Origin of the sequence: Micromonospora sp. WMMD1120, from assembly GCF_029626235.1 — a bacterium.
Lineage (GTDB): Bacteria > Actinomycetota > Actinomycetes > Mycobacteriales > Micromonosporaceae > Micromonospora.
The window spans coordinates 2252881-2368223 of the sequence record NZ_JARUBO010000005.1; the positions used below are offsets into that span (position 1 = coordinate 2252881).

The window sequence follows — 115343 nt, forward strand, 5'->3', positions numbered from 1 at the left end:
CCGGCCGTCGGCGGCGGGTAGGTGCAGGGCGGTGAGGATCGCCGCGACCGGTACGCGGTAGCGGGTGCCGAACCGCAGCACCGGGACGGGGAACCGGTCGCGCTTGGCCAGGTCGTAGGCGACGGACCGGGACAGCCCGAAGATCCTGGCGGCGGTGCCCAGGTCGGTGACCGCGCCCAGGGCGCGGATCTGCTGCGCGTTCCAGGTGTCGTGGGAGCCGTCGCCGGCTGGGCGGGTAGGAGTTGCGGGGGTGGGGTGCTGGTCAGGGGTGCTCATCGTGCGGCGGTCCTTCCGGTGATCAAGACAGGAGCGTTAACGGTGTCGCCGGGGACGGGCGGCTGGTCGATCCGGCAGTAGCCATCGGCGCGGAGATGCCGGCGGCGCCCGCGCCGTGGCCCGGACGTTGGCGGATCGTTGAGCAAGCCGAGTGGTCACGACACGGACGAAAGGCGGTATGGGTTAGCGGGCCGGACAGGTGCCGTGTGGCCCCGAGGTGGTGCTCGTTCACGGTGATGTCGACTGCGCCGGGCGAGTCGTGCCTGACACTTGTAAACCCGCGTTTGTGTGCTCTGGCGAACGCCTGCCTCACTCACAGCCGCTCACAGCGACTCACAGAGCCGCCGTTCAACCGCTGACTCTGGTCCGCGCCACGCACCGTGCCTGGTGCCAACGCACCCGCCGGAGGCACACAGGCAGCGATAAATGTCGATTGCGTAGCGGACGCCTCGCGGTCGGAAGTGACCCCTGATGTCGCGCCCGATGACATGCCGCCGGCCGCGTGAACGTGTCACACGACCCGGGCCGCGGGCGCGCATATCAACTCGTGGTCTTCGATGTCAAGGGTTGCTGGCGGACACGTGACACCGCGAGGTTTGTGCCACTGCCGGCGGGCCTTCAGTCGTTCTGCCCGCGCCGGCGCAGGTGCGCCCCGTGGTCAACCGGAAGTCAACGGAGACCCGTTTGGCGCGCGCATCCCGACTGTCAATGCCCTGTTCAGCGACCGCGCCGGACAAAATGTCAACGACTGGTGTCGATGACACAAGCCACCGCTCGGACATCGTCTTGTGGCACACGTCGACACGATCCACCAGTTTCGAACAATGCCTACGTAGGCGATGTCAATCGCCGAGCGTGGATGGATGGCGCCTGCGGCCGGCGTGCGTGTCCGGACACGCGACGCGGTGTCACTTTCGGCAGCTTTGCCATGTTGGCTGTGGCCGCGCCACGCCGCGGCGGACAACATGTCAATCGAAGGACGTCGTTGACATCGGGCAGTGGCGCGGCACCCGGGTCGGGCACCGGAGTTGCCTCCCGCATCTCTCAAGGTGCGACGGCGCCTGGCGTGAATGAGGCGCAGCATGATGTCCCCGGGTGAACAGGCGGCGTCACCGTGGCCGAGACCCCGGGTCGCTCCCACGCGGCTCATGCGCGCGAAGCGCCAGCGGGTACGTCCCACCTGTCCGTTGATCGCGTTGGTCCCCGTGACCAGGGACGGCTCATCTTCGGCGGCACGGGAGGCGGTCGCTGTGAGCCGCTGTGAGTCTTTGTGAGTGGCTGTGAGTCGCTGTGGGTGCCAGGGTGTAGGGCTCCGGAAAGCCCCTCGTCTCGCGCTCTCGCGCCGGGGCCGCACGCACTCACAGCCCTGGTCAGGGCCCCCGTAGGATCGTGGGCCGGCTGTCGGTCAACGCGGAGCGGAGCAGGGCTGTGAGTGGCTGTGAGTCGGACAGGCGTTCGCCAGCGCACACAAACGGCGGTTATATAAGTGCAAGCGCAGTGCGGCCCCCGATCGGGCGTACGTCGTGCCGGCTGCCCCGGACGCCGTGGGGCCGTCGATCCGGCCGCGCCGACCGGTGGCCATACCGCCCCAAGCGGTCGTTCGGGCGCGGTACCGGCTCGTAGATCCGCTTCCTCACCGGGCCGCGACCGTCGTGGCCGCCTCGCGGGCCGGGCAGGAAGTGACCTGCGGACCTGGGTGTCATCGCGTCATTCGCTGGTTCGTCGACAGTCGCGGCGGCACCGGGGCTACCGGCCAGATGACGCATCGCCGGGGATGGCGTAATTCGGGGTCCGCGGGCGGCGGGAGTGTGCCACCGACGGCGGGACTGTCCCGCTGCCGCCAGCCTGGCCGAGGCGTCGCCGTCCTCGTCGACGGATCCCGGTACCCGCTGGACTCACGGGATCGAGCGGCCAGCTCGTCTCACACGCCTCCAGCGGTTGCCGTTTCTCGGCCGGCCCTCGCAGTAATCAACGGCCCGGTGAACCGTGCCGAGGTCAGTTGCGGCGTCAGTGCCCGCCTCCGTTGCGGGGTCGTCCTTGAACCTGACCCGGCAACGGACCCCCGATTCCGCTCACACCGCAGCACACGCCGCCAGTGACCGGATCCGTCTCAGCTCAGAGAGACCTTCCGGTCTCTCCCTCACCCCCGCAGGAGCCACCAACCATGTCCGATCAACTCCTTCGTGCCCAGTCCATGCTGACCGCCCGCGACCACGTCCTGCTCGGCTGGCTGGCCGACCACGGCGTGCTGACCACGCCGCAGGTCGCCTACGCCCTGTTCCCGTCGCTGGACTTCGCCCAACGCCGGCTGCGCCGGCTCCACGATGTCGGCGTCATCGACCGGTTCCGGCCGCTCAAGACCGACGGCGGCTCCTACCCGTACCACTGGGTCCTGGACCAACTCGGCGCGGAACTCGTCGCCGTGGACCGCGACCAGCCACCGCCACGGCCCAGCCAGACCAAGGCCCGACGCCGCCGCTGGACCGTCGCCCGCCTCCTGGGCCACCGCCTCGGCGTCAACCAGTTCTTCACCGACCTCGCCGGCCACGCCCGTACCCACCCCGACCACCAACTGCGGCGGTGGTGGCCGGAATCACGGTGCGCCGACCACGGTGTCTTCGCCAACGCCGACTCACACGTCGCACTTCAGGTCAGTCCCGCCCCGATACACCCCGACGGCCACGGCATCTGGACGGCCGGCAACCGGCCGGTGCCGTTCTTCCTCGAGTACGACACCGGCACCGAACCCCTGACCGAACTCGTCCGCAAACTCGACGACTACCACCGGATGGCCCGCTGGGGCGGGCCGCAGTGGCCGGTGCTGCTGTGGCTGCACTCCGCCGAGCGCGCCCACCACCTGCACCAGCGACTGGCCGAGCAGACCCTGTTCGCACCCGTGGTCACCGCCAGCCGCGACCACGCCACCCAGGCCGCCCTCGGCCCCGCCGGACCGCTGTGGCAACTGCACGGCCATCACGGCCTGCTCACCCTGGCCGACCTCGCCGACGCGCTGCCCTACCTGCAACACCCTGACCACGGGCCCGACGCTTTCGGCCATCCCTTCGCCCCACGCCGGAAGGCCGAGCCGCTGCGAGGCTGACCCCGCCCACCGCCGCGCCCCGGAGACGCCTCGACGGCAGGACCCGCGACGCATGACCCACCGCCTGTCTTCGAACTCGGTACACCTGGAGACCCCCGTCGGCGTTCGAGGCCTGTGCAGCGATCCGCACACGGAGCCGCCGAGCCGACACCACAACCTCGGAATCACGTCCGCTGTGCAGCGTCGCAGCGGACGTGATCCCACCCGGGTGACAGCACCGACGCCGCCGCCCGGGCCCCTATCCCACCGCTGCCGCCACCAGCAGCAGAACCTTCTAGGTACCGGTCAAGGGGACCACCTACCACCCACAAGTTCACCGTCCCGTCCACCTGACCCATCCCAGCGGAGCTGGCTCTCGCCGAATCTCCCCGCCTTAGCCTTCGCGACCGGTGGGCTGTCGATGCTGCGCCGAGCACCGCACCCTGATCATGACCCACCCCACCGCGCTCGGCTTCGCCGCGGACAACCAGCAGACTCGTCGGGAACCAGGAAGGTCAGCTGCCTGCTACTCGCACCAGAACGAGACTCTCGGCTGGGAGATTCACGCCCCGGGCTTTGAAGCCGGCTGCCGCAATCGCCTTACCTAACGAGTTGCTGGCCGAGTACCAGTAAGGCAAATGGTTCCGGGCCGATGGCGGCAAAGAAGTGCCGAGGATGTCTTCCAGGTCCTCGAAGGTCACCGGAAGTTCGTCGCGAGTCTGTGCGCGCAGCCACTCGGTGACTGGCTGGTACTTGCCGTGAGAGGAATCATCGGTGGGAAGCTCGACCGCTGGCTCGTCTGAATCAAGCTCGGCCCCGGCAAGGCTCGCCCCGATAGCCGAAACCCCCTGAGGTACCGGCCAGATCTGGGCAATCATTTGCGCCAACTTTCTGGTGCGAGCGCGGATCTGTTCCTCGCCCCATAAGCCGCTTTCGACCAGATCGACGTTGAGCTTCAGCGTGCTGTGCTTGAGCAGTTCGCTGCGCTTGCCGGTGTCGCCGAGCCCGCGTGCCTTGGCCTCCTCGTCTGTCCATGGCCGGTTAGACAGGGAAGGGTTTAGCCGGTTGTTGACTAGCGTCAGATTGCCCAGCGTGTGTATCAGCAACTCGCGCTCGGCGGCCGACGTCTCGTCAACGCCGACACCCCAATGCTCCCGCCACGCCCGCGGCATGATGTGTTCGACAGTCAGGTTGCGCGGGCACAACGCATGCTCACTCTTGCTGGTCCGCCTCCGCTCCTCCAGCGCCTCGATCAACATCCGGAGGCGAGCGCGCAGCAGTGACTTGTAGATCGGGGCGGTTTGAAGCGCGCCGATGACCTGCTCGTCGCTGGGCCAGAACCGAGAGTCGGCCTCCTGGGCAAGCAGGAAACGCTCGGTCACGTCGCCCACGAGGCTCGGTCCGCGTGAGTCAAGTTCGCGGAGCAGGTCCAGCACCAGGCGGTTGATGTCCTTACTGGTCAGGCGGCAGACGGCTCGGCGGACCAACCAGCTTTCGAGTGCGTTCAAGGCCTTGTCCCGCTGGGCTGTCGGCATTTCCTCCTCCGACCACCGCAGCAGCCACAGCAAGATGGGCGTAACCACCGCCGAGTCCATCGCCTGAATCACTCGATAGCGGAACCGGCCTACCACCGAATCCTGCGGCAGCGACTCTAGGGAGGCGTAGATGCGGGCGTCCCTGGCCAGGTCGTTCAGGAGCGACTCGATGTCCGGCCCGTCCCCCAGCAGGTGTTCGCGGAACGCCACGAAGATCCGATCCGACTGAACCTCACGGAGCAGACGAGCGATCAACCAGTAGTTGACGAAGATGTCGATCCGGGGGACGTACTGGCGCCCTCGCGAGATCTTCTGGCGCCAGTAGTCGCCGTCTAGCTCCCGCCATCGCCGCTGGTACAGATTAGCGACATCGAACCCCTGCTTCAGCGCAACCTGGAAGACCAGATTTTTCATCAGGTCTGCGGCCAGCAAGGGTGTGCCTCGATGGTTGAGGGTCTCGAAGATGACCTGCGCGTTGTCACCGGGCTCGAGGTCGATGACGACGACCTTGAGGAAGTCTCGCAGCGTCTGAGTCAAGGCCCTGATCCGGGCGGTGGCCTTGTCTTGGTCACCGGTGATTTCGGCCCAGGTCTCGATCTGCTGGACGAAGAAGGCGTGGCCGCTGGCAATGGACGACGAGGCGAGCGCCGGCGGAACGCTCAGCTCGTTGTCCATCGCCGCCCTGAACGCTTCCTGGTCGCGATCCGTCGGCCAGACCTTGAAGACTTCATGTGGCTGCTGCGCGATGGCGGGCTCGTTGCAGACCAGCACCCGCAGCGCCTGGGCGTCCATCGGCGCACCGTGGCGCTCGGCAACCCACTGGGCGGCATCGAGCAGGAGTTGCAGGGTTGTAAGCCGCTGCTGCCCGTCGATGACGTGGCGAACAGCGATGTAGCCCGCCGGAGTGAGCGGCTGGTCCAGCACGATTGCGCCGAGGAAGTGCGGAGCCACCTTCGGCCCGCCGTATCCCACAGGCGCCTCTAGCAGTTGCTCGGCGACGGCGCGAACGTCCGCCCACAGCGGTGCCCATTGGTCCTGCTGGTTCCAGACGTAAGGGCGTTGGAACAGCGGCACGACGTACCGGATGTGATGGCCGAAGATCGCCGCGGGGGTGAGGGTCTGAGCCTGCATGCTGTCCCTTCCGAGGAGCGCCACCACATCCCTGATCGGGAGCTGGGGGCGGGTTGGCCGACGTGCGGGGAGCATCTCCGCGGTCAATAAGCCTGAGCGGAGTTCAGGAACGGGCTGGGGTTGCCGACGTAGGAGACGTAGAGCGAGTCGCGGGCCCGAGTGCACGCGACGAACAGTAGGCACCGCTCGCGGAGCAGATCGTGCTCGTGCGCGACGGGATCCTGACTCTGGGCGGTCACGGCTGCCTTTGCCGGCACCGTTCCGGCATCGACGCCAACGGCGGCAAGGCAGCGGAACTCCAGGCCCTTCATCGCATGCATGGTGCCGACGCGCACTACGTTGGTCTTCGTCGCCGTCGTTGAGCTGGTCTGGATTCCGGCAGCGATGAGAGCGTCCCGGACGGCGCGAACGAGATGGCCATTACGGGCGGCGACGCCGATGGCGTGTGGTTCCACGCCCGCCGCGAGCCAGGTATCAACCTGGTCGGCAAGCCCGGCGTACTCGGCCGTACGGTCGGGGTAGGCGCGGACGGTCGGCCGTCGACCGTGCATCGGGGAGCGGTAGCCGGCGAGGCTGTCGGGCTGGTCGTCCAGGCCGGTTGGAGTCACGCCCGTCAACAATCGCACCGACCAGGCGAGAATTTCCTGGGTGGTTCGGTAGTTGACGGTGAGCCGCCGGCTGCGGCCCCGGATGCCGATCCCGAGCCGACCGAGCGACACGTGGTTGTCGTAGATCCTCTGATGCGGATCGGAAACGATGAACAGGTCGTCGGGCCCGGGGGCAACGGCGGCTCGGAGCAGGCGCCACTGCGCGGGGTGCAGGTCCTGCCCTTCGTCAACGATGACGTGCCGATAGGGCCGGACCGGCCGCTCGGCTAGAATTCGGGCCGCCTCGTCGGCGAGTTGAAGATGGGTCCGCTGGTCGAGCACGCGCAGTTCGTCGGTGACCTGCCGGATCGCCTCCCAGACCTGAACCCGCTGCTCGGCCTTGAGGGGGATGCCTCGGCCGTGCCGCCGAGCGGCGACATACTCCTCTGGTCCCCGCAGGCCGTGGGCGAGAATGACGTGCTCCCATTCCCGTTCCAGGAAGATCGCGCCGAACGCGCCGGTCGCCGCTGCGGCCTTCTCCCACAACTGCCGCAGGGTGTGCTGGTCGGCCACCGCCGGCTGCCGGTCGAGAGCTTCCGCGACGACACGGTAGGCGAAGCGGTCGACGTTGATCACCTCAATCCGCTCGCGGACCGTCGGGTCGTCCGTGAGCAGGCCGAGTTGCCGGTCGAGGGCGTCGGCGAGGTTGCGGGTGAACGTGGTTAGCAGCACCGGGGACGCCGCCGATGTCTGGCGGCCCAGGGACACAGCACGGTGCAGCGCGGTCACCGTCTTGCCGGTGCCGGCGCCGCCGGTGACCAGCGCAGGCCCGGTGTACGACGGACGGTAGGCGATCTCGCGCTGGGCGGGGTGCAGGAAGGTGCGCCAGGCGTCGAACGGGTGGGCCAGGATCTGGGCCAACTCCTCCGGGCCGGAGACCAGCACGAACCGGTCCGGAGTCCGGGCCACCGCCGCGGTGATGTCCTCGGTGTCGACCTCCTCAGGCGCCGTGATAGGCAGGTACGCGCTGACCTCGGCCCATACCTGCTCCGGGCTCAACCCGGCAGCGAGCCCGGTCAACGCGTCGTACTGCGGTGTGGGGAGGAGGTTGGCCAGGGCCTCCAGGTGGGCCTCGGTGGTGAGCAGCCGGACCAAGGGCAGGATGTCGGCGTCGATGCCGAGCCGGATCAGCTCGGTGTCTTTGACCTTGGCGAAGAGCAGGTCGCGGCTGTCCTTCGCGGCCTGCCGCAGCGCGGGCGTGATGCCGTCCAACGCCTGCTGGTTGCGCACCTCCAGTACGCCGAGCGCCTGGTTGACGGTGAACCGGCGGCTGGTGGCATACGCATTCGCGTCGTCGTGCGGCAACACGGTGAGCAGGAGGTACTCGTCACCGCTGTCGGGGGCAAGAACGACGCCGCGGTAGAACTGGTTGATCCGGATCGTGCGGATCCGCGGGTCCTTGGCGTTCGCCAGCTTCTCCAAATGCAGGCCAGCATGGGTGTGTTCGGCGAACTTCTCGATGGCCGCGTCGACCGCCTTCTGCACCGGCTTCTGCAGCTTGGCGTAATCGGTCAGAAAGTCCTTGGCGATGCCAAGCCGCGCCATACGACGTTTCCTCCCCTGGCGACCGCCGTACTACTCTGCTCGTCTGTGCTGTCAAGCGGTGCCCATGCTATGACACCGCGTCGATGAAGCGGATAGCCGAAAGACCGGACTGGAGGCGCGTATCAATGGAACGGGCCGATTGGCTGCCCCGATGACGACGGTCGACGCCGCACGGACCGTAACGGCCAGCGCTTTCGCCCACGACGGCGACGACGCACCAGCACCCGGCCAGCTCGTCACTGTACGTAATCGCCGGTGGGTCGCCGCCGACATCGTGCGCGGGGAGATCGCCAGCGGCGACCCGCACGTCTTCACCGGCCGCGCCCCGCACCTGGTGACGCTGGTCAGCGTCGAGGACGACGCTCGCGACGAGGAGCTGCGGGTGATCTGGGAGCTGGAGCCTGGCCGGGTGGTGCACGACAGTGCCACCCTGCCGGATCCGCGCCACGGCTTCGACGACCCTGGCGAGCTGGACGCCTTCCTCGACGCGCTGCGCTGGGGAGCGATCGCCTCCGCCGACCGCACGGCGTTACAGGCGCCCTTCCGGTCCGGCATCGAGATCGAGGACTACCAGCTCGACCCGGTTGTCCGGGCACTGTCGATGCCACGTACCAACCTGTTGATCGCCGACGACGTCGGTCTCGGCAAGACCATCGAGGCCGGACTGGTGATGCAGGAGCTGACGCTACGGCACCGCGCTCGGACCATGCTGATCGCTTGCCCGGCCGGGCTGACCCGGCAGTGGCGCGACGAGATGCGCGACAAGTTCGGCCTGGACTTTCGGATCGTCGACGCGGCGCTGCTTAAGGAGCTACGCCGGTCCCGGGGCCTCTACGCGAACCCGTGGACGCACTACCCGCGGCTGATCGTCAGCGTTGACTGGCTGAAGCGGGAACGACCACTGCGCATGCTCCGCGAGGTGCTCCCACCAACGCCCCGCTACCCGCGCACCTTCGACCTGCTCGTGGTCGACGAAGTACACACCTGCGCGCCGTCGGGCCGCGGGCGGTACGCGATCGACTCGCACCGAACCCGGGCGATCCGGACCCTCGCCCCACACTGCGAGCACCGCCTCTTCCTCTCCGCGACCCCGCACAATGGCTACCTGGAGTCGTTCACCGCGCTGCTGGAGCTGCTCGACGACCAGCGGTTCGCTCGTGGCATTAAGCCGACCCCGGAGCAGTTGGCCCGCGTGATGGTGCGCCGGCTCAAGAGCGAACTGCCGCCGAAGTGGGATGGCACGCCCCGGTTCCCGGCACGTCGGCTCGACTACCTGGAGGTCGACTACTCCGCCGCCGAGCGACACGCGCACGACCTTCTGTCACGTTATGCCGCCAGCCGTCGGGCCAGCGCGCCAGGCCGCGCCGATGAGATCGCCGCAGACTTCGTCACCACTCTGCTCAAGCGTCGGCTCTTCTCCTCACCGAAGGCGTTCGCTGAGACCATCGACACCCACCTGGCCACCATGACCGCCCGGGACGCCGACGTCGCTGCCGCCGTCGGCCGCCAGGTGGAACGGGCGGCAGGCGAAAAGGTACTGCAGCCGATGATCGAGCGGCTCGCCGAGACCGCCGAGGACGACCAGGCGTACGGTGAGGCCGAGGCCGACGCACTGGCAGCGGTCCGGCACTACGCACCGCCGTTTTCGACCGAGGAGCGCAGCCTCCTCGACGATCTGCGTACCTGGGCATGGTCGGCGCAGGACCGACCGGACGCTAAGTTCGCCGCATTGCGCGAATGGCTGGACCCGATCGTCCGTCCGGGCGGCGAGTGGGAGACCGAGCGGGTCATCATCTTCACCGAATACCGCGACACCCAACGCTGGCTGCACGAGCGGCTGCTCACCGCCGGATACCCGAAAGAGCGGATCGCACTGCTTTACGGCGGGCAGGACGCTGAAGAACGCGAGCACGTCAAGAGCGTCTTCACTGAGGATCCAGAGCTGGACGATGTCCGGATCCTGCTCGCCACCGACGCGGCCAGCGAGGGCATCAACCTACAGCGGCACTGCCACCGGCTGCTGCACTGGGAGATCCCGTGGAACCCGAACCGGCTCGAACAACGCAACGGCCGGGTCGACCGACACGGGCAGCGCGCGGCCGAGGTCCAGGTGCTGCACTTCGTGCCGGCCGGCTGGCAGCACGTCGACTACACCACCGGTTCGCTGGAGGACGAGCTGTCCTTCCTCCGGGTAGCCGTGGAGAAGGTGGAGGCGATCCGCGCCGACCTGGGCAGCGCAGGCGAAGTGATCGCAGCTCAGGTCGAGCAGAAGATGACCGGCAAGCGTACGGACTGGCAGGTCACCGATGCCGAGATTGATCGGCGGGCCAGCCGAGCCCGGCTGCGGGTGGAACGAGATCTTGCCCGGGAGCTACACAAACTCACCGAGGCCCTGAAGGGCAGCCGGGCAGAGCTGAACCTCACCCCAGCCACGGTCGAGCGGGTGGTTCGAACCGGCCTGCGGCTAGCGCACCGCCGCGACCTCGTCACCGCACCAACCCCAGCGGAGGCGACCGGGGCCTGGTTCCGGCTGCCGGAACTGCCCGGCGCCTGGGCCGCCGCCCGAAACGACGGACTGCTGCACCCAGTTACAGGTCAGGAGCGGCCGGTCACGTTCGATCCGGAGGCGGCCGCCGGGCGTACCGATGTGGTGCTGCTACACCTCGGGCACCGGCTGGTGCAGATGTGCTTGCGGCTACTCCGCGCCGAACTCTGGGCGCAGGCCCGGGGCGCCGGCGCTGGCCCGACCGATGCACCCGCTGGCCTGATTGGTGCGGCGAAGCTGAGCCGAGTTACCGCCCGGGTCATACCCGGCGACTTGCTGCGCGCCCCAGCGGTGGTCGCGCACGGCCGCGTCGTGGTGACCGGCGCCGAGGGGACCCGACTGCACGAGGAAATCGTCGTCGCTGGCGGCGAGATCGAAGCCGGCCGGCTGACCCGGGCCCGACAAGAAGATCTTGACCGCTGGTTGGCTGCCGCCACCGAGCAGCCGCCGGCCGAGCGGGCCCGCGAGCAGTTTGCCGAGCTGTGGCCTTCCCTCGCCGAGCCGCTCGGCCGAGCGCTAGCGACCCGGGCCAACCAGAGGGCGCGGAGCCTGCACGGACTGCTCGCCCAGCGGTGCGACGAAGAGGTCACTGCGATCGAGGAGGTGCTCGCCGAACTGGCCATCTCAATCCGGCAGAAGCTCACCGACGGGCCATATTGGGAGCAGCCGACGCTGTTCGCCATGGAGCAGGAGCAGCTGCACGCGGATCGGGACGCGTTGCGAGCCCGGCTGGACGACATCCCGGCGCAGCGGGAGCGGGAAACCGAGGCGCTTCGCCGCCGCTACGCCGACCCGACCGCCCGCTGGTTCCCCGCCGCCGTAACCTTCCTGGTGCCCGCCTCCCTCGCCCGAGGTGACCGCTGATGCCCGCCCCCGTTCGCCGCTCCACCAAGCCGGGTCGGTCCGGAAGTTCCGCCGGCGCCCGATCGGGCCCGACCGGTCACGCCGGCCGCTCGCCTCGACCGCATGTGCCGACCACTGCCGAGCAGCACGCCGAGTGGCTCGGCCTACTCCGCCCGGACGGCCCGTTCCTGACCGTGCCGGTGCTGGCCGAGGCCCTACCGCACGGCCTGGACACCGTGCCCGACGAGGTGCGAGATCGGATCCGTCGGGCCTGGGGCGAAGTGCAGGACGCGCCGGACCTGCTCGGGCCGGCCTGGTTCGAAGTGATTCTCGGCGAGCTGGTCCGTTACCCGGCGGCTGCGCGTACCGATGGCACCAGCTTGCCGGCCGACGTGCTCGCCGCCGGGTTCCGACCAGACGTGGTGATCTCAGGCCCGCAGCCCGGCGGCGGCCGGACGGGCCGGCTTTACGTCTACCGCTACCCCACGGGCACCTCACTGACGACGGCGCGTGGCGATCGGCCGGCCCTTACCGAGCAGGCCGCGCAGCTGTGCCGGGACACCCGAGTGCCGCTGGCGCTGCTGACGAACGGGCAGCACTGGGCATTGGTGCACGCGAGGCCCGGCGAGTCCACCGGCATCGCCGTCTTCGATGCGGACCTCTGGCTCGAGGAGCCGGCGCTGCTGCGGGCCTTCGCCACGCTGCTCGCCGCGCCGCGGGTACTAACCCCGCCAACCAATCCGGACGGCACCGCATCGGCCAGCCTCGCTGGGCTGTTCGCCCGCAGCGCCGAGGCGCTGACCCAGGTCACCGCTACGCTCGGCGACCAAGTCCGCCAGGCGGTGGAGCTCTTCGTCGGCGAACTCGCCCGGCTCGACCGGGAGTCCGGCGGCGCACTGCTAGCCGGTGTCAGCGACCGGGAGATCTACCGGGGTTCCCTGACAGTACTGATGCGGCTAGTTTTCCTGCTCTACGCGGAGGAACGGCGGCTGCTGCCGGTGACCGACCCGCTGTACGCGCAGGCGTACGCGGCGTCGACCCTATATGGCCAGCTTCGGGCAGTGCGGGATCTGCACGGCGACGAGGTCACCGACCGACGTAGCGCCGCTTGGCCTCGGCTGCTTGCCCTCTTTGCCGCCGTGCACGGCGGCTGCGAACACCCTGATCTGCGGATCCCGGCGCACAGCGGCTCGCTGTTCGCTCCGAACCGGTTTCCTTGGCTGGCTCAGGCGGCGGTCACCGATCGGGTCGTCTACGAGGTGCTGGACGCGCTGCTGGTGCTGCGGCACCGTGGCGGCAAGGCGGCCGAGCAGCTCAGCTACTCAAGCCTGGACGTGGAGCAGATCGGGCATGTCTACGAGGGCCTGCTGGAGTTCTCCTGCGTCCGGGTGGACCGTCCGCACCTCGGTCTGATCGGTAAGCGCGAGCCAGAACTGGCGCTGGAGGAGCTGGAGGAGCGCGCCACCGAGGGTGAGGAAGCGTTGCGCGGCTGGCTTGTCGCGCAGTGCGACATCACCCCCAAGCAGCTGGCGAAGGCACGGGGCGTCACCCCCACCCCACACGAGCTGGCCGCGCTACACGCGGCCTGCGACAACGACGCAAGTCTGGCCGAACGGGTACGCCCGCTCTGGGGCCTGCTCCGAACCGACCTGCGCGGCCTGCCCACGGTCTTCCCGGCCGGCTCGGTGCTGTTCACGCAGTTCGGCGACCGGAGAGCCACTGGCACCCACTACACCCCGCGCGAGCTGGCCGACGAGGTCGTCCGGCACACGCTGGCCCCGCTCTGCTTCGCCCCCGGCCCGACGCAAGGGGTCGTCGAGGAGGGGGTGTGGCGGGCCAAGACCGCCGACGAGCTGCTGAACCTCAAGGTGATCGACCCAGCTATGGGCTCCGGGGCGTTCCTGGTCTCGGCCTGCCGTTACCTGGCCGAGGTGGTAGTGCGGGCCTGGGAGCGAGACGGTATCCCGGTCGACGTGGCCGAGCAGGTCGGCGCCGACGGCACCCGAGATGACCTGCTCCTTGCCGCACGCCGGAAGGTGGCCGCCCGCTGCCTGTACGGCGTGGACCGCGACGACATGGCGGTGGAACTGGCGAAGCTGTCGCTGTGGCTGGTCACCCTGGCCAAGGGCAGGCCTTTCGGCTTCCTCGACCACGCCCTGCGATGCGGCGACTCACTGGTCGGAATCACCTCGCTCGACCAGCTCACCGCCTTCCATCTCGACCCGAAGGAGGGGCGCTGGCGGAACAATCGGGCCTTCGCCCCGATCGGCGAACGCCTCCACGAGCTAATCGCGGAGATGACCGAGCTGCGCGAGTCGATCGAGTCCACCGTGGTCGAGGACCCTCGGGACGCCGCCGACAAGTCCGCAAAGCTTGCCCAGGCCGAGGCGATCGGCGAGAACTTGCGGCTCGCCGCCGACGCGGTGGTCGGTGCCGCGCTCTCCACCGCCGTACGCCCGCAGCGCCGGCCGTGGGACTCGGCCGACGACTCCGACGATCCGGAGTTCAAGTACGACGGCCGTCTCACCGCGATCAGCGACGACGTGTATGCCGTACTGGCCGGCTCGACAGGATCATCCGTGCTGGAGCGGCAGCTTGCCGAGACGATCGACGGCTGGCTGCGTGGTCAGCGGGCGGTGCCGGTCCGGCCGCTGCACTGGCCGCTGGAGTTCCCCGAGGTGGTCAACCGGTCGGGTTTTGACGCTGTCGTCGGCAACCCACCCTTCATTGGCGGCAAGCGGGTCAGTGGCGCGCTCGGAGTTGACCTGAGGGAGTATCTGAAGCAGCGGATCGCCCGTGATAAGCCGGGGAATGCCGACCTGTGCTCGTACTTCCTGCTGCGGAATCTGAGCGTCGCGCGGCAGGGCCGAGTCGGCATTATCGCCACCAACACGATCGCTCAGGGCGATACCCGCGAGGTCGGGCTCGACCAGGTAGTCGACATGGGCTGGAATATTTATCGCGCTAACAAATCTCAGCCCTGGCCGGGAACGGCGTCGCTGGAGGTGTCCCTGCTCTGGGTCGGTCACGCTACCAGCAAGGAAGCACGCGTCCTCGACGGCCGTAAGGTACGCGGAATCACGCCATCCCTTGACGCTGAATCGCGCGTAACGGGCAACGCCTACCGATTGGCCGCCAACACAGGCCGGTGCTTCCAAGGCTCAATTATCCTGGGCGACGGATTCCTCTTGAAGCCGGACGAGGCTCAGGCCATTATCAGTAAGGATCCGCGCAACCAGGAGGTTGTCTTCCCATTCCTCAGCGGCGAAGACATTAACTCCCTCCCGAACCGCACGGCCAGCCGCTGGGTCATCGATTTCCATGATTGGCCAATTGAGAAGGCGCAGCGCTACGCCGACTGCTTTGACATCGTCGAACAACGCGTTAAGCCGGATCGCGAGAAAAAGAATCCCCGGACGTATGCTGGCCTAATGGATAGGTGGTGGTTGTATTGGCGAAGGCGAGCTGAATTGTTGGAGGCAATACGAGGGCTCGACCGAGTCCTCGTCATTGGCCTTCTTAGTAAGACCGGACTGCCAGTGTTCGTGCCGACGGGGCAAGTCTTTTCCCAGACGCTTGGTGTATTTGCCACGGATCGGGCGAGCGACCTGGCCCTCCTCTCCAGCAGCTTTCACTTCGGCTGGTGGACAACCAAAGGCGAGTCAAGCTTGGAGACTCGCCTTCGCTACACACCCACTGATGGATTCGAGACCTTTCCCCAGCCCGAACTGAGTACGCGATTGGAGCAAATCGGCGCGGAGTTTGAATCGCACCGGCGGGCGGTTATGGAGGGGCGCGGGTTGGGGCTTACTCGGCTATACAACCAAGTCCACGACGAGCGGGTGACCGACTCGGAGATCCGGCAGCTGCGAGAGATTCACGTCGAGATTGACGAGGCCGTAGCGGAGGCGTACGGCTGGTCGGATTTGGCGCTTGGTCACGGCTTCCACGACACCCGTCAGGGCAAGCGCTTCACCATCGATCCCACCGTTCAGGTCGACATGCTCGACCTGCTGCTCGAACTCAATCATCAGCGCCACGCCGAGGAACAGCGGAGTCACTCCGGAACCCGACGCAAGTCGCACAAGCAGAGGGCAGCCGTCCCCCGTGCCCGCCCGGCGGAAAGCTCAGCCCAGGCGGCAACCGCCTTCGACGGCGGCCTCTTTCCGCTGCCCGACGCCCTGTTCTGAGCTCTGGACAGGCCACAGGGCGGCACAGCCGTCGCCCGCATGGACTTGAGGTAACGCCGCATGCCGAGGCAGCTCTAGCGGCGGGCAGTGCAAGTCATCTCAGGATGCCGGCCGGGGCAAACAATATTCGGAAGAACCAGAGGCGCTGGCGGGAGACGATGTCATCCGTGGAGGTGGTTCGTGACTGACCAGCATGCGACCCCAGTTGGGCTAGAAGACTTCGAGTTGGATGACTACCTATTCCCAACCGAGGAGCAGGACCTGCTCGCAACGTCTGGCGATCCCGCGAGACATGCCAGGCTGGACCTGCAGCGCGCCAGCGTTTTCGGCCGGATGGAGGGCTGCCGGCTGGCCGCGCAGCTTCTCGCCGAGCACGCCCTAGCCCGCCGCGAGGACCTCGACGTGCTCATCTACCCGATCGCCAACTGCTGGCGGCACCACCTTGAGCTCCTACTGAAGTCCTTATTGTCCAACCTGCACGAATTCCTTGGTGGGCCGGCCATTGCAGCCCGCGGACACGAGCTTATGCCGCTGTGGAAGCAGGTGCGCGTCAAGCTCGAGGAGGCGCAGCTCCACGAACCGACAGATGACCTCGACCACGCCGAGCGATTGCTACGTCAGCTGCATGAGCTGGATCCGGATGGCCAAAATTTCCGTTACCACCGTCGCGCCAACGGCACGGTCGCCCTCGCAGGCATCGAGCGCCTCGACGTACAGGCGTTGCACGACGGCCTCAGAGGCGTCGCCAACCTGCTGCGCGAGGTCGATCGGCAGATCGCCTATATCGAGGCCATCGGAGAGGGCGAGCTGCCTTAGCGATCGTCGGACTGGGGCATCCGGTGCCCGACACCGCTCATCTGGCTGACCGCACGTGTCCGAACTACCCGCTACGGTGGCCTGCATGAGTGGGGAGGGCGTGCTCGCCGTACCAGATGGGCAGGCGATCCGCGATGAGCTGCAGAAGTTGGTCCTGGACGACCTGCTCGGGCCCCTGGGTGGCCTGGACGAGGAGTTCCCGACCCGGGAGGATCCCCTCGACCGCTACATCCTGGGCCGACTCGCACCGAACGGCGTCTCCGTCGATCCGGAAACACAGGATGAGCTCCCCGAGGCTGGGGCGCCGGATCTGCTCGAGGGCGACGCCGAACCGAGCGCACCTAACGTGCCTAGCCTTACCCCGTCCGCGCTTGGCTTCACTGCCTGCGTCGCCGGGGACGTGACGGAGCTACAGGTCACGGCCGCTTGGGGCCGATACGAGAGGACCGCATCGGAGCGCGAGGAGCACGTCGGCCGCCGGGTCTGGCGCCGGTACCGGCAGGGCGGCTCTATCGTCGTCCAGCTTACGGAAGGGTCACTGCGCACCGAACCGATCGACCCGACGCAGCCGGCCGTCGTGGTTCGCGGTCGGGCTCGCCGACTGGACGGGCAGTGGCTGGTTTCGCTCTTCCTGGAGAATCGGCAGCCCGCCCCGGCCAAGAGGGACGCCACGCCGTGGATCTTCCAGGTCGAGCTGTCGGCGACCGGCGCCGGGGAACGGCCGGTCTTCGTGCCTCGACCCGAACAGATCTCCGGCGGCGACGCCGCCGACCAGGCCGAGCGACGCCGGCTGGCGATGGCCTATCGCTTCCACCCGGAGTTTGCGGTCGGGCACGGCACGGCGGTGCGCGTCAAGCCCTCCCCGGCGGATCCGCGTCGGGCCGACATCGTGCATACCAGCACAGTGCCGGACTACGAAGTGCCGTTCACCGACGTACCCAATCCGGCGGACGACCCGGACCTGCCGGACCTGGCCGACGTGGTGCTGGATATGAAACGGCTCGCCGAGTTGGCTGAGGACGGCCCAGCCGAGGCGTTGAGCACAGCCCTGCGCCCGCTCGTCGATGGCTACCGGGCCTGGATCGCACGGAACGAGGCGAGTGCCGGTGATCCGGAACGGCAGCTCGGTGGCTATCGCACACAAGTGCGGCAGGCGTTGCGCGAGGCGGGCGTCGCCGCCGACCGAATCCAGGCTGGCATCGATCTGCTCGGCGCCGACCCCGTGGCCCGGGCAGCGTTTGGCTTCGCCAATCGCGCCATGTATCTCCAGCGGGTACACAGCGTCGTCGCCGCCAATCGGCGCGACAATCCGGAGACGCCGCTGAACCACGCCGTCACCGCCGCAGACAAGCCGGACAACCACCGGTGGCGGCCGTTCCAGTTAGCCTTCGTCCTGCTCAATCTGCCAGCCCTAGCCGACCCTCGACACGATGAGCGCACCGACGACCGATCGAAGGCCATCGCCGACCTTCTCTGGTTCCCGACTGGTGGTGGTAAGACTGAGGCATACCTCGGCCTGACCGCGTTCACCATCGCGGTCCGCCGCCGCCAACCCGCCTACGCCGGAATGGACGCCAACGCGGGGCTGGTCGTACTGATGCGCTATACCCTGCGACTGCTCACCATCCAGCAGTTCGAGCGGGCCGCCACCCTCATCTGCGCCGCCGAGACGCTGCGCCGTGCCGACGAGGCGACCTGGGGCAGCGAACCGTTCCGAATCGGCCTCTGGGTCGGTGGGCGAGTGACTCCGAACTACACCGACGACGCTGCGGACTGGCTCGCTCAACAACGGCGAGGCCGAGGGATGGCGACCCGGGGCCAAGGCTCCCCGCATCAGCTCACCACCTGCCCATGGTGCGGCACGAAGATCGAAGCCGGTCGGGACATCTCGGTAGAGCCGGTCTACCGGCGCACCCTTGTGATCTGCCCGTACGTCGAGTGCCCGTTCAGCGAGATCGGCGGATTCGTGTTGCCCGCGGACCGAAAAGGGCTGCCGGTCCTGGTGGTCGACGAGGAGATCTACCGCCACCCGCCCGCGCTGCTGATCGCCACCGTGGACAAGTTCGCTCAACTTCCGTGGAAGGGCGAGACCGCCGCCCTGTTCGGCCGGGTCAGCCGGCGCTGCGAACGCCACGGATACCTGACTGAAGACCTCGAACAGGCCGAGTGGGAGCGGCCGACCCACCGGATGAGCGGCGGGGCACCACCGGCCCGGATCGTCGACTGCCCGCGACTACGGCCACCGGACCTCATCATTCAGGATGAGTTGCACCTGATCTCCGGGCCCCTCGGCTCTCTGGTCGGGCTGTACGAGACCGCAGTGGATCGGCTGGCCAGCTGGGAGCCGCAGCCGGGACATTGGTCTCGCCCGAAGGTGATTGCCTCCACCGCCACCGTCCGCCGCGCCAACCACCAGATCGAGGCGCTATTCCACCGCGACACCAAGGTCTTCCCGCCGGCCGGTCTGGACGCCGGCGACAGCTACTTCGCCCGCCAGCGCACGACCGAGCGGCACCCCGGCCGCCGGTACGTCGGGATCTGCGCCCATGGCATCCGAATCAAGTCCGCTCTGATCCGGGTCTACGTGTCGGTGCTCGGCGCGGCCCAGAAACTGCACGAGAAGTACGGCCGAAACCCGGTTACTGACCCGTACATGACCCTCGTCGGCTACTTCAACAGCCTGCGTGATCTTGGGGGCATGCGCCGGCTGGTTGAGGACGACGTCTCCACCCGACTCATCCGGGCTGACGAGCGTGGCCTGGCCCGCCGCTACGACCCGCTGCTCAAGGAGCTGACCTCCCGAATGCCGTCCGACGGCATCCGGCCGCTGTTGGACCAGCTCGCCGTAAGGTTTAGCGGCACACGGGCCAAGGGCAGCCCACCGCTGATCGACGTACTGCTCGCCACCAGCATGATCGCTGTCGGGGTCGACGTGCCGCGGCTCGGCGTGATGGTGGTGGCCAACCAGCCCAAATCGACCGCCGAGTACATCCAGGCAACCAGTCGGGTCGGCCGGGCCGCCCCCGGCCTCGTCTTCACCGTCTTCAACTGGGCGCGCCCCCGCGACCTGTCCCACTACGAGCGGTTCGATTACTTCCACGCCAATGTCTACCGGCACGTCGAGGCGCTCTCGGTCACCCCATTCGCCGAACGCGCCATCGACCGGGGCCTTACTGGGGTGTTGGTGGCGCTGGTCCGCGACCTGGAACGCGCTTACAACGCCAACCTTCGCGCCCAAGACTTCGACCGGCACAGCCAGCTCGCTGACCACGTCGTACGCTTCCTGAAGCGGCGCAGCGCGGTCGCCGCCGACAACGCCACCCGTCACCGTGTTGAGGAGCAACTCGAGGCCCGCCTCGACCTATGGGCCCGAGAACGCGGTGTCCCGGCCAGGCGCCTGGCGTACGACAAGCCACGCCGCAGCGACGACGTAGCCGGCCTCCTGCATAGGCCTGAAGAAGGGCGGTGGCGGCAAACCACCTGCCCCACCTCATTGCGCGACGTCGAGCCTGGCATCCAGCTCCAATTGCTCATCAACGGCGTGGTTGAGGAGTCGCCTCCGCCATTCCTCCCGCGCGACACTGGCACGTCCACGGCAAACAGCAGCACCTCGGCGGGCACCTCATGACCGAGCCACAGCGCAGCCTCCGGGTTGGGGCGCTGCGCCCCAACCAACTCCTGCACACCTATGGGGTCGGATCGGTCGCCGACCTACCCAGCCTGTCGGTGACCATGCTCGGCTTGGACCACTGGGATCTGTTGCGATCCACCACGATCAGCGAGGACCGGCTGTTGTCAGCCATGCGGGCCAAGCTCGGCCACCAGGTACAGACGCTTCGGCTACCCCCGCATCTACCCGAGACATCGGACCCGTTCGCCGAGTGGGCGCGGGTGGGCGTGCCCGTGGCCCTCTTCCCCACGTGGCTTCGTTGTTCCGACACCCGGTGCAATCGACTCGCGGCCGCCGAATCCGGGCTCTTCGAGCTACTCCCCTCCGTCCTGCCCGACCGCGTCCGCTACGTGCACTCCTGCCGGGGCAACGGGGGAAGTCGTCCCACCGCAGTGCCGGCCCGGTTCGTGTTGGCCTGCGGTAACGGACACCTGGACGACTTCCCGTGGTCGTACTTCGTCCACCGCGGCACCGACCCGGGCGCCGGTCACTCCCTCAAGCTGTCGGAGCGGGGCAGCACCGGTGAAACCATCAACATTTTCGTCTCGTGCGACGCCGCCGGCTGCGGCGCGACCCGGCCGATGTCCGACGCGATCGGCGTCCAAGCAGAGCAAAATCTGCCCGCCTGCCGGGGCCGGCACCCCCACCTCGGCACATACGAGCGGTGCGACGCTGCGACTCGGACCCTCGCCCTCGGTGCCACGAACAGCTGGTTCGCCATGCAGTTGCGGGTGTTCAGCCTCCCCCGTGCCGAGCACCCAGTCGACCACGTCGTCGCCAATTTCTGGCCCACGCTACAGCTGCTGGCCGGGCTCGACCCGGCGACCGCCAAGATGATCCTGCCAACCCAAACCTGCTGGCCCGAGCTGGAGCCGTACGGCGTGGACCGAGTCTGGGAGGCGATCCAGCGGCGCGCCGACGAAGAATCCGCGGACAACGACGAGGACGAACTCGACCTGCTCACCCCAGAATGGCGGGCATTCACCCTCGGGACCACGACGGACCTGCCCGACTTCACCACCCGCCCGGAGCTAGCGCCGTCCCAGCATCGAGACTGGCTGCGCCAGGTCGTCCTGGTTCCCCGGCTCCGCGAGGTCGCCGCCCTATACGGCTTCACTCGGATCGACGCCCCCGAGTGGGACGTCCTAGATACCCCCGACCGACGCCGGGCTCCACTCTCCGTTACAGAGTCGACATGGGTGCCGTGCGCCGAAATGCGCGGCGAGGGTATCTTCCTGCGGTTCGACGAGGAACGCATGGTGGCCTGGGAACACCAGCCGGAAGTGAAACGCCGGGAACAGCTCCTAATCCGAGCCCACGACAAGTGGCGGGCTCAGCGGCAACTCCCGCCCGGCCAGTGGCCCGGCATGCGGTACGTCCTGATGCACACCTTCGCGCATGTCATGATCCGTGAGTTCGCGTTGGAGTGCGGCTACAGCGCGGCCGGGATCGCTGAACGGGTCTACGCCCGGCCCGGTGAGACCCCCACCGCCGGTGTCCTGCTCTACACCGCCGCACCAGACAGCGAAGGCACACTCGGGGGCCTGGTCAGCCTTGGCCGGGCGAATCGGCTCGGCCCGCTCATCGAGCGCGCCCTGGAGGCGGCCCGGCTGTGCAGCTCTGATCCGCTCTGCGCCGAGCACGACCCAACCGTGCACGGACGGCTATCGGCGGCCGCCTGTCACGCCTGCCTCTTCGCCGCCGAGACCTCGTGCGAGCGAGGTAACCACTACCTGGACCGGGCACTGCTGGTCGACACACTGGCGGACCACCACTGCGGCTTCTTCACCACCTGAGTCGCCGTCTCCCGTTGCTACGAGCCGCCAGGAGGCGCAGAGCGCGATGAGTCATCAAGCCTTCGCGGAGATCGTCGCCGACATCGCTGCCGACCTGCCCGACGGTCACCTCGCGGCCTGGTGCAACGTGCTGTCCAACGCGGATGCTGGGAACGAGGCGGTTGAGGCCGCCCTGATAGACGCGCGGCCCGGTTACGCCATCGCCACCCACGCCCGACGGCTGGTCACAGCATGGCGTACCGAGGCATTTGGCCTGCCCGGCGCCGCGCTCGCGTTAGCGCTGCGAACCGCCGCCCTCGTACACCGACAAGCCGTGGCTCACCGGGCCGAGCTGGTTGTTAGCGGACCGATCAGCGCCGCCGTACCGGTACGGTTAACCAGCTCGGTCGTGATCGAGGTGATCCGGGCCGCGCGAGCCTCATTGCTCGTGGTCAGCTTCGCCGCGTATGGGGTGCCGGAGGTAGTCGCCGAGCTGGTGGCCGCCGCCAGCCGGGGCGTGCAGGTCGATCTCGTTTTGGAAAGCTCGGCCGAGGACGGGGGCACGCTACGCGGCTCGTCCGGAGCGTCTGCTGCCTTTCGGAAGTTGGACAGCCAGGCGACCTTCTGGCATTGGCCCGCCCGCACGCGATTCTCAGCTGGTGCCTCCCGGCCGGCCATGCACGCGAAGATTGTCGCGGCGGACAGCGCCACCGCTTTGGTCAGCAGCTCGAATCTGACTGACCGCGGCCTGTCGGACAACCTGGAGGTTGGCGTGGTCTTGCACGATCCCGAGGTGGTTCGTCGCCTCGTTCAGCATTTCGCGACCCTGATGATTCCGCGGATCGGCCCGTTAAGACGGCTGCGGTAGGCAGGGCCGAGGCCCTGGCTCGGGTGGAGCAAGTCCGAACTGATAAAGCAAGAGATTCGCTACCTGTCCCACATGGACGTTGCCTGCTACGGTAACTGCGCCGAGTGACGGGCGACGGACGGTCGGCGACCAACAAGTGCGCCTGCCGCGGCTTCATGCGTCCAACACCGCAACGCGATCGAACGACGCTCCCGCCTGGCGGCGGCCGTGCCAGAAGCTGATTTGTGCGTCTTCCTTCTCTACCAAGACACCGACATGCGTGAGCGGCTCCTCGTCGGCGTCGAGAACCTCCTCGGCCTTGCCGGCCACCGCCACCGGACCAGTGACGAGTCCTGGCGCTGGCGCACCGACGACTTCACCCTCCGCGTCCATGCACGACAAGTGCCAATCGGCGGCGAACTCGGTGACGGCGGCAAGGTCCTAAAAGGCACTACCCACGACCAGGCGGTTGCGCAGCGACGCCAGCAGGTCAAGGCTGCGCTCGACGCGATGGTGGCTAACACCGGAGAAACCGCTCGCCTCGCCATCATCGAACTCGAAGGCAAGGACCGCTTCAAAGTTCGAACCACCGATCCGAAATTCGCTATCCGACTCGGCTGCGCCGACGCCAGAATGGTAAGCCAATTTATCGAGCCTGCGGACGCGCCGAAGAAGGAGGAAGAGGGCAACAATCATCACCGAGCAGAGGCGGCCTGGGAAGACGGGTTCCGCCAGCTAGGCATACGCTTCCTGCCAATTCACACCGTGCCGGAAGGTATACCCGACAACCTTACCCAGCTCGCCTTTTGGGTGGTCAAGCGACGCGACGATGACACAAACCGGTTCTCCCTGTTCGCGCCCATTGCCCTGCTGATCCGCCCCCACCAAAAGCAGATTCTCGGCAAGGCCCTCGGGATGACCGAGTGGGTTTCCTATCCGGAGCTGCTTCTCTACCTCGCCGGCATCGACGCAAGTGGCATGCCGCGAACTGAAGCCGAGCAGCAAGCGGAGCTCGCCGGCTTCATCAGATCCACCATCCGACAGTTCGGCGGTGACCCGACCCTCATCTTGGCGTTGGGAACAAATATCCGTTACCGATGGCCGACCATGCAAAACGCCCACATTGCTCACGGCAAGATCGGTTTCGGGGAAGCGCCACCGCAGCGTGCTTCGATTTATGGCAGGAAATTGCGGTTCGCCCGCGTATGCACCAGCGACCGGCTGGAGACGGCTCAATGGTGGGCTCCAGGAGCTGACGACAGAATTGGATTCTCCAAGGGGCTCTGGACGTTCGACGCTCAAGCGCTTTCGAAGCCAACTGTTTTCTACAGCACGGTCGGGAAATCCGGCAAGCATACGAAGCTGACCGTTAACGATGCCAAGCTTACATCCCACTACCTTGCGCCCGCTGGTGGTAATGCTTCCACTGGCGCGGGCGATGAAGCGGCGAGGCCGAGGGTGAGCGGCGCCTTGAAGCCGGTACGGCGCCGCTGCGCCTGCCGCTCATTCTGCATCTTGCCGCCCTCGCCACCCGATATGCTGTCCCAGCCGAGGATGAGCGCCCCGAAGAGGTTGAGGACGATGACATCGACCAGGAACTGGTCGCCGAACAGCTGACATTCGACTTTGGCATCTGATGACCAATAACCCCCAGCTCGGCGCGATGCCACTCGCCGTGGCCCAGCAAGCACATCGAGGCGCCGAACAACCGATGCAACGTGACCACTTCTTCTTTTGGTCGAGCGCTTGGTCGGTTCGTCCAACTGGTCTCGCGGGCGCGGCTCGATGGCTCGGTATAGGCCCTGCTGGTTGTGCTGGCAAAACTACTCGACCGGCAACGCCTGCCCTACCCCGCCGACGCCCGGCATCAACTCCTGATTGGTAGCGTCCCCCGGACGCTTATCGACTCTCGGGCCCCGGGAATAGCTGTCCGACAGGCCAGTCCGCCCCAACCATAGGAGGGCGACGTTGCCCGACCGCACCCCTGACGACCTGCCGGAAAAGGACGCCCCCACCGGGCAGGAGGACCCCACCGAGCAGGCAGGGCCCACCGAACAAGATGACCCAGTCGAGGAGACGATTCGGGTAGAGGGCATCGGCGATGCCGGCGTGTCTCTGCCCAAGTTCAACCTGTTCGCCACCTCGCCTGCATTCACCGCGCTTGCTGACGTGCTTCGAGACAGGCTGCGGGTCGAGCTGCCCGGCAATCTTGTGCCCAAGCCGGACACATCGGGGTGGCTCACCACCACCACCGTGTTCGGCGACCTGCGGGCAACGCTGGACCGGCTCTTCGACCAGTTGCGGGGCTATCTGCCGCCCAACTGGCCGTCCGGTATCGACCGGCACATGGTGGCCACCATCGTTCAGAACGAAGGGCTGCCGCTGGTCTGGGTGCCTCGGCGGGAAATCGTGGAGGAGCTATTCGCCGCCACTGACAGGAACGCCCGGATCGGGGTGCTGCTGTCCCATCGGGGCGAGGTGGTAGAGGACTGCCGTGAGGTCCTCGCCGACGTCTCCCACCCCCGACTGATTAACCAGCTGCCGCTGATAGGGCGGGCCGTTGACGCGTCCGAGGACGGCCACCACGAGGCGGCGCAGGCCCTGGCGGTGGTGGTCACGGAGACCGTGGTGGCCCGAGCCATACCCGGCAAGTACAAGGCTGTGAAGGATCGGGTGGTGTTCAACCCGAACGGGATGACCGTCGGCGAGGTGCGTCTGCGTGCGGCGTTAGCCCCAATTGGCATGTTCTACACCGCGTGGTTTCCGAGCTCTGGTGATCCGGCTCCAACGAAGCTGAGCCGGCACGTAACCGTCCACCAAGCCGATACCAACTACTACACCGCGGAGAACGCGGTGGTGGCGGTGCTGCTGGCCGCGTCTGTAATCCGTGCAGCGCAGGAGATTTACGAGGACGGGATCACCGTGTGACTGGTAGCAGGGCGAACGTGTCCGGGCGTGGACCTGTCACCGCCCGCCACCTATATCCATCGCGTGGTCGAACAGCGGCGCCCCGATCCGCACCCTCGGTACGCCGCCGCGCTTCGGGCGGCGTCGTCCTCGGTCACCGCACTGACCGGGTCATCCCGGCGATGGATCCGGATCACCACATCCGGCCGCCGCTCACCGTCATTCGCAGCGCAGCATTCTGTAGCGGACGGCCTGAATCGCCAGAACCCGCATCCGGCTGTCGTACCGCCCAGTCCACCTCGGCGACACTTAACCGCATGCAGGACAGACGAGCACCCCACGAGGCGCCCGGTTCCACATAGGATGCTCGACATCAGGCTAATGGGCGAAACCCCGCAGGTGAACCCGCGCATCTCCTCGATGGATGCCGATGCCGTTTGGCGACACCCATGGATTAAAAGTCCACAGCTCTGCCATTGAGCTAGCGGCCCGCGCGCTCAGGTTACCCGACGGTGAGCGCCGACGGCGCTCGGCTTCCGGCCGGTCGTCGATGGCTGCGGCTGGTCGGGCCGCCACCACCAGCCGGCGGGAGAGGGGAGAAGCGGGGCTGGGTGCGGGACTCCGGCCCTTGATCGACTCGGGTTTCAGGAACTCGGGCTGTCCGGTCCGCTCGGATGCCCCGACTTTCAGGAAGTCGAGTGGATCAAGCCGCGCGAGCCGCGCGCCGGGCGGGTGGGCGGTTGAGGCGCTGCTGGGCGGGTACGGGGTCGGCATGCGGATCGTGGTGGTGGGGGCCAGCGGCAACGTCGGCACGGCCTTGCTGCGCCGGCTGCGTCGCGAGCGGGACGTTCAGGTGGTCGGGGTGGTACGACGGTTGCCGGGTCCGGATGCCGGCGAGCCGTACGACGAGGTGGAGTGGCACTCCCAGGACATCGGCGCGCCGGGTGCGGCGGAGCGGCTCGCCGGGGTGTTCGCGGGTGCGGACGCGGTGGTGCACCTGGCGTGGCAGATCCAGCCCAGCCACGACCAGCGGGTGCTGCGCCGGACGAACGTCGACGGCAGTCGGGCGGTGATCGACGCGGTGCTGCGGGCCGGTGTGCCGGCGCTCGTGTACGCCTCGTCGGTCGGCACGTACGCGCCCGGCCCGAAGGATCACCCGGTCAGCGAGCGGTGGCCGGCCACCGGGGTGCCCGGTTCGTCGTACAGCGCGCACAAGGCCGAGGTGGAGTCGCTGCTGGACGGGGTCGAGCGGGAGCATCCGGCGCTGCGGGTGGTGCGGCTGCGACCCGGGTTGGTCTTCCAGCGGGCCGCCGGTGTGGAGATCACCAGGTATTTTCTCGGCCCGCTGGCCCCGGTGCGCTTGCTGCGCTTCGGTCGGATTCCGCTGGTGCCGGCGAACCGCAGGTTGCGGGTGCAGGCGGTGCACGCCGACGACCTCGCTGACGCGTACACCAGGGCGGTGTTGGGTGATGTGCGCGGCGCCTTCAATGTCGCCGCGGACCCGGTGCTCACTCCGGAGCTGGTGGCCCGGCACTTCCACGGGTGGACGGTGCCGGTCGCCGCGCCGGTGCTGCGGGCGGCGGCGGCGCTGAGCTGGCGGGCGCGGTTGCAGCCGGTGGACGCGGGTTGGGTGGAGCTGGGGCTGAACGTGCCGCTGATGTCCAGCGAACGGGCGGAGACCGAGCTGGGTTGGCAGCCGACGACCACAGCGCTGACCGCGCTCCAGGAGCTCTTCGCCGGGATGGCCGACGGCGACCACACGGGCAGCCCGCCACTGTCCGGCGCGCCGAGCCTGCCCGGTCGTCCCGCCGGCCTGCTGAAGGCCCGCCCGCCGGGCGAGGGCAACCCCTACTGACGGGGAGCCGGCGACGTCAGGACAGCTTGGAGCCGGTCACCGTGGGGTTGCGGGCGCCCAGGAAGAAGATGCCGGGGAAGCCCCGGGTCTCGAACTTGCCGCTGGGATTGCGGCGCAGGGTCGAGTCTTCGATCTTCATAGTGCCGGTGCGGTTGTTGCTGACGAAGAAGACAGCGCCGCCGCCCTCGTTCGCTCTGTTGTTCTCGACGATCGTGCCGGCGAGCCGGACGGTGAACTCGTTGCCGTCGCAGTAGATCGCGCCGCCGCTGCCGCCGCCGGGCGTACCGGACTTGGCCGGGTTGGCCCCGTTGCCGATGGCCTCGTTGTGGCTGAACACGCTGTTCAGCACCACCCAGGAGACGCCGATGCTGCTCAGCGCGCCCCCGTTGGAGCAGGAGCCGCCCTGGCCGGACGCGCCGCCGAAGGTGCTGCTCACGACGTACACCGGTTTGTTCTCGTGTTGGCTGAGCACCCGGATGGCCGCGCCGCCCAGGTCCGGGCCGGTACGGTCGCAGCGGTTGCGGACGAAGCGTGAGTTGACCACCTTGAACCGGCCCCCGCGTACGAAGATCGCCCCACCGCCGCCGCCCTCGACCTTCTCGCCGGTGGAGTTGCCGTCGGCGAAGGTCAGGTTCTGCACGGTGAGCTGCGGGTGGTCCTGGTTCTGGCAGTGCGAGGTGGTGAAGCCCTGGGCCTGGTCGCAGGTGTTCATGTAGAGGATGCGGCGCTGCCCCTGACCGCTGAGCGTGACCCGGCCGCCGCCGTCCAGCACCACCTTCGGCCCGTTGGCGTTGCGGACCTTCGCGGTGGCGGTCATCTTGATCGTCACCGGGGCCGGTCCGCAGTTGAACACGATGACGCCGCCGGCCGCGACGGCCTTGACGACCGCCGCCGAGGTGCAGCTCGCCGGGGTGCCGGTGCCGATGGTCCGGGTCGGCTTCGAGGTGTCCACCGCCCGCGCCTCGGCCGGCACCGTGGCACGGCCGTTCGGGTTGCCGGCCGCGAGCACCTTGGCCGCCGGCTTCGGGCTCGCGCTGGCCCCGGGGCCGCCCAGGCCGTCCCGGGCATCCGGCGCGGCGCTCTGGTCGGCGGTCGTCGGGGCCGTCGCTGCGGCGGACGGACCGGACTGGAACGAGGGCGCCGGGTCGTCGGACGAGCAGGCGGGCAGGGTCGCGGCGGCGACACCGAGGACGAGTACGGCAGCAAGCGACGTCAGGCGCACCCCGTGATGCTAGGGCGTCTGTCAAAGCCCCGGGCCGGCCCGACCGCCCGTCAGCTGTGCGAGAGCGCGAACGCGGTCAGGAAGCCGGCGACGGTGATCAGGCCGACCAGCAGGTGCGCGTCCTCGAACGCCTCGGGAACCATGGTGTCGGTGATCATCGCGAGGATCGCGCCGGCGGCCAGCGCCGTGATCCCGGCCAGCACCTCCGGCGGGGCGCCGCCCAGCAGTGTGTTGCCGAGCAGCGCCGCCACCCCGCTGAGCACCGCGATCCCGGTCCAGAGCAGGAACACGTACCGCCGGGTCCGCCCGGCCTGGCGCATGCCGGCCGCGCTGGACAGGCCCTCCGGGACGTTACTCAAGAAGACCGCCGCCACCGTGACCAGGCTGACCGTGCCGCCGCTGAGCAGGCTCGCGCCGATCACCACCGATTCCGGTACGCCGTCGAGCAGCGCCCCGACGGCGATCGCCGACCCGGACCCGGGCTGCTCCTTCTCGGAGGGCTGCTGGTCACCGGAGCGCTTCCGGTGCCGGGCGCCGTGCCGGGCGAGCGCCAGGTTGGCCAGTGTGTAGACGAGGGCGCCGCCGGCGGCACCGAGTGCGGTGGGCAGCAGACCGCCCCGCGCGTGCGCCTCGGCGATCAACTCGAACGACACGGCGGAGAGCAGCACCCCCGCCCCGAACGCCATGATCGATGCGATGACGCGCTGCGGCACCCGGGCGAACCAGCCGACCGCCGCGCCGACCAGCAGCGCCGACCCGGCCAGCAGTCCCCACCCACCCGCCTGTAACCACTCCGGCATTCGCCGGACCGTACCCACCGTCGCCGGCACGGCAAACCCTGTCGCGAGGAGTGCTCAGAAGTCGGTGAAGAGGTACGGCACCTGGCGGGGGAAGATGCCGCGTAGCTCGCCGGCCGCGTCCGCCGGCACCTCGCCAAGCCCGTGCAACGGCAGCTCGGCCGGGTCCAGCACCCCGTACGCCAGGGCGGAGAGCCCGGCCGCGGTGAGCGTGGCGGTCGGCGCGGGGCCGGAGGTGTCGTCGACCAACTCCAGCGTGCCGGTCGTGCCGTCCAGCAGGTGGGTGCCGGTCAGCCAGCGGTCCCCGGTCAGCTCGACGCGTACCCGGCCCGGTCCGGAGGGCAGGCCGCGTAGCGCGTCCACCGACAGCAGCCGGGCCATCGGCGCGGACGATCCGGGTCGACCGGCCCGCGCGTCGACGTGCACGTCCAGGTCGGTCAGCCACAGCTCCGGCAGCTCGTCCGGCGGGACCTGCACGGTGACCCGTTCGACCTGGTCGACGTGCCGGGCGAAGAACTGCAACAGCAGCATCCGGGCCAGCGGGTCGGTGGCGAGCAGTTCGTTGCCGTGCAACGTGCCACCGTGGTCGTCGATGCGGTACGTGATCGCGCCGGTGACCTCGCCGTCCACCCGGGCGGTGAGCAGCCAGTGCTCGTCGCGGTCCCGCAGGCCGACGTCCCGGTAGTCGGGGAAGAGCGAGAAGCCGTGCCGCTGCGCGAGGCAGCGCTCGGTGAACGCCCGCCACGCCGGGTAGCCGGCCGAGATGCGCTCCCAGCCCAGCTCTCCGGGTAGCTCGGCACGCAGCAGCGACCCCAGGTCGGCCGGTGTGAAGGTGACCGTGCGGGGCTTGGGCAGGCCGGTGTAGCCGAAGCGGGCGTAGAAGCTGGGCCGGAACGGGTACAGCGCGCTGAGCGGGAACCCCTGGTCACGCATCTCGTCGAGGAGCTGGTGCAGCAACGTCCGGACGTGCCCCTGCCGGCGGGCCAGCGGATGGGTGGCGACCCCGGCCACCCCGGCCATCGGCAGCACCACCCCACGGACGTTCTGCCGCATCGGGATCGCCGTGACGGCGGCCCGCGTCTCGCCGCCCTCCTCCAGCATTAGCGTCGTGTTGCCCTGCTGGTAGGGCAGGTAGTCGCGGAACTGGTCCGTCCGCGCCGCGCTGAGCGGGGACGACTCGAAGGCGTACGCGGCCAGCGGGAAACTGGTGGTGAGGCGATCGTCGGCGATCACCCGGCGGATGGTCATTCGCCCATCTCAACCCGCCGTTCGGGTCGCAGCAACCGGATTGCCTCGATTTGTCACCGGCGATGCCCTGCGGCCCGGCCGCGCCTCAGTGGTCGATTACGTCGGAGACCACCACAGTGACGTTGTCCGGTGCGCCAGCGTGGTGAGCCAGCTTCACCAACTGCTCGCCGCACTGCTGGCGATCGGCGTACATGCCCAGCGCCGCCGCTATCGCCTCGTCCTCGACGTAGTCGGAGAGCCCGTCGCTGCACAGCAGCAGCCGGTCGCCGGCGACCACGGTGAGCACCCCGACCGCCGGTGGGGTGTCGGCGCCCTGCACGGCCCGGGTCACCAGGGATCGCTGCGGGTGGTAGCGGGCCTGCTCGGGCGAGAGCGTGCCCTGGTCGACGAGCGCCTGCACGAACGTGTCGTCCCGGGTGAGCTGGGTCAGCTCCCCGTCGCGCAGCAGGTAGCACCGGGAGTCGCCGACCTGGGCGAGCACCAGGGTCTCCCCGGCCAGCAGCGCCGCGGTGAGCGTGGTGCCCATCCCGTCCCGGCTCGGGTCGACGGTGATGGCGGCGTGGATGCGCTGGTTGGCGGTGCTGACCACGGCCCGCAGGGCGTCGGCGGCGCCGTCCGGGTCGGTGGGCGGGACCAGCTCGTCCAGGATCCGGATCACGATCTCGCTCGCCACCTCGCCCGCGGGGAGCCCACCCATGCCGTCGGCGACGGCGATCAGGCGGTCACCGGCGAGGGCGGAATCCTCGTTGTTGGTGCGGACCAAGCCGATGTCGTTGAGGATGGCCGAGCGGAGGATCAGCGTCATGGGGTCAAGCTTGCCAAGAACAACCCGGATTCGTCTCTACGGCTCCGGCGAAGGCTCAGAAATGATTGCGATTTCCGTCGTCGGATCGACGGTTCGCCGCCGGTCGGTCGGCGCTGCGTGGCGTGGATAGCGCAGCAGCAGGCTCGCCGCGACCTCCTCGTCACCGACCGCCGCGTAGGTGTGCGGCACGTCCGACACCCACCGCAGGTGACCACCGGGCCTGGCGGTCAGCGGCGCGTCGGCCGGCCCGGCCCGTAGCACCCCGGCGAAGACGGTGACGTGTTCGGTGACGCCCGGTTGGTGGGCGGGGGAGGCCTGCACGACACCGGGCGCGACGTGCATCCGGTACAGCTCGTAGGTCGCGTCGGTGTCGTCGAACACCTCCAGCAGGGTGGCGGTGACCGCGGTGCCGTGCACGACCGGCCCGGCGGTCGGCTCGGTCAGCAGGGCGGTGAACGGTACGCCGAGCTGCGCGGTGACCGCCCAGAGCGTGTCCAGGGTCGGGTTACGGGTGCCGTGCTCCAGGCCGGAGAGGGTGGCCTTCCCGACACCGGCGAGCCGGGCCAGTGTGGACAGCGAGATGCCCCGCTCCTCGCGCAGGGCGCGGACCCGGCGGCCGATGACGACGGGATCGCCGTCCAGGCCGGGGCGACGGGCTGGTGGTGACTGCGGCACCCGGCTATCGTGCTACACGCTGTCGTTCCGTAAACGGAACAGTCGGGGGAGTGGGCATGACCGGACGCGTGCAACCGCTGCTGGCGGGCGTGGTGACCGCGCTCGTCGGCTTCGCCAGTTCGTTCACCGTCGTCCTGGCCGGGCTCCGGGCGGCCGGCGCGTCGGACGCGCAGGCCGCCTCGGGTCTGCTGGCCCTCTGTGTGGCGAGTGGTCTCGCCGCCGCCTGGCTGGGCTGGCGGTACCGGATACCGATGAGCGCGGCCTGGTCCACCCCGGGCGCGGCGCTGCTGGTGGCGACCGGACCGCCCCCGGGTGGGTGGCCGGTCGCGGTCGGCGCCTTCCTCGTCTCGGGCGCGCTGATCGTCGCCGCCGGGCTGTTCCCGCCGCTGGGCCGGGCGGTGGCCGCCATCCCCAGGCCGGTGGCCGGCGCGATGCTCGCCGGGGTGCTGCTGCCACTCTGCACCGCCCCGGTCCGCGCGCTCGTCGACCTGCCGATGGTGGCGGGCCCGGTGGTCCTCGGCTGGCTGCTGCTGCACCGGTTCGCCCGCCGCTGGGCGGTGCCCGGCGCGCTGGTGGTGGCGGTGGTGGCGATCGCGCTGACCGCGCCGCCCGCCGGACTGCCCGAGGACGCCCTGGTTCCCGGCGTCACGCTCACCGTTCCGGCCTGGAACGCGTCGGCGCTGTTCGGGCTCGCCCTGCCGCTGTTCCTGGTCACCATGGCCGCGCAGAACGTGCCGGGGATGGCGGTGCTGGTCGGCTACGGATACCGTCCGCCGTTCGGCGCGGCGCTGCGGACCACCGGCCTGCTGAGCCTGCTCGCCGCGCCGGCCGGTGGACACGCGGTGAACCTCGCGGCGATCACCGCCGCGCTCGCCGCCGGCCCCGACGCCCACCCGGACCCGGAACGCCGGTGGGTCGCGTCGGTCACCGCCGGCGCCGGGCTGGCGGTGCTCGGCCTGGGCGCCGGTGCGGCCACCGCGCTCGTCGCGGTCGCCCCGCCGATCCTCATCGAGGCGGTCGCCGGGCTGGCCCTGCTGGGCGCGCTCGCCACCGCGCTCGCGTCGGCGGTGACCGACCCGGCGACCCGTGAGGCAGCGGTGGTCACCTTCGTGGTGACCGCCTCCGGGGTCACGCTGATCGGCGTGGGCGGCGCGTTCTGGGGCCTGGTGGCGGGCTGCCTGCTGCTGCTGATCTTCCGCCGACGCCCACCCGCGCCCGTCCCGCCGGACCGGTCAGTGGAGACTCACTCCTCGGGCGGCAGGTCGGCCACGCCGACGGCGAGGAGGACCCGGCCGTCGGCCACCGATCCGATCCGGTCGGCCGGTACGTAGACCGCGCCGGTGCGGGTCAACTCGGTCGAGACCTTCAGGTAGCCGCTGTGCAGCAGCCGCGCGGCCAGGTCGGCCGGAACGTCCGGCTCCTCGACCGCGGTCGCCTCGATCAACTCGTCCAGGCTGCTGCCCGGATCGGCGGTCGAGGTCTGGACGGTCACCGCGTTCGGGTCGCCCCGCTGGACGAGGTCCACCGTGCCGACCTCGGTGCCGGCCGAGTCGATCACCGGCATCCCGGTGGTGATCCGCGCAATGGTCGCCTGCTGCTCGTCCTGCTGGTCCATCTCTCAGCGGTTCCCGGGGCGTCGCGCCGCTAAACGCTGCCAACGCCCGTCCCGGCGGCGATGAGTCTGGAAAGCACCATGACTCTGAGGCATGAATATGCCTCAGAGTCATGGCCGCCGTCGGTGACACCGCTTCCAGAGCCGGCGTACCCACCGCTCAGCCGGACGTCGTCCAGCCGCCCGGCGGGCGCGGGGACAACTCCCGCCAGGTGTCCGGGCCGTCGAGTAGCGCCCGGACCGTCTCCTCGGCCTCGTCCGCGCTGGCGTACTCGTAGAAGCGGGAGATGCCCTCGGCGCCGCCGGCCCGTTGCTCGACGTGCCACCGGTCGGCGTCCACCCGCAGGAAGACGTCCCGCCGGGCCAACCGCCCCCACTTGCCGTTCCACCAGTGCTTTCGCTGCTCCATGGCGGGACTCTATCGAACACACGTACGAGAAAGTGCGGCCCCTGCGGGAATCCCGCAGGGGCCGATGTGCATGGGCTCGGGTCAGCGCGGCGACGGGGGTTCGGTCCGCCGGCCCAGCACGTCGTCGAGCGCGCCCCGCTGCTGGCCCGGCGTGGTGTGGCCGGCGGAGACCAGGGCGTCCCGGATCTCGGTGAGCAGCTTGACCTCTTCGCTCGGCGCCGAGGGCGGCGGCTCCTCGCCCCGCTTGCGCCGCTCCGCCAGCTTGTTCATCGGGTAGACGACGAGGAAGTAGAGCGCCAGCGCGGTCAGGCCGAAGGTGATCAGCGCGTTGATGAAGCTCACCCAGTCGAACTTGACCCCCTCGATGTCCCAGGCGGTGCCTTCGATCCCCTTGTCGCTCCCGGTGATCAACACGCTGATCAGCGCGATCAGGGGCTTGAGGAAGGAGGTGGTGAGCTGGGTGACGACGCCGGTGAACGCGGCGCCGATGACGACACCGACCGCCAGGTCGACGACGTTGCCACGCATGATGAAGTCTTTGAAGCCCTTGAGCATCCGTACTCCCGAGGTGTCCGCTTTTCTGTCCGGCACAACCTATGCCCGGTCGGCGGGTTCCAGAAAAGCGCCGGCTTCGAGCGCCGCCCGGCCCGGGTCACCGGCCCGGATCGCCTCCACCAGCCGGGTGTGGTCCACGTAGCGCTCGGGACTCAGCGCACCCCCCATCGCCTGCGCGACGGTGCTGCGCAGGGCGGCGCCGACCGACGCGTACAGCTCGGCCAGCATGGTGTTGTGGGCGGCGGCGACCACCGCCGTGTGCAGCGCCGCGTCGGCCTCGACGAACGCGTCGACCCGGCCGCCGCGCCAGGCGGCCTCGCGCTCGGCCAGCGCGCCGTCGAGCGCCGCCAGGTCGGCGGGGGTACGCCGCAGCGCGGCGAGCCGGGCGGCCTCCACCTCGAAGGCGCGGCGCACCTCGACGACCTCGGTCATCCGGTCGTCGCCGAGTCGCCGGGCGACGACCGGCGCGAGCTCGTCGGTGGACACCACGTACGTGCCGGAGCCCTGCCGGCACTCCAGCACCCCGGCGTGCACCAGGGCACGGACCGCCTCGCGGATGGTGTTGCGCCCCACGCCCAGCGCGGCGACCAGTTGCGGCTCGGTGGGGATGCGTCCGCCGACGGGCCACTCGCCGCCGAGGATGCGCGCGCGTAGCTGCTCGATGGTCTGCCGGACCCGGTGACCGCGCGGCGGCACCGGCGGCGCGGACCGCGCCGGGGAGGAATCACCAGACGGTGGCACTGGTTACATCACCGGCCCCAAATTCATCCCATGATTGTAGGTTAGCGGTCATGACCCCGCCACCCGTCGCCGCTCCGGCGCCGCCCGCTCCCGTCGCCGTCGACAGCCTTCCGACCCGGGACCCGGGCCGGCCGGCGTACCCGGCGACCGGTGGCGCGCTGGTGCTGGTCGGGATGCTGCTGGTCGCGCTCAACCTGCGTGCCGTGGTGACCAGCCTCGGCGCGCTGCTCGACGAGGTCCGCGACGGGTTGGGCCTCTCCGGCGCCGTCGCCGGCCTGGTCACCACGCTGCCGACCATCGCGTTCGCCGGTCTCGGCGCGCTCACCCCGTGGCTGGTCCGCCGGGTGGCGCCGGCCCGGGTGCTGGTGGTCGCCATGCTCGCCCTCGCCGTCGGCCAGGTGCTCCGGGTCGCCACCGACTCGGCCGTGGTGTTCGTGCTCACCAGCGCGCTGGCGCTGTCCGGCATCGCGGTCGCCAACATCCTGTTGCCGATGCTGGTCAAGCAGCACTTCCCGCACCGCACCGGCCTCGTCACCGGGGCGTACACGATGGCGCTGACAGTCGGCACGACGGTGGCCGCGGCCTCGGCCGTGCCGATCGCGCACGCCTTCGGGTCGTGGCGGGCCGGGCTCGGTGTCTGGGCCGCGATGGCCGCCGTGGCCGTACTCCCGTGGGTTCCGCTGGCGCTGCGGACCCGCGCCGCCGCGCGGCGGGTGACCCCGACGGCGGTCGCCGCCGCGTCCGCGCGGGTCCGGCCGGCGCGGACCCGACTGGGGTGGGCGATGGCCATCTACTTCGGGGCGCAGTCGCTCAGCGGGTACGCGATCATGGGCTGGCTGGCCCAGTTGTTCCGGGACGCCGGCTACCAGCCGGAGGCGGCCGGGCTGCTGCTCGCCGGGGTGACCGCGCTCGGCGTGCCGATCGCCCTGCTGATGCCCACAGTGGCCGGGCGGCTGGGCAGCCTGCGCCCGCTGGTGCTCGGGCTGACCACCGCGTCGACGCTCGCCTACCTGGGGTTGGCGCTCGCGCCGCACCCGGCCGCGCTGCTCTGGGTCACCCTGCTGGCGATCGGTCAGGGCGCGTTCCCGCTGATCCTGACCGCCATCGGCCTGCGCGCCCGCACCGCCGAGGGGACCGTCGCGCTGTCGGCGTTCGCGCAGAGCACGGGTTACGTGATCGCCGCTCTCGGCCCGCTCCTGGTGGGCATCCTCTACGAGGCCACCGGCGGCTGGACCGCGCCGCTCGGGTTCCTGCTGGGCGCCCTCGCCGTGCAGACGGCGGCGGGCATGGCGATAGCTCGTCCCCGATACGTCGAGGACGAGTGAACGGCCGCAGCGATCAGGAGGAGGCCGGCGTCGATTCGCCGGCGACTGCCTCGTCGACCGTCGGATAGGTGTGCAGCACCTCCACCAGACCGCTCACCTCGAGGATGCGCAGCACGCCCCGCTGTGGTGCGGCCAGCCGGACCACGCCGCCCGCCTCGTCGCAGCTGTTCTTGGCGCGGACGAAGACCGACAGACCGGTCGAGTCGCAGAAAGAGACGTCCGCCAGGTCGAAAACCAGCCGGTTGCGGCCCTTGTCGAGCAGATCGGTGATCTGGTCCTGCAACTGCGGTGCGGTGGCCATGTCCAACTCGCCCGCGACCGACACGACGACCACGTCGCCGCGTTGTTCCGTGTGCACCGTCAACGACATTCGCCAGACCTCCTGTTATCGGGGGAACGGTATCCCACCACCGGGGTCGAACGCAGAACGGGAGCCGGGATCCGGTGGCCATCGTCATTCCGTTGCTACGGGACAAGTAGTTGGTCAGGCCCCGGTGATAGAGTCCGCCCGGTCCAGGTCAAGGGGGTTCGAAATGGCGTTGAGCACCGAAGAAACCGGTCGGCTCGTCGCGCTGCTCGGCGCACAGGCCGATCGGGTCACGTCTCGGTGGACCGAGATCGTCACCAGTTCGTTGCGGGGGCGGCTCAGCCAGGCCGAGTTGCGCCGCCAGGTCGAGGACCTGCACCGGGCCATCGTCGCCGCCGGCGAGCAGGGCGACCTCGACCTGTCCGCCGACAACGCCGCCGAGTTGCGCGCCGCGCTCTCCGAGCTGTCCCGTGGGCGGGCCCGGCAGGGCTTCTCCGCGACCGAGACCTCGGTGAGCGTCTTCGCGCTCAAGGACGTGCTCGCCGACCTGGTGCAGGAGACCGAGGGCGCGAACGCGCTGCGTGACTACGTCGCCTTCGCCAAGCTGGTCGACGAGATGGGCCTGTTCACCTTCGAGAGCTTCGTCCGCACCCGGGAGAGCCTGATCGCCGACCAGGCCGAGCAGTTGCTCGAGCTCTCCACGCCGGTGGTCAAGCTCTGGGAGGGCGTGGTCGCCGTCCCGCTGGTCGGCACGCTCGACTCGGCCCGCGCCCAGGTCGTGATGGAGCGGCTGCTGCAGACCCTGGTCGACACCGGCTCCCCGTACGCGATCATCGACATCACCGGCGTCCCGGCGGTGGACACCCAGGTCGCCCAGCACATCCTGAAGACCGTGGTGGCCGCCCGGCTGATGGGCGCCGACTGCATCATCTCCGGCATCCGGCCACAGATCGCCCAGACCATCGTGGCGCTCGGCATCGAGTTCGGCGACATCGCCACCAAGTCGAGCCTCGCCGACGCGCTGCGCCACGTGCTGCGACTCACCGGCGTGGAGACCGCCCGTCGCCAACCGCGCAGGGACGCCTGATGGAACGCGTGCCGATCCTCAAGATCGGCAACATCCTGCTCGTCTCCATCCAGCTGGACATGTCCGACCAGACCGCGGTCCAGCTCCAGGAGGATCTCGCCGAGCGGATCGTCGCCACCGGCTGCCACGGCGTCATCATCGACATCACCGCGCTGGACATCGTCGACTCGTTCGTCGGGCGGATGCTCTCCACCATCGCCTCGATCTCCAAGGTGCTCGACGCGGAGACGGTTGTCGTCGGCATGCGCCCGGCCGTCGCCATCACGCTCGTCGAACTGGGGCTCTCCCTCAACGGCATCCGTACCGCCCTGAACGTCGAGCGCGGCATGGAACTGATCGCGGCGGCCCGCGCCGACGAGCTCGATGCTCAGCTCGACGACGATCCAGACGACGAGACGGCCACGCCGTGACCGCGGGCATCGACCTGGGCCATCCACAGGCACAGGCGATCCGGAGCGACGAGGACGTGGTGCGCGTCCGGCAACTGGTCCGGGCCGTGGCGGTGGCCGTGAAGCTGTCGCTCGTCGACCAGACGAAGGTGGTCACCGCGGCGAGCGAGCTGGCCCGCAACACGTTGGTATACGGCGGCGGCGGGTCGGTGGAGGTCACGGTGGTGGACAACGGCCGGCGTAAGGGCGTGCAGATCGTCTTCGCGGACTCCGGACCGGGCATCCCGGACCTGGACCTGGCCCTGACCGACGGCTACACCACCGGCGGCGGGCTCGGCCTCGGGCTGAGCGGGGCCCGGCGCCTGGTCGACGACTTCCAGATCGAGACGTCGGCGGAGACCGGCACCCGGATCACGGTCACCAAGTGGTCCAGGTGAGCGGCGACGCGGTCACCGACAGTGGCATCTGGTTCCGGGTGGAGGCCAGCAGCGCGGCCAGCGCCGTCCGGCGGGCCGCCGAGCGCCTCGGCGCGCAGCTGGAGATGGGCGAGGCGCGCGTCGCCGACCTGGCCATCGTCGCCGCCGAGCTGACCAGCAACCTGGTCAAACACGCCGACGAGGGTGTCCTGCTGCTCCGTCCGGTACGCCGCAGGGGGCAGGCCGGTGTGGAGCTGGTGGCCGTCGACTCCGGGCCCGGCATGGCCGACCTGACCATCTCGTCCCGGGACGGGCACTCCACCGCCGGCACCCTCGGCATCGGCCTGGGCGCCATCGTGCGGCAGGCCAGCTGGTTCGACGGCTACTCGCTGCCGGGCCGGGGCACCGTCCTCGCCGTGCAGATCTGGCCGGCGGCGCTGCCCGTGCCGTCCTGGGCCGGCGCCCTGACCCGGCCGATCAACGGCGAGACGGTCAGCGGTGACGGCTACGCCGTCCGGGTCGCCGACGGGCGGCACCAGGTGCTGGTCAGCGACGGCCTGGGGCACGGTCCGCTGGCCGCCGCCGCCACCGAGGCGGCGCTGGCCGCGTTCCGTAACGCCCCGTCCGGGCCCCCGGCGGCGGTGATCGGTCACCTGCACCGGTCGATGTCGCACACCCGTGGCGCCGCGCTCGCCGTCGCCGAGCTGTCGCCGGAGGCCGCCGTGCTGCGCTACGCCGGCCTGGGCAACATCACCGGCGTCGTCGTCGACGGCGACGGTCAGCGTCGTGGGCTGGTGTCACTGCCCGGCATCGCCGGCCACCAGCGGCCGGCCATCCGGGAGTACGACTATCCGTTCGCTCCGGGCGCCCAGCTCGTGATGCACAGCGACGGGGTGGTCGACCGGTGGCGGTTGACCGACTACCCGGGTCTGCCGGAGAAATCCCCGCTGGTGATGGCGGCGACACTCCTGCGGGACGCCGGTCTGCGGCGCGACGACGCCTGCGTCCTGGTCGCGAGGTCCTGGGCATGACCGAGGAGCCGGCCGCACCGCCGCTGCTACAGATGGCGCTCCGGGTCGAGCAGGACATCTTCGTGATCCGCCAACGCGGCCGCGAGGTGGCCGCCGTGGTCGGCCTCGAACACCAGGACCAGGTGCGCATCGCCACAGCGCTCAGCGAGGTCGCCCGTGACCTGTTGCGGACGGTCGGCGGCGCGGACGTCTCGTTCCACGTCGACGCGGGCAGCGACGGCCGCTTCCACCTGCGGGCCGACCTGGCCCCGGTGGCTCCGCTGCCCGGCGGTGACTACCAGCCGCAGTCCGGTGCCGTGTCCCGACTGGTCGACACATTGAGCGTGCCGACCGTCGACGGGGTTACGGTCGTGAGGATGTCCCGACGAGTCCCGGCCAACGCGCCGATCCCTACCTCGGATCGGCTCGCCGAGTTCCGTAGCGAACTCGGCAGCATCGCGCCGGCCAGCGCCCTGGACGAGCTGACGGTGCAGAACGGGCAGCTCATCGCCGCGCTGGACGAGGTGCGCACGCAGCGCGACGAGCTGGCCGTGCTCAACGAGGAACTGGCCGAGACCAACAGGGGTGTGCTGGCGCTCTACAACCAGCTCACCGAGGAGTTGGAGGAGACCAACCGGGGGGTCGTCGCCCTCTACGCCGAGCTGGACGAGAAGTCGGCCCAGTTGCGCGCGGCGAGCGAGTCGAAGAGTCGGTTCCTGGCCAACGTGAGCCACGAGCTGCGGGCCCCGGTCACCGCGATCATCGGTCTGGGGCGGCTGCTGACCGACTCCGCCTCCGACCCGCTCACGGCCGAGCAGGCCCGCCAGGTCGACCTGATCCGCTCCTCCGCCGCAGACCTGCTCAACCTCGTCAACGAGCTGCTCGATCTGGCCAAGGCCGAGTCCGGCCGGATCGAACCGGACCTGACCGACGTGGACCTGCGCCCGGTCTTCGGTCAACTGCGCGGCACACTGCGCGCGCTGGCCACCCGCCCCGAGGTCGAGTTGGTGGTGGAGGAGCCGACCGGGCCGGCAGTGCTGCGCACCGACGAGGTGCTGCTCGGCCAGGTGCTGCGCAACCTCCTGCACAACGGGTTGAAGTTCACCGAGCGCGGCGAGGTGCGGCTGCGGGCCCGCCGGCACGGCGACCGCTGGGACTTCGTGGTCACCGACACCGGCCCCGGCATCGCTCCAGAGCTGCACGACCGGATCTTCGAGGAGTTCTACCAGGTGCCGGGCGCCACCCGGGTCGGCGGGACGGGCCTCGGCCTGCCGTACGCCCGGCGGTTGGTGACCCTGCTCGGTGGCACGCTGGAGCTGACCAGCGAGCCGGGCCGGGGCAGCACATTCACCGTCTCGCTGCCCACCGGCGGAGCGTGAGAGGGTGGACGGCATGCCGACGACCGTCCTGGTGGTCGACGACAGTCGCACCAAGCGTTACCTGCTGGTCAGCTGGCTGAGTCGGGCCGGGTTCACGGTGCTCGAGGCCGAGAACGGCGCCGAGGCGTTGGCGCGCGTCGAGACGGACCCGATCGACCTGGTGGTTCTCGACGTCCGGCTGCCCGACCTCAGCGGCTACGAGGTCTGCGAGCGGATCAAGGCGCGACACCCGGCGGTGCCGGTCATCCACGTGTCGGCGCACGCCGTGGACGTGGCCGACCGCGCCCAGGGGCTGACCCGGGGCGCGGACGCGTACCTGACCGAGCCGATCGAGCCGGAGGAGCTGATCGCCACCAGCCGGGCGGTGCTGCGCTACTACCAGGCCCGGCAGCGTGCCGAACTGCTCGCCGAGCGACTGCTCGGCCTGGCCGACACGACGGTGGCGGTGCACGCCGCGCCGAACTTCGCGCGCCTGCTGGAGGCCGCCGCCGAGGGGGCCGCCCAGATCTTCAAGAGCCCGGCGGCGGTGGTCGCCGAGACGTTCGACGGTGACTGCATCGCGGGGATCTGCGCCGGCCCGGGCGAGGCGGCAGCCGTGGTGCCGTGGATCGTCGACGACACCGGGGTGCCGACCGGCTCCACGGTCCGCGTGCAGCCCCCGACCGACTGGTCGCTCGTCGACTGGTCGGGGACGGAGTCGGTGACCGTCGCCGCCGCCCGGCTGCGCGAGGACCGGGCGCCGCTGTACGTGGTGGTGCCGACGGCCACCCAGACCGCGCGGACCCCGGTGCTGGTGCAGCTCGCCCAGGCGGTGGCCGCGGCCGTGGAGGCGCAGCGCTCGTTCGACGAGGAGCACCGCATCGCCGTCACGCTGCAACGCAGTCTGCTCCCGCGCGGCCTGCCCGACGTGGCCGGGCTCGACCTCGCCGTACGCTACGAGCCGGCCAGCGCGCAGACCGAGGTCGGCGGCGACTTCTACGAGCTGGTGATGCTCGACGGGCACCTGCTGCTGGCGATCGGCGACGTCGCCGGCCACTCGCTGCACGCGGCGACCGTCATGGCCGAGCTGCGTCACGCGGTGCGGGCGTACGCGGTCGAGGGGCACCAACCCGGCGAGATCCTGCACCGGGTCAACGAGCTGATGCGGACGCTGCTGCCGAACGAGCTGGCCACGCTCTGCGTCCTGCTGCTGCACCCACCGACCGGGCGGGTGCGGCTGGCCAGCGCCGGGCACCTGCCGCCGGTGCTCAGCATGGACGGCAAGGTGGAGTTCGTGCAGCACTCCGCGCCGCTGCTCGGCGTACGCGCGCCGCGCCCCGCCGACCTGGAGTTCGTGCTGCCGGCCGGAGCAACCCTGGTGTTCTACACGGACGGGCTGATCGAGCGCCGGGACGCCACCATCGACGAGGGGCTGGCCGCGCTCGCCTCGGTCTCCGCCACCGTCGACGGCGACCTGGACAGGTTCTGCGCCCGGCTGCTGGTGGAGCTGGCCCCGCCGGAGATCCAGGACGACGTCGCAGTGGTCGTCCTCCGCCGTCGCTGACCTGCCGGCCCTGCTCTCTCAGCGCACCGAGCGGGCGTACGCGGCAGGCGATACCCCGGCCACCGCGGTGAAGTCGCGCACCAGGTGGGCCTGATCGCTGTAGCCCAGGTCGGCGGCGATGTCCGCCCAGCTCAGGGGGCCACCGGCGGCCCGTTCCACCGCCTCCTGGAGCCGGTAGCGCCGGATCACCCACTTCGGCCCGACTCCCACGTACTCGACGAAGAGCCGCTGCAACCGACGGACCGGGACGTCGTGCCGGGCGGCGAAGTCGTCGACCCGCAACACCGTGCGGTCCGTGCGGATCGCCTCGGCCAACCGGATGGCCTCCTCGGACAGCGGGTCCGGTTCCGGGGCCCAGCCGGTGAGCAGGGTGTCCAGCGCGCGGCGGCGGTCGTCGTCGGTGCCGGCGCACACCGGCCCGTCCGGGCTGGTCAGCCGACCGACGGGCAGCGGACGTCGCTGGCCGGTCAGCTCAGCCACCGACCGCCGCCAGAACGGGTGGAAGCCACCGGGGCGGAACTGCACCCCGCACACCCGCCCGGTCCCGGTGAGCGTGATCCGGAACAGCTCGCGACCCACCCCGGCCACCTCACCGGACTCCGGCCCGTGGCTGTCGCGGTTGTGGCTGTCGCGGTTGTGGCTGTCGCCGTTCTGGCTGTCGCGGTCCTGGCTGTCGCCGTCCTGTTGGAACACCACGTTCACCGCCGGGTGCGGCACGACCCGCTGCTCGAACGGAGTGCGCACCGACCAGTCAATCAACCAGTAGTGCTCGACCCACCGACGTAACGGCTGCGCCGGCAGGTACCGCCGGAAGCGCACCTCACGCAGCAGGCGCGCCGAGTCGAGGATGCCCCGGCTGTCGCCACGCGGTCGCTGTCGCATTTGTTCAAGACCACCCTCATACGCTGGCCCTATGACCACTCAGACTAGCGATCTGCTGGCTGCGGCCGCGCCGCCTACCCTCGATGTGGTGCGCGGCATCGCCGACGACCAGCTCGACCTGCCCACCCCGTGCCGTGACTACCTGGTCCGTGACCTGCTCAACCATCTCTTCCAGGTCGTGGTCAACTTTCAGGCGTTGGCCGACAAGCGACAGGTGGAATGGGCCGACAAGCCCGACCACCTGGGCGACGGCTGGCGGGACCGGTTCGACGCGGAGACCGGCCGGCTGGTGCGCGCCTGGTCCGATCCGTCCACACTGGAGGGCGTGTCGCCGGGCATGGGGATGCCGCAGCGCGTCGTCGGCGGAATGGCCCTGCTGGACCTGACAGTGCACGGCTGGGACCTGGCCGTCGCCACCGGCCAGCCCTACCACCCAGCCCCGGAGGTGGTGACCGAGCTGCACGCGCTGGTGGAGCAGTTGGGCCCCACCGCGCGCAAGATGGGCGTCTTCGCCGACCCGACCCCAACCCCCGACAAGGGCCACCCCCTGGACCATCTCCTAACCAAAACCGGCCGCACCCCCACCTGGCCCCACCCCTAGCCCCCACCCCTAGCCCCCACCCCACCCCACCCCGCCCCCGCCCCACCCCCACCCGCCCCCACCCCGCCCCCGTTGATCATGAAGTTATTGCCAGTCCGCGCGGCGTGTCGTGGCGATAACTTCATGATCAACGCTCCCGGGGGCGGGGCGCTCCGGGGCGCTCCCGGGGGCGGGGCGCTCCGGGGATGGGTGGGGGACTGTTGTGGGTTGATGTAACGGTGCTGGGTGGGCTGCCGCGTGCCGGACCGGACGGTTCCGGCACGGTGACGGTGGGAGATCGCAGATGCGCAGGCAACCGGGCTCGGCCACGCCGGTCTTCGTCGACGGCACCGGGCGGCGTCGTCGGCTGAGTGTCATCGCCGCCACGGCCCTCGGTCTCGGTCTGCTCACCAGCCTCGCGCTGGTAGCCGCCGGGATCTTCCCGGATACCTCGGTCCCGCTGCTGTGGGCTCTGCCGTTGCAGCAGCTGGTCTACCGGCAGTTGATGTATCTGGTGGTGGTGCAGTCGGTGGTCCCCGCGTTGATCGGCAACCGGCTGCGCTGGCAGCGGATGGTGCGTACCGGTGAGGTCGCCGCGCTGGTGGGCGCCGCCCCACGGTGAAGCCTGGTCAGGTCGGGGTGTGGAACAGACCCGCCGACCAGGAGATCAGCAGGCCGACGGCGGCGGAACAGCAGCAGACGACCAACGCGGCGGCGACCACGCCGAGAATCAGCCAACCGGACCAGCGTCGGGCCGCGCCCGGGGCGTCGACGCCTGATGCGTCCGGGTCGTCGTCGGCGGCGGGCACCACGCGAGTCTAGGCTTCCTCGCCGACGGTACGGGCGCGCATCGGGATGTGGTGACCTCGACGGGAGCCGGGTCACCACATCCGTGCGAGCTGTCAGGCGCGGCCCAGCCGGTCCAGGATCCAGGCGTTGATGAACGCCTCCTCGCGCCAGGAGTCGTAGCGGCCGCTCGGGCCGCTGTGCCCGGCACCCATCTCGGTCTTCAGCAGGTAGTCGCCGTCCGGGGCGACGGCCCGCAGCCGGGCGATCCACTTTGCCGGCTCGGAGTAGAGCACCCGCGTGTCGTTGAGACTGGTGGCCGCGAGGATCGCCGGATACGCGACAGCGGCCACGTTCTCGTACGGCGCGTAGGACTTCATGTACGCGTACACCTCGGGGTCGTCGAGCGGGTTGCCCCACTCCTCCCACTCGGTGACGGTCAGCGGCAGCGACGGGTCGAGGATCGACGTGAGCGGGTCCACGAACGGCACCTCCGCCACGATGCCGGCGAAGGCGTCCGGCGCGAGGTTGGCCACCGCGCCCATCAGCAGGCCGCCGGCCGAGCCACCCCGGGCGACCAGCCGGTCGCTGGCCGTCCAGCCGGCCTTGACCAGGTGCCGGGCGCAGGCGACGAAGTCGGTGAAGGTGTTCTTCTTGGCCAGCATCTTGCCCTGGTCGTACCAGCGCCGGCCCAGCTCTCCGCCGCCCCTGGTGTGCGCCACGGCGAAGACCACGCCCCGGTCCAGCAGCGACAGCCGGGCCACCGAGAACCACGGGTCCATGCTGGCCTCGTACGAGCCGTAGCCGTACAGCTCGCAGGGTGCCGAGCTGTCCCGGGGGGTGCCGACCCGGCAGACCAGCGAGATCGGCACCCGGGTGCCGTCGTCGGCGAGGGCCCAGTCCCGGTGCTGCTCGTACTCGGTCGGGTCGTACGGCCGGCCGTCCGGGCCGGGCAGCACCGGCTTCTGCTTGCGCAGCACCAGCTGCCGGGTGACCAGGTCGTAGTCGTAGACCGAGTCAGGGGTGACCAGCGAGGCGTAGCGGAGGCGGATCTGGCCGGTGCGGTACTCCGAGTTGGCGTCCAACCCCACGCTGTAGAGCGGCTCGGGGAAACTGATGTCGTACGCGTCGTCGCTGCCGACCGGCAGCACCCGCAGCCCGGTGAGCCCGTCGGTGCGCAGTGACACCACCAGGTGGTTGGCGAAGGCGTCGACGGCCTCCAGTCGGGTGCCGGGGGTGTGGTCGATCAGCGGCACCCAGTCGCCCGGTGCGTCGGCTGAGGTGAACGCCAGCGCGAAGTCCTCCGCGCCGTCGTTGTGCAGGATCAGGAAGCGGTGGCCGTGGTGCTCCACCGTGTATTCGACGCCCTGCCGGCGCGGGGCGATCACGGCGGGTGCGCCGGTCGGGTTGCCGGCGGGGATGACCAGCACCTCGCTCGTTACCTTGCTGTGCACGTCGATGAGGATGAACTTCTCCGAGCGGGTCAGCTCCACCCCCACCCAGAACCGCTCGTCGTCCTCCTGGTGGACCACCACGTCGTCGGCCGTGGCCGAGCCGATGGTGTGCCGCCAGACGCGGTTCGGTCGCCAGGCGTCGTCCACCGTGACGTAGAACAGCACCGAGGCGTCCGCCGACCAGGCGGTGCCGTAGAAGGTGTCGGGGATCTCGTCGGGCAGCAGCTCACCGGTGGTCAGGTCCTTCACCCGCAGCGTGAACCGCTCGTCGCCGGAGAAGTCGGTGGAGTACGCCAACCAGCGACCGTCCGGGCTGACGTCGAACGCACCCAGCGCGAGGAAGTCGTGCCCCTCGGCCAGCAGGTTGCCGTCGAGCAGCACCTCCTCGCCGTCGAGCGGGGCGCCGTCCACGCTGACCGGCGGGTCGACCTCACCGTCGCGGACCGCGCGCCGGCACTGCACCCCGTACTGCTGTCCCTCGATCGTCCGGGTGTAGTACCAGTGCCCACCCTTGCGGGTCGGCACGGACAGGTCGGTCTCCCGTGTGCGTCGGCGGATCTCCTCGAACAGCTCACCGCGCAGCTCAGCCAGGTGCGCCGTGCGCGCTTCGGTGTACTCGTTCTCGGCGGTCAGGTAGGCCATCGTGTCCGGGTCGTCCTTGGCGGCGAGCCAGGCGTACTCGTCGATGACGGTGTCGCCGTGGTGGGTGCGCTCGCTGGGCACCCGCTTGGCGGTGGGCGGGGCAGTCTCGGTGGTCACGGCGGCCACGTTACCGGCCATCGTGGGCGATTGGCCGGACCAGCGGCTTCCCGATAATCGCGGCAGCTCTTTCGAACACATGTACGATTGCCGCCATGGCGGCAGCAGCGAGTTCCCTTGGCCGGTCCGGAGCCCTCGAGATCACCCGACGGTTGGCGGCGATCTGCGGCCCACCGTTCTCCCGGTTGGCGGGTCCCGCCGACGAGGTGGCGGGGCGGCCGGCGCGGTGGGTGGCGGTGCCGGGCGGCCCGCGGGCCGCCGCCGAGGTGCTGCGCCTGGCGGCCCGACACGATCTGGCCGTGGTGCCCCGGGGCGCCGGCACGAAGATCGACTGGGGCGCAGCGCCCGTGCAGGTCGACATCGTGCTCGACACCGGTCGGCTGGCCGGCATCGGTCACGAGCCCGTCGACGCTCTGGTGGCCGACGTGGGCGCCGGCACCCCGCTGCGGGCGGTGCAGGCCACGCTGGAGCGCGCCGGGCAACGGCTGGCGATGGACACCCCGTCCCCCGGCGCGACCCTCGGGGGTGTGCTCGCCGCCGGTGAGGCCGGTCCCCTGCGGCACCGGCACGGCCGCCCCTGCGACCAGGTGCTCGACGTCCGCTACCTCGCCGCCGACGGCGAGCTGGTCAGCGCCGGGGGCGGCGCGCCCGGTCTGGAACTGGCCCGGCTGCTCTGCGGGTCGCAGGGCGCGCTCGGTGTGCTGGTCTCGGCGAGCATGCGGGTGCAGGCGATGCCGGCGAGCCGACTCTGGGTGTCCCGTCCGGTGTGGACACCACTGGAGGTGCACGACCTGATCCGGACGATCCTCGCCGCGCGGCTGGACCCGGCGGCCATCGAGCTGGACCTGCCCGGCGGCACCCCCCGGCCACGTACGCCGTACCCGGCCGGGCACCCCGCCGCCACCGCCCGGGAGCGCCACCCGTCGATGTCCGGGCGGTCCGGCGCCCCGTCCCGGGCCGGCAGCCTGGTGGTCCTGTTGGAGGGCGGCCCCGCCGACGTCACCGAACGCGCCGAGCGGCTGGTCGGCCTGCTGCACGGCGAGGCGACCGTCACGCACTCCGCGCCGACGTGGTGGCGCCGCTATCCGTTCGCGCCCGGCGACACCGCGCTGCGCCTGGAGGTGCCGATCGGTGACCTGCACGCCGCCGTCTACGCGCTGCGCGACGCGGCCGGCACGCCGGTTCCGGTGCGCGGCTCCGCCGGGTTGGGCGTGGTGCACGCGGCGCTGCCCGGCGCGCTGGCCCCCGAACGGGTGGCGTCCATCCTGGCCGCCGTCCGGGGAGTTCTGCTGGCCCGGCAGGGTCGCTGCGTGGTGGTCTCCGCGCCCGCGGCGGTCCGCCGGGCCGTCGACATCTGGGGTGACCTGGCCGGCCTCGCCCAGCTACGCGCCGCCAAGAAGCACCTCGATCCGGAGCACCGGCTCGCCCCCGGACGGCTTCCCGGCGGCCTGTGAGGCCACCCGGGCGGTCAGTCCATCCACCACCGGTGCATGTCCAGCAGCGGCGGGGTGAAGCGTGCCACCAGCACCAGCAGGCCGCCCACCGCGCCGGTCAGCAGCAGCGCCCGGGTCGCCCGGGGCGGGGTGTCGCGCTCCCGGGCGGCCAGCGCCACCGCGACGATCGCCAACGGCAGCGCCGAGACAGCGCCCACCAGGTAGAGCATTCCGACCACGCCGTAGAGCCAGAAGAACGGATTCGTCCCGTCCATCCCGAACGGGACCAGGTCCTTCGGGTCGTACGCGCCGGTCAGCATCTCGGCCGGGCCGACGCCCGCGGCGACCATCCGACCGACGTAGAGCAGCAGCACGACCAGGAACGCGCCGACGGTCGCGAGCTGCGCCACGACCAGAGCACTGACCAACCCCCGGGAGTACGACGTGGCGTGCGCGGCACTCGACATGAGCGTCAATCTACCGAGCGGCAGGTGAGCCCGGGGGTCGGGCGGCGGTCAGCTCGCGTCGTTGCGCAACACCAGGACGGCGATGTCGTCCCGGGGTGGCTCGACCGAGAAGTTGATCGCGGCGGCGCGCAGTCGGGCGGCCACCACGTCGGCGGAATATCCGGTCAGCGGCGCGGCGGCGTCGCGCAGCCGGTCGGTGCCGAACAGTTCCCGGCCACGCCGTCGCTCGGTGACCCCGTCGGTGTAGAAGATCAGCGAGTCGCCCGGCGCGAGCGTGATCTGCGTGGCCGGCGACGTGATCGTGTCGAGCAGGCCCAGCGCGGTGCCGCCGGTGCCGACGAAACCGGCCCCGCCGGACGCCGCCAACAGCACCGGCCGGTCGTGCCCGGCCAGGTGCAGCGAGACCTCCAACCGGTCGCCCGGACCCGGCCCGACCGCTGCCAGCGCCAACGTGCAGTAGCGACCGCCACCCCGCTCGACGAGCGTCTGGTTGAGCCGCGCCAGCGCCTCCGGCAGCGGTTTGCCGTCGCCGACCAGCACCCGGATGACGTCCCGCACCAGCCCGGTCACCGCGGCGGCCTGCACGCCCTTGCCCGACACGTCACCGATGACCACCAGCCAACGCCCGTCGACGAGGGGCACCACGTCGTAGAAGTCGCCGCCCACCTCCGCGTCGTCGCCGGTCGGGACGTACTCGGCGGCGAAGCCGATGCCGTCCACGACGGGCAGCACCGGTGGTAGCAGCGACTGCTGGAGCGTCTGCGCCACGCGCCGACGTTCGGCGTGGATGCGGGCGTTCTCGATGGCCAGTGCGGCCCGGCGGGCCACGTCCTCCAGCACGGCCACCTCGTCCGGGTCGTGCCGGTGCCGCTGGTGCCGGCCCACGGCCAGGGTGCCGAGCGGCTGCCCGCGGGCGATCAGCGGGACCGCGAAGCCCTCCATCGGCCCACCCAGGGGGATCTGCGCCGCGCTGCGGGACGCCTCGCGCAGGCGGGCCTGGACCGAGTCCGGCCCGGTCTCCGCCAGCACCTTGTGCAGCTGCGGCAGCATCGACTCGTCGGCGTGGCTGGCTGCCGCCAGCCGGAGCCGGCCCCACTCGTCGGTGGTGTGCACGGCGCACCACTGCCCGAGCCGGGGCACCACCAACTGCGGCACCAACGCCATCGTCAGGTCGACGTCCAGCGACTGGGCCAGCAGCTCGCTCGCCTCGGCCAGGAACGTCAGCCACACCTGGCGGCGGACGTCCGCCCGGCGCAGCCTGTCGTTCTCCAGGTGCAGGGAGAGCCGTTCGGCGGTGAGCACCGCCAACGGCCGGGCGTACGCCGACGGCGCGGCGTCGAGCTCCAGCTCGCCGGCGTACGGACGGTGCACGGTCAGCGGCACCCGGAGCAGCTCGCTGCCGGGGCGTGGTGGTCGACCGAAGCGGGCCAGCACCTGGCGGCCCTGCCCGTCGCCCCGGTCCAGGCGGATCGTGCCACCGGCCGCGCCCACCATCTCGGCGACCCGGCTCAGCAGGCTGGTGGCGAAGTCGGGCAGCGGGTCGTCCCCGTACGGGTCGGGGGCGGTCTGCATGAGTTCGCTCATCGCGCTGGCGCTCGGCGCGGACCGGTCGTCGCCGGTCCGGGGGCCGGCGCTGGCCGGCGCGGACAGGCCCACGGTGTCGCCGGCCGGCCGGTCGGCCCCGGGACGGTCCAGCCGGAACCAGACGCCCTTCCCGGTGGGCAGGTACGTGGTGCCCCAGCGGCTGGCGAAGTGGTCGACGAGCAGCAGGCCCCGGCCCCGCTCGGAGACCTCGGTGATCTCGGTGGCGTCGTTGCGGGTGCCGACGGTCAGTTCGTCACCGGAGCCGGGCGCGAAGTCGGAGACGGTGACGGTGAGCCCGATCTCGTCCGCGACGACCTCGATGTCCAGCTCGGTGCGGGCGTGTTCGACGGCGTTCGTGGTCAGCTCGGTGGTGAGCAGGAGCGCCTCGTTGGTCAACTCGTCCAGGTGTGACTCGGTCAACACCGAGCGGACCACGGCGCGGGCGGCGGCCGGCGTACGACGGTCGGCGGGCAGGCGGACGCGCCGGACCGCCCCGTCCCGGGCCCCGGCCGTCGCGGGCCCCGCCTCGGCTGACACCTCCGTATCCTCTACCGTTCCCGGGTCAGGTGCCAAGCCGATCACCGATCGCGGGCCGCCGCGTCGGCCGCGCGAGAAGCGGACCGGCTCCGGGTGCGGTCACCGCTTCCCTGCGAGGTGTGTCCCCCATCGACCGGTCCGGGGTGTCGGACGAAGCGACCGGGGCGGGTCGCGCACCCTGGCACCACGGCGCGCGCGGGCACAATATGAGGGGCCGGTGTGCCCGCACCGACCGGCGCCCCCGAGTTGAGCGAGGAATGATGACCACGGCGAAGCAGTCGGTGGCGGATCCGTCCGCGCCCGACCACGAGGCGATCCTCGGCGAGCTGACCGAGGCATTGCGACGGGTCCGTCGCGGCGACCTGAAGGTCCGGCTTCCCCGCCGCGCCGGCACGGCCGGTGAGGTGGCTGACGCCTTCAACGAGGTGGTCTCGCTCCAGGAGCGGCAGTATCTCGACCTGCGGCGGATCAGCCGGATCGTCGGCCGCGACGGTCGGCTCACCGAGCGGCTCGACGACGAGGGGCTGGACGGCTCCTGGGCGGAGGGGCAGCGGGCGATCAACTCGCTGATCGACGACCTGGGCCGCCCGACCACCGAGATCGCCCGGGTCATCGTGGCGGTCGCCGACGGTGACCTCTCCCAGCACATGGCGTTGGAGATCGACGGCCGGCCGCTGCGCGGTGAGTACCTGCGCATCGGGCGGACCGTGAACACGATGGTGGACCAGCTGTCGTCGTTCGCCGACGAGGTGACCCGGGTGGCCCGTGAGGTGGGCACCGAGGGCAAGTTGGGTGGCCAGGCCGACGTGCGGGGCGTCGCCGGCACCTGGAAGGACCTCACCGACTCGGTGAACACCATGGCGTCGAACCTGACCGGTCAGGTCCGGTCGATCTCGCAGGTGGCGACGGCGGTGGCCAAGGGCGACCTGTCGCAGAAGATCACTGTCGGCGCGCGCGGTGAGGTCGCCGAGCTGGCCGCCACGATGAACTACCTCACCGACACCCTGCGGCTCTTCGCCGAGCAGGTGACCCGGGTGGCCCGCGAGGTGGGCACCGAGGGCAAGCTGGGCGGCCAGGCCGAGGTGCCGAACGTGGCGGGCACCTGGAAGGACCTGACCGACAGCGTCAACTCGATGGCGTCGAACCTGACCGCCCAGGTGCGCAACATCGCGCAGGTCTCCACGGCGGTGGCCCGTGGTGACCTGTCGCAGAAGATCACCGTGGCGGCGCAGGGCGAGATCCTGGAGCTGAAGGACACCGTCAACACGATGGTGGACCAGTTGTCGTCGTTCGCCGACGAGGTGACCCGGGTGGCCCGCGAGGTGGGCATCGAGGGCAAGCTCGGCGGTCAGGCGCAGGTGCGCGGCGTCTCCGGCACCTGGCGCGACCTCACCGAGAACGTCAACCAGTTGGCCGGCAACCTGACCAGCCAGGTCCGCAACATCTCCCAGGTCTCCACGGCCGTGGCGAAGGGTGACCTGAGTCAGAAGATCACCGTGGACGCCCAGGGCGAGATCCTGGAGCTGAAGAACACCGTCAACACGATGGTGGACCAGCTCTCGTCGTTCGCCGACGAGGTGACCCGGGTGGCCCGCGAGGTGGGCACCGAGGGCAACCTGGGTGGTCAGGCCCAGGTCAAGGGCGTCAGCGGTACGTGGCGGGACCTGACCGACAACGTCAACTCGATGGCGTCGAACCTGACCAGCCAGGTGCGCAACATCGCCTCGGTGACCACGGCGGTGGCGAAGGGTGACCTGTCGCAGAAGATCACTGTGGACGCGCGGGGCGAGATCCTGGAGCTGAAGTCGACTGTCAACACGATGGTGGACCAGTTGTCGTCGTTCGCCGACGAGGTGACCCGAGTGGCCCGTGAGGTGGGCACCGAGGGCAAGCTGGGCGGGCAGGCCCAGGTGCGCGGAGTCGCCGGCACCTGGCGGGACCTGACCGACAACGTGAACTCGATGGCGTCGAACCTGACCGCCCAGGTGCGCAACATCGCCCAGGTCTCCACGGCGGTGGCGAAGGGTGACCTGTCGCAGAAGATCACTGTGGACGCGCGGGGCGAGATCCTGGAGCTGAAGTCGACTGTCAACACGATGGTGGACCAGTTGTCGTCGTTCGCCGACGAGGTGACCCGGGTGGCCCGCGAGGTGGGCACCGAGGGCAAGCTCGGCGGGCAGGCCCAGGTGAAGGGCGTCTCCGGCACCTGGCGGGACCTGACCGACAACGTCAACTCGATGGCGTCGAACCTGACCGGCCAGGTGCGCAACATCGCCTCGGTGACCACCGCCGTGGCGAAGGGTGACCTGAGCCAGAAGATCACCGTGGACGCGCAGGGCGAGATCCTGGAGCTGAAGAACACCGTCAACACGATGGTGGACCAGTTGTCGTCGTTCGCCGACGAGGTGACCCGGGTGGCCCGCGAGGTCGGCATCGAGGGCAAGCTCGGCGGGCAGGCCCAGGTGAAGGGCGTCTCCGGCACCTGGCGGGACCTCACCGAGAACGTCAACCAGCTCGCGTCGACGCTCACCACGCAGTTGCGGGCCATCGCCCGGGTGTCCACCTCGGTGACCCGTGGCGACCTGACCCAGCGGATCGCGGTGAAGGCGCAGGGCGAGGTCGCCGAGCTGAAGGACAACATCAACCAGATGATCGTCACCCTCCGGGAGACGACGAAGAAGAACGCCGAGCAGGGCTGGCTGGACTCCAACCTCGCCCGGATCGGCGGCCTGTTGCAGGGCCAGCGCGACCTCGGCGAGGTCTGCCGAATGATCATGACGGAGGTGACCCCGCTGGTCGACGCCCAGCTCGGCGCCTTCTTCCTGGCCGACGACACCGACGGCAGCATGCGGCTGCGGCTGACCTCGTCGTACGGGTACGTGACGCGCGGCACCGACGTCACCTTCGGGCCGGGTGAGGGGCTGGTCGGGCAGACCGCGCTCTCCCGCCGCACGATCCGGGTCAGCGCCCCACCGAACAGCCGGCTCACGCTGCGGTCCGGCCTGGCCGAGACACCCCCGTCCGACCTCGTGGTGCTCCCCGTCCTGTTCGAGGGCGAACTGCTCGGGGTGATCGAGTTCGCCAGCGTGTCGACCTTCTCCGAGCTGCACCTGTCGTTCCTGGAGCGGCTGGTGCTCACCATCGGCATCGCGGTCAACACCATCCAGGCCAACCGGCGTACGGAGGAGCTGCTGGCCCAGTCCCAGCGGCTGGCGCACGAGATGCAGGAGCAGTCGGCGGAGTTGCAGCGCACCAACGCCGAGCTGGAGGAGAAGGCCACCCTGCTGTCCGAGCAGAAGGGCAACATCGAGACGAAGAACCGGGAGATCGAGCTGGCCCGCCTCGGCCTGGAGGAGAAGGCGCAGCAGCTCACCCGGGCGTCGGCGTACAAGTCGGAGTTCCTCGCCAACATGAGCCACGAGCTGCGGACGCCGCTCAACTCGCTGCTGCTGCTGGCCCGCCTGCTCGCGGAGAACTCGGAGCGGAACCTCAGCCCGAAGCAGATCGAGTTCGCCCGGACGATCCACGGCTCCGGCTCGGACCTGCTGCGCCTGATCGACGACATCCTCGACCTGTCCAAGATCGAGGCGGGCCGGATGGACGTCGAGCCGACCGAGATCCGCTTCACCGAGCTGCAGAGCTTCGTCGAGCAGGCGTTCGCGCCGCAGGCCGAGGAGAAGAACCTGGACTTCCAGGTACGGGTGAGCAGGGATCTGCCGCCGGCGTTGGTGACCGACGCGCAGCGCCTGCAGCAGATCCTGCGCAACCTGCTCTCCAACGCGGTGAAGTTCACCGACAACGGCGCCGTGACGCTGCGGATCGCCCCGGCGGCGGAGAACGCCGTCTTCGACGTCCCCGCGTTGACGAACGCCCAGCAGGTGATCGCGTTCACCGTGATCGACACCGGGATCGGCATCTCCGACGACAAGTTGTCGATCATTTTCGAGGCGTTCCAGCAGGCGGACGGCACCACCAGTCGCCGCTACGGCGGCACCGGCCTGGGTCTGTCGATCAGCCGTGACCTGGCCCGGCTGATCGGCGGCACCATCACCGTGACGTCGGCGCCCGGTCAGGGCTCGACGTTCACCCTCTTCGTGCCGCAGGTGCTGGCCCCGGACGCCGTGGTCGCGCCCCAGTCCCCGTCTCCGCAGCGCGCCGGCCTGCCGTCGTCGCTGCTGATGCCCCCGCTGGAACTGCTGCCGGAGCGCTCCGAGGCGCCGGTCACCCGGCAGTTGGACGGTGCCACCGTGCTGATCGTCGACGACGACGTCCGCAACGTCTTCGCGTTGACCAGCGCATTGGAACTGCACGGGATGACCGTGCTCTACTCGGACAACGGGGCGGACGGTGTCCGCCTGCTTGCCGAACACCCGGAGGTGGACATCGTGCTGATGGACGCCATGATGCCGGACCAGGACGGTTACGAGACCACCCGGCAGATCCGCCGTAACCACCGGTTCGCCGACCTGCCGGTGGTCTTCCTGACCGCCAAGGCGATGCCGGGCGACCGGGAGTCGGCGCTCGCGGCCGGTGGCAGCGACTACATCACCAAGCCGGTCGACCTGGACGACCTGATCGAGTTGATGACGTCCTGGATCAACGGCAGCAGCCGGAGCGAGGAGAATTCGTGACCCAGATGGCCAAGGCGCTGCTCGTGGACGACCGGCGGCAGAACCTGACGGCCCTGGAGGCGATCCTCCAGGGCCTGCCGGTCCAGTCGGTGGCGGTGGAGAGCGGCGAGGCGGCGCTCAAGCAACTGCTTGTGGACGACTTCGCGGTGATCCTGCTGGACGCCCAGATGCCGGACATGGACGGCTTCGAGACGGCCAGCCACATCAAGCGCCGCGAACGCACCCGGCACGTGCCGATCATCTTCCTCACGGCGGCGGACCGGGACGCCCAGCTCGCGCTGCGGGGTTACCAGGTGGGCGCCGTGGACTACCTGACCAAGCCGTTCGACCCGTGGGTGCTGCGGGCCAAGGTGTCGGTCTTCGTCGAGCTGTGGGTGAAGACGAGGCAGTTGGCCGCCCAGTCGGATCTGGTCCGCGAGCGGGACACGCAGTGGCGCAGGCTCACCGACGCGGTCGACGAGGCGACCACGCTGCTCCGCTCCGACGACGCGGAGGCACGTGACCGGGCGGTCCGGATGCTCGAACAGGCCCGCTGGGGCAACACCGCCTGACGGCGGCCGGGTGGCACTCAGCCGGTGGGCTGGTCGTTGCGGATCATCAGGGCGCTGCGCAGACCGGTGATGTCCAGGACGCGGATCAGGAAATCGCCCACGTGGGTCAACACCAGCAGACTCTGGGCGTGGCTGGCCTTGCGGCTGAGCACGACGAGGGTGCCCAGGCCCTGCGAGTCGCAGAAGGTGACGCCGCCGAGGTCGAGCACGATCCGTGGGGGTGGGTCGGCCAGCACCTCGTTGACGACGGTGGAGAGCTGGGCCGCCGTGAGCATGTCGATCTCACCGGCCAGGCGGAGCACTGCTTCGTCGCCCGTCCGGTGTAGCGTGATGGACAGTTCGGCACGATCCACCCGGTCAGCCTAGCGCGATCACGCCGACCTGGCCTGTCGAGGCGACGAGCCGTCCCCATCCGGGCCCCGGCCCCGTCGGGTCGGTGCCGCCGGAGGGCGCCGGCCACGGGTGAGCCGCGTAACCCCGGCGCGGGGTGGCTGCTGGTTGACCGTCCGGCGCTGACACAATGGCCGCATTGTGACCGACAACTTTTCCGCCGGATCCGGCCGCTACCCGGCCGACGCACCGGCCTCCGAGGCCCTGTTCGACCGCGCCCGGGCCATCGTGCCGGGCGGGGTGAACTCTCCCGTGCGTGCCTTCCAGGCGGTTGGCGGCACCCCCCGGTTCATGGTCCGTGGTGAGGGCCCGTGGCTGTACGACGCCGACGGCCGTCGCTACGTCGACCTGGTCTGCTCCTGGGGTCCGCTGATCCTCGGGCACGCCCACCCCGAGGTGGTGGACGCCGTCCAGGCCGCCGCCGCCCGGGGCACCAGCTTCGGCACCCCGACCCCCGGTGAGGTGGAGCTGGCGGCCGAGATCGTCGCGCGGACCCCGGTGGAGCAGGTTCGCCTGGTCAATTCGGGCACCGAGGCGACGATGTCGGCGATCCGGCTGGCCCGTGGCTTCACCGGCCGCTCCAAGGTCGTCAAGTTCGCCGGCTGCTACCACGGTCACGTCGACGCGCTGCTCGCCTCCGCCGGGTCCGGCGTGGCCACCCTCGGCCTGCCCGACTCGCCCGGCGTGACCGGCGCGGCGGCCAGCGAGACCATCGTGCTCCCGTACAACGACATCCGGGCCGTCGAGGAGGCGTTCGCCGCCGAGGGCCCGCACATCGCCGCCGTGATCACCGAGGCTGCCGCCGGCAACATGGGCGTGGTGGCCCCCCGCGACGGTTTCAACCAGCAGCTCGCCCGGATCGCGCACGCCCACGGCGCGCTGCTCGTCGTCGACGAGGTGATGACCGGGTTCCGGGTCTCCCGCGCCGGCTGGCACGGTCTCGACGCCTCCGACGCCGACCTGTGGACGTACGGCAAGGTCATGGGTGGTGGCCTGCCCGCCGCGGCCTTCGGCGGGCGGGCGGACATCATGGCGCGACTCGCGCCGGCCGGTCCGGTCTACCAGGCCGGCACGCTCTCCGGTAACCCGCTGGCCTGCGCCGCCGGTCTGGCGACCCTGCGGCTCGCCGACGACGCGCTCTACCGCAGGCTCGACGAGACGGCCGCCGTCGTGGGCAAGCTCGCGTCCGACGCGCTGGCCGCCGCCGGGGTCCCGCACCGACTGTCGTACGCCGGCAGCATGTTCTCGATCTTCTTCACCGACGCCGACGTGGTCGACTACGACAGCGCCCGCACCCAGCAGGTGCCGGCGTTCAAGGCGTTCTTCCACAGCATGCTCGCCGCCGGCGTCTACCTGCCGCCGAGCGCGTTCGAGTCGTGGTTCGTGTCGGCGGCGCTCGACGACGCCGCGCTGGAGCACATCGCCGCCGCGCTGCCGACGGCGGCCAACGCGGCGGCAGCGGCTGGTCACGGGGGGTAACAAACAGTGTCGAAGACGGTGGTCCACGTGCTCCGGCACGGCGAGGTGCACAACCCCGACCAGATCCTCTACGGCCGGCTGCCCGGCTTCCGCCTCTCCGAGCTGGGCGTCCAGATGGCCAAGGCCGCCGCGCAGGGCCTGGCCGAGCGGGACGTCGTACACGTGGTGGCCAGCCCGCTGGAGCGCGCCCAGCAGACCGCCGAGCCGATCGCCGCCCAGTTCGGGCTGCCGGTGGGGGTGGACGAGCGGCTGATCGAGAGCGCGAACTGGTTCGAGGGCAAGAAGGTGTCCCCCGGCGACGGGTCGTTCCGCGACCCGCGCAACTGGTGGGTGCTGCGCGACCCGGTGACCCCGTCCTGGGGCGAGGCGTACCGGGTGATCGCCGAGCGGATGTTCGCCGCCGTGCACGCCGCCCGGGTCGCCGCCGAGGGGCGGGAGGCGGTGCTGGTGTCGCACCAGCTCCCGATCTGGACGCTGCGCCGCTACGTCGAGCGCAAGCGGCTCTGGCACGACCCGCGTAAGCGCCAGTGCGGGCTGGCGAGTCTCACCTCGTTCCACTTCGACGGGGCGAAGGTGGTGGGCATCGGCTACAGCGAGCCGGCCGCGCACCTGATCGCCCTCTCCGCGACCGCCCGGACGGCCAAGGGGGCCTGATGAACGCCCGGAGGTGGACCGCCGGTCTGCTCGCCGCCGTCGCCGCGGTGGCGCTCGTCGGCTGTACGTCGAAGGGGCAGGAGAAGACCTGCACGACCACCACCGACGGCATCTTCGAGTGCGCGCCGGACCAGCGCTCGACCCCGCCGAAGCTGGCCGGGGAGCTGCTCCTCGGCGGCACCTATGACGTCACCCAGGCCCGTGGCCAGGTGGTCGTGGTCAACTTCTGGGGTTCGTGGTGCGCGCCGTGCCGGGCCGAGGCGGACGACCTGGAAGCCACCTACCAGGCGACCAAGGCGTCCGGGGTGAGCTTCCTCGGCATCAACGTGCAGGACTCGCGGGACAAGGCCAAGGCGTTCGAGGAGGGCCGGGTCACCTATCCGAGCCTGTTCGACCCGGCCAGCCGGCTGGCGCTCGACCTGGACATCCCGCCGAACACCGTGCCGGCGACCGTGGTGCTGGACCGGGAGGGCCGGATCGCCGCGGTGATCCGCGCGGCGGTCAAGCAGGAGGGCCTGCAACCGATCGTCGAACGGATCGCCGCCGAGAAGCCGGCGTCGGGCTGATGGGCGAGACCTTCCGGAACCTGGCGCTGAGCGGGCCGCTGCTGCTCGCCATGGGCGCGGCGGCGCTCGCCGGCCTGGTCAGCTTCCTCTCCCCGTGCGTGCTCCCGCTGGTGCCCGGCTACCTGTCGTACGTCACCGGTCTGGCCGGGGCCGACCTGGAGGGCCGGCGGGCGTCGGCGGACCCGGCGCCCGACGGCGCCGGCGGCGTCGCCGTCCGGGAGCGGGCCGCGACGGTGGCGGTCAAGGGCCGGGTCCTGGCCGGGACGCTGCTCTTCATCGGCGGGTTCACCGTCGTCTTCGTCGCCACCGCGATCCTCTTCGCCAGCATCGGCCGGGTGTTCTTCGACTACGAGCGTGAGTTGCAGATCGGTGTCGGCGTGCTGGTCATCGTGCTCGGGCTCAGCTACCTCGGGATGATCCCCGCCCTGCAACGCGAGTTCCGGATCTCCCGACTGCCGTCGGCCGGTCTGCTCGGCGCACCGGTCTTCGGCGCGGTCTTCGCGCTGAGCTGGGTGCCCTGCACGGGCCCGACGCTCGGCGCGGTGATGGGCATGGCGGCCACCAGCGGCCAGACCGACCGGGCCGTGGTGCTCGCGGTGGCGTACTGCCTCGGCCTGGGGATACCGTTCGTGGTCTTCGGGCTGGGCTTCGAACGCCTGCTCGGGGTCTTCCGCGCCGTCCGGCGCAACAGCCGCTGGGTCACCCGGGTCGGTGGCGCTCTGCTCATCCTGATCGGTCTGGCGCTGGTCACCGGTGGCTGGCAGAGCTTCGTGATCTGGCTGCAGACCAGCGTCGGGGTGGGCGAGGTGAGCATCTGATGACTGTGGTCGACGATCGGCCGGAGGCCGAGGCCCCGGCGCCCCGGCGGCGACCCAACCGGCTGCTGGCTCTCCTGCGCAACTCGTGGCGACAGCTCACCAGCATGCGGACGGCGCTGATCCTGCTCTTCCTGCTCGCCGTCGCGGCCATCCCCGGCTCGGTGCTGCCGCAGCGCGGAATCAGCCCGGAGAAGGTCAACGAGTACTTCGTCGAGCACCCGGACCTGGCCCCCCGGCTCGACCGGATCGGCGCGTTCGAGGTGTTCGGCTCGGTCTGGTTCTCCGCCATCTATCTGCTGCTGTTCACGTCCCTGATCGGCTGCATCACGCCACGGATGCGCGACCACATCCGGACCCTGCGGTCCCGGCCGCCGGCCGCGCCGAAGCGGATGGCCCGGCTGCCGCAGCACACGGTGCTGCCCGCTCCGCCCGGTGGCGCGGCGGCGATCGCCGACGTGCTGCGCAAGCGCCGCTGGCGGGTGGAGGTGCGCGGCGACGAGGTCTCCGCCGAGAAGGGCTACCTCAAGGAGACCGGCAACCTGCTGTTCCACACCTCGCTGATCGCGGTGCTGATCGGCGTCGCGCTCGGCTCGTGGTACGGCTGGAGCGGCAACCGGCTGCTGGTCGCCGGCGCGGACAACGCGTTCTGCAACACCCGGCAGCAGTACGCCGAGGCGAAGCTCGGCCCCCGCGTGGACAGCGCCGACCTGCCCCGCTTCTGCCTGCGCCTGGACGACTTCGAGGCCCGGTTCCTGGAGAGCGGTCAGCCGGACTTCTTCAACGCGAAGGTGACTGTCGACGGCCCGGACGAGCCGACCCGCAGCGCGAACTTCTCGGTGAACTCGCCGCTGCGCCTGAAGGACGCGAGCGTCTACCTGCTCGGGCACGGGTACGCCCCGGTGATCCGCTACACCGACCGGTTCGGCAAGAGCCAGATCAGCGACGACCCGTTCCTGACCACCGGCGACATGGGCCTGACCGGCGAGGGGCTGGCGGCCTTCCCGGACGCGAACGTCGACCCGGCGACCGGGCAGCGCGCAGCGGACCAGCAGATGGCGTTCACCGGCATCTACCTGCCCACCGCGCCGGAGCAGGGGCCGTTCGTCCGCTCGCAGTACCCGACCGAGCGCAACCCGGCGCTGAACCTGGTCGCCTACCGGGGCAACCTCGGTCTGGACGCCGGCATCCCCGGGTCGGTCTACCAGCTCGACCAGCGGCAGGTGCGGACCGGCAAGGTCAAGGAGGTCGGCACCAAGCTGCTCCGCAAGGGCGAGAAATGGACGCTCGACGACGGCACCACTGTCGAGTTCCTGGGCACCCAGCGGTACGTCACCCTCTCCGTCCGGCACGACCCCGGCGCGACGCCGCTGCTCATCAGTTGCGCGTTTCTGCTGGTCGGGCTGATGGGCTCGCTGTTCGGGCGGCGTCGCCGGGTGTTCTTCCGGGTGCTCCCGGGCGACCCCGGAGAAGGATCTCCGACAAGCGGTAGTAGCTTGGTGGAGGTCGGCGGGCTGCCGCGTACCGACTATCCCGGGTTCGCCGAGGAGTTCGCCCAACTCGTCGCCGCGGTCAGGGGCGACCAGCCAGCGGCCGAACGGGCCGGCGCGCGAGAAGGAGCCGAGTGATGTCCGCACTCTCCGACAATCTGGTGACCTTCGCGATCCTGGCGTACCTGATCGCGATGATCGGCCACGCCGTGGAGTACGCGCTGGGCAACGCCCGTGCCCGGGTCGCCGCGGCGGCTCCGGCGCGGGAACTGGTCGCTGCCGGCGGCGTCGTCGTCCCGGCACCGCCCGCGCCGACTCCGGCTCCGGCGACCGGCGCGTCCGACCGCTCCGCGCGGCGGGCCCGCCTCGCCGGCCTGGTCGGGGTGTACGCCACCGCTGTCGCCGCCGCGCTGCACCTGGCGGCGCTGGTCACCCGAGGGCTGGCCGCCGACCGGATGCCCTGGGGCAACATGTACGAGTTCGTGCTCACTGTGACGTTCATCGGGGTCGCCGCCTGGCTCGTGGTGCTCTGGAAGCGGCCGTCGCTGCGCAAGCTCGGGCTGTTCCTGACGCTCGTCATGGTGCTGCTGGTGGCCACCGCCGAACTGGTGCTGTACGTGCCGATCGTGCCGCTGGTGCCGGCGCTCAACTCGTACTGGTTCATCATCCACGTGTCGACGATCGTCTTCGCCTCCGGCATCTTCCTGCTCGGCGTGGTGCCCGCTGTCGGCTTCCTCATGCGCAACGGGTACGAGCAGGGTCGGCGGAGCTTCCCGTACAGCCTGGCCAAGCGGTTGCCCGGCGCGGCCGGCCTGGAGCGGTTGACCTTCGGTCTGCACGCCTTCGCGTTCCCGATCTTCACTTTCGCGGTGATCGCCGGCGCGATCTGGGCCGAGGCGGCCTGGGGTCGGCCGTGGGGCTGGGACCCGAAGGAGACCTGGGCGTTCATCTCCTGGGTCGTGTACGCCGGTTACCTGCACGCCCGCGCCACGCCCAGCGTCAAGCGCAACGTGGCCACCTGGATCGCCGTGCTCGGCTTCCTCACCATGCTGATGAACCTGTTCGGCGTGAACATCTTCTTCACCGGCCTGCACTCGTACGGCGGGCTGGACTGACCCACAGTTGACAGATGTAGAACTACACATCTAAGAAATGTAGTTCTACATTCCTGTGGGGATGTGGCAGTGAAGCTCTCCAAGCCGGCGGAAATCTTCGACCGTGACGTCGAATGGGCGGAGCTGGCCCGGTTCGCCACGGACGACCGGCCCGGTGCGACGCCAAGTGGGGTCGCACGCTCGGGCGGCCCGAGTTGGATCGGCTGGGCCGGGCACGAGACTTGCTCGTCGCGCGTCCTGGCCTGGACGTGCGGGACGCCCGGTTGCTGCTCGTGAGCGCGGCGGGGTTCACCGACGACCTTCGGCAGGCGGCCGGTCAGCGTCCCGATGTCGTCCTCGTCGACCCGTCGCGGCTCTATTCCGGCGATTGAGGGCGTCCTGGCCGCACGGAAGGATGTCGAAGGCTGCGGTTGCCGCGCAGGGTCTCGTTCACGCGCAGCGTGATCTGGTACGACACCTCCGGCAGGTCGGCCAGCTCGATCCGCTCGCCGCGTAACGCCAGTTGGGCGTGCAACTCCCGGGCGACAGCGTCACGAAGCTCGACCTGTAGGGGCGACAACCCGTCCGGGTCGCCGACGACGTACGCGTCCGACACTGGTCCACTCTGCTCCCGCGTCCCGCCATTCGACCAGGCACGGTGAGATGTGTCCGCCGGGCTTGACTCGCCCCCGGGTCGGTGATGTGGTGGCGCGAGCCCTGATCCACTCGTGTTCCAGGAAACGGGGGTGTCCCAGGTCGCTGGACACCCCGACTTTCGGAAAGTCGAGTGGATCAAGATCCGCCCCGCTGGGCCGGGGCCGTCGCGGGTGTCACAGCACCCGGCGTGGGGCGCGCCGCACCCGGTGCGGGAGACTGGCGGGTATGGCGGCTCGTGGCTTCCCGTACACCGATCTCAAGGACTTCCTCGCGGCGCTGGAGCGGGCGGGGGAGTTGCGCCGGGTCGACGTCCCGGTCGACCCGACCCTGGAGATGAGCGAGGTGGTCACCCGTACGGTGCGGGCCGGCGGCCCGGCGCTGCTCTTCGAGCGTCCGACCCGGGGCGAGATGCCGGTGGCGATCAACCTGTTCGGCACCGAGAAGCGGATGGCGATGGCTCTCGGCGTCGACTCGCTCGACGAGATCGGCGCCCGGATCGGCGCGCTGATCAAGCCGGAGCTGCCGGTCGGCTGGTCCGGCATCCGGGAGGGCCTGGGCAAGGTCATGCAGCTCAAGTCGGTGCCGCCGCGCAAGGTGAAGACCGCGCCCTGCCAGGAGGTCGTCTACCGGGGTGACGACGTCGACCTGAACCGGCTGCCGGGGTTGCAGGTCTGGCCCGACGACGGCGGGATCTTCCACAACTACGGGCTGACCCACACCAAGCACCCGGAGACCGGTAAGCGCAACCTCGGCCTCTACCGCCTCCAGCAGCACGGCCGCAACACCCTCGGCATGCACTGGCAGATCCACAAGGACTCGACGGCGCACCACGCCGTCGCCGAGCGGCTCGGGCAGCGCCTGCCGGTCGCTGTCGCGATCGGCTGCGACCCGGTCGTCTCGTACGCGGCGAGCGCGCCGTTGCCCAGCGACATCGACGAGTACCTGTTCGCCGGGTTCCTGCGCGGCGAACGGGTGGAGATGGTCGACTGTCTGACCGTGCCGTTGCAGGTGCCGGCACACGCGCAGATCGTGCTGGAGGGCTACCTGGAGCCGGGTGAGCGGCTGCCCGAGGGGCCGTTCGGCGACCACACCGGGTTCTACACGCCGGTCGAGCCGTTCCCGGTGCTGCACATCGAGACGATGACCATGCAGCGCAAGCCGGTCTACCACTCGATCGTCACGTCCAAGCCGCCGCAGGAGGACCACGGCCTGGGCAAGGCCACCGAACGGATCTTCCAGCCGTTGCTCAAGCTGATGATCCCGGACATCGTCGACTACGACCTGCCGGCAGCCGGGGTGTTCCACAACTGCGCGATCGTGTCGATCCGCAAGCGCTACCCGAAGCACGCGCAGAAGGTGATGAACGCGATCTGGGGCGCGCACCTGATGTCGCTGACCAAGCTGATCGTGATCGTCGACGAGGACTGCGACGTGCACGACTACAACGAGGTCGCCTTCCGGGCCTTCGGCAACGTCGACTACGCGCGGGACCTGCTGCTCACCGAGGGGCCGGTGGACCACCTCGACCACTCGTCGTACCAGCAGTTCTGGGGTGGCAAGGCCGGCGTCGACGCGACCCGCAAGCTGCCCACCGAGGGCTACACCAGGGGTTGGCCGGAGGAGATGACCATGAGCCCGGAGGTCGCGGCCCTGGTCGACAAGCGCTGGAAGGAGTACGGGATCTGATGGCGGCCACCGACAACCCCCGCGATCTTGCACTCCCGGCTCCCGATTCCTCCCCCTCGTCCTCTTCTGTCCCCGCAGCGAGTGCAAGATCGCGGGGGAGGGTGCGGGCCTTCCTGGACCTCGTCGCGATCGAGCACTCGGTGTTCGCGCTGCCGTTCGCGTTCCTCTCCGCCCTGGCGGCAATGCAGGTCAACGGCGGGCGGGTGCGCTGGGTCGACCTGCTGCTGATCACCGTGGCGATGGTCGGGGCGCGGACGTTCGCGATGGCCGCCAACCGCATCCTGGACCGCCGCATCGACGCGCGGAACCCGCGTACCGCCGGTCGGGAGCTGGTCACCGGGGCGGTGAGCGTGCGGACGGCCTGGACCGGCGCGGCCGTCGCCCTGGTGGTGTTCCTCGCCGCCGCCGCCCTGCTCAACCCGCTCTGCCTGGTGCTCGCGCCGCTCGCTGTGGTGCCGCTGGTCGTCTACCCGTACGGCAAGCGGTTCACCAACTGGCCACACGCCATCCTCGCCGTCGCCCAGGCGGTCGGCCCGGTCGGCGCCTGGCTGGCGGTCACCGGCACGCTGGACGGCTCCTGGCCGGCCTGGCTGCTCGGCGCGGCGGTGGGGCTGTGGATCGGTGGCTTCGACCTGATCTACGCCTGCCAGGACTCCGAGATCGACCGGGAGATCGGGGTGCACAGCGTGCCGGCCCGGTACGGCCGACGCTTCGCGCTGCACGCCTCCTCGGTGGCGCACGTGGTGACCTTCGCGTTGTTCGTCTGGTTCGGCGCGTTGATCGGCTTCGGCTGGCTCTGGTGGATCGGGCTGGCGCTGACCGCTGTGGCGTTCGGCTACCAGCACCTGGTGGTCACCCCGACCGACCTGAGCAAGGTCAACAGGGCCTTCTTCACCGCCAACGGGTTCGTCGGCATCGCGCTGTTCGTCTTCGCCCTGCTCGACCTGGTGATCCGACTGAACCTGCGCCCCTGAAGCCGGTCGGCCCGCCGCCCCTGGACCTGGCGGCTACGGTCCGGCGGCCGGCTCCGTGGCGCCGACCGGGTAGCGGGCGCTCTCCAGCGTCCAGTCGATGGTGCCGCGCACGGCGTACGCGATGCCGTCGAGGTGGTCGTTGACCGCCTCGCCCCAGGCCGGGCCGAACGACGGCACCGCGGCCCGCAACGTGACGAAGCGCCGCATCGCCGCCCGCCAGAGCTCGGCGGCCCGTTCGACAGCCACCTCCTCCGGTACGGCCAGTTCGGCCTCGAGGGCGACGACCAGGTTGTGCCCGCCGGCCGTGGCCCGGTCCCGTTCCAGCGAGGCCAGGTCGTTGTACCAGGAGAGCAGGTCGTTGCCGGTGCGGGCGATCTGGCGCAGCAGCGGGTGCTGGTAGACCGGGTCGGGCAGTGAGCGCCCGGTGACGAACTCCACGAGGGGGTACGACACCTCCGCCGCCGAGGTCGACCGACGCAGCTCGACGTACTCGTGCACTGTCGGGCGGCGGCCGGCCTCCTTGTTGACCGCCTCCCGCCAGGTGCCGTCGAGGTGCCGGGCCACGGCGTCCGCGAACCGCAGCCGCCACCGGGCCGGCATCCGCCGGCGCGGCTCCCGCCAGGCGAGCACGAGCAGCCGCCGCAGCGGACCGGTCAGCCCGGCCTGGCGAAGCCGGGGCCCGTCGCGCAGGAGCGCCAGCGTGCCACCGCGCAGCGCGCGGATCTGCTCCGCGGTGAGCCGGTCCGGCCCGTCGCAGGCGTCGTCGACAAGGAAGAACCAGGTGAACAGCACGGTCAGCGTCCGCAGGTCGGCCTCGGTCGCCGCCGGGTAGAGCCGCCCGGCGTACCGGGCGAAGGCGCCCCGGGACAGCCGGTGCGCCGTGGCGTCGTCGAGGGGCAGGCCAAGGCCGGGGAGTACGCGGAGCAACCACGCCTGCACACCGTCGGCGTGCGGTGACTGCCGGGACGGGATCGGACAGTCGGCGCGCAGCGCCTGGAGCACCTCAGCGGTCGTCACCGATGCCTCCTCCGCGAACCCGTCCCGGCGCGAATCTCCAGCGGCAGCATCTCAGGTCGATGGGAGACGCAGGTACCCGGCGGGCGGACCCAGCCGGACCATCCCGGGGGTGCCCACCGGCGCACCGTCCCGACCAGGCAGTCTGGAGGCATGCGCGAACCCTGGGTGGTCGGAGTCTCCGGTGCGTCCGGCACGCCGTACGCGGCGGCCGTCATCGGCGGGCTCCTCGACGCCGGCGAGTCGGTGGACCTGATCGTGTCCCGCGCCGCCCGGCTCACAGTGCTCGACGAGACCGGCCGGCCCTTCCGCGACGGGCACTGGAACGAGGACCTCGCCGCCTGGCTGGGCCGGGACCTGACCGGGGCGGACGTGCGGCACTGGCCGGCGGGCGACCTGGCCGCCGGGCCGAGCAGCGGCTCCTACCGGGTACGCGGCATGACAGTGGTGCCGGCCAGCACGGCGGCCTGCGCGGGCATCGCCATCGGGCTCTCCAAGGACCTGTTGCAGCGCGCCGCCGAGGTCAACCTCAAGGAACGGCGTCCGGTGGTGCTGGTGCCACGGGAGACCCCGGTGACCCGCAGTCACCTGGAACACCTCATCGCGCTGCACGACGCCGGCGCGGTGGTGCTGCCGGCCAGCCCCGGCTTCTACGGGGCCGGCGCGGCGGCCAGCGCCCAGCAGTTGGTCGACTTCGTGGCCGGCAAGGTGCTGGACGCGCTCGGCGTGCCACACACCCTGTTCCGGCGGTGGTCCGGCCAGCTCGGCGCGGCCCGCAGCTGACTCAGCGCGGGTGGCGGTGCCGCCCGGCCGTCGGCCGGAGCGGGACGCGGACCGGACCGGCGCCCGGTCCGCGTGGCGTTGTCCGCACCAGTTCAGTACATGCCGGCGTTGGCCGGACCCGGCCCCGTGGACGCGGCCGGACCCACATTGCGTGGCTTGCCGACCTCATCCACCTCGTCCAGCATGCCCTCCCCCTCAAGCAGGGCTCGCACCTCGGATTCCCGAAACCGGCGATGCCCGCCTGGAGTCCGGATGCTTCCTATCCGGCCGGCCGCCGCCCATCTCGTCACAGTTTTCGGGTCTACCCGAAACAGCGCGGCGACCTCACCCGGTGTCAGCAGGCGATCTCCAGTGTCCACAGCCCCCTCCTCGCGTCGACGAAGCCCCCGGCTGAACACACTGCCCCCGGCTGGTGCGTAGCCCAGAGCCGTCATGAGGGACGTATGGCAATTACAGCACCAGGGACATGGCCTGTCCGCCCAAACGCGAAAAATGCACTGAGTAGGGAGTTAGTAATGTTACTGGTGCTACCTCGGCCTTGACCGGCGGTTTGCGAACAGTGACTCACCGCTCAGTCCAACGGATGCCGAGGGCCACTCGTTACGCCCGAGCGGCTAGGGTCACTCTCTGTGGATGCCATCGACCTGAGCCTCGTCGACCTGCTGCGTGGCAACGCCCGTCTCTCGTACGCCGAGCTGGCCCGCCAGGTGGGTCTCTCGGCTCCGGCCGTACACGAGCGGGTCGGCAAGCTGGAGAGCAGCGGCGTGGTGCGCGGCTACCGTGCCGACGTCGCTCCGGAGTCGATCGGCCTGGGCGTCACCGCGCTGATCGGCATCGTCGAGGACTCCGGCGCCGACAGCGACGACATGCTCGAATCGCTGCGGGTGCTGCCCGAGATCGAGTCCTGCTACTTCATGGCCGGCGTCGAGTCGTTCCTCCTCAAGGCCCGGGTCGGCACGATCGCCGAGCTGGAGCAGTTGATCGTGCGGCTGAACCGGACCCCCGGGGTCGCCTCCACCCGTACCGCCATCGCCCTCTCCACCAAGTGGGAGAACCGCCCGCAGCCGGTCGGCACGCCCGCCACCTGACCGCCGCGTACCCCTGGTGTCACCGCTCGGCCGGCGGTAGCGTGCGCCGATGACCTCGCCGGCGCGCCCGGTGGCGGTGGTGACCGGCGCCGCCGGCGGCCTGGGCCGTGCCATCGCCACCGCGCTGCACGCCGACGGCTGGTCGGTGCTGCTCACCGACCTCGACCCGGCGGCGGTGGCGACCGCCGCGACCCCGCTCGGCGGCTGGTCCGCCGCCCTGGACGTCCGGGACGAGGCGGCCTGCGCGGCCGTCGTCGCTACCGCCACCGGCCGGGGTGACCTCGCCCTCTGGGTCAACAACGCCGGCATCCTGGTCACCGGGCCGTCCTGGGACCACGACGGTCCGACCCGCCGCCGGGTGCTCGACGTGAACACCCTCGGCGCCATGAACGGCACCCTCGCCGCGCTCGCCGTGATGCGCGCGCAGGGTCACGGCCACGTGCTCAACGTCGTCTCGCTGGCCGGGCTCGTCGCCGCGCCCGGCGAGACGGTGTACGCGGCCAGCAAGCACGCCCTGCTGGCGTTCAGCCTCGGCACCCTCTCCGACCTGCGGATGGCCGGTTACCGGCGGGTGCACGTGTCCTGCCTCTGCCCGGACGGCATCTGGACCCCGATGCTGCACGACCGGCTGGACGACCCGGGTGCGCTCGCGTCCTTCACCGGGGCGATGCTCACCGCGCGGCGGGTGGCCGACCGGGCGGTCCGGCTGGCCCGCCGGCCGCGCCCGGTGGTCACCGTGCCCCGCTGGCGGGGAGCGCAGGTACGCCTGCTGGACGCGTTGCCCGGGCTGGCCGTCGCACTGACCCCGCTGGTCCGGGCCGCCGGGCGGGCCGGTCAGCGCCGCCAACGCCGCCGGCTCACGCCACCGGACCGGCGCTGAACGCCGCTGACCTGCTTGCTACGTTTCCGGCGTGACTCATCTCGACCGGTGCGACGAGGCCAGCCGGACCTGGGTGACGGAGGCCATCGCCACCGTCGAGGCGGACGCGAACCGCTCGGCCGACACCCACCTGCTGCCGTTCCCGCTGCCGCGGGATTGGGGGATCGACCTCTACCTGAAGGACGAGTCGTCACACCCCACCGGCTCGCTGAAGCACCGGCTGGCCCGCTCGCTGTTCCTGTACGCGCTCTGCAACGGCTGGATCGGACCCCGGACCACGATCGTCGAGGCGTCCTCCGGCTCCACGGCGGTCTCCGAGGCGTACTTCGCGCGGATGCTCGGTCTGCCGTTCATCGCCGTGATGCCGGCGTCCACCTCGCCCGAGAAGATCGCGCAGATCGAGTTCCAGGGCGGCCGGTGCCACCTCGTCACCGACCCGGCCGGCGTGGTGGTCGAGGCCCGTTGGCTCGCGGAGGACTCCGGCGGGCACTTCATGGACCAGTTCACGTACGCCGAGCGGGCCACCGACTGGCGGGGCAACAACAACATCGCCGAGTCGATCTACGCGCAGCTCGAGTTGGAGCGACACCCCATCCCCGACTGGATCGTGGTGGGCGCCGGCACCGGGGGCACCAGCGCGACAATCGGCCGGTACGCCCGGTACCGCCGGCTCGCCACCAAGCTCTGCGTGGTCGACCCGGAGAACTCGGCGTTCTACCCGGCCTGGCAGGCGGCCGACTGGTCGGTGCGGACCGGGAAGGGCTCCCGCATCGAGGGGATCGGCCGGCCCACCGTGGAGGCGTCGTTCGTGCCCTCGGTGGTGGACCGGATGGTCCAGGTGCCGGACGCGGCGTCGCTGGCCGCCATGCGCGCCGGATCGGCGCTGCTCGGCCGCCGGGTGGGCGGCTCCACCGGCACCAACCTGTGGGGCGCCTTCGGGCTGATCGCCGCGATGCTCGCCGAGGGCCGGACCGGGTCGGTGGTCACCCTGATCTGCGACCCCGGTGACCGGTACGCCGACACGTACTACGCCGACAGTTGGGTCGCCGCCCAGGGTCTGGACCTGGACCCGCACCTGGCCACGATCGACCGCTTCCTCGCCAGCGGGGCCTGGCCCGCCTGAGCCGTTCCGGGTAGGTCGCGTGGCCCGTGCTCGCCCGGCCCGTGCTCGCCCAGCCCGCTCAGCGCGGATCGATCCGTTCGGCCAGGCCCGGGTAGCGCACCACGTAGCCGCTGTCGTCCAGGTCGATGTCGGCGGTGAAGGTGCCGCTGGCGAACCGTACCCGACCCGGCCCCAGCCCGGTGTAGACCTGCTCGGCCGACACCACCTCGAGGCTCGGCAGCAGCACCCAGGCGACGGTGATCCGGTGGGCCAGGTCGGCCGGCTCGGCGGCCAGCCTGAGCCGGTGCACCGGTAGCGTGTTGAACAGCGGAGACCCGCTCACGTCGACGTCGAGCGCCTCGGCCAGCCGGTCCGGATCGTCGGTGCCCGGCAGCCCGGCCCGTCGATGGCCGGCGGCGACCAGCGCGCTGTCCAGGTCCCCCTGCTCGGCGGTGGTCACCCGCCACCGGTCCACGGCCCGTTCCAACGTCACCCGGCGTAGCCAGCCGAGCCCTTCGGCCTCCACCTCGACGCGGGTGGTCACCCACTCCGGTGTGGTGGTCACCTGATAGCGCGCGGTCCAGGGGATCGGGTCCACCGCGAGCAGGGTGCCCCGGGCCGTCAGCCCGTTCCCGTCGTCGAGCAGGACCTGCTCGCTGCCGGCGGTGTCGGTCCGGGACCAGAAGATCGATTTCGGCATGGTGGCCATGAGCCGGACGTTACGCGCTCCGACCGCCCTCGGCAGAGCATGCGCGAACGCCGCCGCGGAGCAGGGCATCCGCGACGGCGTTCGAGACGTCTGTCAGTGGGTACGCGCCGGCGGTCGCCCGCCGAAGCCGCGCCGGTCGTCGCGCGGCCGGTCCTCGCGGGGCCGGTCGTCCCGGGCACGGCTCTCCGGGCGGAAGCCGCCCCGGGAGTCGCGGTCGCCGAAGCGCCGCTCACCCTGCGGTCGGTCCCCCCGGGAGTCCCTGTCGCCGAAGCGCCGCTCACCTGCCGGCCGTTCGCCCCGGCCGCCGAACTGCGGTCGGTCCCCGTACCCCCGGCTGTCCCGGTCGCCGTACCGCCGGTCGCGGTCGCCGGCCGGACGGTCGCCGTATCGGCGCTCGCCCTGCGGCCGGTCGCCGTAGCCCCGGTCGCCCTGCGGCCGGTCGCCGTACTGACGCCCGCCGGTGGGACGGTCGCCGAAGCGGCGCTCGCCCTGCGGTCGGTCGCCGTAGCTCCGATCGCCCTGCGGCCGGTCGCCGTACTGACGCCCGCCGGTGGGACGGTCGCCGAAGCGGCGCTCGCCCTGCGGCCGGTCGCCGTAGCCCCGGTCGCCCTGCGGCCGGTCGCCGTACTGACGCCCGCCGGTCGGTCGGTCGCCGTAGCGGCGCGGACCGCTCACCCGATCGTCGTGCCGGCGCGGACCGCCGGAGCGGTCACCGTAGCCCCGGGGCTCCGCCTCGACACGCACCGGGACGCCGCTGGGCTCGCGGGCGCCGACCAGCTCGGCGAGCGCCGCGTCCCCGACCCGGACCCGGGTCTCGGCCGGCGCGACGCCGGCCTTCTCCATCATCGCCAGCGTGGTGCGGCGCTGCTTGGGCAGCACCAGCGTGGCCACCGCGCCCGACTCACCCGCGCGGGCGGTACGCCCCGCGCGGTGCAGGTAGTCCTTGGGGTCCTTCGGCGGGTCGACGTGCAGGACCAGGGTGACCCCGTCGACGTGGATGCCCCGAGCCGCCACGTCCGTGGCGACCAGCACGTTCATCCGGCCCTCACGGAACTCGGCGAGCGTCCTGGTGCGCATCCGCTGGGTCTTGCCGCCGTGCAGCCCTCCGGCGCGTACGCCGACGGCCGCGAGCTGCTCCACCAGCCGGTCCACGCCGAGCTGGGTACGGGCGAAGACCATGGTCCGACCGTCCCGGGCGGCGATCGACGCCGCCACCGGGAACTTCTCGTGCGGCGGGATCAACAGCATGTGGTGGTCCATGGTGGACACCGAGGCGGTGGACGGCGCCGTGGAGTGCGTGACCGGGTCGGTCATGAAGCGCTTGACCAGGGCGTCGACGTCACCGTCCAGGGTGGCCGAGAAGAGCAGACGCTGGCCGTCAGCGGGCGTCTTCGCCAACAGCTCGGTCACCTCGGGCAGGAAGCCCATGTCGGCCATCTGGTCGGCCTCGTCGAGCACCGTGACCTCGACGTCGTCGAGTTGGCAGATGCCCCGCTCGATGAGATCCCCGAGCCGGCCCGGGGTGGCCACGATGATCTCCACGCCGCGGCGCAGCGCGTCGATCTGCCGGTCGTACGGCACGCCGCCGACGGCGGTCTTCAGGAAGATGTTGAGTGCCTTGCCCAGGGGCAGCAGGGCGTCGTTGACCTGCATGGCCAACTCCCGCGTCGGGACCAGGACGAGGGCGCGCGGACGCATCGGCCGGGCCGGCGGCGCGGCGGCCACCCGGGCCAGCAGCGGCAGCCCGAACGCGAGGGTCTTACCCGAGCCGGTCTGGCCACGGCCGAGCACGTCCCGACCGGCGAGCGCATCCGGCACCGTGGCCCGCTGGATCTCGAACGGGGTGGTGATGCCCTGCCGCGCCAGGGCGCGGACCAGCGGCTCGGGCAGGCCGAGGCCGGCGAAGTCGACCGGCTCGACGGTGTCGGTCGCCGGGGTGGAGTCGAAAACGGACGTAACGGTGCTGGGGTCAGCAGAGGTGGTCAAGAAAAGCCTTTCGAGCGGGGCGCATCTTCGCGATGGCCTGCCGCGGCTGTGTCGCCGGATCGCCCGCAAGATCGCCCATGGGCGCGCACCACGCGCGCCAGGTCAGTGATCCAGACAAGTGTACGGCGGTCCGGCGAAGCCGCCAGCCGGTTGTCCGACCGTAGTGGGCCGACTCACCATCGCCCTCACCCGTCGGCTCACCCGTTGAGTACGTCGCCCACCAGCCCGTCCAGGGCGTCGCCGGCGAGCAGGACGACCAGCACGCTGATCGCTACCAGCAGACCCAGCGCGGCGGCCAAAACGATCACCACCCGGGTGTTCCTGGACCGTTCGGCAGGTGTGTCCGCCCAGCCCTGGGCCAGGATGTGCCCGGTCAGCGAGCCGGAGGTCTCCACCGCGTTGGCGGGTATCGCGATGGTGGTGAAACCGGGGCCATCGCCGCTGCCGTAGACGGTGCCGGCCAGGTCGGTGCCACGGTCGGGCTGCCGGCCCGGGGGCGCGGGGGTGGTCCGTCCGGCCGGGCCACCCGGTGGGTTGGACGTCGGCACGTTCACCCGGGGGTTCCCGCGGTCCGGCCCGGGCGTACCGGTGGTCGACGGGGGCCAGGTCGGCAGCGCCGGAGCGGGCACCACCGGCGGCGCGGCGGCAGTCGGCTCGACAGCTCCGCCGCCGGGTGCCGGGCGTGTCGCCCCGGTGGTGGCCGAACGGCCGACCGGCGGCGCCAGGACCGACGCCGAGGCCCGTACGCCGGGCGGGTCGGTCATGGCCGGTGGCGGTGGGAACGGCGGCGCGGGCATCGGGCCGGGCGGCCCTGGTGGCGTGGGCACCGGCGGGCCGGGTGGCGGCAGTGGCGGGCTCGGCACGGGTGGCGTCGGCGGGCCGGGCATGGGCGGGACCGGCGAGGGTGGCGGGGTCGGCGGACCCGGGAGGGGTGGGACCGGACCGGGCGGCGGCGTCGGGCGGGGTTCCGGCGTCGGCGCCGGCTGGGGCGGGTACGGCCCTGGGGCCGGCGCGGGCTCCGGTTCCGGTGGCGTCGGCTCGGTCGGCCCGGGGCCGGGTGGGGTGGGTGCCGGAGCGGGCTCGGGAGTGGGCGGCTGGGCCGGCTCCGGCGACCGGGTGGCCGGGGACGACCCGACCGGCTGGGCCGGTTCGGGGCTCACCGGAGCGCCCCGGTAGACGGCGGGGGTGCTCTCCCGAGGTTCCGGAGCGCCGATGGTGCCAGCCGCGACCCGGCTGCTGCTGGGAACGGTGGCGCTGGCCCGGGCCGGCGCTGGCGAATCGTTGCGCTGCCCGGGCACCGAGACCTCGACCGGGCTGGCCGAGGCGGTGGCCCGGTAGGTGGTGGCGGCGACGGGAGGACTGGCCGGCAGGTCACCGCGGAGAGCCCCGGCGGTCGGGACGCTGGCCCGCGCCCGGACCGGTGCGGCGGCCCGCTCCGGACGCGTGCCGGACGCCGGCTGGCCGGTGGCGTTCGCGTCGGCGGTCTCCGGAGTGACCGGGTCGGCGGCAGCCGTCTCAGGGGTGGCCGGGCCGGCGTCGGCCGTCTCCGGGTTGGCCGGGCCGGCGTCGGCCGTCTCAGGGGTGGCCGGGCCGGCGTCGGCCGTCTCCGGGTTGGCCGGGTCGGCGTCGGGCACGGCCGCGCCGGGAACGCCCGCGGCCGGGACAGCCGGGTTGGCGTCAGCCGGGTCGGAGTCAGCCGGTGCCACCGGGTCGGCGGCGCCGGACCCGGGCGGACCGGCTCGGTCGACCACGGGGTCGACAGTCTCCGCCGGGTCTTTCTGCTCGGCCATCTCCGCCCTCCGCGCCATGCTCGCACCCGGACCCGTGACGTCGGATCGGATGTGCCTGGTTGTCACGGTGCCACAGATCTTCCCGAGCGGACAGCCGGAGTCGGTCGTGGCGGATCAGCCCGCGGTGCTCGGGCTGCTCGTCTGGCTGCCGCTGCCGGTCACGCTGGTGCTGGCCTTCGGCGTGGTCGTCGGAGGCTTGCTGGCCGGCGCGCTGGTCGGCGGCGGGGGAATGGTGGTCGGGGTGCTGTCCGGACTGTTCGACGGGCTCGCCGTGGCGCTGCCGGTCGGCGTGGGCGTGGCGCTGCCGGTCGGCGTGGGCGTGGCCGACCCGGTCGGCGTCGGCGTCGCCGTCGGCTTCTTGGTCGGCGAGGGCGTGGGCGTGGGCTTGCCGGTCGGCGGGGGCGTCGGCTTGGTGGGTGGCTTCGGGGCGGGCGGGGTCGGAACGGTCACCACCGGTGCCGGCACCGCGCCGATCACCCGGGTGGCGGCGTACAGCCGGGACCAGCGGACGACCGAGATCTTGACGACGTCGCCGGTGGTGGGGGCCTGCACCATCTTGCCGTTGCCGATGTACATGCCGACGTGGTGGATCGTCGTCCAGCTGCTGCCCGAGGCGAAGAAGAGCAGGTCGCCGGGGAGCAGCGCGCCCTGCGAGACGGTGCGGCTCCGGGTGGCGGCGTACTGGTCGCGGGAGACCCGGGGCAGGTCGAAGTAGTCGGCGCCCGGTGACCGGTACGCCGCCCACATCAGGCCGGAGCAGTCGAACTCGTCCGGCCCCTCCTCGGACCACTTGTACGGGTCGCCGAGCTGGGCGAGCGCGTAGCGGACCGCCGCCATCGCCCGGGGGTGCGCGGCCATGCCGCTGATGTTCTGGTCGGTGACGTAACCGGCGCCGATCTGCTGCTCGGCGGCCTCCTGCTGGCGCTCGATCTCGATCAGCGCGGCGGCGTTGTCCCGGCGGAGCTTGAGCAGGCTCGCCTCGGCAGTGCGGAGCGCCGTCTCGCCCGCGGTGAACTCCGCCTCGGCGGCGGCGAGCGCGGCCTCGGCGGTGGCGTGCTTCTGGTACGCCTCCTGCTCACCGGCGCGGGCGCGGGTCAGCTCCCCGGTCACGCCTGTGGTGCCGCCCTCGACCTTCTCGCCCCGGCTGATCTGTCCGAGTCGGCTCAGCCCACGGATGTCCCGGGCCAGCTCGCCGGGGGGCAGGGCGGCGGCCTCCTTGACGGCTTCGGCGGCGGCGGTGTCGGCGTTCTGCTGGGCACGCAGCAGCGCGTCCTGTGCGGTCGCCAGCGCCTTGGCTGCCACGGTGACCTGCGCCTGCGCGTCGACGCGTTTCTGTCGGCTCACCAGTAACGCCTCGCCGAGCGCGCCCACCTGCGTCTCGCCCGCGGCAATCGCGGTGGCCAGGGGGCCGTTGCCGACGTTGACCACCGGCGGAGCGGGAACTCCGGCCACGGGAGGGCCGCCCGGTAGCTGGAGCGTGCCGGTCACCGCCGGCCGGCTGCCGGTGTCCGGAACGGTGGTCGGCACCCCGGGCTCCGCGTACGCGGGGGTGGCGAGCACGGCGGCGGCGATCGCACCGAGCAGGGCAGCCCAGAGCTTCGGCCGCAGCACCGGCGAGATCACCGGGCTCCGTCGTCGCTGCCGTCGCCCGCGCCCGCTGTAGACCATGCCGCTCCCCGTCCCACCTCTCGTCGCCGCGCTTGGTGGACGCGACGTTCGGGACGGTATCAGTGTGTGTGTTCCGCCCCACCTCGTTACTACCGCACCTCGCCACTCATGTCGATGCGTGGCCGGGTTACGGGTGGCTGAGAGTCTGGTGAAGTGGGTCGCTGCCGCCGACCGCGCCGCCGGGACGGCCGGTCCCTCGACGTAGGCTCGATCCGACCGCAGGTGGAAGGGACGTGCCATGGACGCCGGACTCAAGCGCGAGCTCGAAGCGAAGGTGTACGCCGGTGAGCGGCTGAGCCGGGAGGACGGGATCGCCCTCTACGACAGCGACGATCTCGCCTGGCTGGGGCGGCTCGCCCACCACCGGCGCACCGAGCTCAACGGCGACCGGGTGATGTTCAACGTCAACCGGCACCTCAACCTGACGAACGTCTGCTCGGCGTCCTGCGCGTACTGCTCGTTCCAGCGCAAGCCGGGCGAGAAGGACGCGTACACGATGCGCATCGACGAGGCGGTCCGCAAGGCCAAGGAGATGGAGGGCGAGCAGCTCACCGAGCTGCACATCGTCAACGGGCTGCACCCCACGCTGCCCTGGCGCTACTACCCGAAGGTGCTGCGCGAGCTGAAGGCGGCGCTGCCGGCGGTCAAGCTGAAGTGCTTCACCGCTACCGAGGTGCAGTGGTTCGAGAAGATCAGCGGTCTGAGCGCCGACGAGATCCTCGACGAGTTGATGGACGCCGGCCTGGAGTCGCTGACCGGCGGTGGTGCGGAGATCTTCGACTGGGAGGTCCGGCAGCACATCGTCGACCACGCCTGCCACTGGGAGGACTGGTCGCGCATCCACGCCCTGGCCCACAGCAAGGGCATGAAGACCCCGGCAACCATGCTGTACGGCCACATCGAGGAGCCCCGGCACCGGGTCGACCACGTGCTGCGGCTGCGCGAGTTGCAGGACGAGACCGGCGGGTTCGCGGTCTTCATCCCGCTGCGCTACCAGCACGACTTCGTCGACTCGGCGGACGGCAAGATCCGTAACCGGATCCAGGCGCGGACCACGATGGCGTCCCCGGCCGAGTCGCTGAAGACGTTCGCCGTCTCCCGGCTGCTCTTCGACAACGTGCCGCACCTGAAGAACTTCTGGGTGATGCACGGGCTCTCGGTGGCCCAGCTCTCGTTGAACTTCGGCGTCGACGACCTGGACGGCTCGGTCGTCGAATACAAGATCACGCATGACGCCGACTCGTACGGCACCCCGAACACGATGCACCGCGAGGACCTGCTGCACCTGATCTGGGACGCGGGTTTCCAGCCGGTCGAGCGGGACACCCGCTACAACGTGGTCCGGGAGTACGACAAGGCCCCGTCGCTGGCCGAGCGGCGCGCCGAGCCGCAGCAGGTCTGGGCCTGAGTCACCACGTACCCTCGCAGTCGATGACCGAGCAACGAGGTGCCGCGCAGCAGGGCGGGTTTCCCCGCCGGGACGCCGAGGGGCGGATCGCCGTCCTGGGTGACCTGCTCGGGGTGTGCCTGGCCGGCGTGGTCATCGGCGTGCTCGCGTTGGTGCTGTTCGACTGGGCGTTCGCCTCGATCGGCGCTGGCGACTTCGGGCACACCAACGGCTGGTTGGCGGTTATCCTGCCGGCCTGGCTGTTCTGGGACGACTTCCGGGCCTGGGACTTCGGCGCGGCCCGGGTGGTGGCGGCGGTGGTCGCCGCCGCCGTCGGGGTCTGCGTCGGGCTGCTGGTCGCCGGTCTGGGCGCCGGCTGGCCGCCGCTGCTCTCCGGCGCGCTGGCGGCAGGGGCGTTCACCGTGGCGTACGCGGTGGTCTGGTTTCCCGGCGTCCGCTGGCTGGCCCGCCGGACTGGCTGACCACTACCGCCCGCCGGGCGGATCGAGAGTACCGCCGCGGTGGCGGGCGACGGAGAGAACGGAGTGGTGCGGGTGAGCGCCGCGCTCAAGTACACGCTGGGCCGGATCGGGCTGTTCGTCGCCGTGCTGGCCGCCCTCTGGCTGGTCGACGTCGACGTGTTCCTGAAGTTGATCCTGGCCCTGGCCTTCTCGGCCGCCCTCTCCTTCTTCCTGTTGCGCGGTTGGCGCAACGAGATGGCCGAGGAGATGGATACCGCCGCGAAGCGCCGCCGCGTCGAGAAGGAGCGCCTCCGCACCGCCCTAGCCGGCGAAGACGAGCCCCCCCAATCCCCCCAATCCCCCCAACCCACCCAACCCCCACCCACCAACCCCACCGACCCGCCGCGTTGATCATGAAGTTATAGCCCGACGGCGCGGCGTGTCGTGGCGATAACTTCATGATCAACGCGGACAAACCCTGCCGGATCGGCGCGCGACAACGGCAGGGCGGGTTACCAGGTGGTGGAACCGGGGGACTTGGGCCAGGGCTTGGACAGCGGCTTGATCAGGTAGGCCACTCCGCCGGAGCCGCCCGAGACGCCGCCGGTGGCGTTGGTGCGCTTGGTACGCAGCCAGATCTTCTCGAACTGCGCACGCTTGTAGACGTTGCGGACGACGTCGTTGCTGGACGAGGCGGGGTCGTTGACGATCACGTCGCCGTCGGCGGTGAACCCGACCACCACGAAGAGGTGCCCGGACGTGCCGTAGTTCGCCCCGTCCAACTCGCTGGCGAGGAAGGACTGGCTGGTCACGACGGGAATGCCGGCGGCGATGAACCGCTCCAGATCGTCCACCGAGTGCAGCCGGGTCACCCGCCCCTCCAGCCCGGGGAAGCTGGCCGCGTACGCGGTGTTGAACGGCCAGTTGCCGGCGCCGTCGTACGCGTAGTCGTAGGTCATCCGCGCGGCGTGGTTGACGGTCGGGTCCGGGTAGGTCGGGTCCACCCAGGAGGTGTCGGCCGCCGACGGTCGCCGGCCCCAGTACTCGACCACCATCTCGGTCGAGGTGGGCGAGCACCAGGCCTCGCCCCCGCCGTCGTACTCGGGGTAGTGCCCGGAGTGCACGTTCTGCGAGTAGCGCGGCACCGGCAGCTCCACACCCCAGGCGATCCGCCCGGCGCTCGGCGGCACGGTGAACCGGTCCGGCACGTTGGAGCTCATCGCGCCGATCATCCGAACCACCGGCGCGGCGGTCTGGCCGGGTGCGCGGTAGAGGGTCAGCCGCAGTTGGTACGAGCGCAGCAGCACCCCGGCGGTGGCGTCGTCGATGCTGAAGGTGTCGGTCCAGATCGTCGACCACGGGTCGCCCTGCCGGTTGACGGTGGTCCGCCTGATGTCGGTGTCACCGGACGCCCAGCGGCCCATGACGTACCACGGTGTCTGGTCACCGGTGGTGTAGCTGCCCTGCATCTCCACCTGGATCCAGGTGCCGGCGGGGGTCTCCGCGTTCCACGAGGCGATCAGCTCGGTGGCGTCGAAGCCGATCCCGGTCACCGGTGAGGTCCAGGTGCCGTACTCCCAGGTGCGGGTGGCGCCGGTGTGCGGGTCCGCGTACTCCGTCGTGCCGGCCGGGCGGGCGAGGGTGACGCCCGCGCGGGCGCCGGGCAGGACGCGGGTGCCGTCCCGGCTGCCCCGGTGCCAGTCGGCGGGCCCGGACCAGTCCTGGAAGGTGATCTGCTCGTCGTGGACGGTGGCGGGCGGGCGGGTCGCCACGGCGGGCGCGGCGGTGGCGAGCAGGGTGAGCGAGGTGACGCCGGCGAGGGTGGCCGCGCGCAGGCGGGATGTGGCCATTGGTGCTCCGCGGTGTCGAGGGGGCATCGTCGCTGGTCAGTGTCGCGCCTGGAAGGAAGTTTCGCCAGACGTTCGCGGATAGAAAAACATTGCCGCCGGGATGATCGGCTCGGGATGGTTAAGACAGCGATCAATATTGATATGACCATGTGACTGGTGGTGAAGTGTCCTTCACCGAGCGGGATCTCCGCCCTCCGAGGAGGTAGTACATGGCCCTCCGCACGCCCATCCGCTTCCGCCGCGCCCTGGTGCTCGCCGTCGTCACCGGGCTGGGCATCGTCACCGTCGCCACCGCCCCGGTAGCGGCCCGACCGGCACCCGACCGGACCAACGAGCCGGTCGCCGCCGGCTACCGGGTGCTCGGGCCCCGGACCCTCGCCGACCGCAACGCGGTGGCCCGCACCGGCGCCGCCATCGACTACTCCGAACACGGCGTGCTGCACATCTCCGCGACCGCCGCCGAGGCCGCGGCGATCGGCAAGCTCGGCTTCCGGCTGGAACCGCTCGCCCCGCCGCCGAACGCCGAGCGCGGCGCCGGCGAGGTGGGCACGTCGGCCTTCCCGCCCGCCGACTCCAACTACCACGACTACGCCGAACTGACCGCCGTCGTGAACCAGGTGGTCGCCGACCATCCGGCCATCGCCCGCAAGATCAGCATTGGTACGTCGTACGAGGGTCGCGACCTGATGGCGGTGAAGATCTCCGACAACGTCGGCACCGACGAGAGCGAACCGGAGATCCTGTTCAACGCCCAGCAGCACGCCCGTGAGCACCTGACCGTCGAGATGGCGATCTACCTGCTCAACCTCTTCACCGACAGCTACGGCGGCGACTCCCGGATCACCAACATCGTCAACAGCCGCGAGATCTGGATCGTGCCGACGGTCAACCCGGACGGCAGCGAGTACGACATCGCCACCGGGTCGTACCGCTCCTGGCGCAAGAACCGGCAGCCCAACAGCGGCTCGTCCAACGTGGGCACCGACCTGAACCGCAACTGGTCCTACAACTGGGGTTGCTGCGGCGGCTCGTCCGGCAGCACCTCGTCGGACACCTACCGGGGTCCGTCGGCGTTCTCCGCGCCGGAGACGCAGGCGCTGCGCAACTTCGTCAACGGCCGGGTGGTCGGCGGTGTGCAGCAGATCAAGGCCAACATCGACTTCCACACGTACTCGCAGCTGGTGCTCTGGCCGTACGGCTACACCACCGCGAACACCGCGGCCGGGATGAACGCCGACCAGTACAACACCTTCGCCACCATCGGGCAGCAGATGGCGGCCACCAACAGCTACACCCCGCAACAGTCCAGCGACCTCTACATCACCGACGGGGACAGCATCGACTGGATGTGGGCCACGCACGGGATCTGGGCGTACACCTTCGAGATGTACCCCGGCTCGTCCAGCGGCGGCGGCTTCTACCCGCCGGACGAGGTGATCCCGGCGCAGACCTCACGCAACCGCGAGGCCGTGCTGATCCTCAGCGAGTACGCCGACTGCCCGTACCGGGCCATCGGCAAGCAGGCGCAGTACTGCGGCGGTGGGGGCGGCACCACGGTCTGGTCGGACACCTTCGAGACCGCCACCGGCTGGACGATCAACCCGTCCGGCACCGACACCGCGACCGTCGGGGCGTTCGAGCGGGGCGCCGCCCAGGCGACCACCTCGTCCGGCGCCAAGCAGCTCACCCCGTACGCCGGCTCGAACGACCTGGTCACCGGCCGGCTCGCCGGATCGGCGGCCGGTGACTACGACGTCGACGGCGGCGTGACCAGCGCCCGGTCCCCGGCTGTGACACTGCCCGCGTCCGGCACGCTCACCCTCTCGCTCGCCTCGTACCTCGCCCACGGCTCGAACGCCTCGTCGGCGGACTACCTGCGGGTGAGCGTGGTGCACAACGGCGGCACCACTGCGCTGCTGACCCAGGCGGGCGCCGCCACCAACCGCAACGGGAGCTGGGCGGTCGCCAACCTCAACCTGACCCCGTACGCCGGCCAGTCGGTCCGCATCCTCGTCGAGGCGGCGGACGCCTCCGGCGCCAGTCTGGTGGAGGCGGCTGTGGACAACGTCACCATCACGTCCTCCTGATCGGGTGGGGCCCCGCTCCGCCCCGGCGGGGCCCCACCACCCGCTGCCGAGCCTCCCGATCCGGGACATATCCCGCGCCGCTTCCGGTCCGGTCGATCGCCCGACACCGATCGACGAGTGATCGATCCGGCACGTCGAGACGGTGCGCTACGGTCTTACCGACCAGTCCGCAGCGAAGCCGGTGCTCATCCCGGCGCTGTCCCGCAACTGTGATGCCCCGCCCGCCCGGCGGGGACGAGCCAGGTCGCCTACGGACCGGTCGCGATACGCGCTCTCGAGGAAGGGCGCCTCGTGGGCGGGCGTACGAAAGTCCCTGTCGGCGAAGCACCACACTCCTCGACCGACAGGAGGCTCCGATGTTCAGACGTACCCCTCGGCTCTTCGCCGCGACCCTCGCGGTGGCCGCGCTCGCCCTCGGCGCCTGCGCCGAGAAGGCCGACGACAAGCCGAGCGCCGGCACGGCGGCCGCCGCCTACCCGGTCACCGTCGGCGCGCTCACCCTCGACAAGCGCCCCGAGAAGATCGTCGTGCTGTCGCCGAGCGCCACCGAGATGCTCTTCGCGATCGGTGCCGGCCCGCAGGTGACCGCCGTCGACGACCAGTCCAACTATCCGGCCGACGCGCCGAAGACCGACCTCTCCGCGTTCCAGCCGAACGCCGAGGCGATCGCCGGCAGGAACCCCGATCTGGTGGTGCTCTCCGACGACCGCAACAAGATCGTCGAGCAGCTCGGCAAGCTGAAGATCCCGGTCTACCAGACCCCGGCGGCGACCACGCTGGACGACTCGTACCGGCAGATCACCGAGTTGGGCACGCTGACCGGGCACGCCGACCAGGCCACCGACGTGGTGACCCGGATGAAGGACGACATCGCCAAGCTGGTCAAGGACCTGCCGCAGCGGGCCGAGAAGCTCACCTACTTCCACGAGCTGGGCCCGGAGCTGTACAGCGCCACCAGCAAGACCTTCATCGGCTCGCTCTACACACTGGCCGGCCTGACCAACATCGCCGACCCGGCCGACGCGGACGGCAAGAACGCGGGTTATCCGCAGCTGTCCCAGGAGGTCATCGTCAAGGCCGACCCGGACTTCATCTTCCTGGCCGACGCCAAGTGCTGCCAGCAGAGCGCCGACACGGTCAAGGCGCGCAGCGGCTGGGCCGGCCTCACCGCCGTGAAGAACAACCAGGTCATCGCGCTCGACGACGACGTCGCCTCGCGCTGGGGCCCGCGGGTCGTGGACCTGCTCCGGGTGATCATCGACGCGGTCGCCAAGGTGCCCGCGTGACAGTCGTCGGTCGGTGACGGAGCCACAGCCGGCGGCCCGGCCCGCCGGGCCGCCCCCGGTGGCCGGGACCGCCACGCCGGTGTCGGCCGCCGGGTCGCCGCCGGTGGCCCGGCCGGCCGGGCTACGGAAGCGCTGGCTGGTCGCCGGGCTGCTCGCGGTGCTCGTCGCGCTCGTCGCCGGGGTGTCGCTCGGCCCGGTGAGCCTGCCCCCGGGCAGCGTCGCCGCCGAGCTGCTCAACCTGTTGCCCGGGGTGCACCTGGACAGCGGGTTGACCGAGCGTGAGATCGCGATCGTCACCGAGCTACGCCTGCCCCGGGTGGTGCTGGGTCTGCTCGTCGGCGGCCTGCTCGCCCTCGCCGGAGGGTGTTACCAGGGGGTGTTCCGCAATCCGCTGGCCGACCCGTACCTGCTCGGAGTGGCCGCCGGGGCCGGTCTCGCGGTCACCGCGGCGATCGCCCTCGGCGGCGCCGGCCGGGAGGGCACGCTCACCGGGCTGCCGTTGACCATTCCGCTGGCCGCGTTCGCCGGATCGCTGCTCGCCGTGACGATGACCTACGTGCTCGGCGCGGCCGGCGGTCGGCGCAGCTCACCGGCCATGCTGATCCTTGCCGGGGTCGCGGTCTCCGCCTTCCTCTCCGCCGGGCAGACGTACCTGCTGCAACAGCACGCCGACAGCATCCAACCGGTCTACTCCTGGCTGCTCGGCCGGCTGGCCACCGCCGGCTGGCACGACGTGCTGCTGGTGCTGCCGTACGCGGCGCTGACCACTGTGGTGGTGCTGCTGCACCGCCGCGAGCTGGACGTCCTCACGGTCGGCGACGACGAGGCGCGCAGTCTCGGCCTGCACCCGCAACGGACCCGCTACCTGCTGATCGCCGCCGCCTCCCTGGGCACCGCGGCGGCGGTCTCCGCGACCGGCCTGATCGGCTTCGTCGGCATCATCGTGCCGCACACCGTCCGGCTGCTCGCCGGGTCGAGCTATCGGGTGATCCTGCCGATGTCACTGCTCTTCGGCGGTGCGTTCCTGGCGCTCACCGACGTGGTGGCCCGCACCGCCGCCGCGCCGACCGAGGTGCCGATCGGGGTGGTGACCGCCCTGCTGGGCGGCCCGTTCTTCGTCCTCGTGCTGCGTACCGCCCGGCGGGTGCTCACGTGAGCCGCGACGTGCCCGCCGTCGAGGTGCGGGGGCTGCACGTCGACCTGGGTGGCACGCCCATCCTGACCGGCGTCGACCTCACCGTCGCCGCCGGCGAGTGGGTCACCGTGATCGGCCCGAACGGCGCCGGCAAGTCGACCCTGTTGCGCGCCGTCGGCGGCCTGCTGCCCGCGCCGCGAGCGATCACCCTGTTCGGTACGGAGAGCGCCGCGCTGCGCCGTCGGGAACGGGCCCGGGTGGTGGCCACCGTGGCACAGTCACCGGTGGTGCCGGCGGGCATGTCGGTACTGGACTACGTGCTGCTCGGACGTACCCCGTACATCCCGGCCCTGGGTCGTGAGTCGGCCGCCGACGTCGACGCCGTACACGAGGTGCTGCGCCGGCTGGACCTGACCGGCTTCCACCATCGCGAGCTGGCCACCCTGTCCGGCGGCGAACGGCAACGCGTCTTCCTGGCCCGGGCTCTCGCCCAGGGTGCGACGCTGCTGCTCCTCGACGAGCCGACCAGCGCGCTCGACATCGGCCACCAGCAGGAGGTGCTCGAAGTCGTCGACCAGCTACGCCGCGACCACGGCCTGACCGTCCTGGCCACGATGCACGACCTCTCCCTGGCCGGCGAGTACGCCGACCGGATGGTGCTGCTCGCCGCTGGTCGGGTGGTGGCTGCCGGCACCCCATCCGAGGTGCTGACCGAGCACCTGCTCGCCACCCACTACCGGGCCAGCGTGCGCGTCGTCCCCGGTACGCACGGCCCGATCGTGGTCCCCGTCCGCCCCACCCGCGCCGAGCCGTAGTCGCCGCGCTCTCCAGTGTCCGCCGGTTTATGGGCCGAGGTCGATGACGGAGAAGAGGGCGCCCTGGGGGTCGCGCAGGGCGGCGAATCGGCCCGCCGGGATGTCACGGGGTGGGACCAGGATCGTTCCGCCCAGCTCGGAGGCGCGTGCCGCGGCGGCGTCCGCGTCGGCCACCGCGAAGTACACGGTCCAGTAGGCGGGCAGGTCGGCCGGGAAGTCGTCGGCCAGCGGCGGCATCATCCCGGCGACGATCCGCGCTCCGAGACGCCATCCGGTGTACGTCAGCGCGCCCACCGCCTGGTCGTCCGGCTGCCAGCCGAACACCAGCTCGTAGAAGACCTTGGCGCCCTCGGGGTCGGGGGTGACCAGCTCGTTCCAGCTCATCGCGCCCGGCACGTTGAACACCTCGGCCCCGGGCATCGTCAGGGGCTGCCACACGCTGAACGTGGCGCCCGCCGGGTCGGTGAAGACCGCCATCCAACCCCTGTCGAAGACCTCGAACGGAGGTACGACGACCTGTCCGCCGGCCCGTTCGACCCGGCCGGCCACCAGTTCCGCGTCGTCGGTGGCGACGTACGTCGACCAGATCGGCACCTGGTCCGGTATCGCCGGCGGGCCCGCGCCCGCGACCGGTCTGCCGTCGAGCAGGAAGACCGTGTAACCACCCGCCTCGGGCTCGGGGGTGATCCGGCCGGTCCAACCGAACAGCTCGGGGTAGAAGCGCCGCGCGTCGGTCAGGTCCGGGGTGGCCAGGTCGGCCCAGCAGGGCGTACCCGGCGGGACGGTGCTCACGTCAGGACCCCTCTCGGCCGGGGCGGCCACTGCGACCCCCTTGCCGGAATCCTGGCACCGTCCCGCCGCGGCCCGGGGCGGAAACGGACGAATCGTCAGCTGAACCGGCGACCCTCGTCCCGCCGGTACGCCCAGGCGGCGAGCACGGCGAGCAGCGCCACCCAGACCGCGAGCATGATCAGCGCCAGCGGCTCGACCCGGTAGTCGCCGACCGCTGCCCACATCAGCTCGGCCGCGCCCCGGGTGGGCAGGTACGGCGCGATCGTCTCGATGAACCCCGGCGCGTCGCCGGGCGCGGAGAGCAGGCCGCCGCCGAACGCCAGCGGCAGGAAGAGCACCTGCGCGACGACGATCGCCGCCTTGCTCGGCAGCGAGTAGCCGATGGCGAGCCCCAGCAGCGTGAACGGCACCGAGATGACCGCCACGGTTCCCGCGGCGAGCAGGAACTCCAGCGCGGTCAGGTGTGCCGCGGTCAGGGTCGCGCCGATCACCGTGACCGGGATCAGCGAGAGGTACGTCAGCGCCAGGCCGGCCAGCACCCGGCCCGCGAACCGGGGCGCCGGCCCCGCCGGCAGAGTCCGGGTGTACGGGTTCCACGGCTGGTCGCGGTCCTCGGCGACGCCGATCCCGTACTGGAAGATGTTGGCGCTCATCACCGAGAAGGTGACCATCGACGCGGTGGCGAAGGTGGCGCCGGCCGCGTCGTCGCCGGCGAACGGCACCACGAAGAAGATCATGGCGGCGGCCGGGAAGAAGGCGCTGCCGAAGACGGCCACCGGAATCCGGATGATCTCCAGGAGTTGGTAGCGGGCGTGGACCAGGGCGAGTTGCACGGTGGCCTCCTCAGACGGTCGTGGGTTGACCGCCGGCAGCGGCGGGAGTGGGTCGGCCCGCGTCGGCGGGGTGGGTGCGGGTGGCCGCGTCGCCGGTGGGCCCGTCGCCGGTGGCGGCGTCGCCGCTGGTGATGGAGAGGAACGCCTCCTCCAGCGAGGTCGGTCGGACCTCCAGGTCGCGGAAGGTCACCCCGGTCGTGACCAGCGCCCGGACCAGCTCGTCGGCGTCGGTGGTGAGCAGGTGCAGCCGACCGTCGACCCGTTCCGAGCGCACCACACCGGGCAGGTCGGGCAGGTCGTCGGCGACGAGGCTGACCCGGCGTACGCCGACGATGCCGCGGACCGCGTCGACCGTGTCGTCGGCGAGCACCCGGCCCTGCCCGATGACGACCACCCGGTGCGCGAGGGCCTCGACCTCCTCCAGGTAGTGACTGCTCAACAGCACCGTGCCGCCGTCGTCGTGGAACGCGCGGATCGCGTCCCACAGGGTGTGCCGGGCCGCCACGTCCAGGCCGGTGGTCGGCTCGTCGAGCAGCACCAGTCGGGGCCGGCCGACGAACGCCAACGCGACCGCCAACCGTCGGCGCTGCCCACCGGAGAGCCCACCGGTCTGGCGTTTCGCCAGCTCGGCGAGGCCGAAGCGGTCGAGCAGTTCGGCCCGGGGCACCGGGTCGGGGTAGTGCGCGGAGACGAAGTCGACGACCTCGCCGACACGCAGTGTGCCCGGCAGGCCGGTTTCCTGTGGGGTGACCCCGATCTGCCGCCGGGTCGCCGGGTCACGCGGGTCGCCGCCGAACAGCTCGACCCGCCCGGAGCTGGGGCGGCGCAGACCGACCAGCAGGTTCATCAGGGTGCTCTTGCCGGCGCCGTTCGGGCCGAGCAGGCCCACCAGCTCACCGGCCCGGACTTCCAGGTCGACGCGGTCGAGGGCGAGGACGTCGCCGTACCGGCGGCTGGCCTGGTCGGCGCGGGCGAGGGTCATGACTGCTCCTTGGACGAGGTGGGGTCGAGCAGTTTGCGGATGGTCTCGGTGTACTCCTCGAACGCCAGTCGGCCGCGCCGGCTGAGCCGGACCAGCGTCGCCGGTGTCCGTCCACGGTGGGTCTTGCTGATCTCCACGTAGCCGGCCTCCTCGAGCTTGCGCAGGTGTACGGAGAGGTTGCCGGCGGTCATCGCGAGCAGTTCCTGGAGGCGGGGAAAGGCGATCCGGTCGCCGTCGCCGAGCGCGGAGAGACTGGCGACCACCTTCAGTCGGGCCTGCGCGTGGATGACCGGGTCCAGTTCGGTCACGACTGTCGCCGCTGTCGTCGTCGGGCGATCGCGCCGGCGAGCAGGATCCCGCCGCCGCCGGCCACCGCCACGACGAGCGCGTGCCAGCCCGGCCCGGCGATGGCGCCGACCAGGTTGAGCACGCTGATCCAGACGCCCAGCCGGAACAGGTCCCGGTCCAGCCAGATCGCGCCACCGGCCATGTGCAGCGCGCCGGTCAGCCCGACGGCCGTCGCCGACCAGAGCAGCGAGGCCAGGTCGTGCGGCAGGTGTTCGCTGATCTGGCCGAGCCCCGCGTAGACGCTCACCGAACCGAGGCCCCAGGCGCATCCGTACCACCGCCCTCGCCGGGCGGAATCGCCGGACACCTGGCCGTAGGCCCGCGCGCTCGCCGCCGCCTGGATGGCGGCGGCGGCCAGTAGGAGCGTGAAGAGGACGGTCAGCGGCAGCCAGGACGGTAGCCCGACCAGCGCGCGCTCGCCGGGGGGAAAGCGCAGGAAGAACAGCCCGAAGCCGACCAGCCAGGCGACTCCCCAGGGCCAGTAGATCAGGCGGGCGTCGGGCGAGAGCCGGCGTGCCGCCACTGACCGCTGGTCCTGGATCAGCCGGAGCGCCGCCGCCGCGTCGGTGGGCGGGAGGTCGTCGTCGTGGGTCACGCAAACTACTTTATGGCACAAAGTCAAAGCCGGATGACCCTGACGTCCCGGTACGGGTAACCGATGGCGGCACGGAGTGCCTATGGTGTGAGGTCGAGGCCGCTGATCCGTCGCACAGGCCACAGGGGAGGATCCGTGTCGAGCCCGAGTGAGCTGGAGGTCCAGCCGGAGGCGCTGCTGGCGTTCGCCAAGGCTTCCACCGACCGTGCGGCGCGCTTTCGCGAGCTGCACCGCGTGTTCGGCGACGGGCACGTCCCCCGGCACGCGTTCGGCGTGATGCCGGCGTCGTTCAGCCTCGCGGCGGCCTATGCCGAGCAGTTCGAGGCGTGCCTCCAGGGGCTGGCCGACGGCGCCGAGGTCATGGCGGACATCGCCGACGGGCTCACCGACACTGCCGGGGCCTACACCGGCACCGACGTGGCCAACACCGACATGTTCGTGCCAGGCCGCCCGCCCGCTCCCGACGTCATCGCCCCCGGCCCCTGGTCGCCGGGCTCGAACGGGTCGGTGCCCGCGTGAGCACCGAGGCGTTGCAGCGCAACAAGACCTACTTCGAGCAGATCGTCTCGGGCACGCCCGACCCGTTCAAGCCGCTGTCCAACGCGGTGCTCTGGCCGTTCGAGCAGTTGCTCGAGCTGGTCGCGGGCGAGCCCGACGACCTGATGAAGGCCGCTCAGCTCTGCCTGACCACCGGCGAGGCGGTCCGGCAGATCGCCGGAGAGCAGACCCAGCACCGGGCCCGGCTCCGGGGCGCCTGGTCGGGCGACGCGGCCGAGAGCTTCCACGCCTCGATGGAGTCGGTCGAGGAGGCGATCGAGGAGTTGGCTCGTGGGCTGGACGGCACCAAGGAGGTGCTCGTCGACGCCGCCAACGCGGCTGTCGACGCGTTCAACCTGCTGGTCGAGTTGATTCTCGAATTCCTGCTCTGGTTCCTCACCGAGGTCATCATCGCGGCGGTGGCAGCGGCGCTCAGTGCCGGCATCTCGCTCGCCGCCACTGTCGTCCGGGTGCTGGCGAGGCTCGCCACCACCGTCGGGCGGATGGTGAAGATCGTCGCTCGGTTCGCCGAGATCCTGACCAAGCTGGCCACCAAGATGCAGAAGGTCGCCGAGTTGCTGATGAAGTACCGGCGGGCGGTCCTGGAGATCCGCAAGGCCAAGAAGGCGTACCGGGCGTGGAACAAGTCCGGCTGGACAGCCGAGGCCAGGGCATTCCAGATCGAGAAGTTCAAGACGCTCTTCCCGGGCAAGTTCCTGATCAACCAGGCGTCCCCGGTGAACATCCCCGGCCTCGGCGGAGCCCTGTTGGACACCGGCGTCGGGCTGGACGACGTCTCCGACGGCACCAAGGACCGCAACTACCTCGTGGACGGCACGTACCGCGAAGACCTGGGCCCCTACACCGAGGGCGTGCAAAATGTCTTCGACTCCGTCCTGAACTGATAGGGGCCGACATGACCTTTCCCGGTCTGGACCGCATCGAGGCGCTGGCCCGCAACCTGGACAGCTGGCAACGCGACCTGGCCGGCAGGATGGCCGAGCTGGAGCAGAGCAGCGCCGAGGGCACCAGCGATTCCGGCCTGGTCCGGGTCACCGCCGCGGCGGACGGCACGATCGTCTCGACCGACGTCAACGCCCGCGCGATGCGCCTCGACTCGTACACGCTCGCCGAGGAGTTCACCACGGCGGCCAAGCGGGCCCAGGAGGCGGCCGCCGCCCGGGTGCGCGAGATGGTGGGCGAGGTGATGGCGGACGCGCCGGGCGGCAGCAGTCCGACCGGCGACAGTGGCACGTCCCACGGTCGTGGCGCGGCAGGTGGCGACCAGGTGCCCGACGACCGCCCGGATTGGTACTGAGCGGATGACCGACGTGCGCTACCGGGAGCGGCTCAACCAACTCGTCGAGCCGGGCGAACGCGTGCTCGCCATCGCGAAGACCGAGATCGCCCAGGGCGCCCTGCCGGCCGATCCTCCGGCCACCGCCGGCTCGGAGTCGTCCGGCGAGCGCGGGGGCGTCGTCTCCGGGGTGCTGCTCAACCTGATCTCGCCACTGGTCTCCTTCGCGGCGGGGGACCGGCTCGTCGACCGGATCACCCACGGGATCGCCGGGCGGGGCGCGCCGGGCTCGGCGGCGTCCACCCTGCAACACTCGCGACGTCCGGTGCCCCCGGCGACCAGCATCGAGGACACCATCCTCGCCGTCACCGACCGGCGATTGCTGGTCTGCGCCTCCGGCCCGGTGAAGCTCTGGTCGAGCCAGGCCGACGACGAGCGGGCGGCGGCGCAGACCCGGGTGGTCTGGTCGACGCCCCGCTCCGCCGTGGCCAACGCCCGGGTGGGCTGGCACCGGCTCAACCCCAAGCGGCTCCGGATCGACTTCACCGACGACTCCTGGTTGGCGTTCACCGTGCCGATCGCCGAGTCCGGCAAGCCGCTGCGCGAGATCGCCAACGCCCTCACCGGCCGCTAGGCCGAGCCCGCCTTGTTCCGGCCCGGCCGTCGGCGGCCCGGCTCTCGGCGGCCCGGCTTCCGATGGCCCGGCTCTTGGCGGTTCAGCTCTCGGCGGTCGCGGCGACGGCCAGCGCCGGGTCGGCCAGCAGCGGCGCGGGCAGCGGCTCGTGGTGCAGCACAGTCAGCCGGGACACCGCCCGCGTGAGCACCACGTACAACCGATGCAGCCCGCGCGGCTCGGCCGCGACGATCGCGGCCGGCTCGACCACCACCACGTGGTCGTACTCAAGGCCCTTGACCAGCGTCGCGGGCACCACGGTGACCCGCTCCGCGGCCGCCACGTCGTCGGCGGTCGCGGTCGCCACACCGGCCTCGGCCAGCGCCGCGCGCAGCCCGTCGACAGCCTCGTCCGCGGCGATCACACCGACCGAGCCGTCGTGCGCGAGCGCCGCGCGCACCTCGGCCACCGTCGCCCCGGTCAGATCGGTCACCGTACGGATGTCGAGCCCGCCGTCGTGGCGCAGCGACTCGGCCGGCGGTACGTCCACAGCGAGCGCCGGCAGCAGCAGGTTCGCGAAGGCGACAACTGCGGCGGGTACCCGGAAACCGATGGTCAACGGCACCACCACGGCGTCCGGCTTGCCCAGGTGGGCAAGGGATTCCCGCCAGTCCGTCGCCGCCCACGGCGCGGTGCCCTGGGCGAGGTCACCGAGGAGGGTGACCGAGCCGTGCTCGCTGCGCCGGGCGATGGCCCGGCACTGCATCGGGGAGAGGTCCTGCGCCTCGTCCACCACCACGTGCCCGAACCCGGAGGGCCGTTCCAGCAGCCCGCTCGCCTCGTCGATCAGCAGCGCGTCGGCGGCGGTCCAGCGGGTCGTCCTCGGCGTGCGGGCCGGCTTGGCCCGGGTGAGCAACGCCTGCTCGGCGTCGCTGAGGAGCCCGTCCGCGGCGGCGGCGAGTCGGGCCGGGTCGGAGAGCAGGCCGTGTACCAGCCCTTCCGGGGTGAGCGCCGGCCAGACCGCGTCCAGGAGGTCGAGCACCGGTCGGCAGCGGCTCATCCGACGCAACCAGGCGTCGCTCGGCGACTCCGCGCGTCGCGCCTCCGCCTGTCGCTGCAACAGGCTGACCACCCGGGCCCGGACCCGCTCCCGCCCGGTGCTGTACGGAAGCCCTTCCCGCCGGGTCTCCTCGACGATCCGGTGCAGCGGCTCCAACCCGATCCGCCACCGGAACGAGCCGTCCGACACGGTGATCGGCTCGCTCGGCGTTCCGATCTGTGCCTGCACCGCGCGCCGGAGGACATCCGCCATCCGTACGTCGTGTTTGAGCGCCGTGACCGCCGGCGCCTCGATCGCCCGGACCTCCACCCGGGAGATCAACTCTTCCACTGTGGCCTGTTCGACCTCGACCTCACCGAGGGCTGGCAGCACCGCCGCGATGTACGACAGGAACGCCCGGTTCGGCCCCACGATCAGCACGCCCGCCCGCCGCAACCGCTCCCGGTGCAGGTAGAGCAGGTACGCGGCCCGGTGCAGACCCACCGCCGTCTTACCGGTGCCGGGAGCGCCCTGCACGCAGATCGAGTCGGCGAGGTCGGCGCGAACCAGTTCGTCCTGCTCCGGCTGGATCGTGGCGACGATGTCCCGCATCGGCCCGACGCGCGGCCGCTCGATCTCGGCGGTGAGGATCCGGCTGGTCGTGCCGAGTTCCTCGCCCCGGTCCAGCCGCTCGTCCTCGAAGCTGGTCAGCACACCGTTGCTGAACCCGAACCGTCGCCGGACCGCCACCCCCTGCGGATCACGTGCACTGGCCCGGTAGAACGACCGCGAGACCGGCGCCCGCCAGTCCAGCACCAACGGCTCGCCACGCTCGTCGGTGACGTGCCGCCGCCCCACGTGGTAGCGCCGACCGTCATGATCGCCGCCGGCTCCGGTCCCGTCGTCGGCGCGCCTGCTCCGGCTGTCGTCGCTGCGTGTGCTGTCGCTGGTGGTGTCGCGGCCCATTGAGGTGTCGCTGGTGGTGGCGCTGCCGGTTGTGGTGTCGTTCTTCGTGGGTTCGGTGTCGGCGGTGCCGCCGAAGTCGAGGCGGCCGAAGAAGAGCGGCGTGGTCGGGTCATCCGCCAGCTCGGCGACCCGCCGGGCCAGGGTGCGGCCGAGCGTCTCCGCCGCGTACGCGTCGCCCGCCACCTGATCGCCGGTGGCGAAGAGCGACTCGGCCCGCTCGCGCATCCGGGCCAGCGCCGCCCGCGAGGTGGCGAGGTGTGCGCGTTCGGCCGCCAGGTCCGCGTCGAGGCTGGTGTCCGGGGGAGTGTCGGGGTGCGGATCGAGATCAGGTGCGGGCATGCTGACGTCCCATCGTTCACATCTGCTGCGCGCTCGCGTGTCCGGGGGCGGATGGCCGGCCGTCCGGCGCGGTGACGTCCGTTCCGGTGCAGCTCACCTCGGCCGTCAAGCGGCCTGCAACCCTACGCCCTCCCGTCAATCGCTTCCACCGAATTACCGGCCGGCCCGCCCCCCACCACCCCGGCGTGTCGCACGGCGCCGCCTACCCAGCGTTGATCATGGAGTTAGGGTCGCGACACGCCGGTCGGACTGGCAATAACTTCATGATCAACGGGTCCGGCGTGTGCCGGGCCGGGCTGGGCCGGCGGGGTGATGGCGGGTTCGGAGAGCTGCCGGGATCATGGGCTCATGACCGAGGCACGTCCCGATTCCCACCGGATGGCGATCAGTGACCCGCAGGTGATGCGGGCGCTGGCTCATCCCGCCCGGATCGCGATCATGGAATACCTGAACGCCCGTGCGGAGGGCGGCACCGCCACCGAGTGCGCGGAGGTCGTCGGGTTGTCGCCCAGCGCGACCAGTTACCACCTTCGGGCGTTGGCGAAGTTCGGCCTGGTGGAGCAGGCGCCGAGTCGGGGCGACGCGCGTGAGCGGGTGTGGCGCGTGCCGAGCGCGAGTTGGTTCGTCGACGCGGGGCGGGACGCCGGACCCGCGGCGCGTGCTGCCGAGCAGGCGTTGATGGAGGCGCACGCGGTCCGGGCCATGGAACGGATTCGGGACTGGTCGCGTCGCGCCGGGGACGAGCCTGCCGAGTGGTACGACAAGACGCTGTTCAGCGACTCCCTGCTGCTCCTCACCGCCGACGAGTTGGCGGAGCTGAACGAGGCCATCGTCGCTCTGCTCCGTCAGTACCACCCGCGCCGGCGCCAGGCTGATCCGCCACCGGGTGCCCGAACGGTGGCGGTGCAGTACCTGGCGGTGCCGCTGGCCTGACCGGGGTTGCGTAGACCAGTTGTGAAGGATTATTTTCGAAGTATGTCCTTCACAACTGACGGGTCGCGCTGGTCGGACGTCTGGTTGGCCGCGACCGCTCGGGGCACGACGATCTGCGGCGACTTCCTTGCCGCGACCGCGCTGGCGCTCGCCCTCCAGGGGGCCGGTGCCGGGAGCCTGGCCGTGTCCGGGCTGCTGCTCGCGGCCACAGCGCCCCTGGTGGTGCTGGCCCCGCTCGCGGGCCGCCTCGCCGATCGGATGGACAGCCGTACCCTGCTGGTGACCGTCGGTCTCGCGCAGGCCGCGATCTGCGCGTTCCTCGCCGTCGTCGAGCATCCGGTTCTGGTGGTCGGGCTCGTCACCCTGCTGGCGTGCGGGCTGGCGGTGACCCAGCCCTGCCTGGCGGCGCTGCTGCCGGCGATGGTCCGCCCGGCCGACCTGCCACGAGCCAGCGCGATCAGCCAGACCGCCGTCTCGCTCGGCGCGCTCGGTGGTCCCGCGCTCGCCGGTCTGCTGGTGGGGGAGTTCGGCACCCGCGTCCCGCTGCTGCTCGACGCCGCCACCTACCTCGCGCTCGTGGTCGCGGGCCTGCTGCTGCGGACCCGACGCGGCGGACGGCGCTCCGCCAGCCAGGTCGCCGTGGACGGCCCGACGGCGCGCCCCGCCGACCGGGTCGTCGTGGGCAGCCCGGCCTCGTCGGCCACCACCACCCCCGGGGGTACGCAGGTCAGCTGGCGGCTGCGCCGCGATCCGCTGATGCTGGTCATGGTGGTGAGCACCGCTGTGGTGATCGCGGCGATCGGTGGCATCAACGTGGTCGAGGTCTTCTTCATCAGGGAGACGCTGGACAGTTCGCCCACCATGTACGGTCTGGTCAGCGCCGCCTGGATGGCCGGCATGCTGCCCGGTGCCTGGTTCGCCGCGCGACTCGCCAAACACCTGACGGACGATGCCGCGCTGGTACGCGGGGTGCTCGCCGCCCTGGCAGTGTGCAGCCTGATGGTGCTGGTGGCGGCGGCGGTCCCCGCGGCGGGTGTGCTGGTGCCGCTCTGGCTGATCGGCGGTGCGGCCAACGCAGGCGAGAACGTCTTCGCCAACCTGCTCACCGTCCGTCGGGTGCCGGAGGCGATGCGTGCCAGGGCGTACGCCAGCTACGGCGCTGCGGTACAGGGTGGCTCGATGGTCGGCTTCCTGATCGGCGGGGCACTGCTCGCCGCCGTCAGTCCCCGGCCGCTGATCGCCGGCACCGGCCTGGTGGGGCTGCTGGTGGTGCTGACCTTCGTGCCGGTCGTGATCCGGGCGGTACGGCGAGCGGACGACCAGCCGACCCCGCCCGCGGGCGGGCAGGGCGACCAGCCGACTTCGCCCGCGGGCGGGCCGGGCGACCAGTCGGGCGACCGGCGGTCGGTCGGGTCGAGTGCGGGGTTGGCCACTTCGGGGCCACCTGCCGAGCCGCGGCCGGACCCCGGGGTTACGGTCGGGCCATGGCTGAGCGCATCGCACGCCCGCGAGTCGGGCACATCCAGTTCCTGAACTGCCTCCCCATCTACTGGGGTCTGATGCGCTCCGGTGCCCTGCTCGACGTCGACCTGCACAAGGACTCGCCGGACCGGCTCAGCGCGGCGTTGGTGGCCGGCGACCTCGACATCGGCCCGATCACGCTCCTGGAGTACCTGAAGCACGCGGACGAGCTGCTGCTCCTGCCGGACCTCGCGGTGGGCAGTGACGGACCGGTGCTCTCGGTCAACCTCGTCTCCACCCGGCCGCTGGGCGAGTTGGACGGCGCCCGGGTGGCGCTCGGTTCGACCTCGCGGACCGGGGTCATGACGGCGCAGTTGCTGCTCGCCGAGCAGTACGGTGTTCGACCCGACTACTTCCGCTGCCCGCCCGACCTGACCCAGATGCTGCTGGAGGCCGACGCCGCCGTGTTGATCGGCGACGTGGCGCTCCGCGCCTACCACGAGGCGCCGCAGAAGGGCCTCACCGTCACCGATCTGGGCCAGGCGTGGAAGGAATGGACCGGGCTGCCGATGGTCTTCGCCGTCTGGGCGGTCCGGCGCGACTTCGCCGCCGCCCATCCGGGGCTGGTCAAGGAGGTGCACGAGGCGTTTCTGCGTTCGCGGGACCTCTGCCTGGCCGAGCTGGACCAGGTGGCCGAGGCGGCTGCCCGCTGGGAGGCGTTCGACGCGGCGACGCTGGCCACGTACTTCCGGGCCCTGGACTTCTCCCTCGGCGAGCGGCAGGTCGCCGGACTGCGCGAGTGGGCCCGGCGAGCCGCCGCCATCGGCGAGGCCCCGGCCCTGACCGAGGGTGGTCCGGAGTTCTTCGCCAGCTGACACCCGCCGCTACCTGCGTCCTCGCGCGGCCCTGACGGCCGCGCGACGGCGCGAGTCAGGCGCCGCGCGACGGCGCGACTCGGCTCGCGACGGCGCGAGTCAGGCACCGGGACGGAGCAGCGCCTCGGTGATCTTCTCGCAGTTCTGCATGCCGTAGTCGTAGCCCATGCCGATCGGGTACTTGACCATGACGCCCATCGTCCAGGTGTCGCCGATGGCCAGGCAGTTGATGTGCATCTCCTGCTCCCTGGTCCGGTCGATCCACCCGTTCTTGATGGCGATCTGCTTCCGTTCGGCGGCCGGGAACGCCTTGCGGATGCCGAAGTCACCCGCGCCCCGCACCAGCTTCATCTCGTTGAGCAGCCACTTGGTCCATTCCGGCCCGGCGGCGGTGCCGGTGGCGATGCAGTTGCCCATGCGGGCGGTGTCCCGGGGGGAGAGCGCCGTGCGGGACCAGCCCTTGTCCGGGGCGACGCTGCTGTCGGTCAGCTCACACATGGAGATCAGCCGCTTGATCGAGGCGTCCCGGCCGACCAGGTTGTAGAACTGCTCGGCCCGGGTGTTGTCGCTGTCCCGGATGATCCGGGTCGCGTCGGCGAGCTTCGCGTCGCTCGGCGTCTCACCGGCGTCGGCCGCGCGGCGCAGGTAGTCGGCCACGATCCAGGCTTTGATCATCGAGGCGGTCGTGCTGGTCTCGCCCATGTTCCTGGAGCCGATGATCTTGCCGGTGCGGCGGTCCAGGACGCTCCACGAATACCAGCCCTCGATGTCGAGATCGAGGTTCTTCGCCACGAACGGCAGCGGCTCCAGCGACGGGCTGGGTGACGGCGCCGACGGCTGGCGGGCGCTGCGGTCGGTGGGCGAGCCGGTGGACCGGTTGTCCGCGCTGGAGTCCGCTTCGCCCCACTTGGCCGCGGCGGCCGACTCGAAGGGGGAGCCGGGCAGCAGCCGCAACGACACCAGCACCAGCCCGATCAGGATGACCGCGATGGCGATCAGGCGTAGCGGGGAAGCCTCGCCGTTGCCCCGGCGATCGCCCGCCATCAGAGCTTTCCGACCGGTTGCTGCGGAACCTTGAGCGCGGCGCCCGGCTGCGGGGTGACCAGCTGACTGGCCACGCTGGCGCAGACCTTCGCGCCGTAGTTCAGCCCGAGCTTCTGCGGGTAACGCAGCATCACCGCGAGACTCCATTTGCCGTTGACGGCGAGGCAGTTGACGTGCCAGTTGCCGTCGTAGTTGATCGGGGTCCAACCGTTCTTGATGCTCACCGGACCCTGCGCGGTGATCGACTTGGGCAGGCCGTCGATGATCCCCCAACGACCACCGCCCGAGCTGGGTCTCTGGTCCTTGGCGGCGGTGCTGCCGCGGACCTTGCTCATCTGGTCGAGCACCCACTTGGTCCACTTCGGGCCGGCGGCCTTGCCGTCGGCGATGCAGTCGCCGAGCCGAGCCGCGTCGCGGGGGGACATCCGGGTGAAGCTCCAGTAGCCGGTGTACGGCTTGATGTTGCCGCGCTTGGTGTCGGTCAGCCCGCAGATCTTGATCGCCCGCTGGATCACCGGGTCGGGAACGCTGCTCGTCGAGGGTTTGTACGACCCGCCCGCGGCGGCGTGGACCTTGTTGGCCGCACCGTCGTTGCTGTCGATGATCGCGAGGCTCGCGGCCTGCTTCAACGTCGGGGGCGGCTCCCTGTCACCGAGCTGCCGCAGGTAGTCCGAGACGATCCACGCCTTGATCATCGACTCGGTGGAGCTGGTGGCGGTCATGTTCGGCGAGCCGGAGACCTTTCCGGTCTGCCGGTCCAGCAGGGCCCACGACAAGAACTCACCCTGGTAGTTCACCGACACCGGACCGGCCGCCAGCGTCGGCGGCGGCGGTGGGGTCGGTGCCGGCGCGGCGACGGTCGAGCCGCCTCCGCTGCCTCCGCTGCCGTCGCCGGCGGAGAGCCGGGCGTACGCGGCGGGGACCAGCAGCACGCCGCCGAGCACGACCGCCGCGACGGCGAGCACCATGATCACGCGGGATCGCATGAGTGGGTGAGCTCCAGGTGTCAGGGCCGGGGGGACCGGCTTGTTGTCCGGACGGATCGGCGGATCGCCGAGGCCGGGGGAGATGGCCTCTGTCGAGCGGCGATCGTCTGAAGCCGATCGGTGTGACGGCGGAAAGTCTACGTCCGCTTGCGCGACCCGCCAGCGTCCGACACTAGGCAACCTGGCATAAAGGCGCGATATGGGGTCGGTATGAGGTTATTGCAGCGATTCACGTTTGTTCAGTGGCCCACGTCACGGCCGTAGCACACCGTCGCGGTAGCGCAAAGCACACATTCAAGTACGGATGGCATCCTCGGATTCTTGTTACACCCCCTGGTGCGGCGAGGCGCAAGCTGTAACACTTAGCCTCATGTATGGCAACGACTTCTCCGCCCCCGACGGCGGTCCGGACGAGGCACCCGGCGGCCTGCTGGGCGAGGTCGAGGCCGCCGAGGCCGAGCTGCGGGCGGCGGCGGCGCGCGGACGGCGGGGTGGCCCCGCGCCGGACGAGGACCTGGCGGCGTACTTCGCCGAGGTGATCGACGCCGAGCAGAAGATCGAGCCACGGGACTGGATGCCCGAGGCGTACCGCCGGACGCTGATCCGGCAGATCGCCCAGCACGCCCACTCCGAGATCATCGGCATGCAGCCGGAGGGCAACTGGATCAGTCGGGCGCCCTCGCTCAAGCGCAAGGCGATCCTGCTGGCCAAGGTGCAGGACGAGGCGGGCCACGGCCTCTACCTCTACGCCGCCGCCGAGACCCTCGGCATCAGCCGCGACGAGCTGGTCGGGCTGCTGCTCGACGGCCGGCAGAAGTACAGCTCGATCTTCAACTACCCCACCCTCAGCTGGGCCGACGTGGGCGCGATCGGCTGGCTGGTGGACGGCGCGGCGATCGTCAACCAGGTGCCGCTCTGCCGCTGCTCCTACGGCCCGTACGCCCGCGCGATGATCAGGGTCTGCAAGGAGGAGTCGTTCCACCAGCGGCAGGGCTACGAGATCCTGCACACCCTGGCGCACGGCACCGCCGAGCAGCGGGCGATGGCCCAGGACGCGGTGGACCGCTGGTGGTACCCGTCGCTGGCGATGTTCGGCCCACCGGACGGCGACTCCACCCACTCGGCCCAGTCGATGGCGTGGAAGATCAAGCGCTTCTCCAACGACGACCTCCGGCAGCGCTTCGTCGACATGTGCGTGCAGCAGGCCGAGGTCCTCGGGCTGCGCATCCCCGACGACGACCTGCTGTGGAACGAGGAGCGGCAGGCGTACGACTACACCCAGCCGGACTACGACGAGCTGCTGCGGGTGATCAAGGGCGACGGGCCGTGCAACCGCGAGCGGATGGCGCACCGCCGGGCCGCGCACACCGACGGCGCATGGGTACGCGAGGCCGCCGCGGCGTACGCCGCGAAGCGGGCGGAACAGAAGGAGACGGTAGCGGCATGACCCAACACACCCCGCTCTGGGAGGTCTTCGTGCGGGCCCGGCGCGGGCTCTCGCACACCCACGTCGGCAGCCTGCACGCGCCCGACGCCGAGCTGGCGTTGCGCAACGCGCGGGACCTCTACACCCGACGGCAGGAGGGCGTGTCGATCTGGGTGGTGCCGGCCGCGGCGATCACCGCGTCCAGCCCGGACGAGAAGGACTCCTTCTTCGACCCGGCCGCCGACAAGGTCTACCGCCACCCCACCTTCTACCAGGTGCCGGACGGGGTGGCCCACCTGTGAGCGGCAAGCCGATCGACTTCACCCTCGGGCTCGCCGACGACGCGTTGATCGCGGCTCAGCGGCTCGCCGAGTGGACCACCCGGGCGCCGGAGATGGAAGAGGACATCGCGCTGGCCAACATCGCGCTCGACCAGCTCGGGGCAGCCCGCCTGCTGCTGTCGTACGCCGGTGAGCTGGAGGGCGCCGGCCGCGACGAGGACGCGCTGGCGTACCTGCGCGACGACCGCGAGTTCCGCAACGTGCTCCTGGTCGAGCTGCCCAACGGCGACTTCGCGGTGACCATGGCGAAGCTGCTCTTCCTGGCCGCCTATCAACTGCCGCTGTACACCGCGCTGGCCGGCTGCGCCGACGAGCGGCTGGCCGCGATCGGCGCGAAGGCACGCAAGGAGTCGGCCTACCACCTGGACCACGGCGCGCTCTGGGTGAAGCGGCTGGGCGACGGCACCGAGGAGTCGCACCGTCGGATGCAGGCGGCCGTCGACCACGTGTGGCCGTACACCCATGAGCTTTTCGTCGCGGACCCGGCGGCGCCGGTCGACCCGGCCACTCTGCGGCCGGCGTTCGACGAGGCGGTCGGCCCGGTGCTGGCCGAGGCGACGCTCACCCGGCCGGACAGCGGTTGGGCGCCGGGCGGCGGGCGGGCCGGCGTGCACACCGAGCACCTGTCCTACCTGCTGGCCGAGATGCAGGTGCTGCACCGCGCCCACCCCGGGGCACGGTGGTGAGCGCGAGGACGGCCGCCGCGAGCGTGGTGGACCCGGAGATCCGGGTGGTCACCATCGACGAGCTCGGCATTCTGCGGGCGGTCGAGGAGGACCCGGCCAGTGGGCGGGTCACAGTGACCATCACCCCGACCTACACCGGCTGCCCGGCGATGGACGTCATCCGCGCCGACATCCGCCGCGCGCTCGCCGCCGCCGGCCATCGCGACGCGGAGGTCCGCACCGTCTACAGCCCGGCGTGGAGCACCGACTGGATCTCCGCGGGTGGGCGGGCGAAGCTCGCCGCCGCCGGGATCGCCCCGCCCGCGCCGACCGCCGGCCCCGGCGTCGTGCCGTTGACGCTCGCGGTCCGTTGCCCGCGCTGCGGCTCACCGGAGACCGAGCAGGTCAGCCGGTTCGGCTCCACCGCGTGCAAGGCGCTGTGGCGCTGCCGCTCGTGCTCCGAACCCTTCGACCACCTGAAGGCGCTGTGACTGTCACCATCACCCGCCCGGTCCGTCGCCGGCCGGTCTTCCACCCGCTTCCGGTCGCCGCCGTCGACCGGCTCACCGACGACTCCGTGGCGGTGACCTTCGCCGTACCCGAGGAGTTGCGCGCGACCTTCGCGTTCCGCGCGGGTCAGCACCTCACCGTGCGGCGGGTCGCCGAGGACGGCGCCGACGTGCGCCGGTCGTACTCGATCTGCTCCACCCCGGACGACCTGGCCCGGCACGGCCGGCTGCGGATCGGCGTGCGCGAGGTCCCCGGCGGCGCCTTCTCGGCGTTCGCCTGTGGAGCGCTGCGCGGCGGCGACACGGTCGAGGTGCTGCCGCCGCTGGGCACCTTCACCACGGCGTTCGCGCCGGACCGGGTCCGCCACTACGGCGCCGTCGTCGCCGGCTCCGGCATCACCCCGGTGCTCGGGCTGGTCGCGACCGCCCTGGCCGTCGAGCCGGCCAGCACGTTCACACTGGTGTACGGCAACCGCACGGCGAACACTGTGATGTTCGCCGAGGAGTTGGCCGACCTGAAGGACCGCTACCCGACCCGCCTGCACCTGGTGCACGTGCTCTCCCGGGAACAGGGCGAGTCGCCGCTGCTCTCCGGGCGGATCGACGCCGACCGGACGGGCCGGCTGCTGGGCAGCATCGTGCCGGGCGACGCGATCGAGGAGTGGTTCCTCTGCGGCCCGTACGGCATGGTCGTCGACGTGCGGGAGGTGCTCACCGCGCGCGGGCTGCCCGAGTCGGCGGTGCACACCGAACTGTTCCACGTCGACGCGCCGCCGGAGCCGGTGCGCCGCCCAGCCGAGCAGGCGGGTGCCGGCACCGAGGTCACCATCGTGCTGGACGGCCGCTCGTCGAGCTTCACCATGGGTCGCGAGGAACGGGTGCTGGACGCCGCGTTGAAGGTGCGCGGCGAACTGCCGTACGCCTGCAAGGGCGGCGTCTGCTCCACCTGCAAGGCGAAGGTCGTGGACGGCGCTGTCACGATGGCCCGCAACTACGCCCTGGAGCCCGACGAGCTGGCCGCCGGCTACGTGCTGACCTGCCAGTCCAGCCCGACGACTGACAGGCTGACCGTCGACTACGACGCCTGAGGGGTACTCAGGCTTCCCCTCTCCAGCAGCTTCTGCCGGAGGGACTGAAGTGGTCCGTTGCTCCGGACGTGGGTCCACTGCCCCCAACCGTTGATGTCGTGGCCGACGCACGCCTTGAGCGCCGGAGAGGGCTTGGCGTAGGTAGACCCGTCGGGGAGGCGGAGGTGCCCATCGGTGGTCACCACCGCCCGGTGTGTCCTGCCCTTTCGTGACTGCACGTGGATGAGCTCGTCCCCTGGGGCTAGCAGCTTGGCTTCGATCAGACCCATGAGGTCGCCACCCGGCCGCCCAGCCTCCTTCGCCTTCTCAGCGCAGAGGTCGATCCCTAACAACCGGCGGAGTACGTCGTTCTCACGATCGACGAAGGGCTCCGCGTGCCGCTGGAGCAGGGCGTACACCTGGTCGTCGATCTCGATCCTGTGCATCGGCATCGTGCGCGCTCCTCACGTTCTTATAAGGGGTTGCTGGCGGCGTCGGTCTCCAGCGCCGTTACCAGGCCTGGCACCGAGGTCGAGGGGTTCCTGTCGGCCAGCGGCCGGTCTGCACTCAGCCTGTCCAGCCGCGCTGCTCGACGAAATGCGTCAGGGCGCCCTGCTCTCAGAGCCTCGTAGTCCAGGAGCTTTCCGCGCCGGCTATAGCCACACGGGTGCTCTTCCAGCCGCCGACACGCCTCGATGGTCGTCAGGTATGGCAGATCCTCGTGGAGTAGGAGGTAGACCTCGAAGCAGGGATTCGAGACGGCGCAGTTGACGCCGTGCCGCCCAGCCAACGCCAGTGCCGCGCCGAGGCGGGCGTGTGCACGCGGTGCCTCGACATCGAAGACGCACCAGACCTCGTCGTAGCCATCACCCTGGGCAGCGGCCCGGTCAGCTTCCGCGATGGCCTTCTCCACCACGCCGTACGCCTCACCTGGCCCGAGAAGACCTCGATCCGTACGGTGCCTGCCCGTAGTTCGCGGCGCAGGCCCTTGAAGTAGAGGGTTTCGGTGTTCTCACCCTCGCAACAGATCAGGTAGGTCTTGCGTTCCTGTCGACTTCCGGGCTGGCGTCGCAGCGATTTGCTGGGGCGGGCCATCAACGGGCAACCGAGGAGCTGCGGAGGTCTACAAGCGGCACGGAAGAACTCTAGCCATCAAGACACTGAACTTCACTGTTCGAAGTTTGCAAGTTTCAGAGTTTTCGCAAAGAAGGTCAGGCGGCGCGGGTTGGCGGGCTCAGGAGGCTGAGCACCTCCTGGTCCAGGAACGGCACGGCACCGTAGCGGCCCTTCAGGTACCTGCCCTCGACGTCGTCGAGACCACCGCGCACGCGGAACTCGCTGAGGGGGTAGAGCCGCGTCGCGCCCCCGCTGTCCTTTTCGGTGAGCCAGATCTGGTCTCGACCGAGCCGAAGATTCCGGTGGCGGCCGAGCAGCCCGACGTCATGGCTGTTGAAAATGAGCTGTGCGCCATGTGGATTGGTGTCCGGCTCGTGGAAGAGTCGAATCAGTTCGGTGGTGAGGAGCGGGTGCAGCTCACCGCCCAGGTCGTCGACTGCCAGTAGTCCGCCGGCGTCGAGTGCCCGCACCGCCAGTTGCAGGAGATGGAACCAACTGTGGGTTCCCGCCGACTCCCACAGCCAGGGCAGAGGTGCTTTCCCGTCCTGGGTGTGTGCTGAGTGCACAAGCTCGACCTGCGGGTCGTTCGGGTCGGCGCCAGGGTCCGACTCCCGCTCGACGACGGTCGCGCCGACAACTCCCAGATCCGCGAATCGGAGGAGCGCGAGCATTCGCTCGTCCGGTAGCACGTGTGGAGGTCGAGCTGTCGAGACGTCCCCCGAGGCGACCATCTGGCGAGGGCTGAACCAGCGGTAGATTTTGCTCAACTGTGGGTGGTTGAGCGTGGCCGCCGCGGAGAGGAAGAGGCTGTTCGGTCGCACGGTCTCCGCGATCAGCTCGCGCGGACCAGTCAGGTTGTTGCCGAAGTGCAGCGACCTGCCGTCCCGCTCAAGGTAGATCTGCCGCCGTCCCTTCGGGAAGGCGTACAGCCACTCGTGCCGGATCTCCTCGTCGTCCAGTGCGAAACCGAACTCGTATCGCACGTTCTCGACGACGAAGTCGAAGACAAACTCGCTCGGCCGAGATCCGCTCGCGTGGTCGAGCCGGAACGGCCACCGGCCCGGGATCGGTTCTTCCGGTAGCCACCGTTGGTGAGACAGTCGGACCGCGTCGCGTGCGAAGCCGAGGGCCTTGATGACGTTGGACTTGCCTGAAGCGTTCGGGCCAAAGATGCCGGCCACGGGCAGAGCGTACAGCTTCTCCCGTGGCACCGGCTTGACGGCGAGGCCCGGGTGGTCGTCGGTGGCGACGAGGCTCAGCTCGGCTTCGTCGCGAAGCGAGGCGAAGTTGGTCACTCGGAAGCGCAGCAGCATCCTCTACCTCAACTCCTAACCCTGGAACAGCTATTACACTACCCGGTTCAAGTCTCCAGGCGTCAGAAAATGACACCCAAGCCCTTGTAAAGCGTGCTTTCTGGTGATTCCGGGGCGCTGAGCGCGAGTCGATCATTCTGGGTGCGGAGGTGTGCTTCCAGTAGGTAGCGCCGGTACGGGACGGCAGCGACCGGTGCGCGGACTGGATCACAGCCCCGAACACCCTGGAGGGGGAGGGCTTGCTGTCGGCGTACGCTCGGGTGGTGACGGTGAGCCGGGAGATCGACGACATCCTGCAGCGCGGCGCGGACGGCGGGCGGATCACGCCCGAGGAGGCGCTGGTGCTCTACACCGAGGCGCCCTTCCACGCGTTGGGCGAGGCGGCGGACGCCGTCCGTCGGCGGCGCTACCCGGACAACGTCGTCACGTACCTGATCGATCGCAACATCAACTACACGAACGTCTGCGTGACGGCGTGCAAGTTCTGCGCGTTCTACCGGGCGCCGAAGCACAAGGAGGGGTGGACCCACCCGACCGAGGAGATCCTGCGCCGGTGCGGCGAGGCGGTCGAGCTGGGCGCGACCCAGGTGATGCTCCAGGGCGGGCACCACCCCGACTACGGGGTGGAGTACTACGAGGAGCTGTTCTCCTCGGTCAAGCAGGCGTACCCGCAGCTGGCCATCCACTCGATCGGCCCGAGCGAGATCCTGCACATGGCGAAGGTGTCCGGGGTCAGCCTGGACGAGGCCATCGCCCGGATCAAGACCGCCGGCCTGGACTCGATCGCCGGCGCCGGCGCGGAGATGCTGCCCGAGCGGCCCCGCAGGGCGATCGCCCCGCTCAAGGAGTCGGGTGAGCGCTGGCTGGAGGTCATGGAGCTGGCCCACCGACAGGGGGTCGAGTCGACCGCCACGATGATGATGGGCACCGGCGAGACGCACGCCGAGCGGATCGAGCACCTGCGCATGATCCGGGACGTGCAGGACCGCACCCGTGGGTTCCGGGCCTTCATCCCGTGGACGTACCAGCCGGAGAACAACCACCTCAAGGGCCGCACCCAGGCGACCACCCTGGAATACCTGCGGCTGGTAGCGGTGGCCCGGCTCTTCTTCGAGACGGTGCCGCACCTGCAGGCGTCGTGGCTGACGACCGGCAAGGACGTCGGGCAGCTCGCCCTGCACATGGGCGTGGACGACCTCGGCTCGATCATGCTGGAGGAGAACGTCATCTCCTCCGCCGGTGCCCGGCACCGCTCCAACCTGCACGAGCTGATCGCCATGATCCGCTCGGCGGACCGCATCCCCGCGCAGCGCGACACCCTCTACAACCGGCTCGCCGTGCACCACACCCCGGCCGACGACCCGACCGACGAGCGGGTGGTCTCGCACTTCTCCTCGATCGCCCTGCCCGGCGGCGGCGCGGGTCGGTCGCTGCCCCTGGTGGACGTCAACTGACCTGGCCGTTCGGCTGATCGACACTCATGCTCCCGCCGAGCAGCGCCGGCGGTACGGGTGGTCCCCGCCGCCGCACCGACAGGCTGTCCGCCGCAGGGGTGGTGCGGATGATCGTCGGCGGCTAGCGTCCCGGCTCGTATCCGTTCGTACCACGACGCGTCGGCGCGCCAGCGCTGGTCGGGACCGTCCTCCATCGACCCGCTGAGGGTCGTTCATATAACGCACGGCGGTACGGGCGGGGTGGGCGACCATCCCGCCCGTACCGTCTGCGGCCCCGGCCGCACCGAGGAGAGCCCGTTGGCGTGGCTGATCGCCCTCCGATAGCGTCCGCTCGTTGCGCAACCACCCTTTCTTCCCTACCCCCGGGGGACTGATGACAGCGATCCACCGCTCGACGCTGGTTCGTGCCGGTGTCGTGGCGTTGCTGGCGGCCGGCGGCCTGGCCGCCGTGGCCGTCCCGGCGCACGCCGCCGACCAGGCCGACCTGGCCCTGGTGCCGATCAGCTACGAACTGGCCAAGGGCGTCAAGGCGGCCAAGGCCAAGCCGTTCAAGTTCCGGGTCGACAACAGCCGGAGCGCCGTCGCCGCCAGGAACGTCAGCTACACCGCCAACATCAAGCTGTTGAACAAGAACAAGGTCGGCGTCGTGGTGCCGGACGGCTGCCAGGTGCAGGGCAGGACGTTCACCTGCCAGCTCGGCGACGTGCCGGCCGGCACCAGCGAGGAGTTCGGCATCCCGCTGTTCTCCACCGGTGGTCGCGGTGACGCGGGCGCGCTGATCGTCAAGATCGCGGCGAGCAACGCGCAGTTCGACGCCGACGAGATGAAGGTCGAGCACGCCATCACCGTCGGGAAGCCCGGCTACGACCTGACCAGTTGGGTGCAGGACGTCCAGGCGAACGTCGTGGTCAACGGTGTCAAGGGCGACGACCCCGACCTGCGTCCGGTGCGACGGGGCGAGACGGTGCCCCTGGACTGGGCGGTCTACAACGACGGCAGCCGCAAGGCCACCGGCATCTTCTACGGCCTGACCCTGCCGGTGGGCGTGACCTTCGCGCAGAAGCCGGAGGGCTGCCTGGAGCAGGTGTTCGACGGCAAGCAGCAGTTGTTCTGCGAGGACGCCGGCGCGATCGTGAAGCCCGGTGAGTACTACACAGCGGATGTCCGGGTGACCGTCGGTGAGGACGTGACCGAGCCGGTGCTGCACGAGGGCGACCTCTTCGCGCAGGGGCTGGACGGCGCCGAGGGGCAGCCCGAGGAGGAGCCGGAGGTCGCCAGCTCGGCGCAGCGGAAGGCGTTCACCGAGGTCGACGTGGTGGACAACCACACCACCTTCGAGGCGTTCGTCGACCTGACCTGGACGCCGCCCACCACGACGCCGACCCCGACGCCGACGGTGACCCCGACGGCCACGCCGACCGCGACGCCGACGCCGGGTGCCACCACCTCGCCGACCGCCGGTGGCGGCGCCGGCGGTGGCGGGCTGCCGGTGACCGGTGTGCAGGTCGGTGTGATCGGTGCCATCGGCGCTCTCATCCTGCTGGCGGGTGGGGCGCTGCTGGTGCTCTCCCGTCGGCGCAAGGTGGTTCTGGTCGCGCCGGGCGACGAGAAGTCGACCGACTGACGGTGCTGACGACGCGAGGGCGGGGTGGGCGACCACCCCGCCCTTTCGTGTGGTGGGGTGTGGGACGTGTCACGCCGCCGGTTCCGGTGTCCGCGCGGGCTGGCAGAGTGGGTCCGGTGAGCCGTGAACCGCAGGGGCGACGCGCCAGCCTGGACAAGCAGCCGCACGAGGTCGCCGCGATGTTCGACGGGGTGGCCGAGCGTTACGACCTGACCAACACGATCCTCGCCTTCGGGCAGGACCGGTCCTGGCGTCGGGCCACCCGGGCGGCGCTCGGGCTGCGACCCGGCGAGCGGGTGCTGGACATTGGCGCGGGCACCGGCGTCTCGACCCAGGACCTGGCCCGCTCCGGGGCGTACGCGGTCGGCGTCGACCTGTCGCTGGGCATGCTGCACACCGGCAAGCGGACCCGTCCCGAGGTGCCGCTGCTCGCCGGTGACGCGCTACGACTCCCGTTCGCCGACGCCAGCTTCGACGCGGTGACCATCTCCTTCGCGCTGCGCAACGTGCACGACACCGACGGGGCGCTGCGTGAGCTGGCCCGGGTGACGCGGCCCGGTGGCCGGCTCGTGATCTGCGAGTTCAGCACCCCGGTCAATCCGGCCTTCCGGACCGTCTACCTGTCGTACCTGATGCGTTCGCTGCCGGCGGTCGCCCGCCGGGTGTCGAGCAACCCCGACGCGTACGCCTATCTCGCCGAGTCGATCCGGGCCTGGCCGGCGCAGGCCGCGCTGGCGGGACGGGTCGCGGCGACCGGGTGGGGACGGGTGGCCTGGCGCAACCTGACCGGTGGCGTTGTGGCCCTGCACCGGGGGGTCCGCGAGTAGCGGCGGTGCCGCCCAGCCGGGCAGTGCGGACATTACTCAGGTTTCGTGAATATCGGTTTTTGGTCCACTTTGCCCCGTAGGCTCGATCGCATGACCGGATCAGAGCCGGCGGCCCCGGTGACCGCCACCGACGACGACGCGGCCGAACTCATCGCGCAGTTGCGCGCGTTGGCCGGGGCCGATCCGGGGGAGGTCCGGCTGGTGGTCGCCGAGGTGTTGGCGGCACTGGACCGGGCGGCGGGCGGTGCGCTGCGTGAGCATCTGCCGGAGACCATCCGGATCGACGCGGGCCTGGAGTCTCCCAGCCCGGCGTGACACCCGGCCGCTGTGGACGGTCAGGATCTGTCACATTGGCGAGTTAGGTACCCCTGACCCTGCGCTGGTATGACGCCGGTCATACACTCGTCCCGTCTGGCTTGTGAAGCATTTCACGAGCGTGCGGGAGGAGGCGCGAATGACCGCGGTGGAACACGACGCCGACGTCATTGTCGTGGGTGCCGGTCCCGGTGGGTCAGCGACCGCGTACCACCTGGCTCAGCACGGTGTACGGGTGCTGTTGCTGGAGAAGACCGAGTTCCCCAGGGAGAAGGTCTGCGGCGACGGGTTGACCCCGCGCGCCGTGCGCCAGCTCGTCCGGATGGGTGTGGACACCTCACCCGAGGCCGGCTGGCTGCACAACCGTGGCCTGCGGGTCATCGGCGGCGGCGTGCGCCTCGAACTGGACTGGCCGGACCTCGCCAGCTTCCCCAACTACGGTCTGGTGCGCACCCGACTGGACTTCGACGACCTGCTCGCCAGGCGCGCGGTGGCCGCCGGCGCCGAGCTGCGGACCAGCGTCAACGTGCTGGGCCCGGTGCTCGACGAGAGTGGTCGGGTGGTCGGCGTGGAGGCGGAGGTCGGGCCGGGCAAGGAGCCCGCCACCTTCCACGCTCCGCTGGTCGTCACGGCGGACGGCGTCTCCGGTCGGTTCCCGCTCGCGCTCGGGCTGGCCAAGCGGGAGGACCGGCCGATCGGCGTGGCCGTCCGCCGCTACTACCGCTCGCCCGCGAAGCACGACGACAACTACCTGGAGTCCTGGCTGGAGCTGCGCAGCAAGGACAGCGGCGACAACCTGCTGCCGGGCTACGGCTGGATCTTCGGTCTCGGCGACGGGCGGGTCAACGTCGGCCTCGGCGTGCTCAACTCGTCCTCCGCGTTCGGCAAGACCAACTACCGCCGGCTGCTCACCGACTGGCTCGCCAACACCCCGGCGGACTGGGGGATGACCGACGAGGCCAACGCCGACGGCCCGATCCTCGGGGCGGCGCTGCCGATGGGCTTCAACCGGGTGCCGCACTACACCCGCGGCGTGCTGCTGGTGGGCGACTCCGGTGGCATGGTCAACCCGTTCAACGGCGAGGGCATCGCCTACGCCATGGAGTCCGGCGAGCTGGCCGCCGAGGTCGCCGTGCAGGCGCTCGCCCGGCCGGCCGGCCCGGAGCGGGAGCGGGCGCTGCTGGCGTACCCGAACGAGCTGAAGGCCCGGCTCGGCGGCTACTACCGGCTGGGCGGCATCTTCGTGAAACTGATCGGCCGCCCGGAGATCATGCGGATCGCCACCAAACACGGCATGCCGCACCCGACCCTGATGCGTTTCGTGCTCAAGCTGTTGGCCAACCTGACCGACCCGCGCGGTGGGGATGCGATGGATCGCGTCATCAACGCGATGACGAAGGTGGCCCCGGCCGTGTAGCGCGCGGAGTGGGCGGGTCCCGCGGTCGCGAACGATTGTGGGAACCGTCTAGGTAGGACGGCATCGGTGCTGGTCACAGCCCCGGGGCCGACAAAGATCGACCCCCGCCGACTGCCACTGCGAGGGACGTGAATAGTGTGATTTTCGTCAAGCACCGAGGGCAGGGAAGGACGAGCAGGAGAAAACGATGTCGCTCTCGCCTTACGCACCGATCATCGGGCTGTTCGCCCTCGCCGCGGCGTTCGCGCTGTTCTCCGTCGGCGCCGCCCGCTTCACCGGTCCCCGTCGCAACAACAAGGCCAAACTCGAGGCGTACGAGTGCGGCATCGAGCCGAGCCCGCAGCCGGTCGGCGGCGGACGGTTCCCGATCAAGTTCTACCTGACGGCGATGCTCTTCATCGTCTTCGACATCGAGATCATCTTCCTCTACCCCTGGGCGGTCACGTTCGACGCTCTGCCGATCTTCGGCTTCGTGGAGATGGTCCTGTTCATCGTCGCGGTCTTCGTCGCGTACGCCTACGTGTGGCGTCGCGGCGGCCTGGACTGGGACTGAGGAAGGAACGTCAGATGGGCATCGAGGAGAAGCTTCCCGCCGGCGTCCTGCTCACCTCGGTGGAGAAGCTGGTCAACTGGTCCCGGAAGTCGTCCGTGTGGGGCGCCACCTTCGGCCTGGCCTGCTGCGCCATCGAGATGATGGCCGCCGGTGGTCCGCACTACGACATGGGTCGGTGGGGCATGGAGGTCTTCCGGGCGTCCCCCCGGCAGGCCGACCTGATGATCGTGGCGGGCCGGGTGAGTCAGAAGATGGCCCCGGTGCTGCGCCAGATCTACGACCAGATGGCCGAGCCCCGCTGGGTGCTGTCGATGGGCGTCTGCGCCAGCAGTGGCGGCATGTTCAACAACTACGCGATCGTGCAGGGTGTCGACCACGTGGTGCCCGTCGACATGTACCTGCCCGGCTGCCCGCCCCGCCCGGAGATGCTGATCGACGCGGTGCTCAAGCTCCGCGAGAAGATCATGTACGAGCCGCTGGGCGCCGGCGGCCGGCGGATGCTGGCGGCCCGCCAGGAACGGGGCGACGTTCCGGTCGTGCCGTACGGCTCGATGCCGTCCTCCTACCGCAGCGACAAGGCCCGGCGTGCCCAGTGGACCAAGGCGGTCCGCGAGGGGCGCGAGGAGCAGCTGCGGATCGAGAACTGGATGAACGCCCAGAACCACCTCCACCCGCAGGCAGGCCCGAAATGACCTCACCCACCGACAAGCCCAACGACGGCGGGGTGCCGGTACCGGTCACGCCGGCCGGCGCCAGCAGCACGGCTCCGGCCGAGTACCCGCCGGCCAGCGCCGCCGGGCGCGGCATGTTCGGCAACCAGGGCACCGGCGACGTGTCCGGCTACGGCGGTCTGGTCCGCCAGCGCCAGCCCATCGAGGAGGCGTCCCGACCGTACGGGGGCTACTTCGACGAGGTCCGTGACGCGTTGGAGGAGGCGTACCCGGCCTTCGGTGACGCGGTCGAGAAGGTCGTCGTCGACCGGGGCGAGTTGACCCTGCACATCCGCCCGGAGCGGATCGCCGAGGTCTGCCAGGTGCTCCGGGACGACCTGGCGTTGCGGTTCGAGCTGTGCTCCTCGGTGTCCGGCGTGGACTACCTCGGCGCCGACGAGCGCCGGCTGCACGTGGTCTACCTGCTCACCTCGATGACCTACCGGCGGCGGGTCCGGCTGGAGGCCGCGGTCTCCGTCGAGTCCCCGCACCTGCCCAGCGTGACGAGCGTCTACCCGACCGCCGACTGGCAGGAGCGGGAGGCGTACGACATGTTCGGGATCATCTTCGACGGCCACCCCCACCTGACCCGCATCCTCATGCCGGACGACTGGGAGGGGCATCCGCAGCGCAAGGACTACCCGCTCGGCGGCGTGCCCGTCGAGTACAAGGGCGCGGAGATCCAACCGCCGAACGAGCGGAGGTCGTACCAGTGAGCGCGAGGAGTGAGCTTGCGAGCCCCGCAGTCGTGAACGGAGGGCGGGCACTGTGACGACGTCGAACTACGCCAGTGAGCACGAGACCGAGGAGGGCCGGGTCTTCACCGTCACCGGTGGGGACTGGGACACGATCGTCTCGGGCACCGATCCGATCAACGACGAGCGGATCGTCGTCAACATGGGTCCGCAGCACCCGTCCACGCACGGCGTGCTGCGGCTGATCCTGGAGCTGGAGGGCGAGACGGTCCGCGAGGCCCGTTCCGTCGTCGGCTACCTGCACACCGGCATCGAGAAGAACCTCGAATACCGCAACTGGGTGCAGGGCTCCACGTTCGTCACCCGGATGGACTACCTCGCTCCGATCTTCAACGAGACCGGGTACGCGCTGGCGGTCGAGAAGCTGCTCGGCATCACCGACGACATCACCGAGCGGGCGACGACCATCCGCGTGCTGATGATGGAGCTCAACCGGATCTCGTCGCACCTGGTCTGGTTGGCGACCACCGGCATGGAGCTGGGCGCGATCTCGATCATGCTCTACGGCTTCCGCGAGCGGGAGTACATCCTCGACATCTTCGAGACCATCACCGGCCTGCGGATGAACCACGCGTACGTGCGGCCCGGCGGGGTGGCGCAGGACGTGCCGGACGACGCGATCCGCAAGATCCGCGAGTTCCTCAGGGTGATGCCGAAGAAGCTCAAGGAGTACGAAGACCTCCTGTCCGGTCAGCCGATCTGGACCGAGCGGACCAAGGGCGTCGCGGTGCTGGACGTGACCGGCTGTGTCGCGCTCGGCGTGACCGGCCCGGTGCTGCGCTCCGCCGGCCTCGCCTGGGACCTGCGCAAGACCATGCCGTACTGCGGCTACGAGACGTACGAGTTCGACGTGCCGACCCACCCCGACGGTGACGTGTGGGGTCGCTACCAGGTCCGGCTCGCCGAGATCCGCGAGTCGC

102 protein-coding genes (2 of these 102 only partly in view) are annotated in these 115343 nt (G+C 70.8%); 64 read left to right on the forward strand and 38 right to left on the reverse strand.

Annotated features, from left to right (window positions below):
* Positions 1–276: the 5' portion of a DNA-binding protein gene (locus O7634_RS10725; RefSeq protein WP_278149980.1), read on the reverse strand. 120 nt of this gene lie to the left of the window's left edge; 276 of the gene's 396 nt are visible here — the first part of the coding sequence; it begins with the start codon at positions 274–276; its stop codon lies off the left edge, out of view.
* Positions 277–2440: 2164 nt separating this feature from the next.
* On the opposite strand from O7634_RS10725, the gene O7634_RS10730 reads away from it, so the two are divergent.
* Complete coding sequence (locus O7634_RS10730) at positions 2441–3376, forward strand: replication-relaxation family protein (protein WP_278149981.1); 936 nt, start codon at positions 2441–2443, stop codon at positions 3374–3376.
* Positions 3377–3870: 494 nt separating this feature from the next.
* On the opposite strand, the gene O7634_RS10735 is transcribed toward O7634_RS10730, so the two are convergent.
* Positions 3871–6021 (reverse strand): DUF262 domain-containing protein, encoded by a 2151-nt coding sequence (locus tag O7634_RS10735; protein ID WP_278149982.1) that lies wholly within the window; start codon positions 6019–6021, stop codon positions 3871–3873.
* Between the two features lie 83 nt (positions 6022–6104).
* Positions 6105–8213, reverse strand: coding sequence for a UvrD-helicase domain-containing protein (locus O7634_RS10740; protein WP_278149983.1), 2109 nt, complete (start codon positions 8211–8213; stop codon positions 6105–6107).
* A gap of 151 nt (positions 8214–8364) precedes the next feature.
* On the opposite strand from O7634_RS10740, the gene drmD reads away from it, so the two are divergent.
* The 9 genes from drmD to O7634_RS10785 all read left to right on the forward strand — a co-directional run bounded on the left by drmD (position 8365) and on the right by O7634_RS10785 (position 27661).
* Complete coding sequence (gene drmD / locus O7634_RS10745; protein ID WP_278149984.1) at positions 8365–11622, forward strand: DISARM system SNF2-like helicase DrmD; 3258 nt, start codon at positions 8365–8367, stop codon at positions 11620–11622.
* A 104-nt stretch (positions 11623–11726) separates the two neighbouring features.
* Complete coding sequence (locus tag O7634_RS10750; protein WP_278149985.1) at positions 11727–15791, forward strand: DNA methyltransferase; 4065 nt, start codon at positions 11727–11729, stop codon at positions 15789–15791.
* 180 nt (positions 15792–15971) lie between these two features.
* Positions 15972–16607: a hypothetical protein gene (locus O7634_RS10755; RefSeq protein WP_278149986.1), complete on the forward strand. Its 636-nt coding sequence runs from the start codon at positions 15972–15974 to the stop codon at positions 16605–16607.
* Positions 16608–16692: 85 nt separating this feature from the next.
* Positions 16693–20235, forward strand: coding sequence for a DISARM system helicase DrmA (drmA, locus tag O7634_RS10760; protein WP_278149987.1), 3543 nt, complete (start codon positions 16693–16695; stop codon positions 20233–20235).
* Complete coding sequence (locus O7634_RS10765; protein ID WP_278149988.1) at positions 20232–22073, forward strand: DUF1998 domain-containing protein; 1842 nt, start codon at positions 20232–20234, stop codon at positions 22071–22073. The genes drmA and O7634_RS10765 overlap by 4 nt, the downstream gene beginning before the upstream one ends.
* Before the next feature lie 46 nt (positions 22074–22119).
* Entirely contained in the window at positions 22120–22920 is an 801-nt protein-coding gene (drmC, locus tag O7634_RS10770; protein WP_278149989.1) for a DISARM system phospholipase D-like protein DrmC, read from the forward strand.
* Positions 22921–23175: 255 nt separating this feature from the next.
* The gene (locus O7634_RS10775) at positions 23176–24516 is read left to right on the forward strand and encodes an RNaseH domain-containing protein (protein ID WP_278149990.1); all 1341 of its coding nucleotides are present in this window, start codon (positions 23176–23178) and stop codon (positions 24514–24516) included.
* Positions 24517–24867: 351 nt separating this feature from the next.
* Positions 24868–25827, forward strand: coding sequence for a hypothetical protein (locus O7634_RS10780; RefSeq protein WP_278149991.1), 960 nt, complete (start codon positions 24868–24870; stop codon positions 25825–25827).
* Between the two features lie 751 nt (positions 25828–26578).
* Positions 26579–27661, forward strand: coding sequence for an NAD-dependent epimerase/dehydratase family protein (locus O7634_RS10785; protein WP_278149992.1), 1083 nt, complete (start codon positions 26579–26581; stop codon positions 27659–27661).
* A gap of 16 nt (positions 27662–27677) precedes the next feature.
* Here O7634_RS10785 and O7634_RS10790 read toward each other — a convergent pair whose 3' ends face one another.
* From O7634_RS10790 to O7634_RS10810, 5 genes are all read right to left on the reverse strand, one after another.
* Positions 27678–28883, reverse strand: coding sequence for a hypothetical protein (locus tag O7634_RS10790; protein ID WP_278149993.1), 1206 nt, complete (start codon positions 28881–28883; stop codon positions 27678–27680).
* Positions 28884–28933: 50 nt separating this feature from the next.
* Positions 28934–29683, reverse strand: coding sequence for a ZIP family zinc transporter (locus tag O7634_RS10795; protein ID WP_278149994.1), 750 nt, complete (start codon positions 29681–29683; stop codon positions 28934–28936).
* Between the two features lie 54 nt (positions 29684–29737).
* A complete protein-coding gene (locus tag O7634_RS10800; protein ID WP_278149995.1) occupies positions 29738–30928 on the reverse strand; it encodes a GNAT family N-acetyltransferase in 1191 nt (396 codons plus the stop codon).
* Between the two features lie 85 nt (positions 30929–31013).
* Positions 31014–31733: a PP2C family serine/threonine-protein phosphatase gene (locus tag O7634_RS10805; protein WP_278149996.1), complete on the reverse strand. Its 720-nt coding sequence runs from the start codon at positions 31731–31733 to the stop codon at positions 31014–31016.
* 36 nt (positions 31734–31769) lie between these two features.
* Positions 31770–32408 (reverse strand): XRE family transcriptional regulator, encoded by a 639-nt coding sequence (locus tag O7634_RS10810; protein ID WP_278149997.1) that lies wholly within the window; start codon positions 32406–32408, stop codon positions 31770–31772.
* Positions 32409–32464: 56 nt separating this feature from the next.
* Here O7634_RS10810 and O7634_RS10815 point away from each other — a divergent pair, with 56 nt between their 5' ends.
* Positions 32465–33739, forward strand: a complete 1275-nt coding sequence (locus tag O7634_RS10815; protein ID WP_278149998.1) for a benzoate/H(+) symporter BenE family transporter — start codon at positions 32465–32467, stop codon at positions 33737–33739.
* Here the strand turns inward: O7634_RS10815 and O7634_RS10820 are convergent.
* From O7634_RS10820 to O7634_RS10835, 4 genes are all read right to left on the reverse strand, one after another.
* On the reverse strand, positions 33652–34023 hold the full coding sequence (locus tag O7634_RS10820; protein ID WP_278149999.1) for a hypothetical protein: 372 nt from the start codon (positions 34021–34023) through the stop codon (positions 33652–33654). The genes O7634_RS10815 and O7634_RS10820 overlap by 88 nt on opposite strands.
* A gap of 157 nt (positions 34024–34180) precedes the next feature.
* Positions 34181–34429 (reverse strand): hypothetical protein, encoded by a 249-nt coding sequence (locus tag O7634_RS10825; RefSeq protein WP_278150000.1) that lies wholly within the window; start codon positions 34427–34429, stop codon positions 34181–34183.
* Positions 34430–34510: 81 nt separating this feature from the next.
* Positions 34511–34984: a large conductance mechanosensitive channel protein MscL gene (mscL, locus tag O7634_RS10830; protein WP_278150001.1), complete on the reverse strand. Its 474-nt coding sequence runs from the start codon at positions 34982–34984 to the stop codon at positions 34511–34513.
* A gap of 39 nt (positions 34985–35023) precedes the next feature.
* Positions 35024–35725 carry a FadR/GntR family transcriptional regulator gene (locus O7634_RS10835; protein WP_278150002.1) on the reverse strand — a complete coding sequence of 234 codons (702 nt, stop codon included), beginning with the start codon at positions 35723–35725 and terminating at the stop codon, positions 35024–35026.
* Positions 35726–35898: 173 nt separating this feature from the next.
* On the opposite strand from O7634_RS10835, the gene O7634_RS10840 reads away from it, so the two are divergent.
* Positions 35899–37050: an MFS transporter gene (locus O7634_RS10840; protein ID WP_278153933.1), complete on the forward strand. Its 1152-nt coding sequence runs from the start codon at positions 35899–35901 to the stop codon at positions 37048–37050.
* A gap of 13 nt (positions 37051–37063) precedes the next feature.
* Here O7634_RS10840 and O7634_RS10845 read toward each other — a convergent pair whose 3' ends face one another.
* Positions 37064–37420: an STAS domain-containing protein gene (locus O7634_RS10845; RefSeq protein ID WP_196920593.1), complete on the reverse strand. Its 357-nt coding sequence runs from the start codon at positions 37418–37420 to the stop codon at positions 37064–37066.
* A 163-nt stretch (positions 37421–37583) separates the two neighbouring features.
* On the opposite strand from O7634_RS10845, the gene O7634_RS10850 reads away from it, so the two are divergent.
* From O7634_RS10850 to O7634_RS10875, 6 genes are read left to right on the forward strand one after another with little or no spacing between them, the layout of a single operon-like run.
* Positions 37584–38444, forward strand: coding sequence for an STAS domain-containing protein (locus O7634_RS10850; RefSeq protein WP_278150003.1), 861 nt, complete (start codon positions 37584–37586; stop codon positions 38442–38444).
* Entirely contained in the window at positions 38444–38854 is a 411-nt protein-coding gene (locus O7634_RS10855; protein ID WP_278150004.1) for an STAS domain-containing protein, read from the forward strand. The genes O7634_RS10850 and O7634_RS10855 overlap by 1 nt, the downstream gene beginning before the upstream one ends.
* Positions 38851–39270 carry an ATP-binding protein gene (locus O7634_RS10860; protein WP_278150005.1) on the forward strand — a complete coding sequence of 140 codons (420 nt, stop codon included), beginning with the start codon at positions 38851–38853 and terminating at the stop codon, positions 39268–39270. The genes O7634_RS10855 and O7634_RS10860 overlap by 4 nt, the downstream gene beginning before the upstream one ends.
* The gene (locus O7634_RS10865; protein WP_278153934.1) at positions 39267–40280 is read left to right on the forward strand and encodes a SpoIIE family protein phosphatase; all 1014 of its coding nucleotides are present in this window, start codon (positions 39267–39269) and stop codon (positions 40278–40280) included. Before O7634_RS10860 ends, O7634_RS10865 begins: the two co-directional genes overlap by 4 nt.
* Positions 40277–41638, forward strand: coding sequence for a sensor histidine kinase (locus tag O7634_RS10870; protein ID WP_278150006.1), 1362 nt, complete (start codon positions 40277–40279; stop codon positions 41636–41638). The genes O7634_RS10865 and O7634_RS10870 overlap by 4 nt, the downstream gene beginning before the upstream one ends.
* A gap of 13 nt (positions 41639–41651) precedes the next feature.
* Positions 41652–43181, forward strand: coding sequence for a SpoIIE family protein phosphatase (locus O7634_RS10875; protein ID WP_278150007.1), 1530 nt, complete (start codon positions 41652–41654; stop codon positions 43179–43181).
* Between the two features lie 18 nt (positions 43182–43199).
* Here O7634_RS10875 and O7634_RS10880 read toward each other — a convergent pair whose 3' ends face one another.
* Complete coding sequence (locus O7634_RS10880) at positions 43200–44063, reverse strand: AraC family transcriptional regulator (RefSeq protein ID WP_278150008.1); 864 nt, start codon at positions 44061–44063, stop codon at positions 43200–43202.
* Positions 44064–44094: 31 nt separating this feature from the next.
* Between O7634_RS10880 and O7634_RS10885 the strand changes: the two genes are divergently transcribed.
* Positions 44095–44664 (forward strand): TIGR03086 family metal-binding protein, encoded by a 570-nt coding sequence (locus O7634_RS10885; protein WP_278150009.1) that lies wholly within the window; start codon positions 44095–44097, stop codon positions 44662–44664.
* 283 nt (positions 44665–44947) lie between these two features.
* Positions 44948–45265, forward strand: a complete 318-nt coding sequence (locus O7634_RS10890; RefSeq protein WP_278154136.1) for a hypothetical protein — start codon at positions 44948–44950, stop codon at positions 45263–45265.
* Between the two features lie 7 nt (positions 45266–45272).
* On the opposite strand, the gene O7634_RS10895 is transcribed toward O7634_RS10890, so the two are convergent.
* Both O7634_RS10895 and O7634_RS10900 read right to left on the reverse strand, forming a co-directional pair.
* Positions 45273–45452, reverse strand: coding sequence for a hypothetical protein (locus O7634_RS10895; protein ID WP_278150010.1), 180 nt, complete (start codon positions 45450–45452; stop codon positions 45273–45275).
* Between the two features lie 93 nt (positions 45453–45545).
* Complete coding sequence (locus O7634_RS10900; protein ID WP_278150011.1) at positions 45546–47642, reverse strand: S9 family peptidase; 2097 nt, start codon at positions 47640–47642, stop codon at positions 45546–45548.
* Between the two features lie 95 nt (positions 47643–47737).
* Here O7634_RS10900 and O7634_RS10905 point away from each other — a divergent pair, with 95 nt between their 5' ends.
* Positions 47738–49096 (forward strand): FAD-binding oxidoreductase, encoded by a 1359-nt coding sequence (locus O7634_RS10905; protein WP_278150012.1) that lies wholly within the window; start codon positions 47738–47740, stop codon positions 49094–49096.
* Positions 49097–49110: 14 nt separating this feature from the next.
* On the opposite strand, the gene O7634_RS10910 is transcribed toward O7634_RS10905, so the two are convergent.
* Complete coding sequence (locus O7634_RS10910) at positions 49111–49542, reverse strand: hypothetical protein (RefSeq protein WP_278150013.1); 432 nt, start codon at positions 49540–49542, stop codon at positions 49111–49113.
* A gap of 48 nt (positions 49543–49590) precedes the next feature.
* Positions 49591–51663 carry a SpoIIE family protein phosphatase gene (locus O7634_RS10915; protein ID WP_278150014.1) on the reverse strand — a complete coding sequence of 691 codons (2073 nt, stop codon included), beginning with the start codon at positions 51661–51663 and terminating at the stop codon, positions 49591–49593.
* Between the two features lie 260 nt (positions 51664–51923).
* Here O7634_RS10915 and O7634_RS10920 point away from each other — a divergent pair, with 260 nt between their 5' ends.
* Positions 51924–56294, forward strand: coding sequence for a HAMP domain-containing protein (locus tag O7634_RS10920; RefSeq protein WP_278150015.1), 4371 nt, complete (start codon positions 51924–51926; stop codon positions 56292–56294).
* The gene (locus O7634_RS10925; RefSeq protein ID WP_278150016.1) at positions 56291–56845 is read left to right on the forward strand and encodes a response regulator; all 555 of its coding nucleotides are present in this window, start codon (positions 56291–56293) and stop codon (positions 56843–56845) included. Before O7634_RS10920 ends, O7634_RS10925 begins: the two co-directional genes overlap by 4 nt.
* Before the next feature lie 17 nt (positions 56846–56862).
* On the opposite strand, the gene O7634_RS10930 is transcribed toward O7634_RS10925, so the two are convergent.
* Positions 56863–57198, reverse strand: a complete 336-nt coding sequence (locus O7634_RS10930; RefSeq protein WP_278150017.1) for an STAS domain-containing protein — start codon at positions 57196–57198, stop codon at positions 56863–56865.
* Positions 57199–57376: 178 nt separating this feature from the next.
* Between O7634_RS10930 and hemL the strand changes: the two genes are divergently transcribed.
* The 7 genes from hemL to O7634_RS10965 all read left to right on the forward strand — a co-directional run bounded on the left by hemL (position 57377) and on the right by O7634_RS10965 (position 63725).
* Positions 57377–58714 carry a glutamate-1-semialdehyde 2,1-aminomutase gene (gene hemL, locus O7634_RS10935; RefSeq protein ID WP_278150018.1) on the forward strand — a complete coding sequence of 446 codons (1338 nt, stop codon included), beginning with the start codon at positions 57377–57379 and terminating at the stop codon, positions 58712–58714.
* 6 nt (positions 58715–58720) lie between these two features.
* Entirely contained in the window at positions 58721–59368 is a 648-nt protein-coding gene (locus tag O7634_RS10940) for a histidine phosphatase family protein (protein ID WP_278150019.1), read from the forward strand.
* Entirely contained in the window at positions 59368–59934 is a 567-nt protein-coding gene (locus O7634_RS10945; protein WP_278150020.1) for a TlpA disulfide reductase family protein, read from the forward strand. Before O7634_RS10940 ends, O7634_RS10945 begins: the two co-directional genes overlap by 1 nt.
* The gene (locus tag O7634_RS10950; protein WP_278150021.1) at positions 59934–60752 is read left to right on the forward strand and encodes a cytochrome c biogenesis protein CcdA; all 819 of its coding nucleotides are present in this window, start codon (positions 59934–59936) and stop codon (positions 60750–60752) included. The genes O7634_RS10945 and O7634_RS10950 overlap by 1 nt, the downstream gene beginning before the upstream one ends.
* Positions 60752–62377, forward strand: coding sequence for a cytochrome c biogenesis protein ResB (locus tag O7634_RS10955; protein WP_278150022.1), 1626 nt, complete (start codon positions 60752–60754; stop codon positions 62375–62377). Before O7634_RS10950 ends, O7634_RS10955 begins: the two co-directional genes overlap by 1 nt.
* On the forward strand, positions 62377–63354 hold the full coding sequence (gene ccsB, locus O7634_RS10960) for a c-type cytochrome biogenesis protein CcsB (protein WP_278150023.1): 978 nt from the start codon (positions 62377–62379) through the stop codon (positions 63352–63354). The genes O7634_RS10955 and ccsB overlap by 1 nt, the downstream gene beginning before the upstream one ends.
* A gap of 221 nt (positions 63355–63575) precedes the next feature.
* The gene (locus tag O7634_RS10965) at positions 63576–63725 is read left to right on the forward strand and encodes a hypothetical protein (protein ID WP_278150024.1); all 150 of its coding nucleotides are present in this window, start codon (positions 63576–63578) and stop codon (positions 63723–63725) included.
* Here O7634_RS10965 and O7634_RS10970 read toward each other — a convergent pair.
* Positions 63710–63949, reverse strand: coding sequence for a hypothetical protein (locus O7634_RS10970; RefSeq protein ID WP_278150025.1), 240 nt, complete (start codon positions 63947–63949; stop codon positions 63710–63712). The two genes, O7634_RS10965 and O7634_RS10970, sit on opposite strands and share 16 nt — an antisense overlap.
* Positions 63950–64215: 266 nt before the next feature.
* Here O7634_RS10970 and O7634_RS10975 point away from each other — a divergent pair, with 266 nt between their 5' ends.
* Both O7634_RS10975 and mqnP read left to right on the forward strand, forming a co-directional pair.
* The gene (locus O7634_RS10975; protein ID WP_278150026.1) at positions 64216–65676 is read left to right on the forward strand and encodes a menaquinone biosynthesis decarboxylase; all 1461 of its coding nucleotides are present in this window, start codon (positions 64216–64218) and stop codon (positions 65674–65676) included.
* Entirely contained in the window at positions 65676–66650 is a 975-nt protein-coding gene (gene mqnP, locus O7634_RS10980) for a menaquinone biosynthesis prenyltransferase MqnP (protein WP_278150027.1), read from the forward strand. Before O7634_RS10975 ends, mqnP begins: the two co-directional genes overlap by 1 nt.
* A gap of 33 nt (positions 66651–66683) precedes the next feature.
* Here the strand turns inward: mqnP and O7634_RS10985 are convergent, their stop codons facing one another.
* The gene (locus O7634_RS10985; protein ID WP_278150028.1) at positions 66684–67667 is read right to left on the reverse strand and encodes a terpene synthase family protein; all 984 of its coding nucleotides are present in this window, start codon (positions 67665–67667) and stop codon (positions 66684–66686) included.
* A gap of 150 nt (positions 67668–67817) precedes the next feature.
* On the opposite strand from O7634_RS10985, the gene O7634_RS10990 reads away from it, so the two are divergent.
* Positions 67818–68447: a UbiX family flavin prenyltransferase gene (locus O7634_RS10990; RefSeq protein WP_278150029.1), complete on the forward strand. Its 630-nt coding sequence runs from the start codon at positions 67818–67820 to the stop codon at positions 68445–68447.
* A gap of 92 nt (positions 68448–68539) precedes the next feature.
* Here O7634_RS10990 and O7634_RS10995 read toward each other — a convergent pair whose 3' ends face one another.
* Positions 68540–68806 carry a BldC family transcriptional regulator gene (locus tag O7634_RS10995; RefSeq protein ID WP_007454516.1) on the reverse strand — a complete coding sequence of 89 codons (267 nt, stop codon included), beginning with the start codon at positions 68804–68806 and terminating at the stop codon, positions 68540–68542.
* 270 nt (positions 68807–69076) lie between these two features.
* Here O7634_RS10995 and O7634_RS11000 point away from each other — a divergent pair, with 270 nt between their 5' ends.
* Genes O7634_RS11000 through O7634_RS11010 form a run of 3 tightly spaced genes read left to right on the forward strand, consistent with a single transcriptional unit; the run spans position 69077 to position 71538 of the window.
* Positions 69077–69535 carry an Lrp/AsnC family transcriptional regulator gene (locus O7634_RS11000; protein WP_278150030.1) on the forward strand — a complete coding sequence of 153 codons (459 nt, stop codon included), beginning with the start codon at positions 69077–69079 and terminating at the stop codon, positions 69533–69535.
* A gap of 49 nt (positions 69536–69584) precedes the next feature.
* Positions 69585–70415, forward strand: a complete 831-nt coding sequence (locus tag O7634_RS11005; RefSeq protein WP_278150031.1) for an SDR family NAD(P)-dependent oxidoreductase — start codon at positions 69585–69587, stop codon at positions 70413–70415.
* Positions 70416–70446: 31 nt separating this feature from the next.
* Positions 70447–71538: a PLP-dependent cysteine synthase family protein gene (locus O7634_RS11010; RefSeq protein ID WP_278150032.1), complete on the forward strand. Its 1092-nt coding sequence runs from the start codon at positions 70447–70449 to the stop codon at positions 71536–71538.
* Positions 71539–71596: 58 nt separating this feature from the next.
* Here the strand turns inward: O7634_RS11010 and O7634_RS11015 are convergent, their stop codons facing one another.
* The 4 genes from O7634_RS11015 to O7634_RS11030 all read right to left on the reverse strand — a co-directional run bounded on the left by O7634_RS11015 (position 71597) and on the right by O7634_RS11030 (position 77670).
* Positions 71597–72217, reverse strand: a complete 621-nt coding sequence (locus O7634_RS11015) for a putative glycolipid-binding domain-containing protein (protein WP_278153935.1) — start codon at positions 72215–72217, stop codon at positions 71597–71599.
* Between the two features lie 102 nt (positions 72218–72319).
* Positions 72320–74212 carry a DEAD/DEAH box helicase gene (locus O7634_RS11020; RefSeq protein WP_278150033.1) on the reverse strand — a complete coding sequence of 631 codons (1893 nt, stop codon included), beginning with the start codon at positions 74210–74212 and terminating at the stop codon, positions 72320–72322.
* Between the two features lie 197 nt (positions 74213–74409).
* Positions 74410–76002, reverse strand: coding sequence for a hypothetical protein (locus O7634_RS11025; protein ID WP_278150034.1), 1593 nt, complete (start codon positions 76000–76002; stop codon positions 74410–74412).
* 114 nt (positions 76003–76116) lie between these two features.
* Entirely contained in the window at positions 76117–77670 is a 1554-nt protein-coding gene (locus tag O7634_RS11030) for a C40 family peptidase (RefSeq protein ID WP_278150035.1), read from the reverse strand.
* Positions 77671–77908: 238 nt separating this feature from the next.
* Here O7634_RS11030 and mqnE point away from each other — a divergent pair, with 238 nt between their 5' ends.
* The 3 genes from mqnE (at position 77909) to O7634_RS11045 (ending at position 79929) form a co-directional block, all read left to right on the forward strand.
* Positions 77909–79078: an aminofutalosine synthase MqnE gene (mqnE, locus tag O7634_RS11035; RefSeq protein ID WP_278150036.1), complete on the forward strand. Its 1170-nt coding sequence runs from the start codon at positions 77909–77911 to the stop codon at positions 79076–79078.
* Between the two features lie 23 nt (positions 79079–79101).
* Positions 79102–79539: a hypothetical protein gene (locus O7634_RS11040; RefSeq protein WP_278150037.1), complete on the forward strand. Its 438-nt coding sequence runs from the start codon at positions 79102–79104 to the stop codon at positions 79537–79539.
* A 72-nt stretch (positions 79540–79611) separates the two neighbouring features.
* Complete coding sequence (locus tag O7634_RS11045; protein ID WP_278153936.1) at positions 79612–79929, forward strand: DUF4229 domain-containing protein; 318 nt, start codon at positions 79612–79614, stop codon at positions 79927–79929.
* 101 nt (positions 79930–80030) lie between these two features.
* Here O7634_RS11045 and O7634_RS11050 read toward each other — a convergent pair whose 3' ends face one another.
* Positions 80031–81368 (reverse strand): C39 family peptidase, encoded by a 1338-nt coding sequence (locus O7634_RS11050; protein ID WP_278150038.1) that lies wholly within the window; start codon positions 81366–81368, stop codon positions 80031–80033.
* Between the two features lie 209 nt (positions 81369–81577).
* Between O7634_RS11050 and O7634_RS11055 the strand changes: the two genes are divergently transcribed.
* From O7634_RS11055 to O7634_RS11070, 4 genes are all read left to right on the forward strand, one after another.
* A complete protein-coding gene (locus tag O7634_RS11055; RefSeq protein ID WP_278150039.1) occupies positions 81578–83455 on the forward strand; it encodes a M14 family metallopeptidase in 1878 nt (625 codons plus the stop codon).
* A 356-nt stretch (positions 83456–83811) separates the two neighbouring features.
* Positions 83812–84741, forward strand: coding sequence for an ABC transporter substrate-binding protein (locus O7634_RS11060; RefSeq protein ID WP_278150040.1), 930 nt, complete (start codon positions 83812–83814; stop codon positions 84739–84741).
* Positions 84742–84820: 79 nt separating this feature from the next.
* Complete coding sequence (locus tag O7634_RS11065; RefSeq protein WP_278153937.1) at positions 84821–85897, forward strand: iron ABC transporter permease; 1077 nt, start codon at positions 84821–84823, stop codon at positions 85895–85897.
* Positions 85894–86691, forward strand: a complete 798-nt coding sequence (locus O7634_RS11070) for an ABC transporter ATP-binding protein (protein ID WP_278150041.1) — start codon at positions 85894–85896, stop codon at positions 86689–86691. Before O7634_RS11065 ends, O7634_RS11070 begins: the two co-directional genes overlap by 4 nt.
* A gap of 27 nt (positions 86692–86718) precedes the next feature.
* Here O7634_RS11070 and O7634_RS11075 read toward each other — a convergent pair whose 3' ends face one another.
* From O7634_RS11075 to O7634_RS11095, 5 genes are all read right to left on the reverse strand, one after another.
* Complete coding sequence (locus O7634_RS11075) at positions 86719–87483, reverse strand: VOC family protein (RefSeq protein WP_278150042.1); 765 nt, start codon at positions 87481–87483, stop codon at positions 86719–86721.
* A 95-nt stretch (positions 87484–87578) separates the two neighbouring features.
* Positions 87579–88316, reverse strand: coding sequence for an ABC transporter permease (locus O7634_RS11080; protein WP_278150043.1), 738 nt, complete (start codon positions 88314–88316; stop codon positions 87579–87581).
* A gap of 10 nt (positions 88317–88326) precedes the next feature.
* Positions 88327–89298: an ABC transporter ATP-binding protein gene (locus tag O7634_RS11085; RefSeq protein WP_278150044.1), complete on the reverse strand. Its 972-nt coding sequence runs from the start codon at positions 89296–89298 to the stop codon at positions 88327–88329.
* Positions 89295–89606: a transcriptional regulator gene (locus O7634_RS11090; protein WP_278150045.1), complete on the reverse strand. Its 312-nt coding sequence runs from the start codon at positions 89604–89606 to the stop codon at positions 89295–89297. Before O7634_RS11090 ends, O7634_RS11085 begins: the two co-directional genes overlap by 4 nt.
* Positions 89603–90241, reverse strand: coding sequence for a transporter (locus O7634_RS11095; RefSeq protein ID WP_278150046.1), 639 nt, complete (start codon positions 90239–90241; stop codon positions 89603–89605). Before O7634_RS11095 ends, O7634_RS11090 begins: the two co-directional genes overlap by 4 nt.
* 135 nt (positions 90242–90376) lie before the next feature.
* On the opposite strand from O7634_RS11095, the gene O7634_RS11100 reads away from it, so the two are divergent.
* From O7634_RS11100 to O7634_RS11115, 4 genes are read left to right on the forward strand one after another with little or no spacing between them, the layout of a single operon-like run.
* Positions 90377–90760: a type VII secretion target gene (locus O7634_RS11100; protein WP_278150047.1), complete on the forward strand. Its 384-nt coding sequence runs from the start codon at positions 90377–90379 to the stop codon at positions 90758–90760.
* Complete coding sequence (locus O7634_RS11105; RefSeq protein WP_278150048.1) at positions 90757–91683, forward strand: WXG100 family type VII secretion target; 927 nt, start codon at positions 90757–90759, stop codon at positions 91681–91683. Before O7634_RS11100 ends, O7634_RS11105 begins: the two co-directional genes overlap by 4 nt.
* A gap of 11 nt (positions 91684–91694) precedes the next feature.
* Entirely contained in the window at positions 91695–92096 is a 402-nt protein-coding gene (locus O7634_RS11110) for a YbaB/EbfC family nucleoid-associated protein (RefSeq protein ID WP_278150049.1), read from the forward strand.
* A gap of 4 nt (positions 92097–92100) precedes the next feature.
* Positions 92101–92709: a hypothetical protein gene (locus tag O7634_RS11115; protein WP_278150050.1), complete on the forward strand. Its 609-nt coding sequence runs from the start codon at positions 92101–92103 to the stop codon at positions 92707–92709.
* An 82-nt stretch (positions 92710–92791) separates the two neighbouring features.
* Here O7634_RS11115 and O7634_RS11120 read toward each other — a convergent pair whose 3' ends face one another.
* On the reverse strand, positions 92792–95032 hold the full coding sequence (locus O7634_RS11120; RefSeq protein ID WP_278150051.1) for an AAA family ATPase: 2241 nt from the start codon (positions 95030–95032) through the stop codon (positions 92792–92794).
* A 348-nt stretch (positions 95033–95380) separates the two neighbouring features.
* Between O7634_RS11120 and O7634_RS11125 the strand changes: the two genes are divergently transcribed.
* The 3 genes from O7634_RS11125 to O7634_RS11135 are packed head-to-tail and all read left to right on the forward strand — an operon-like array spanning position 95381 to position 98301.
* Positions 95381–95965, forward strand: a complete 585-nt coding sequence (locus O7634_RS11125; RefSeq protein ID WP_278150052.1) for a winged helix-turn-helix domain-containing protein — start codon at positions 95381–95383, stop codon at positions 95963–95965.
* A gap of 42 nt (positions 95966–96007) precedes the next feature.
* Entirely contained in the window at positions 96008–97498 is a 1491-nt protein-coding gene (locus tag O7634_RS11130) for an MFS transporter (RefSeq protein ID WP_278150053.1), read from the forward strand.
* Entirely contained in the window at positions 97450–98301 is an 852-nt protein-coding gene (locus O7634_RS11135; RefSeq protein WP_278150054.1) for a menaquinone biosynthesis protein, read from the forward strand. Before O7634_RS11130 ends, O7634_RS11135 begins: the two co-directional genes overlap by 49 nt.
* A gap of 99 nt (positions 98302–98400) precedes the next feature.
* On the opposite strand, the gene O7634_RS11140 is transcribed toward O7634_RS11135, so the two are convergent.
* The gene (locus tag O7634_RS11140; protein ID WP_278150055.1) at positions 98401–99345 is read right to left on the reverse strand and encodes a hypothetical protein; all 945 of its coding nucleotides are present in this window, start codon (positions 99343–99345) and stop codon (positions 98401–98403) included.
* On the reverse strand, positions 99345–100331 hold the full coding sequence (locus O7634_RS11145) for a hypothetical protein (protein ID WP_278150056.1): 987 nt from the start codon (positions 100329–100331) through the stop codon (positions 99345–99347). Before O7634_RS11145 ends, O7634_RS11140 begins: the two co-directional genes overlap by 1 nt.
* A gap of 370 nt (positions 100332–100701) precedes the next feature.
* Between O7634_RS11145 and paaA the strand changes: the two genes are divergently transcribed.
* The 5 genes from paaA to paaE are packed head-to-tail and all read left to right on the forward strand — an operon-like array spanning position 100702 to position 104360.
* Complete coding sequence (gene paaA, locus O7634_RS11150; protein WP_278150057.1) at positions 100702–101778, forward strand: 1,2-phenylacetyl-CoA epoxidase subunit PaaA; 1077 nt, start codon at positions 100702–100704, stop codon at positions 101776–101778.
* Positions 101775–102059: a 1,2-phenylacetyl-CoA epoxidase subunit PaaB gene (gene paaB, locus O7634_RS11155; RefSeq protein WP_278150058.1), complete on the forward strand. Its 285-nt coding sequence runs from the start codon at positions 101775–101777 to the stop codon at positions 102057–102059. The genes paaA and paaB overlap by 4 nt, the downstream gene beginning before the upstream one ends.
* Entirely contained in the window at positions 102056–102784 is a 729-nt protein-coding gene (paaC, locus tag O7634_RS11160) for a 1,2-phenylacetyl-CoA epoxidase subunit PaaC (RefSeq protein WP_278150059.1), read from the forward strand. Before paaB ends, paaC begins: the two co-directional genes overlap by 4 nt.
* Positions 102778–103254 carry a 1,2-phenylacetyl-CoA epoxidase subunit PaaD gene (gene paaD, locus O7634_RS11165; RefSeq protein ID WP_278150060.1) on the forward strand — a complete coding sequence of 159 codons (477 nt, stop codon included), beginning with the start codon at positions 102778–102780 and terminating at the stop codon, positions 103252–103254. The genes paaC and paaD overlap by 7 nt, the downstream gene beginning before the upstream one ends.
* Positions 103251–104360, forward strand: coding sequence for a 1,2-phenylacetyl-CoA epoxidase subunit PaaE (gene paaE / locus O7634_RS11170; RefSeq protein ID WP_278150061.1), 1110 nt, complete (start codon positions 103251–103253; stop codon positions 104358–104360). The genes paaD and paaE overlap by 4 nt, the downstream gene beginning before the upstream one ends.
* Here the strand turns inward: paaE and O7634_RS11175 are convergent.
* The 3 genes from O7634_RS11175 to O7634_RS11185 form a co-directional block, all read right to left on the reverse strand.
* On the reverse strand, positions 104348–104791 hold the full coding sequence (locus O7634_RS11175) for a hypothetical protein (protein ID WP_278150062.1): 444 nt from the start codon (positions 104789–104791) through the stop codon (positions 104348–104350). The genes paaE and O7634_RS11175 overlap by 13 nt on opposite strands.
* 20 nt (positions 104792–104811) lie before the next feature.
* Positions 104812–105255, reverse strand: coding sequence for an RloB family protein (locus O7634_RS11180; RefSeq protein WP_278150063.1), 444 nt, complete (start codon positions 105253–105255; stop codon positions 104812–104814).
* Positions 105256–105550: 295 nt separating this feature from the next.
* Positions 105551–106768 (reverse strand): ATP-binding protein, encoded by a 1218-nt coding sequence (locus O7634_RS11185; protein WP_278150064.1) that lies wholly within the window; start codon positions 106766–106768, stop codon positions 105551–105553.
* Positions 106769–107031: 263 nt separating this feature from the next.
* Between O7634_RS11185 and mqnC the strand changes: the two genes are divergently transcribed.
* The 9 genes from mqnC to O7634_RS11230 form a co-directional block, all read left to right on the forward strand.
* Positions 107032–108222 (forward strand): cyclic dehypoxanthinyl futalosine synthase, encoded by a 1191-nt coding sequence (gene mqnC, locus O7634_RS11190; protein ID WP_278150065.1) that lies wholly within the window; start codon positions 107032–107034, stop codon positions 108220–108222.
* Between the two features lie 373 nt (positions 108223–108595).
* Entirely contained in the window at positions 108596–109846 is a 1251-nt protein-coding gene (locus O7634_RS11195; RefSeq protein ID WP_278150066.1) for an LPXTG cell wall anchor domain-containing protein, read from the forward strand.
* A gap of 116 nt (positions 109847–109962) precedes the next feature.
* Positions 109963–110673, forward strand: coding sequence for a demethylmenaquinone methyltransferase (locus tag O7634_RS11200; protein ID WP_278150067.1), 711 nt, complete (start codon positions 109963–109965; stop codon positions 110671–110673).
* Between the two features lie 90 nt (positions 110674–110763).
* Positions 110764–110988 carry a hypothetical protein gene (locus O7634_RS11205; protein ID WP_278150068.1) on the forward strand — a complete coding sequence of 75 codons (225 nt, stop codon included), beginning with the start codon at positions 110764–110766 and terminating at the stop codon, positions 110986–110988.
* Positions 110989–111127: 139 nt separating this feature from the next.
* Positions 111128–112405 carry a geranylgeranyl reductase family protein gene (locus tag O7634_RS11210; RefSeq protein ID WP_278150069.1) on the forward strand — a complete coding sequence of 426 codons (1278 nt, stop codon included), beginning with the start codon at positions 111128–111130 and terminating at the stop codon, positions 112403–112405.
* 187 nt (positions 112406–112592) lie between these two features.
* Complete coding sequence (locus O7634_RS11215; RefSeq protein WP_278150070.1) at positions 112593–112958, forward strand: NADH-quinone oxidoreductase subunit A; 366 nt, start codon at positions 112593–112595, stop codon at positions 112956–112958.
* A gap of 14 nt (positions 112959–112972) precedes the next feature.
* Complete coding sequence (locus tag O7634_RS11220) at positions 112973–113650, forward strand: NADH-quinone oxidoreductase subunit B (protein ID WP_278150071.1); 678 nt, start codon at positions 112973–112975, stop codon at positions 113648–113650.
* Positions 113647–114384, forward strand: a complete 738-nt coding sequence (locus O7634_RS11225) for an NADH-quinone oxidoreductase subunit C (protein WP_278150072.1) — start codon at positions 113647–113649, stop codon at positions 114382–114384. The genes O7634_RS11220 and O7634_RS11225 overlap by 4 nt, the downstream gene beginning before the upstream one ends.
* 52 nt (positions 114385–114436) lie before the next feature.
* A protein-coding gene (locus O7634_RS11230; RefSeq protein ID WP_278150073.1) for an NADH-quinone oxidoreductase subunit D crosses the window boundary here: on the forward strand, positions 114437–115343 show its 5' portion. It continues 419 nt past the right edge of the window; 907 of the gene's 1326 nt are visible here — the first part of the coding sequence; the start codon lies at positions 114437–114439; its stop codon lies off the right edge, out of view.

Coding starts and splice junctions, on each gene's coding strand:
- O7634_RS11185 (WP_278150064.1), bottom strand. CDS start 106,768: ATGCTGCTGCGCTTCCGAGTGACCAACTTCGCCTCGCTTCGCGACGAA.
- O7634_RS10820 (WP_278149999.1), bottom strand. CDS start 34,023: ATGGACCAGCAGGACGAGCAGCAGGCGACCATTGCGCGGATCACCACC.
- O7634_RS11060 (WP_278150040.1), top strand. CDS start 83,812: ATGTTCAGACGTACCCCTCGGCTCTTCGCCGCGACCCTCGCGGTGGCC.
- drmD (WP_278149984.1), top strand. CDS start 8,365: ATGACGACGGTCGACGCCGCACGGACCGTAACGGCCAGCGCTTTCGCC.
- O7634_RS11135 (WP_278150054.1), top strand. CDS start 97,450: ATGGCTGAGCGCATCGCACGCCCGCGAGTCGGGCACATCCAGTTCCTG.
- paaA (WP_278150057.1), top strand. CDS start 100,702: ATGTATGGCAACGACTTCTCCGCCCCCGACGGCGGTCCGGACGAGGCA.
- O7634_RS10805 (WP_278149996.1), bottom strand. CDS start 31,733: ATGACGCTGATCCTCCGCTCGGCCATCCTCAACGACATCGGCTTGGTC.
- mscL (WP_278150001.1), bottom strand. CDS start 34,984: ATGCTCAAGGGCTTCAAAGACTTCATCATGCGTGGCAACGTCGTCGAC.
- O7634_RS10945 (WP_278150020.1), top strand. CDS start 59,368: ATGAACGCCCGGAGGTGGACCGCCGGTCTGCTCGCCGCCGTCGCCGCG.
- O7634_RS11225 (WP_278150072.1), top strand. CDS start 113,647: ATGACCTCACCCACCGACAAGCCCAACGACGGCGGGGTGCCGGTACCG.
- O7634_RS10975 (WP_278150026.1), top strand. CDS start 64,216: ATGGCGGCTCGTGGCTTCCCGTACACCGATCTCAAGGACTTCCTCGCG.
- O7634_RS10910 (WP_278150013.1), bottom strand. CDS start 49,542: ATGTCGAGTGCCGCGCACGCCACGTCGTACTCCCGGGGGTTGGTCAGT.
- paaB (WP_278150058.1), top strand. CDS start 101,775: ATGACCCAACACACCCCGCTCTGGGAGGTCTTCGTGCGGGCCCGGCGC.
- O7634_RS10730 (WP_278149981.1), top strand. CDS start 2,441: ATGTCCGATCAACTCCTTCGTGCCCAGTCCATGCTGACCGCCCGCGAC.
- O7634_RS10855 (WP_278150004.1), top strand. CDS start 38,444: ATGGAACGCGTGCCGATCCTCAAGATCGGCAACATCCTGCTCGTCTCC.
- O7634_RS11125 (WP_278150052.1), top strand. CDS start 95,381: ATGACCGAGGCACGTCCCGATTCCCACCGGATGGCGATCAGTGACCCG.
- O7634_RS10850 (WP_278150003.1), top strand. CDS start 37,584: ATGGCGTTGAGCACCGAAGAAACCGGTCGGCTCGTCGCGCTGCTCGGC.
- O7634_RS11055 (WP_278150039.1), top strand. CDS start 81,578: ATGGCCCTCCGCACGCCCATCCGCTTCCGCCGCGCCCTGGTGCTCGCC.
- O7634_RS10870 (WP_278150006.1), top strand. CDS start 40,277: ATGACCGAGGAGCCGGCCGCACCGCCGCTGCTACAGATGGCGCTCCGG.
- O7634_RS10890 (WP_278154136.1), top strand. CDS start 44,948: ATGCGCAGGCAACCGGGCTCGGCCACGCCGGTCTTCGTCGACGGCACC.
- O7634_RS10740 (WP_278149983.1), bottom strand. CDS start 8,213: ATGGCGCGGCTTGGCATCGCCAAGGACTTTCTGACCGATTACGCCAAG.
- mqnE (WP_278150036.1), top strand. CDS start 77,909: ATGGACGCCGGACTCAAGCGCGAGCTCGAAGCGAAGGTGTACGCCGGT.
- ccsB (WP_278150023.1), top strand. CDS start 62,377: ATGTCCGCACTCTCCGACAATCTGGTGACCTTCGCGATCCTGGCGTAC.
- O7634_RS11145 (WP_278150056.1), bottom strand. CDS start 100,331: ATGCGATCCCGCGTGATCATGGTGCTCGCCGTCGCGGCGGTCGTGCTC.
- drmA (WP_278149987.1), top strand. CDS start 16,693: ATGAGTGGGGAGGGCGTGCTCGCCGTACCAGATGGGCAGGCGATCCGC.
- O7634_RS10815 (WP_278149998.1), top strand. CDS start 32,465: ATGACCGGACGCGTGCAACCGCTGCTGGCGGGCGTGGTGACCGCGCTC.
- O7634_RS10905 (WP_278150012.1), top strand. CDS start 47,738: ATGGCGGCAGCAGCGAGTTCCCTTGGCCGGTCCGGAGCCCTCGAGATC.
- O7634_RS10800 (WP_278149995.1), bottom strand. CDS start 30,928: ATGACCATCCGCCGGGTGATCGCCGACGATCGCCTCACCACCAGTTTC.
- O7634_RS10845 (WP_196920593.1), bottom strand. CDS start 37,420: ATGTCGTTGACGGTGCACACGGAACAACGCGGCGACGTGGTCGTCGTG.
- O7634_RS11215 (WP_278150070.1), top strand. CDS start 112,593: ATGTCGCTCTCGCCTTACGCACCGATCATCGGGCTGTTCGCCCTCGCC.
- O7634_RS11175 (WP_278150062.1), bottom strand. CDS start 104,791: ATGCCGATGCACAGGATCGAGATCGACGACCAGGTGTACGCCCTGCTC.
- O7634_RS10990 (WP_278150029.1), top strand. CDS start 67,818: ATGCGCGAACCCTGGGTGGTCGGAGTCTCCGGTGCGTCCGGCACGCCG.
- O7634_RS10825 (WP_278150000.1), bottom strand. CDS start 34,429: ATGGAGCAGCGAAAGCACTGGTGGAACGGCAAGTGGGGGCGGTTGGCC.
- O7634_RS11040 (WP_278150037.1), top strand. CDS start 79,102: ATGACCGAGCAACGAGGTGCCGCGCAGCAGGGCGGGTTTCCCCGCCGG.
- O7634_RS11025 (WP_278150034.1), bottom strand. CDS start 76,002: ATGGCCGAGCAGAAAGACCCGGCGGAGACTGTCGACCCCGTGGTCGAC.
- O7634_RS11140 (WP_278150055.1), bottom strand. CDS start 99,345: ATGGCGGGCGATCGCCGGGGCAACGGCGAGGCTTCCCCGCTACGCCTG.
- O7634_RS10765 (WP_278149988.1), top strand. CDS start 20,232: ATGACCGAGCCACAGCGCAGCCTCCGGGTTGGGGCGCTGCGCCCCAAC.
- O7634_RS11085 (WP_278150044.1), bottom strand. CDS start 89,298: ATGACCCTCGCCCGCGCCGACCAGGCCAGCCGCCGGTACGGCGACGTC.
- O7634_RS11210 (WP_278150069.1), top strand. CDS start 111,128: ATGACCGCGGTGGAACACGACGCCGACGTCATTGTCGTGGGTGCCGGT.
- O7634_RS11205 (WP_278150068.1), top strand. CDS start 110,764: ATGACCGGATCAGAGCCGGCGGCCCCGGTGACCGCCACCGACGACGAC.
- O7634_RS10880 (WP_278150008.1), bottom strand. CDS start 44,063: ATGCGACAGCGACCGCGTGGCGACAGCCGGGGCATCCTCGACTCGGCG.
- O7634_RS11005 (WP_278150031.1), top strand. CDS start 69,585: ATGACCTCGCCGGCGCGCCCGGTGGCGGTGGTGACCGGCGCCGCCGGC.
- O7634_RS10950 (WP_278150021.1), top strand. CDS start 59,934: ATGGGCGAGACCTTCCGGAACCTGGCGCTGAGCGGGCCGCTGCTGCTC.
- mqnP (WP_278150027.1), top strand. CDS start 65,676: ATGGCGGCCACCGACAACCCCCGCGATCTTGCACTCCCGGCTCCCGAT.
- O7634_RS11110 (WP_278150049.1), top strand. CDS start 91,695: ATGACCTTTCCCGGTCTGGACCGCATCGAGGCGCTGGCCCGCAACCTG.
- O7634_RS11120 (WP_278150051.1), bottom strand. CDS start 95,032: ATGCCCGCACCTGATCTCGATCCGCACCCCGACACTCCCCCGGACACC.
- O7634_RS10840 (WP_278153933.1), top strand. CDS start 35,899: ATGCTGCTGGTCGCGCTCAACCTGCGTGCCGTGGTGACCAGCCTCGGC.
- O7634_RS10775 (WP_278149990.1), top strand. CDS start 23,176: ATGCGTGAGCGGCTCCTCGTCGGCGTCGAGAACCTCCTCGGCCTTGCC.
- O7634_RS11015 (WP_278153935.1), bottom strand. CDS start 72,217: ATGCCGAAATCGATCTTCTGGTCCCGGACCGACACCGCCGGCAGCGAG.
- O7634_RS10875 (WP_278150007.1), top strand. CDS start 41,652: ATGCCGACGACCGTCCTGGTGGTCGACGACAGTCGCACCAAGCGTTAC.
- O7634_RS11195 (WP_278150066.1), top strand. CDS start 108,596: ATGACAGCGATCCACCGCTCGACGCTGGTTCGTGCCGGTGTCGTGGCG.
- O7634_RS10920 (WP_278150015.1), top strand. CDS start 51,924: ATGACCACGGCGAAGCAGTCGGTGGCGGATCCGTCCGCGCCCGACCAC.
- O7634_RS10785 (WP_278149992.1), top strand. CDS start 26,579: ATGCGGATCGTGGTGGTGGGGGCCAGCGGCAACGTCGGCACGGCCTTG.
- O7634_RS10795 (WP_278149994.1), bottom strand. CDS start 29,683: ATGCCGGAGTGGTTACAGGCGGGTGGGTGGGGACTGCTGGCCGGGTCG.
- O7634_RS11030 (WP_278150035.1), bottom strand. CDS start 77,670: ATGGTCTACAGCGGGCGCGGGCGACGGCAGCGACGACGGAGCCCGGTG.
- drmC (WP_278149989.1), top strand. CDS start 22,120: ATGAGTCATCAAGCCTTCGCGGAGATCGTCGCCGACATCGCTGCCGAC.
- O7634_RS11050 (WP_278150038.1), bottom strand. CDS start 81,368: ATGGCCACATCCCGCCTGCGCGCGGCCACCCTCGCCGGCGTCACCTCG.
- O7634_RS10735 (WP_278149982.1), bottom strand. CDS start 6,021: ATGCAGGCTCAGACCCTCACCCCCGCGGCGATCTTCGGCCATCACATC.
- O7634_RS11220 (WP_278150071.1), top strand. CDS start 112,973: ATGGGCATCGAGGAGAAGCTTCCCGCCGGCGTCCTGCTCACCTCGGTG.
- O7634_RS10885 (WP_278150009.1), top strand. CDS start 44,095: ATGACCACTCAGACTAGCGATCTGCTGGCTGCGGCCGCGCCGCCTACC.
- O7634_RS11130 (WP_278150053.1), top strand. CDS start 96,008: ATGTCCTTCACAACTGACGGGTCGCGCTGGTCGGACGTCTGGTTGGCC.
- O7634_RS11115 (WP_278150050.1), top strand. CDS start 92,101: ATGACCGACGTGCGCTACCGGGAGCGGCTCAACCAACTCGTCGAGCCG.
- O7634_RS10955 (WP_278150022.1), top strand. CDS start 60,752: ATGACTGTGGTCGACGATCGGCCGGAGGCCGAGGCCCCGGCGCCCCGG.